The 115039-nt window shown below is 66.9% G+C and carries 102 protein-coding genes, 1 tRNA gene, 1 other RNA gene, 2 pseudogenes and 1 riboswitch (1 of these 107 cut by a window edge); of the genes and pseudogenes, 44 read left to right on the top strand and 62 right to left on the bottom strand.

What is annotated here, in order from left to right; genetic code table 11:
- The 3 genes from WFK36_RS19230 to ffs all read right to left on the bottom strand — a co-directional run.
- Window positions 1-1945: the 5' portion of a DNA polymerase III subunit gamma and tau gene (locus WFK36_RS19230; RefSeq protein WP_336793599.1), read on the bottom strand. The gene continues 335 nt to the left of window position 1, outside the view; the window shows 1945 of its 2280 coding nt (coding positions 1-1945); its start codon is at window positions 1943-1945; its stop codon lies off the left edge, out of view.
- 43 nt (window positions 1946-1988) lie between these two features.
- The gene (locus tag WFK36_RS19225) at window positions 1989-3260 is read right to left on the bottom strand and encodes an aspartate aminotransferase type Ic (protein WP_336793598.1); all 1272 of its coding nucleotides are present in this window, start codon (window positions 3258-3260) and stop codon (window positions 1989-1991) included.
- A 62-nt stretch (window positions 3261-3322) separates the two neighbouring features.
- Window positions 3323-3417: signal recognition particle sRNA small type (gene ffs / locus WFK36_RS19220), an RNA gene on the bottom strand.
- Window positions 3418-3477: 60 nt separating this feature from the next.
- On the opposite strand from ffs, the gene WFK36_RS19215 reads away from it, so the two are divergent.
- The 3 genes from WFK36_RS19215 (at window position 3478) to WFK36_RS19205 (ending at window position 4854) form a co-directional block, all read left to right on the top strand.
- Window positions 3478-3566 (top strand) — tRNA-Ser (locus WFK36_RS19215).
- 147 nt (window positions 3567-3713) lie between these two features.
- On the top strand, window positions 3714-4058 hold the full coding sequence (locus WFK36_RS19210) for a hypothetical protein (RefSeq protein WP_336793597.1): 345 nt from the start codon (window positions 3714-3716) through the stop codon (window positions 4056-4058).
- Window positions 4059-4176: 118 nt separating this feature from the next.
- Entirely contained in the window at window positions 4177-4854 is a 678-nt protein-coding gene (locus WFK36_RS19205) for a hypothetical protein (protein ID WP_336793595.1), read from the top strand.
- 69 nt (window positions 4855-4923) lie between these two features.
- Here the strand turns inward: WFK36_RS19205 and WFK36_RS19200 are convergent, their stop codons facing one another.
- From WFK36_RS19200 to WFK36_RS19180, 5 genes are all read right to left on the bottom strand, one after another.
- Entirely contained in the window at window positions 4924-6123 is a 1200-nt protein-coding gene (locus WFK36_RS19200) for an acetate kinase (RefSeq protein WP_336793594.1), read from the bottom strand.
- Between the two features lie 74 nt (window positions 6124-6197).
- A complete protein-coding gene (gene pta / locus WFK36_RS19195) occupies window positions 6198-8273 on the bottom strand; it encodes a phosphate acetyltransferase (RefSeq protein ID WP_336793592.1) in 2076 nt (691 codons plus the stop codon).
- A gap of 93 nt (window positions 8274-8366) precedes the next feature.
- The gene (locus WFK36_RS19190; RefSeq protein ID WP_336793591.1) at window positions 8367-8915 is read right to left on the bottom strand and encodes a TetR/AcrR family transcriptional regulator; all 549 of its coding nucleotides are present in this window, start codon (window positions 8913-8915) and stop codon (window positions 8367-8369) included.
- 22 nt (window positions 8916-8937) lie between these two features.
- On the bottom strand, window positions 8938-9309 hold the full coding sequence (locus WFK36_RS19185; RefSeq protein ID WP_008377203.1) for a DUF5709 domain-containing protein: 372 nt from the start codon (window positions 9307-9309) through the stop codon (window positions 8938-8940).
- A 46-nt stretch (window positions 9310-9355) separates the two neighbouring features.
- Window positions 9356-10279: a cation diffusion facilitator family transporter gene (locus WFK36_RS19180; protein WP_336793588.1), complete on the bottom strand. Its 924-nt coding sequence runs from the start codon at window positions 10277-10279 to the stop codon at window positions 9356-9358.
- Window positions 10280-10350: 71 nt separating this feature from the next.
- Here WFK36_RS19180 and WFK36_RS19175 point away from each other — a divergent pair, with 71 nt between their 5' ends.
- Together WFK36_RS19175 and WFK36_RS19170 are read left to right on the top strand one after the other, a co-directional pair.
- Window positions 10351-10818 (top strand): hypothetical protein, encoded by a 468-nt coding sequence (locus tag WFK36_RS19175; protein WP_336793587.1) that lies wholly within the window; start codon window positions 10351-10353, stop codon window positions 10816-10818.
- A gap of 144 nt (window positions 10819-10962) precedes the next feature.
- Window positions 10963-11526 carry a hypothetical protein gene (locus WFK36_RS19170; RefSeq protein WP_336793586.1) on the top strand — a complete coding sequence of 188 codons (564 nt, stop codon included), beginning with the start codon at window positions 10963-10965 and terminating at the stop codon, window positions 11524-11526.
- A 164-nt stretch (window positions 11527-11690) separates the two neighbouring features.
- Here WFK36_RS19170 and WFK36_RS19165 read toward each other — a convergent pair whose 3' ends face one another.
- Window positions 11691-12254, bottom strand: a complete 564-nt coding sequence (locus WFK36_RS19165; protein WP_008377197.1) for an HdeD family acid-resistance protein — start codon at window positions 12252-12254, stop codon at window positions 11691-11693.
- Window positions 12255-12337: 83 nt separating this feature from the next.
- Between WFK36_RS19165 and WFK36_RS19160 the strand changes: the two genes are divergently transcribed.
- The 3 genes from WFK36_RS19160 (at window position 12338) to WFK36_RS19150 (ending at window position 15989) form a co-directional block, all read left to right on the top strand.
- Window positions 12338-13222, top strand: a complete 885-nt coding sequence (locus tag WFK36_RS19160; RefSeq protein ID WP_336793584.1) for an acyl-CoA thioesterase domain-containing protein — start codon at window positions 12338-12340, stop codon at window positions 13220-13222.
- Between the two features lie 22 nt (window positions 13223-13244).
- Window positions 13245-14012 (top strand): deoxyribonuclease IV, encoded by a 768-nt coding sequence (locus WFK36_RS19155; RefSeq protein WP_008377193.1) that lies wholly within the window; start codon window positions 13245-13247, stop codon window positions 14010-14012.
- 150 nt (window positions 14013-14162) lie between these two features.
- Entirely contained in the window at window positions 14163-15989 is a 1827-nt protein-coding gene (locus tag WFK36_RS19150) for an acyl-CoA dehydrogenase (RefSeq protein ID WP_336793583.1), read from the top strand.
- Between the two features lie 73 nt (window positions 15990-16062).
- Here WFK36_RS19150 and WFK36_RS19145 read toward each other — a convergent pair whose 3' ends face one another.
- The 8 genes from WFK36_RS19145 to WFK36_RS19110 all read right to left on the bottom strand — a co-directional run bounded on the left by WFK36_RS19145 (window position 16063) and on the right by WFK36_RS19110 (window position 27893).
- Entirely contained in the window at window positions 16063-17478 is a 1416-nt protein-coding gene (locus WFK36_RS19145; RefSeq protein ID WP_336793582.1) for an ABC transporter ATP-binding protein, read from the bottom strand.
- Window positions 17471-18328 carry an ABC transporter permease gene (locus WFK36_RS19140; protein ID WP_336793580.1) on the bottom strand — a complete coding sequence of 286 codons (858 nt, stop codon included), beginning with the start codon at window positions 18326-18328 and terminating at the stop codon, window positions 17471-17473. The genes WFK36_RS19145 and WFK36_RS19140 overlap by 8 nt, the downstream gene beginning before the upstream one ends.
- On the bottom strand, window positions 18325-19275 hold the full coding sequence (locus WFK36_RS19135; protein WP_336793579.1) for an ABC transporter permease: 951 nt from the start codon (window positions 19273-19275) through the stop codon (window positions 18325-18327). Before WFK36_RS19135 ends, WFK36_RS19140 begins: the two co-directional genes overlap by 4 nt.
- Window positions 19272-20858, bottom strand: coding sequence for an ABC transporter substrate-binding protein (locus WFK36_RS19130; protein WP_336793578.1), 1587 nt, complete (start codon window positions 20856-20858; stop codon window positions 19272-19274). Before WFK36_RS19130 ends, WFK36_RS19135 begins: the two co-directional genes overlap by 4 nt.
- The gene (locus tag WFK36_RS19125) at window positions 20855-22306 is read right to left on the bottom strand and encodes an MFS transporter (RefSeq protein ID WP_336793577.1); all 1452 of its coding nucleotides are present in this window, start codon (window positions 22304-22306) and stop codon (window positions 20855-20857) included. The genes WFK36_RS19130 and WFK36_RS19125 overlap by 4 nt, the downstream gene beginning before the upstream one ends.
- Entirely contained in the window at window positions 22264-22950 is a 687-nt protein-coding gene (locus tag WFK36_RS19120) for a tRNA-dependent cyclodipeptide synthase (protein WP_336793576.1), read from the bottom strand. The genes WFK36_RS19125 and WFK36_RS19120 overlap by 43 nt, the downstream gene beginning before the upstream one ends.
- Complete coding sequence (locus WFK36_RS19115; RefSeq protein ID WP_336793575.1) at window positions 22950-23774, bottom strand: 2OG-Fe(II) oxygenase; 825 nt, start codon at window positions 23772-23774, stop codon at window positions 22950-22952. Before WFK36_RS19115 ends, WFK36_RS19120 begins: the two co-directional genes overlap by 1 nt.
- A 155-nt stretch (window positions 23775-23929) precedes the next feature.
- A riboswitch (SAM riboswitch) is annotated at window positions 23930-24021 on the bottom strand.
- A gap of 125 nt (window positions 24022-24146) precedes the next feature.
- Window positions 24147-27893, bottom strand: a complete 3747-nt coding sequence (locus WFK36_RS19110) for an nSTAND1 domain-containing NTPase (RefSeq protein ID WP_336793574.1) — start codon at window positions 27891-27893, stop codon at window positions 24147-24149.
- A gap of 194 nt (window positions 27894-28087) precedes the next feature.
- Between WFK36_RS19110 and WFK36_RS19105 the strand changes: the two genes are divergently transcribed.
- Window positions 28088-28252, top strand: a complete 165-nt coding sequence (locus WFK36_RS19105; RefSeq protein WP_008377176.1) for a hypothetical protein — start codon at window positions 28088-28090, stop codon at window positions 28250-28252.
- Between the two features lie 110 nt (window positions 28253-28362).
- Here the strand turns inward: WFK36_RS19105 and WFK36_RS19100 are convergent, their stop codons facing one another.
- Window positions 28363-28686 carry an ArsR/SmtB family transcription factor gene (locus WFK36_RS19100; RefSeq protein WP_040519546.1) on the bottom strand — a complete coding sequence of 108 codons (324 nt, stop codon included), beginning with the start codon at window positions 28684-28686 and terminating at the stop codon, window positions 28363-28365.
- A 91-nt stretch (window positions 28687-28777) separates the two neighbouring features.
- Between WFK36_RS19100 and WFK36_RS19095 the strand changes: the two genes are divergently transcribed.
- Window positions 28778-29992: an MFS transporter gene (locus WFK36_RS19095; RefSeq protein ID WP_008377174.1), complete on the top strand. Its 1215-nt coding sequence runs from the start codon at window positions 28778-28780 to the stop codon at window positions 29990-29992.
- Window positions 29993-30053: 61 nt separating this feature from the next.
- Here WFK36_RS19095 and WFK36_RS19090 read toward each other — a convergent pair whose 3' ends face one another.
- The 4 genes from WFK36_RS19090 to WFK36_RS19075 all read right to left on the bottom strand — a co-directional run bounded on the left by WFK36_RS19090 (window position 30054) and on the right by WFK36_RS19075 (window position 34738).
- Window positions 30054-30566 carry a glycine cleavage system transcriptional repressor gene (locus tag WFK36_RS19090; RefSeq protein WP_336793572.1) on the bottom strand — a complete coding sequence of 171 codons (513 nt, stop codon included), beginning with the start codon at window positions 30564-30566 and terminating at the stop codon, window positions 30054-30056.
- Between the two features lie 110 nt (window positions 30567-30676).
- A complete protein-coding gene (locus WFK36_RS19085) occupies window positions 30677-31453 on the bottom strand; it encodes an SDR family NAD(P)-dependent oxidoreductase (protein WP_040519586.1) in 777 nt (258 codons plus the stop codon).
- A gap of 63 nt (window positions 31454-31516) precedes the next feature.
- The gene (locus WFK36_RS19080; RefSeq protein ID WP_336793570.1) at window positions 31517-33193 is read right to left on the bottom strand and encodes a VanW family protein; all 1677 of its coding nucleotides are present in this window, start codon (window positions 33191-33193) and stop codon (window positions 31517-31519) included.
- 210 nt (window positions 33194-33403) lie between these two features.
- Window positions 33404-34738, bottom strand: coding sequence for an acetyl-CoA C-acetyltransferase (locus WFK36_RS19075; RefSeq protein ID WP_040519545.1), 1335 nt, complete (start codon window positions 34736-34738; stop codon window positions 33404-33406).
- 155 nt (window positions 34739-34893) lie between these two features.
- Between WFK36_RS19075 and WFK36_RS19070 the strand changes: the two genes are divergently transcribed.
- Both WFK36_RS19070 and WFK36_RS19065 read left to right on the top strand, forming a co-directional pair.
- Window positions 34894-36255 (top strand): 3-oxoacyl-ACP reductase, encoded by a 1362-nt coding sequence (locus WFK36_RS19070; protein WP_336793568.1) that lies wholly within the window; start codon window positions 34894-34896, stop codon window positions 36253-36255.
- On the top strand, window positions 36255-37136 hold the full coding sequence (locus WFK36_RS19065; protein ID WP_336793567.1) for a MaoC/PaaZ C-terminal domain-containing protein: 882 nt from the start codon (window positions 36255-36257) through the stop codon (window positions 37134-37136). The genes WFK36_RS19070 and WFK36_RS19065 overlap by 1 nt, the downstream gene beginning before the upstream one ends.
- Before the next feature lie 59 nt (window positions 37137-37195).
- Here WFK36_RS19065 and ctaD read toward each other — a convergent pair whose 3' ends face one another.
- From ctaD to WFK36_RS19050, 3 genes are all read right to left on the bottom strand, one after another.
- A complete protein-coding gene (gene ctaD / locus WFK36_RS19060; protein WP_419717514.1) occupies window positions 37196-38896 on the bottom strand; it encodes an aa3-type cytochrome oxidase subunit I in 1701 nt (566 codons plus the stop codon).
- Window positions 38897-39039: 143 nt separating this feature from the next.
- Complete coding sequence (locus tag WFK36_RS19055; protein WP_008377154.1) at window positions 39040-39648, bottom strand: TetR/AcrR family transcriptional regulator; 609 nt, start codon at window positions 39646-39648, stop codon at window positions 39040-39042.
- 25 nt (window positions 39649-39673) lie between these two features.
- The gene (locus tag WFK36_RS19050) at window positions 39674-40849 is read right to left on the bottom strand and encodes a glycoside hydrolase family 3 N-terminal domain-containing protein (protein ID WP_336793566.1); all 1176 of its coding nucleotides are present in this window, start codon (window positions 40847-40849) and stop codon (window positions 39674-39676) included.
- Between the two features lie 97 nt (window positions 40850-40946).
- Here WFK36_RS19050 and WFK36_RS19045 point away from each other — a divergent pair, with 97 nt between their 5' ends.
- Window positions 40947-41150, top strand: a complete 204-nt coding sequence (locus WFK36_RS19045; protein ID WP_040519543.1) for a DUF2613 domain-containing protein — start codon at window positions 40947-40949, stop codon at window positions 41148-41150.
- Between the two features lie 4 nt (window positions 41151-41154).
- A complete protein-coding gene (locus tag WFK36_RS19040; RefSeq protein WP_336793564.1) occupies window positions 41155-45507 on the top strand; it encodes a DUF3367 domain-containing protein in 4353 nt (1450 codons plus the stop codon).
- On the opposite strand, the gene WFK36_RS19035 is transcribed toward WFK36_RS19040, so the two are convergent.
- Window positions 45405-46559, bottom strand: coding sequence for an acyltransferase family protein (locus WFK36_RS19035; RefSeq protein WP_336793562.1), 1155 nt, complete (start codon window positions 46557-46559; stop codon window positions 45405-45407). The two genes, WFK36_RS19040 and WFK36_RS19035, sit on opposite strands and share 103 nt — an antisense overlap.
- A gap of 38 nt (window positions 46560-46597) precedes the next feature.
- On the opposite strand from WFK36_RS19035, the gene pgfA reads away from it, so the two are divergent.
- Window positions 46598-47671: a cell envelope lipid trafficking protein PgfA gene (gene pgfA, locus WFK36_RS19030; protein ID WP_336793561.1), complete on the top strand. Its 1074-nt coding sequence runs from the start codon at window positions 46598-46600 to the stop codon at window positions 47669-47671.
- On the opposite strand, the gene WFK36_RS19025 is transcribed toward pgfA, so the two are convergent.
- Window positions 47668-48885 carry a polysaccharide biosynthesis protein gene (locus WFK36_RS19025; protein ID WP_336793559.1) on the bottom strand — a complete coding sequence of 406 codons (1218 nt, stop codon included), beginning with the start codon at window positions 48883-48885 and terminating at the stop codon, window positions 47668-47670. The genes pgfA and WFK36_RS19025 overlap by 4 nt on opposite strands.
- A gap of 39 nt (window positions 48886-48924) precedes the next feature.
- On the opposite strand from WFK36_RS19025, the gene WFK36_RS19020 reads away from it, so the two are divergent.
- Together WFK36_RS19020 and WFK36_RS19015 are read left to right on the top strand one after the other, a co-directional pair.
- On the top strand, window positions 48925-49839 hold the full coding sequence (locus tag WFK36_RS19020; protein WP_008377142.1) for an HpcH/HpaI aldolase/citrate lyase family protein: 915 nt from the start codon (window positions 48925-48927) through the stop codon (window positions 49837-49839).
- A 3-nt stretch (window positions 49840-49842) separates the two neighbouring features.
- The gene (locus WFK36_RS19015; protein WP_336793557.1) at window positions 49843-51528 is read left to right on the top strand and encodes an MmpA family trehalose lipid delivery protein; all 1686 of its coding nucleotides are present in this window, start codon (window positions 49843-49845) and stop codon (window positions 51526-51528) included.
- On the opposite strand, the gene WFK36_RS19010 is transcribed toward WFK36_RS19015, so the two are convergent.
- The gene (locus tag WFK36_RS19010) at window positions 51471-52598 is read right to left on the bottom strand and encodes a glycosyltransferase family 4 protein (RefSeq protein ID WP_008377140.1); all 1128 of its coding nucleotides are present in this window, start codon (window positions 52596-52598) and stop codon (window positions 51471-51473) included. The two genes, WFK36_RS19015 and WFK36_RS19010, sit on opposite strands and share 58 nt — an antisense overlap.
- Before the next feature lie 47 nt (window positions 52599-52645).
- On the opposite strand from WFK36_RS19010, the gene WFK36_RS19005 reads away from it, so the two are divergent.
- Complete coding sequence (locus WFK36_RS19005) at window positions 52646-53392, top strand: class I SAM-dependent methyltransferase (protein WP_008377138.1); 747 nt, start codon at window positions 52646-52648, stop codon at window positions 53390-53392.
- Between the two features lie 137 nt (window positions 53393-53529).
- Here the strand turns inward: WFK36_RS19005 and WFK36_RS19000 are convergent, their stop codons facing one another.
- From WFK36_RS19000 to WFK36_RS18970, 7 genes are all read right to left on the bottom strand, one after another.
- Window positions 53530-54021, bottom strand: coding sequence for a hypothetical protein (locus WFK36_RS19000; RefSeq protein ID WP_336793555.1), 492 nt, complete (start codon window positions 54019-54021; stop codon window positions 53530-53532).
- Complete coding sequence (locus WFK36_RS18995) at window positions 54018-56567, bottom strand: ABC transporter permease (protein ID WP_336793779.1); 2550 nt, start codon at window positions 56565-56567, stop codon at window positions 54018-54020. The genes WFK36_RS19000 and WFK36_RS18995 overlap by 4 nt, the downstream gene beginning before the upstream one ends.
- A gap of 14 nt (window positions 56568-56581) precedes the next feature.
- On the bottom strand, window positions 56582-57364 hold the full coding sequence (locus WFK36_RS18990; protein WP_052005325.1) for an ABC transporter ATP-binding protein: 783 nt from the start codon (window positions 57362-57364) through the stop codon (window positions 56582-56584).
- A 295-nt stretch (window positions 57365-57659) separates the two neighbouring features.
- Window positions 57660-59480 carry a phosphoenolpyruvate carboxykinase (GTP) gene (locus WFK36_RS18985; protein WP_008377131.1) on the bottom strand — a complete coding sequence of 607 codons (1821 nt, stop codon included), beginning with the start codon at window positions 59478-59480 and terminating at the stop codon, window positions 57660-57662.
- Between the two features lie 112 nt (window positions 59481-59592).
- A complete protein-coding gene (locus tag WFK36_RS18980) occupies window positions 59593-59895 on the bottom strand; it encodes a DUF6802 family protein (RefSeq protein WP_336793553.1) in 303 nt (100 codons plus the stop codon).
- 53 nt (window positions 59896-59948) lie between these two features.
- Window positions 59949-61025: a hypothetical protein gene (locus WFK36_RS18975; protein WP_336793552.1), complete on the bottom strand. Its 1077-nt coding sequence runs from the start codon at window positions 61023-61025 to the stop codon at window positions 59949-59951.
- Complete coding sequence (locus WFK36_RS18970) at window positions 61022-61684, bottom strand: hypothetical protein (protein ID WP_336793550.1); 663 nt, start codon at window positions 61682-61684, stop codon at window positions 61022-61024. Before WFK36_RS18970 ends, WFK36_RS18975 begins: the two co-directional genes overlap by 4 nt.
- A gap of 68 nt (window positions 61685-61752) precedes the next feature.
- Between WFK36_RS18970 and trmB the strand changes: the two genes are divergently transcribed.
- The 5 genes from trmB to WFK36_RS18945 all read left to right on the top strand — a co-directional run bounded on the left by trmB (window position 61753) and on the right by WFK36_RS18945 (window position 67898).
- On the top strand, window positions 61753-62538 hold the full coding sequence (gene trmB, locus WFK36_RS18965) for a tRNA (guanosine(46)-N7)-methyltransferase TrmB (protein ID WP_040519540.1): 786 nt from the start codon (window positions 61753-61755) through the stop codon (window positions 62536-62538).
- Window positions 62535-63188 (top strand): NYN domain-containing protein, encoded by a 654-nt coding sequence (locus WFK36_RS18960; protein ID WP_008377123.1) that lies wholly within the window; start codon window positions 62535-62537, stop codon window positions 63186-63188. The genes trmB and WFK36_RS18960 overlap by 4 nt, the downstream gene beginning before the upstream one ends.
- 74 nt (window positions 63189-63262) lie before the next feature.
- Complete coding sequence (locus WFK36_RS18955; protein ID WP_336793549.1) at window positions 63263-66307, top strand: MMPL family transporter; 3045 nt, start codon at window positions 63263-63265, stop codon at window positions 66305-66307.
- 27 nt (window positions 66308-66334) lie between these two features.
- Window positions 66335-67483: a lysylphosphatidylglycerol synthase transmembrane domain-containing protein gene (locus WFK36_RS18950; protein WP_336793548.1), complete on the top strand. Its 1149-nt coding sequence runs from the start codon at window positions 66335-66337 to the stop codon at window positions 67481-67483.
- A gap of 4 nt (window positions 67484-67487) precedes the next feature.
- Complete coding sequence (locus tag WFK36_RS18945) at window positions 67488-67898, top strand: DUF3054 domain-containing protein (protein ID WP_336793547.1); 411 nt, start codon at window positions 67488-67490, stop codon at window positions 67896-67898.
- Between the two features lie 9 nt (window positions 67899-67907).
- Here the strand turns inward: WFK36_RS18945 and WFK36_RS18940 are convergent, their stop codons facing one another.
- Window positions 67908-69557 carry an NTF2-like N-terminal transpeptidase domain-containing protein gene (locus WFK36_RS18940; protein WP_040519539.1) on the bottom strand — a complete coding sequence of 550 codons (1650 nt, stop codon included), beginning with the start codon at window positions 69555-69557 and terminating at the stop codon, window positions 67908-67910.
- A gap of 198 nt (window positions 69558-69755) precedes the next feature.
- Here WFK36_RS18940 and WFK36_RS18935 point away from each other — a divergent pair, with 198 nt between their 5' ends.
- Window positions 69756-70481, top strand: a complete 726-nt coding sequence (locus tag WFK36_RS18935) for a pirin family protein (protein ID WP_336793545.1) — start codon at window positions 69756-69758, stop codon at window positions 70479-70481.
- 19 nt (window positions 70482-70500) lie between these two features.
- The gene (locus WFK36_RS18930) at window positions 70501-72495 is read left to right on the top strand and encodes a M13 family metallopeptidase (protein WP_336793544.1); all 1995 of its coding nucleotides are present in this window, start codon (window positions 70501-70503) and stop codon (window positions 72493-72495) included.
- A 7-nt stretch (window positions 72496-72502) separates the two neighbouring features.
- Here the strand turns inward: WFK36_RS18930 and WFK36_RS18925 are convergent, their stop codons facing one another.
- Window positions 72503-72973: a hypothetical protein gene (locus tag WFK36_RS18925; protein WP_336793543.1), complete on the bottom strand. Its 471-nt coding sequence runs from the start codon at window positions 72971-72973 to the stop codon at window positions 72503-72505.
- Window positions 72974-73109: 136 nt separating this feature from the next.
- Here WFK36_RS18925 and WFK36_RS18920 point away from each other — a divergent pair, with 136 nt between their 5' ends.
- Together WFK36_RS18920 and WFK36_RS18915 are read left to right on the top strand one after the other, a co-directional pair.
- The gene (locus WFK36_RS18920) at window positions 73110-74471 is read left to right on the top strand and encodes an L-serine ammonia-lyase (protein ID WP_336793541.1); all 1362 of its coding nucleotides are present in this window, start codon (window positions 73110-73112) and stop codon (window positions 74469-74471) included.
- A 43-nt stretch (window positions 74472-74514) separates the two neighbouring features.
- The gene (locus tag WFK36_RS18915; protein WP_336793540.1) at window positions 74515-75471 is read left to right on the top strand and encodes a R2-like ligand-binding oxidase; all 957 of its coding nucleotides are present in this window, start codon (window positions 74515-74517) and stop codon (window positions 75469-75471) included.
- A 4-nt stretch (window positions 75472-75475) separates the two neighbouring features.
- Here the strand turns inward: WFK36_RS18915 and WFK36_RS18910 are convergent, their stop codons facing one another.
- Both WFK36_RS18910 and WFK36_RS18905 read right to left on the bottom strand, forming a co-directional pair.
- Complete coding sequence (locus WFK36_RS18910) at window positions 75476-76642, bottom strand: L,D-transpeptidase (protein ID WP_336793538.1); 1167 nt, start codon at window positions 76640-76642, stop codon at window positions 75476-75478.
- A complete protein-coding gene (locus WFK36_RS18905; protein WP_008377105.1) occupies window positions 76642-76950 on the bottom strand; it encodes a hypothetical protein in 309 nt (102 codons plus the stop codon). Before WFK36_RS18905 ends, WFK36_RS18910 begins: the two co-directional genes overlap by 1 nt.
- Before the next feature lie 50 nt (window positions 76951-77000).
- On the opposite strand from WFK36_RS18905, the gene WFK36_RS18900 reads away from it, so the two are divergent.
- Window positions 77001-77858 carry an alpha/beta fold hydrolase gene (locus WFK36_RS18900; RefSeq protein WP_336793537.1) on the top strand — a complete coding sequence of 286 codons (858 nt, stop codon included), beginning with the start codon at window positions 77001-77003 and terminating at the stop codon, window positions 77856-77858.
- Here the strand turns inward: WFK36_RS18900 and WFK36_RS18895 are convergent.
- The 4 genes from WFK36_RS18895 to WFK36_RS18880 are packed head-to-tail and all read right to left on the bottom strand — an operon-like array spanning window position 77855 to window position 81324.
- Window positions 77855-78469, bottom strand: coding sequence for a TetR/AcrR family transcriptional regulator (locus WFK36_RS18895; protein ID WP_008377103.1), 615 nt, complete (start codon window positions 78467-78469; stop codon window positions 77855-77857). The two genes, WFK36_RS18900 and WFK36_RS18895, sit on opposite strands and share 4 nt — an antisense overlap.
- Complete coding sequence (locus tag WFK36_RS18890; RefSeq protein WP_336793535.1) at window positions 78466-79656, bottom strand: NAD(P)/FAD-dependent oxidoreductase; 1191 nt, start codon at window positions 79654-79656, stop codon at window positions 78466-78468. Before WFK36_RS18890 ends, WFK36_RS18895 begins: the two co-directional genes overlap by 4 nt.
- Window positions 79653-79832 carry a rubredoxin gene (locus WFK36_RS18885; RefSeq protein WP_008377101.1) on the bottom strand — a complete coding sequence of 60 codons (180 nt, stop codon included), beginning with the start codon at window positions 79830-79832 and terminating at the stop codon, window positions 79653-79655. The genes WFK36_RS18890 and WFK36_RS18885 overlap by 4 nt, the downstream gene beginning before the upstream one ends.
- Window position 79833: 1 nt before the next feature.
- Window positions 79834-81324: a fatty acid desaturase gene (locus tag WFK36_RS18880; RefSeq protein WP_336793534.1), complete on the bottom strand. Its 1491-nt coding sequence runs from the start codon at window positions 81322-81324 to the stop codon at window positions 79834-79836.
- 133 nt (window positions 81325-81457) lie between these two features.
- Here WFK36_RS18880 and WFK36_RS18875 point away from each other — a divergent pair, with 133 nt between their 5' ends.
- On the top strand, window positions 81458-82231 hold the full coding sequence (locus tag WFK36_RS18875; RefSeq protein ID WP_008377099.1) for an SGNH/GDSL hydrolase family protein: 774 nt from the start codon (window positions 81458-81460) through the stop codon (window positions 82229-82231).
- Between the two features lie 91 nt (window positions 82232-82322).
- On the top strand, window positions 82323-83618 hold the full coding sequence (locus WFK36_RS18870) for a DUF1576 domain-containing protein (RefSeq protein ID WP_336793531.1): 1296 nt from the start codon (window positions 82323-82325) through the stop codon (window positions 83616-83618).
- A 4-nt stretch (window positions 83619-83622) separates the two neighbouring features.
- Here WFK36_RS18870 and ureG read toward each other — a convergent pair whose 3' ends face one another.
- From ureG to WFK36_RS18840, 6 genes are all read right to left on the bottom strand, one after another.
- Window positions 83623-84360, bottom strand: a complete 738-nt coding sequence (gene ureG, locus WFK36_RS18865) for an urease accessory protein UreG (RefSeq protein ID WP_336793530.1) — start codon at window positions 84358-84360, stop codon at window positions 83623-83625.
- A 53-nt stretch (window positions 84361-84413) separates the two neighbouring features.
- Window positions 84414-85025 carry a hypothetical protein gene (locus WFK36_RS18860; RefSeq protein WP_336793529.1) on the bottom strand — a complete coding sequence of 204 codons (612 nt, stop codon included), beginning with the start codon at window positions 85023-85025 and terminating at the stop codon, window positions 84414-84416.
- A gap of 74 nt (window positions 85026-85099) precedes the next feature.
- A complete protein-coding gene (locus WFK36_RS18855) occupies window positions 85100-85294 on the bottom strand; it encodes a hypothetical protein (protein WP_336793528.1) in 195 nt (64 codons plus the stop codon).
- Window positions 85295-85622: 328 nt separating this feature from the next.
- A complete protein-coding gene (locus WFK36_RS18850) occupies window positions 85623-86138 on the bottom strand; it encodes a hypothetical protein (protein ID WP_336793527.1) in 516 nt (171 codons plus the stop codon).
- A gap of 202 nt (window positions 86139-86340) precedes the next feature.
- On the bottom strand, window positions 86341-88536 hold the full coding sequence (locus WFK36_RS18845) for a 3-hydroxyacyl-CoA dehydrogenase NAD-binding domain-containing protein (protein ID WP_008377091.1): 2196 nt from the start codon (window positions 88534-88536) through the stop codon (window positions 86341-86343).
- A gap of 29 nt (window positions 88537-88565) precedes the next feature.
- Window positions 88566-89777, bottom strand: coding sequence for an acetyl-CoA C-acetyltransferase (locus tag WFK36_RS18840; protein ID WP_008377090.1), 1212 nt, complete (start codon window positions 89775-89777; stop codon window positions 88566-88568).
- Between the two features lie 127 nt (window positions 89778-89904).
- Between WFK36_RS18840 and WFK36_RS18835 the strand changes: the two genes are divergently transcribed.
- The 5 genes from WFK36_RS18835 to WFK36_RS18815 all read left to right on the top strand — a co-directional run bounded on the left by WFK36_RS18835 (window position 89905) and on the right by WFK36_RS18815 (window position 94738).
- Window positions 89905-91080: a TetR/AcrR family transcriptional regulator gene (locus WFK36_RS18835; protein WP_040519534.1), complete on the top strand. Its 1176-nt coding sequence runs from the start codon at window positions 89905-89907 to the stop codon at window positions 91078-91080.
- Window positions 91073-91969 (top strand): adenylate/guanylate cyclase domain-containing protein, encoded by an 897-nt coding sequence (locus WFK36_RS18830; protein WP_336793525.1) that lies wholly within the window; start codon window positions 91073-91075, stop codon window positions 91967-91969. Before WFK36_RS18835 ends, WFK36_RS18830 begins: the two co-directional genes overlap by 8 nt.
- 158 nt (window positions 91970-92127) lie before the next feature.
- Window positions 92128-92859 carry a YoaK family protein gene (locus WFK36_RS18825; protein WP_336793523.1) on the top strand — a complete coding sequence of 244 codons (732 nt, stop codon included), beginning with the start codon at window positions 92128-92130 and terminating at the stop codon, window positions 92857-92859.
- 53 nt (window positions 92860-92912) lie between these two features.
- Window positions 92913-93908, top strand: a complete 996-nt coding sequence (locus WFK36_RS18820) for an ATP-binding cassette domain-containing protein (protein ID WP_008377083.1) — start codon at window positions 92913-92915, stop codon at window positions 93906-93908.
- Complete coding sequence (locus tag WFK36_RS18815) at window positions 93905-94738, top strand: ABC transporter permease (protein WP_336793521.1); 834 nt, start codon at window positions 93905-93907, stop codon at window positions 94736-94738. The genes WFK36_RS18820 and WFK36_RS18815 overlap by 4 nt, the downstream gene beginning before the upstream one ends.
- Window positions 94739-94808: 70 nt before the next feature.
- Here WFK36_RS18815 and WFK36_RS18810 read toward each other — a convergent pair whose 3' ends face one another.
- Window positions 94809-95258: a hypothetical protein gene (locus WFK36_RS18810; RefSeq protein WP_008377079.1), complete on the bottom strand. Its 450-nt coding sequence runs from the start codon at window positions 95256-95258 to the stop codon at window positions 94809-94811.
- 123 nt (window positions 95259-95381) lie between these two features.
- A complete protein-coding gene (locus WFK36_RS18805) occupies window positions 95382-96635 on the bottom strand; it encodes an ROK family transcriptional regulator (protein WP_008377077.1) in 1254 nt (417 codons plus the stop codon).
- Between the two features lie 308 nt (window positions 96636-96943).
- On the opposite strand from WFK36_RS18805, the gene WFK36_RS18800 reads away from it, so the two are divergent.
- Window positions 96944-97606, top strand: a complete 663-nt coding sequence (locus WFK36_RS18800) for a histidine phosphatase family protein (protein WP_336793519.1) — start codon at window positions 96944-96946, stop codon at window positions 97604-97606.
- Window positions 97607-97669: 63 nt separating this feature from the next.
- On the opposite strand, the gene WFK36_RS18795 is transcribed toward WFK36_RS18800, so the two are convergent.
- The 5 genes from WFK36_RS18795 to WFK36_RS18775 all read right to left on the bottom strand — a co-directional run bounded on the left by WFK36_RS18795 (window position 97670) and on the right by WFK36_RS18775 (window position 101981).
- Window positions 97670-98410, bottom strand: a complete 741-nt coding sequence (locus WFK36_RS18795; RefSeq protein WP_336793518.1) for an SDR family NAD(P)-dependent oxidoreductase — start codon at window positions 98408-98410, stop codon at window positions 97670-97672.
- Entirely contained in the window at window positions 98407-99423 is a 1017-nt protein-coding gene (locus WFK36_RS18790; protein WP_008377073.1) for a phosphotransferase family protein, read from the bottom strand. The genes WFK36_RS18795 and WFK36_RS18790 overlap by 4 nt, the downstream gene beginning before the upstream one ends.
- A complete protein-coding gene (locus tag WFK36_RS18785) occupies window positions 99420-100622 on the bottom strand; it encodes an acyl-CoA dehydrogenase family protein (protein ID WP_336793515.1) in 1203 nt (400 codons plus the stop codon). Before WFK36_RS18785 ends, WFK36_RS18790 begins: the two co-directional genes overlap by 4 nt.
- Window positions 100623-100717: 95 nt before the next feature.
- A complete protein-coding gene (locus tag WFK36_RS18780) occupies window positions 100718-101335 on the bottom strand; it encodes a TetR/AcrR family transcriptional regulator (protein ID WP_336793514.1) in 618 nt (205 codons plus the stop codon).
- A 4-nt stretch (window positions 101336-101339) separates the two neighbouring features.
- Window positions 101340-101981 carry a TetR/AcrR family transcriptional regulator gene (locus WFK36_RS18775; protein ID WP_336793512.1) on the bottom strand — a complete coding sequence of 214 codons (642 nt, stop codon included), beginning with the start codon at window positions 101979-101981 and terminating at the stop codon, window positions 101340-101342.
- Window positions 101982-102065: 84 nt separating this feature from the next.
- Here WFK36_RS18775 and WFK36_RS18770 point away from each other — a divergent pair, with 84 nt between their 5' ends.
- Window positions 102066-102935, top strand: a complete 870-nt coding sequence (locus WFK36_RS18770; protein ID WP_336793511.1) for an oxygenase MpaB family protein — start codon at window positions 102066-102068, stop codon at window positions 102933-102935.
- Window positions 102936-102937: 2 nt separating this feature from the next.
- Here WFK36_RS18770 and WFK36_RS18765 read toward each other — a convergent pair whose 3' ends face one another.
- Both WFK36_RS18765 and WFK36_RS18760 read right to left on the bottom strand, forming a co-directional pair.
- On the bottom strand, window positions 102938-104356 hold the full coding sequence (locus tag WFK36_RS18765; RefSeq protein ID WP_336793510.1) for an LLM class flavin-dependent oxidoreductase: 1419 nt from the start codon (window positions 104354-104356) through the stop codon (window positions 102938-102940).
- A gap of 143 nt (window positions 104357-104499) precedes the next feature.
- The gene (locus WFK36_RS18760; protein ID WP_336793509.1) at window positions 104500-105060 is read right to left on the bottom strand and encodes a helix-turn-helix transcriptional regulator; all 561 of its coding nucleotides are present in this window, start codon (window positions 105058-105060) and stop codon (window positions 104500-104502) included.
- Window positions 105061-105114: 54 nt separating this feature from the next.
- On the opposite strand from WFK36_RS18760, the gene WFK36_RS18755 reads away from it, so the two are divergent.
- Complete coding sequence (locus tag WFK36_RS18755) at window positions 105115-105831, top strand: AzlC family ABC transporter permease (RefSeq protein WP_336793507.1); 717 nt, start codon at window positions 105115-105117, stop codon at window positions 105829-105831.
- Window positions 105828-106148 carry an AzlD domain-containing protein gene (locus WFK36_RS18750; RefSeq protein WP_008377058.1) on the top strand — a complete coding sequence of 107 codons (321 nt, stop codon included), beginning with the start codon at window positions 105828-105830 and terminating at the stop codon, window positions 106146-106148. Before WFK36_RS18755 ends, WFK36_RS18750 begins: the two co-directional genes overlap by 4 nt.
- A gap of 6 nt (window positions 106149-106154) precedes the next feature.
- On the opposite strand, the gene WFK36_RS18745 is transcribed toward WFK36_RS18750, so the two are convergent.
- Window positions 106155-107435, bottom strand: a complete 1281-nt coding sequence (locus WFK36_RS18745; RefSeq protein WP_373278332.1) for an alpha-hydroxy-acid oxidizing protein — start codon at window positions 107433-107435, stop codon at window positions 106155-106157.
- 89 nt (window positions 107436-107524) lie between these two features.
- On the opposite strand from WFK36_RS18745, the gene WFK36_RS18740 reads away from it, so the two are divergent.
- The gene (locus WFK36_RS18740; RefSeq protein ID WP_336793506.1) at window positions 107525-108697 is read left to right on the top strand and encodes a copper resistance D family protein; all 1173 of its coding nucleotides are present in this window, start codon (window positions 107525-107527) and stop codon (window positions 108695-108697) included.
- On the opposite strand, the gene WFK36_RS18735 is transcribed toward WFK36_RS18740, so the two are convergent.
- On the bottom strand, window positions 108650-109126 hold the full coding sequence (locus WFK36_RS18735; protein ID WP_336793504.1) for a DUF4334 domain-containing protein: 477 nt from the start codon (window positions 109124-109126) through the stop codon (window positions 108650-108652). The genes WFK36_RS18740 and WFK36_RS18735 overlap by 48 nt on opposite strands.
- 68 nt (window positions 109127-109194) lie before the next feature.
- Here WFK36_RS18735 and WFK36_RS18730 point away from each other — a divergent pair, with 68 nt between their 5' ends.
- The gene (locus WFK36_RS18730) at window positions 109195-110304 is read left to right on the top strand and encodes an acyl-CoA dehydrogenase family protein (RefSeq protein ID WP_336793503.1); all 1110 of its coding nucleotides are present in this window, start codon (window positions 109195-109197) and stop codon (window positions 110302-110304) included.
- The gene (locus WFK36_RS18725; RefSeq protein WP_336793502.1) at window positions 110304-111278 is read left to right on the top strand and encodes an acyl-CoA dehydrogenase family protein; all 975 of its coding nucleotides are present in this window, start codon (window positions 110304-110306) and stop codon (window positions 111276-111278) included. The genes WFK36_RS18730 and WFK36_RS18725 overlap by 1 nt, the downstream gene beginning before the upstream one ends.
- A gap of 22 nt (window positions 111279-111300) precedes the next feature.
- Here WFK36_RS18725 and ku read toward each other — a convergent pair.
- Window positions 111301-112074, bottom strand: a pseudogene (ku, locus tag WFK36_RS18720) (non-homologous end joining protein Ku); the annotation flags it as partial.
- A 51-nt stretch (window positions 112075-112125) separates the two neighbouring features.
- On the opposite strand from ku, the gene ligD reads away from it, so the two are divergent.
- Complete coding sequence (gene ligD, locus WFK36_RS18715) at window positions 112126-114054, top strand: non-homologous end-joining DNA ligase (protein ID WP_008377047.1); 1929 nt, start codon at window positions 112126-112128, stop codon at window positions 114052-114054.
- A gap of 70 nt (window positions 114055-114124) precedes the next feature.
- On the top strand, window positions 114125-114748 hold the full coding sequence (locus WFK36_RS18710) for a CHAP domain-containing protein (RefSeq protein WP_336793501.1): 624 nt from the start codon (window positions 114125-114127) through the stop codon (window positions 114746-114748).
- Between the two features lie 28 nt (window positions 114749-114776).
- Here WFK36_RS18710 and WFK36_RS18705 read toward each other — a convergent pair.
- Window positions 114777-115039, bottom strand: a pseudogene (locus WFK36_RS18705) (HNH endonuclease signature motif containing protein); the annotation flags it as partial.

Raw genomic sequence — 115039 nt, 5'->3', positions numbered from 1 at the left:
TCGCAGTCGTCAGTGCGCGCAGTCCGCGTTCGTCGGCCAGCCGACCCACGAGCGCACTGTGCGGATGTCCGAGGACGATCTCGGTTCCCGCGACAGCATGCACAAAAGCCGCCGACAGCATCGCCTCTAGGACAGTGCTCTGTGTTCGGACGGCAGCTCGGATGTCCGGCCACCGCGCCGACACCTCGTCCACCGTCAGTCCACTCGCCACAGGCTGAGGCTCCGGTTCCGGCGACGGCTCGGGCGCACGACGACGCGGGGCGTCGTACGGCTCCGGCGGCGCGTCCATCGCAGGCTCCGGCGGGAGCGGGATGTCGTCGACGGGGTCCGGTCGACGTTGCTCGCCCTGCGATTCCGAACGCTGGGGTTCGGGGCGCTGGGGTTCGGGGCGCTGGGGTTCGGGGCGCTGGGGTTCGGGGCGCTGGGGTTCGGGGCGCGTCGGTTCCTGCCGAGGAGGCTCCGGTCGGGGAGATTCTCGACGTTCAGGCTCCTGCCGCGGGGCCTCTTCGCGCTGCGGGTCCGAACGGACGGGCTCGGGAGCCGAGGGCTCGACCCGAGTCGGCTCCTGTTCAGGCTGCGGAGCCGGAGCCGGAGCCGGATCGGTTCGCACCGGCACCGTCTCCGCAACAGGTGGCGCGGCGGGGGTCGCAGGCTCCGCCACCGGAGTCTCCTCGACCGCCTTGCGCTGAGACGGACGGACGAAACGCGACGGCGGCTCGTCGGGCCGCGGAGCGGCGGGAGCCGAGGGACGTTCAACGGCGGGAGCTGAACCTGCAGGTCCGGGTGCCACTCCGGCCGGACGTCGTTCCAGGGTCTCAATGCGTTGCAGGAGCGCCGCAGCGTCGGAGGACGCACCGGGCAGCAGCATCCGCGAGCACATCACTTCGAGGAGCAGGCGCGGAGACGTGGTGCCCCGCATATCGCCCAACGACGCGTGCGCCACCTCCGCATACCGAGTCAAGGTGGCCGCACCGAGGTGATCGACGACAGCGCGCATGCGGGTGAGCTGATCGTCGGGGGCCTCGACGAGGCCGCGTTCTGCGGCGTCAGGCACTGCCTGCAAGAGGATCAGGTCGCGGAAGCGGTCTAGGAGGTCGATCGCGAACCGGCGCGGATCGTGTCCTGCGTCGACGACGCGTTCGACGACCTCGAACAACGCCGATCCGTCGCCTGCGGCGAGCGCGTCGACTGCGGCGTCGATGAGCGCGGAGTCGGTGACGCCGAGCAGGGAGAGGGCACGGTCGTAGGTGACGCCGTCGACGTCCGCGCCGGCGAGGAGCTGATCGAGGATGCTGAGTGAGTCTCGCGGCGATCCGCCTCCCGCGCGGATCACCAGCGGGTAGACCTCGGGCGCCACGAGCACGTTCTCCTTGGCGCAGATGCCTTCGAGGAGTCCACGCATCACCGGCGGCGCCAGCAGACGGAACGGGTAGTGATGGGTGCGCGACTTGATGGTGGTGAGCACTTTTTCGGGCTCGGTGGTCGCGAAGATGAAGATCAGGTGCTCCGGCGGCTCCTCGACGATCTTCAGGAGCGCGTTGAAGCCCGCCGACGAGACCATGTGCGCCTCGTCGATGATGAAGACGCGGTATCGCGATTCAGCAGGGGCGTAGAACGCGCGGTCGCGGAGGTCACGGGTGTCGTCGACACCGCCGTGGCTGGCGGCGTCGAGTTCAACGACGTCGAGGTTCCCCGCACCGCCGGGGCCGAGCGACTCGCACGAGTGGCAGACGCCGCACGGTGTGGACGTCGGCCCCTCAACGCAGTTCAGGGAGCGCGCGAGGATGCGCGCGGACGACGTCTTGCCGCAGCCGCGCGGCCCCGAGAACAGGTACGCGTGGTTGATTCGGCCCGCATCGAGCGCTCTGCTGAGCGGGGCGGTGACGTGTTCCTGGCCTACGACTTCAGCGAACGTCGCCGGGCGATACGTGCGATAGAGGGCCACACGTGAAGCCTACCGGCGGCCTCCGACAGCGGTGCCGGACGGCCTACTGCTCGCCGAGCAGGACTTCGGTGGCGCCGAGCAGCGCGCAGGTCGCGACGCCGTCCATGGCGGTCCGGAGTTCGTCGATCGGCGGGAACGTCGGTGCGAGTCGGATGTTCCGGTCGTGCGGGTCGTTCTTGTACGGGAACGTCGACCCGGCCGCGGTGAGCGCGATGCCCGCTTCTTTCGCGAGGGCGATGGTCCGTGCCGCGGCGCCGTCGACCACGTCGAGGCTGATGAAGTACCCGCCCTCGGGGGTGGTCCACGACGCGATCTTCGACTCGCCGAGACGCTCCTCGAGGATGTCCAGGACCAGTGCGAATTTCGGGGCGATCAGTTCACGGTGCCGGTCCATGTGAGCGCGCACGCCGTCGGCGTCTTTGAGGAACTGCAGATGACGCAGCTGGTTGATCTTGTCGGGGCCGATGGTCGACGCCGACAGATGCTTGGAGTACCAGTCCAGGTTGGCCTTGGACGACGCGAAGAATGCGACGCCCGCGCCTGCGAAGGTGATCTTGCTGGTGGAGCCGAACACGTACACCCGGTTCGGGTTGCCGGCCTCTTCGGCGAGGTCGAGTATCGGCAGGGGCGTCGGTGCGGCGTCGACCAGAGTGTGGACGGCGTACGCGTTGTCCCAGTAGATGCGGAAATCGGGTGCCGCGGGGAGCGCGAGGAGTCGGCGTGCGACATCTTCGGACACCGAGTACCCGGTCGGGTTGGAGTAGGTCGGCACCACCCACATGCCCTTGATCGACGGGTCGGCGGCGAGGAGTTCGGCACAGGCGTCCACGTCGGGGCCGTCGGGGTTCATCGGGACGTTGATCATCTCGATGCCGTAGAGCTCGGTGATGCCGAAGTGGCGGTCGTAGCCGGGGACGGGGCACAGGAACTTGATCGGTTCGGCCGACCACGGCTTCGCGGAGTCGACGTTGCCGTGCAGGAGGGAGAACACGGTGACGTCGTGCATCGACTGCAGGCTGGCGTTGCCGAGGGCGAAGGTGCGGTCGGCGCCGGTCCCGAGGAGTTCACCGAAGATCGCGCGCAGTTCGGGGAGTCCGGAGACGCCGCCGTAGTTGCGGGTGTCGGTTCCACTCGGGCTGCGGTAGTCGTCGCCCGGCAGGGAGAGCATCGGGTTCGACAGGTCGAGCTGGTCGGGTCCGGGTTTGCCGCGCGTGAGGTCGAGGTTCAGGCCTGCGGCTTTGAGCGTCTCGTAGCGCTGGCGCAGATCGTCTCGGGTGGTACGGAGCTCGTCGACACTCATCGAGTGGTAGTTCAACGTGGAGCCTCTCGCGCTGTCCCGGTCAGGCCGGGCACGCCTGGTTGTGGAACGCCTGAAATATAAGAGGATCCCGCGCACCCGGCAGAGCCCGTTGACCCTTGCTGCCTTCCGGCCCTGGGGGAGTTCACAGGATGCTCGCCGCGCGGGATCCGTAGACCAGTGTAGCGGGGCCGTTTTGAGATCCCAACCCGGGACCAGCTAGCATCTTGGTGCTGGAGGATTCGCCTAGTGGCCTATGGCGCTCGCCTGGAACGCGGGTTGGGTTAATAGCCCTCAGGGGTTCGAATCCCCTATCCTCCGCCAAACGAAGCGGCCCCGCCCGAGGAACGAAGGCGGGGCCGCTTCGTTTATTGAGCGCAGTGGATTCGGGAGGAGCGAAGCGACGGTTCCCCTATCCTCCGCCCGGCGAGGCAGCCTGATGACCTACGTGCCCCGGCTACGTTGACCCTCATGCACGGACGACGCTCCACATTGACGACCGCAGCACTCGCAACGGCCGCGGCGTGCCTGCTCGTGTTGACCGTGGGTGCGGCGTCGAGTCGGGAGTGGTGGATGTTCGGGGTCGGCGCCCTTGCGGTGGCATCGATGGTCGCGGTCATCTGGACCGACGGTCGTTCCAGGTCTGCCGCGGCAACGTCGACCGTAGCCTCGGCGGATTGGACACCGGAGTCGGTCAGGTCCGCGACGTCCAGTGCGTCAAACCGCGTGGAGGCGGTGAAGCGCCTTCGCGAGGAGGACCGACGCTTGAGCCTGCTCGACGCGAAGCGCCTGGTCGACCGACACGGCGACTTCTGACATCGCACTTCTTCACGCGTGCCGCGTAGCTTCCCGCTATTTGTCGGACAATTAGCGGGAGTCTTCGCATCATGCGGGAACCGCCGAGCCGACCACGGCGGGGTGCAAGTATGAACGAATGAAGCAGACATTCGGATTTGCGCTGTTCGGCGGGTACCTCGCGTTGATGGTCATCTCGCTGACGATGTCCTGGCCATCGACAGATGGCTACTCGGCCTACATCCCGATGTCGAGTCACCCCCGGCAGTCGCTTGTCTTCATGTCGGGCAGCTTCGGACGGGACGGAGACCTCGAACTGTTCACCGTGCCTGTCCTCGTCGGCGTGATCGTGGGCGGCGTGGTGGGCGCACTGACCCGTCTGGCGGGGTTTGTCATGCGGGGCCCCGACGGCAATCGATTCGTGCGGGTCGGCGTCGCCGGCCTGGTCGGGGCCGGGATCGGCGTAGGACTTGCCACCAGCGTCGCCTTCGGCGGACTGGTCCGGCCGGCGCCCGACACCGGCACGGTCGCGATCTACGCCGGTTGTGGGCTGCTCGCATACGTTCTTGCACTAGTGGGGGTCTACGGCGTCCTGCGGATGTCGGACGACGACCTCACCGCTCCCACGGTGAAGACAGCGGCGTGCGCTCTACCGATAGGGGGCGCTGCGGCGACCGGTGTCGGCATGTGGGTCGCGAGCCTGTCCGACTTCGGCGTCTCGACGGCGACGTGGGTCGCCGTCGTGACGTCTGTGGTGCTGGTCGTCGCGGCGACGGTGGTCTGCGCCCGCACTGTGGCGATCCGAAGTCGGGTCTGACAGAACTTCGGCACTCTCCGCCGCGGTATGCGCGGTGGAGAGTGCCGAAGTTGTTCGTGAGGAACCGAGTCAGGCGCTTACGACGGCCACCGCGGATCGGGCGATGGCGAGTTCCTCGTTCGTCGGCACCACAAGCACGGCGACGGCCGAGTCGTCGGTGGAGATCAGCCGCGGATCGGGCGAGCGGACCGCGTTCCGATCGGCATCGATCCGGATTCCGTAGTTCTCGAGGCCCGCGAGGGAATCGGCACGGACCGGCGCGGCGTTCTCGCCGACACCCGCGGTGAAGACGATCGCGTCGACCTTCCCGAGCTCGATCATGTAGGCGCCGATGTACCGACGGAGTCGGTGCAGGTAGACGCGGTACGCGCGCTCGGCAGCATCGTCCCCCTCCGCGACACGTTCCAGAATCGAGCGGAAGTCGTTGTCGCCGCACAAGCCCTTCAGGCCGGACTTCTTGTTGAACAGCGTGTCGATGTCCTCGATCGACATCCCCGCCACCCGTGACAGTTGGAAGACGATGCCTGCGTCGATGTCACCCGTCCGCGTCCCCATCACGAGACCTTCAAGGGGCGTCATGCCCATCGTGGTGTCGATCGGTGCCCCGCCGCGGACAGCCGACGCCGACGCGCCGTTGCCCAGATGCAGGACGATCTGATTGATGTCGGCGACGTCGCGCCCCAAGAAGTCGGCGGCGCACCGCGACACGTACTCGTGGCTTGTCCCGTGGAACCCGTAGCGACGCACGGCGTACTCCCGCGCCACCTCGGCGTCCAAGGCGTACGTGGCGGCCTCGTCAGGGAGATCGCTGAAGAACGCGGTGTCGAAGACGGCGACAGCCGGGACGTCGGGCAGCAACGCGCTGACGGCATTGATCCCGGTAAGGTTCGCCGGATTGTGGAGCGGCGCCAGCGGCGAGATCCGCTCGATCTCGGACCGCACCTCATCAGTGATGAGAGTGGGAGCGAAGAAGCTCCGACCACCGTGGACCACACGGTGCCCGACAGCGGACAGCCCCGAATCGGCGATGTCGACGCCGTCTGCCTTGAAGAGGTCGAGGACCAACGCGATCGCCGCCTCGTGGTCCGGCAGCGCAACCTCGCGGCGTACATCGTGACCGCGGTACCAGTGCTTCACCGACGACATCGGCTCGCCGATCCGCTCAACGAGTCCGTCGGCGATCACCTCCTCGGTGACCGGATCCAACACCTGGTACTTCAACGACGACGACCCCGCGTTCACCACGAGGACCGAGCCTTCGACGATCATGAGTTCTCCTTCTCGACTTCGCTCGAAGAGCAGGTGGGACGGCTCGAAGAGCAGGTGGGACGGCTCGCCACGAGCTAGATCATCTGCGCTTGGATGGCGGTGATGGCGACGGTGTTGACGATGTCCGAGACGAGAGCGCCGCGCGAGAGGTCGTTCATGGGCTTGTTGAGGCCTTGGAGAACGGGACCGATCGCGATGGCGTTCGCGCTGCGCTGGACGGCCTTGTACGTGTTGTTGCCGGTGTTGAGGTCCGGGAAGATCAGCACCGTCGCCTTGCCTGCGACCGGCGAGTCGGGCATCTTGGTGGCGGCGACGCTCGGCTCGATCGCGGCGTCGTACTGGATCGGACCTTCGACGAGCACTTCCGGTGCCCGCTCGCGGACAAGCGCCGTCGCCTCCCGAACCTTGTCGACGTCTTTGCCGGAACCGGATCCTCCGGTCGAGTACGACAGCATCGCGACCCGTGGTTCAACGCCGAACGCCGCAGCCGTGCGCGCCGACGAGATCGCGATGTCCGCGAGTTCCTCCGCGGTCGGATCGGGCACGATCGCGCAGTCGCCGTAGGTGAGCACCTTGTCGGCCAGACACATGAAGAACACACTCGACACCGTCGACACACCCGGCACGGTCTTGATGATCTCGAATGCCGGTCGGATGGTCTGCGCCGTCGTGTGCACCGCTCCCGACACCATGCCGTCGACACGTCCGGTGTGGAGCAGCATCGTGCCGAAGTACGACTCGTCGCGCACCACCTCGAGCGCACGCTCCCGCGTCATGCCCTTGTGCTTGCGGAGTTCGGTGTAGGCATCGGCGAACTCGTCGATCAAGTCCGATGTCGTCGGGTCGATCACGTCCACGCCCGACAGGTCGATGCCCAGTTCGTTCGCACGACGACGGACCGCGTCGACGTTCCCGAGCAGTGTCAGTTCGGCGACGCCCCGCCTGCGGAGTCGGTCGGTGGCACGGAGAATCCGGTCGTCGCCGCCCTCCGGCAGCACGATGTGCTTGACGTCCGACCGGGCCTGCGCCATCAGCTGGTACTCGAACATCTGGGGAGTGACCACTTCGGCGACGTGCAGTTTCAGCTCGTCGATCAGCTCTGTGGTCGCCACGTGGCGTTCCATCAGTGTCATCGCCGCGTCGATCTTCCGCGCCGAGCCGGACACCATCCGCCCGCGTGTGTGCGACGCGATGCGCGCCGTCTCGTACGTGCCGTGCTCGCTCGACAGGATCGGCAGGGTCGGTCGAAGCCCCTTGACCAGCCCGTCGATCATGGGGTGCGGTCGAAGCCCGCCGTTCATGACGATGCCGGCCAGCCGCGGGAAGCCTTCTGCCGCGTTGGCGTTGACCAGGGCGAGCAGAACGTCGGATCGGTCGGCGGGCGCGATCACCACCATCGACTCGCTGAGGCGTTCCAGGATGTGTTCGACGGTCATTCCGCCGACCATCACCTCGACCGCCTCACGGTCGAGCAGCGCGTCATCGCCGCTGTAGAGAGTGGCGCCGAGGGCAGTCTGCAGTTCGCCCATCGTCGGGGCCGTCAGCACCGGGTCTTCCGGCAGCGCCCATCCGCGGACTCCGGTGCTGGTCAGGGCGCTCGCCTGCGCCGCGACCCGGTCGGGGTCGCATCGATTGGCGACTACGCCGACAGTCGTCGCATGAGCGGCCTTGATGTCCGTCATCAGCATCTCGGCGATGGCCTTGACCTCGGCGGGCTCACGGTCGAGGGCCTTCACCACGAGGATGATCGGCGCCGACAGGTTCGCGGCGATCCGCGCGTTGTATCCGAGTTCGGACGGTGACGCGACGTCGGTGTAATCCGACCCGATCACGAGCACGTTGTCGCATTGTTCGGCGACGACGTGGTACTTCGCGACGATGTCGGCGATCGCGGCGTCCGGATCGCGGTGCACATCGTCGTACGTGACGCCGAGGCAGTCGTCGTACGGCACGTCGACGGATGTGAACTGCAGCAGCAGGTCGAGGATGTAGTCACGCTCCCCCGCCGCCGCTCGGGAGATCGGCCGGAACACACCGACGCGACCACCGGTCGCAGCGAGCAGTGCGAGCACTCCCAACGCGACGGTCGACTTGCCGGTGTCCCCCTCGGCCGACGCGATGTAGATGCTGCGGGCGCCAGAGCCAGTCATGGGCTCCACATTAGCGTTCATCTCGACTCCGCTCGATGACCAAGAGGGGCTGCGCTCCGCCTGAGCTTGAGGGCCGCTCCGCCGAGCGACTGGTCAGCGGATGACGGCGCGCACCACCATGTCGGCGATCTCCTCGTCGCTCATCGACGACGACGGGACGAGCATGCACGAGTACACGGTCCGGACCATGTACTCGATCCCCGCACGCGGGTTCGGATGAATGACGGCGGTTTCGTCGTCGGTAATATCTTCCATCGCCGAGTCGACGATCAAATCGATCAGCGACGGTCCGCCCGCGCCTTCGACGGTCACGAGAGATCGGACGACTTCTTCGGGCTCGTTCCGCAGAACGTACTGCAGCGCCTGGTGGTCGCGGATGTAGCCGAGCGAGCCGATCACCCGTTTGCGCACTCGCTCTGCGACATCAGGTTCGTCGGCGGCCCAGCCTGTGAGTTCCACCCGCAGGCGCTCGCGCTCATGAGAGACGATGGCCGAGACGAGCGCCTCGCGGCCGCCGAACATCCGGTAAGCCGTGGCGCGCGCCACCCCGGCATGCCGCGCCACCGACGTCAGGCTGAGCGCCTTCGCCCCGAATCGCGACACCAGCGCGACGCCGACTTCCACCATCCGGTCACGGTCCATGCCGAGAACCGTATCGAAATCGTCAGTCGATGATGTGCATGGCGGCCTCTTCGGCCGAAGCACCTGCACCGTCGACGCCTGCGTCACGACCGAAGACGTCGGAGTCGCCCGCGATGTCGGATGCGACGATCCGGCCCGCACGTGAGTTCCCACATTCAGCCTGTTCCGGGAAGTCCGGGTCCGCGTCGTCATCGTTCGCAGCGACATCCGGTTCTTCTTCGGCCAACCGCGAATCCAGAGTCTCGTGCTCGTGGTTCCCGGGCGCATAGTCGGGCGGCGAGTAGCCGCGGTCGAGGATGTCACCGACCTCGGCGTCGTCAAGAGTGTCCTCAGGCTGCAGCTGATCACTCTCGTCGAGGTCGTACTCGCCGTCGTAGTCGTCCCGGGAACTCATGGTCTCAGGGTAGGTCGGTCCTGGCGACGGCGTCACGCGATTGCGGTCAGCGACGCCACGGTTCATAACTGCGCGGATCGTCGATCGGTTCGAGGTGAATGGTGGGACGCAGGTCGTCGACGGCGTCGTGAAGCGCGGCTTCAACCTCTTCGACAAGATCGTGGGCCTGTTGGACGGTCCACGTCCCGGGGACGAGCATGTGCATTTGGACGAACCGCATGTGTCCCGCCTCCCGGGTGCGGACGTCGTGGAAGTCGACTCCGTCACCGCGGAAGCGGTCGAGGACTTCGTCGACCGCATCGCGTTCGGACTCGGGGATCACGGTGTCCATGAGTCCCATGGTGGAGTCTCTGACGAGTCGCCATCCGACGAGGATGATGTTCACCGCGACTGCCATCGCGACGAGCGAATCGAGCGGCGGCCATCCGGTGATCCCGACAAGAGCGACGCCCCCGATGACCCCGACGGTGGTCCAGACGTCGGTGAGCAGATGCTTTCCATCGGCCTCCAACGACATCGACCGATGGGCGCGGCCGACCGCGATGAGCTTCCAGGCGACGAGGCCGTTCACCACGGTCGCGCCGACCGAGATCAGCAGACCGATCCCGACGGCTTCGAGGTCTTGCGGGTTGATCAGCCGTTCGACGGCGGTGTAGAGGATGACGCCCGCGGCGACCACGATCATCACGCCTTCCACGACCGCCGAGAAGTACTCGCTCTTCGTGTGCCCGAAGTTGTGGTCGTCGTCGGACGGCCGCGCCGCGACCTTGAGCGCGATGAACGCGCCCGCGGCCGCCACCAGGTTGACGACGGATTCCGCGGCGTCCGACAACAGACCCACCGATCCAGTGATCCACCACGCATAGGTCTTCAGGCTGATCGTGACGACGGCGGCCGCGACGCTGAGCAGCGCCCACTTGCTGAGATCTCCACGTTCGCTCACCTGTCGATCCTCCCACCGCGAGGTCATTCGCACGCAGTACTGCGTCGTCGAACGCCTTTACGGTCAGTGAAACGTCACTGTCAGGAGGAACCGTGATCGTGAATCCCGTACGCAGCCGAGTCGAGCCACGAGTCGCGTTCCGAGTCGACGTCGTCGTCACCATCGCCGGGCTGCTCACTGCGGCGGGTGCACATCTCCTCCCCTGGTATGCATCGGCGACCCGCCCGTCGATGACGGTGAACGGATTCGGGCAGATCAGCGAGCCCGGATACCAGGCGCATGTGAATCACCTGCAGTGGATGATCGCTCTCGCCACGATCGGAGCGATGATGCTGCTCAGCGTACGCGCGACGGGCGGAACGGACCGTGCGTGGCGGCCGATCGCCAGTGCTGTCGCGACGCTCGCGGTTGTGGGTGCACTGTTCTCGGTGATCGCGGTCCCCGAGACGATGCTTCGGACTGACGGAGTGTGGATCGCGGCGGCGGGTTCGCTGGTCACCGCACTCGGAGTGCTCCTGCTGCGGCGTACCTTCAGCTTCGCCGCCGAATGTTCCCCGAATCCGTGACGGACACCCGAGTTTCCCCGGTTCTGCGGCGAATCGGGGAACATTAGACCGCGCTGTGAACTCATCCGCCGTTGAGCGACGCCGCTGCCGACAACGACTGTCCGTTTCGCTTCGCAGTCGGCCCCGAAAAGGCACGATGGAGGCATGCTCGACGAACTGAACTCACAGGCCCGCTCGTTCTACGACGCAGGCGAGTTCACGCACGCGCTCGCCGACTACTCGGTCCTCCGCGAGATCCGATCCCGCCGCGAAGGGCCGTACTCGGTGAAGTACCTCGCCGCCCTCCACGACTGTGTACGCTGCATGTCGCATCTGAGCCTGTGGTCGGACGCCGATCTGCTGTGCAGCGAACTGCACGCCAAGTACGTCAGGACGCACGGTCGCGGAGGGATCGACACCGTGGACGTCGCACGCCACTGGGCGTGGGCGATGGTTCACCTCGATCAAGCCGATCACGTCGCGGCGCTGTGCATGACCACCGCGGACGCGATGTGGGACACCGACCTGCGCGGTGCCGACCGTCTTCTCGGTGCAGCCGCCGCGCAGTCGGAACGATCAGTGGAACTCGCCGGCACCGGCCTCATCGACGGTGTCGCCCTCCGGCACGCCGCAGACCTGGTAGCCGGGCTGAACCGCTGGAATCAGAGGCTTCTCGACGCCCCTGCACGGACGTCAGTCACGGCCGACTCGCTGGCTCCCACCAGCTGAGGCTAGGGCGTGTTGCGAAAGTCTTCCGCCTTGGATCGGCGGATCCGATGGATGGCTGGCAAGGCGGAGGAGGGAGCGATACCGGTAGGTATCGCGACCGACGACAACGCGGCCAGGCGTTCATCGGGCCGTCGAGACAGGCGAAGAGAGTTTCGCAACACGCCCTAAGCGTCGCGCTTCTTGGGGAGCGTGAGGAGAGTGGCGAGGCTGACCGCGATCAACATGACTGCGAGCACCCAGAGGATGGTCGAGAGAGTCGAGATCGCGGGCAGGACGATCATCGCGATACCTGCACCGATCGAGATCACAGCCGACAGGACAACAAGCCAGCGCGGGACGAGGAAGTTCGCCAGTCGCATCTCGAGGAGGTCCTGGAGGCCACCGAAGATCCAGCCGACACCGATGAAGATGCCGAGCAGCGTCAACGATTCGGCGGGGTTCAGAATGGACAGGACACCTGCGGCCAGCACGATCGCGCCGAACGCTCCGAGCACCACGCGCAGCACGAACGGCGCCTCCGTCGTCGCGAACGCGAGGAACAGTCGAAGGAGACCGGCGACGACAAGCGACGCACCGAAGAGGACCGCCACGACGGTGAGCGTCGCCGCGGGCCAGGCGAGCATCGCGATGCCGAGCGCGATGCCGACAACGGACGACGCGAGCAGGAACGAGCGCAGAGCGTTCACTGCATTGTCGGGGAGCGCGGGTGTTTCGGGGAGCACAGTCATGCGCCAAGGGTACTTGTGCTGAGCGAGCCCGCGAGACGAAGTACTTGTGCTGAGCGAGGTGGGCACAAGTACTGTCGGAATGCATGTCGACGAAGTCCTATTTCATTCACGGGGAGTCGGGCCGGGTGGTCCCCACTCCGCTGGCCCTGAGTCTGTGGGGGCCGGACGCACTCAACGGACCCGCTGTATGCGGTCTCGCCGCGTACGCTGCGGAACGAGTGCACGGTCGCGAAGGCTGGTTGCCCGCCCGATTCACGCTGGAACTGTTCAAGTCGGCACGGCGAATCCCGACGAGTCTGCAGACCGAGATCCTTCGGGACGGGCGCCGTATCCGGGTCGTTCAGGTGAGCGTTCGTCAGCACGACGGGGACGACGACGAGGGCGTGTTGGTCGCACAGGGGAACACCGTGTTTCTCAAACAGGGCGACAACCCTCCCGGCGCCCGCTGGTCGCGTCCGACGACCGACTACGACGTCCCGGCAACCGACCCGTCCGACTTCCACACGTGGTTCTACAACGACGAACTCGGGTGGAGCTCGGATATGTCGGCCTATCAGAACGGCGGACGGCGGCGCCTGTGGAGCCGTCCGGTGAACGTACTTCCCGACGTCGAGTTGACGCCGTTCCAGCGGGCCGCGATCTCAGCCGAGGGCACCAGTCTCTCGACGAACTGGGGCGAGGGCGGTATCGGCTTCATCAACGGCGACCTCACGCTCGCCTTGAGTCGGCTGCCTGTCGGCGATCGGCTCGGAGTGGAGTCCGACCATCACCTCGAGGACGCAGGCGTGTCGGCAGGCACCGCCACCCTGTTCGACGAGCACGGACCGTACGGCATCGGATTGGTGACCGCCGTCGACAACACCCGCGCGATGATCGACTTCACGAGAGTCTTGCCGTCGTCGGCGTACAAGGGCGACGGCCCGTTCACACCCGACGGTGAACGTCGCGGAGACGACCGGAACGTCTGACCCCGCGGCTATCGTTGACCGTATGCGCATCGGAGCCCACCTTCGCCAGGACGAGAACCCCGTCGCCACCGCCAACGAGCTCGGGATCGACATCTTCCAGATGTTCGTGACCGATCCGCAGAGCTGGAAGAAGCCGGAGATCCATCCTCACGCGGAGGAGATCCGAAACTCCCCGATCGACGTCGTAGTGCATTCGAGCTACCAGATCAACGTCGCGAGCCTGAACAATCGACTGCGCATGCCGTCGCGGAAGGCCGTCGAACAGCAGGCTGCCGCGGCGAAGGACCTCGGAGCGATCGGACTCGTCGTCCACGGCGGTCACCTGCGTGACGGTGAGGACGCTGCGGCGGGCTTCGAGAATTGGCGCAAGCTGTTCGAGCGGCAGGCGGACAAGGGCGGGTTCGGCGTCCCGATCCTGATCGAGAACACTGCGGGCGGGTCGCATGCGATGGCGCGCACCCTGGAGTCGATCGAACGTCTCTGGGATGCAGTCGGCGACTTCGACGAAGCGGGCTTCTGCCTCGACACGTGTCACGCCTGGGCCGGCGGAGAGGACCTCGTCGGCCTGGTCGAACGCATCAAGGCGATCACCGGACGCATCGACCTCATCCACCTGAACAATTCGCGCGACGAGTTCGACTCCGGTCGCGACCGTCACGCGAACATCGAGTCCGGCCACATCGACGCCGACGTACTGCTCGAGCTGATGAAGACCGCCGGTGCACCGGGCGTCTTGGAGACGCCGTCCGAAGGCGTCGCAGCCGACCTCGAATACCTGCGGTCGCACTGACCTCTGAGGAACGAGACGGACGCTTGCAATTGTTAGCGCCGCCACACTCCCGGCCGGTTGTTCCGCGCTGAGACGGGAGCTATCCTGTCAATAGTTACCGGCAAGTAACATGTCCGGTCAGCCCCAGCACCTCACCGGTTAGGAAGAACCATGGGCCATTACAAGTCCAACCTCCGCGATCTCCACTTCAACCTCTTCGAGATGTACGAGCTCGACAAGGTCCTCGCGACGGGCGCCTTCGGCGACCTCGACCACGAGACGGCCGTCGACATGCTCCGTGAGGTGAAGGCACTGTCGGAGGGTGTCATCGCCGACTCGTTCGTCGATGCCGACCGCAACCCGCCGGTCTTCGACCCGACCGATCACAGCGTGACCATTCCCGAGAGCTTCAAGAAGAGCTACAACGCCCTAATCGAAGCAGGCTGGGACAAGGTCGGCGTCGACGAGGAGCTGGGCGGTCTGCCCGCTCCGCGTTCCCTGTACTGGGCAATCGGCGAGATGATCCTCGGCGCCAACCCGCCGGTCTTCATGTACGCGGCCGGTTCGGGCTTCTCGAACATCTTCTACGACAACGGCACGGACGAGCAGAAGAAGTGGGCCGCGATCTGCTCCGAGCGCGGCTGGGGCGCCACCATGGTCCTCACCGAGCCGGACGCCGGTTCGGACGTGGGCGCCGGCACCACCAAGGCCACCCTGCAGGAAGACGGCACCTGGCACATCGAGGGCGTGAAGCGCTTCATCACCTCGGCCGACCAGGACATGACCGAGAACATCTTCCACCTCGTCCTCGCACGCCCCGAAGGTGCCGGACCCGGCACCAAGGGTCTGTCGCTGTTCTTCGTGCCGAAGTTCCACTTCGATCACGAGACCGGCGAACTGCAGGACCGCAACGGTGCGTTCGTCACCAACGTCGAGCACAAGATGGGCATCAAGGCCTCGGCGACGTGTGAGGTCAGCTTCGGCCTGCACGGAACGCCTGCCAAGGGCTGGCTCGTCGGCGAGGTCCATTCGGGCATTGCGCAGATGTTCGACGTCATCGAGCACGCTCGCATGATGGTGGGCACCAAGGCCATCTCGACGCTGTCGACCGGCTACCTGAACGCTCTCGAGTACGCCAAGGAGCGCGTGCAGGGCGCCGACCTGACGCAGATGATGGACAAGGCCGCACCGCGTGTCACCATCACTCACCACCCGGATGTCCGTCGTGCGCTGCTCACGCAGAAGTCGTACGCCGAGGGCCTGCGCGCCGTGTACCTTTACACCGCGTCGCACCAGGATCCGGAGGCCGCCGCGATCGTCTCCGGCGCGGATGCCGAGCTCGCACACAAGGTCAACGACCTGCTGCTCCCGATCGTCAAGGGTGTCGGCTCCGAGCGCGCTTACGAGAAGCTGACCGAGTCGCTGCAGACTCTCGGCGGCTCGGGCTTCCTGCAGGACTACCCGATCGAGCAGTACATCCGCGACTCCAAGATCGACTCGCTGTACGAGGGCACCACCGCCATCCAGGCGCAGGACTTCTTCTTCCGCAAGATCATCCGCGACAAGGGCCAGGCTCTCGCCCACGTCGCAGGCCAGATCCAGCAGTTCATCGACAACGGTGAGGGCTTCGACGACGAGCGCACACTGCTCAAGACGGCCCTCGAGGACGTCCAGGGCATGGCCGCCAAGCTCACCGGCTGGCTGATGGCCGCCCAGGAAGACCCGAAGCAGCTGTACCTCGTCGGTACCGCATCGGTTCGCTTCCTCATGGCGGTCGGCGACCTGGTCATCGGCTGGCTCCTGCTCCGCCAGGCAGTCGTGGCCGCTGCAGCTCTCGCGAACGGCGCCTCGGGCGACGACGTCGCCTTCTACCAGGGCAAGATCGCCTCGGCGACCTTCTTCGCGAAGAACATGCTGCCGCAGCTCACCGCTGTGCGCCACATCGTCGAGAACAACGTCGACAACGACCTCATGGAGCTCGACGAAGCAGCTTTCTGATCAAGTCCTCACCAGCTTGATCTGAAGAAGAAGGACCCTGCCGACTCATGTCGGCAGGGTCCTCTGCATTCAATCAGGTCGCGACGACCTCAAGCTCCGTCGCGACGCCGCGTCGGACTTCGACTGTGCGGTGCGCGATGTCGGCGGCGACCGTCCGGTCGTGCGTGACGAACACGTAGGCCGTGCCGTGCTCACGTTGCAGACGTGCCAGGATGTCGAGGACCGTCGCCTGCGACACCACGTCGAGTGCGGACACCGCTTCGTCGAGAACCACGATCGCCGGGCGAGCGGCGACCGCTCGAGCGATCGCCACGCGCTGACTCTGCCCTCCGGACAGCTCGTTCGGGTACCGATCGGCGAACCCGCGGCCGAGTCCGACGTCGTCGAGAGCCTCCCTCACCCGGACAGCGCGTTGATCCGAGGTGAGACCCAACGATGGATGCAACGATTCGGCGATGATCCGCCGCACGGTCCATCGCGGATCCAGTGCGGTGAACGGGTTCTGTGCGACGAGTTGCACGCGTCCTCGCGTGTCCACCGTGCCTGAATCAGGCGCAGTCAGACCGACGAGGACCCGAGCGAGCGTGGACTTCCCCGAACCAGACGGTCCGACGACGGCGACCGTCTCACCACGGTGCAACGTCAGGTCGACGGCGTCGAGAGCCGGCACGCTGCCGAATCGCTTGCTGATCGACCTCGCCGTCAGCACCTCGTCTCGCTGTTCAGGTACCGGTGCGGGCCGCCGTCCTCCCGGGATCGCCGCGAGCAACGCTCTGCCCGCCGAACTCGACGGCGAGGACACGAGACGCTCCGACGTAGACGACTCGACCACGCGGCCGCCGTCGAGCACGACGACGCGGTCCGCACGACGTTCGACGACGGTCAGATCGTGCGTCACGAGCAGGAGTCCGGAGGTCCGTCCGACCTGAGACGTCAGGGTGTCGAGCACCTGATCAGCGACGTCGGCGTCGAGCGCACTCGTCGGTTCGTCGGCGACGATGAGGCCCGGCCGTCCCGCCAGTGCCATCGCGATCAGGACCCGCTGGCGCTGACCGCCGGACACCTCGTGGGGATACCGCTTCAGGAAGTCCGGAGACAGTCCCACCTCGCTCAGACGAGATCCCGCTTCGCGTTCGGAGTCCGCTGATCCGGAGTGCCTCAACGCCTCCCGGACCTGAGCCCCGATTCGCCGCACCGGGTTGAGAGAGCTTCCAGGGTCTTGCGGCACGTAGCCGATCCGGTGACCTCTGACGGTCCGCCATCTCTTCGATCCGGGAGCGGGCAGATCAGTGTCTCCCAGGCGCAAGCGCTGCGCAGTGACGCGCACGTCTTGTCGATGGAGACCGAGAACGGTCCGCGCGAGAGTCGATTTTCCGCTGCCCGACGCTCCCACGACGGCGACGGTCTCTCCCGGCTCCACGTGGAGATCGACTCCTTCGAGTACCGGCGTCCGACCGATCGTCACATCGAGTCCGGAGATCTCAAGCACGGGTCTCTCCGATCACACGCGACAGTCGGTAGGCAGCGAGAACAACCGCGGTGATGACCGCGGCGGGCGCGAGAGTGAGCCACCACGAGTCGGCGAGGAACGCGCGTCCGTCGGCCACCATCGCACCCCACTCGGGGGCCGGCGGAGGCGGCCCGAAACCGAGGAAGCCGAGGGCTGCCACCGCGAGCACCGCCTGACCGAACTCCACGGATGCGACGGCCGCGGTCGTCGGCCACAGGTGCGGCAGGACATGTCGGGTGATGACCGTGGGCCGTCGCCATCCGCTGACGGTCGCGGCTTCGACGAATGGCACTGACCGGAGCTGTTGGGTGCGGGCGCGGACCACCCTGGCGGCTCCGGCCACCCCGGCGATTCCGACCGCGACTCCCAACTCCAGAGTTCCGCCGCCGGTTGCCGCGATGACCGTCATCGACAGGAGCAGCGCGGGGACCGCGAGGAGGACGTCCACCAGTCGCATCCCGACCCTGTCCGTCCACCCGCCGACGTAGCCGGTGGTCACTCCGATGACAACACCACCTGCGACGGCGACCCCGACTGCGGCGAGAGCCGCCGTCAGCGACGCACCCGTTCCGTGAACGACTCGAGTGAGCACGTCGCGACCGAGTTGATCCGTGCCGAACGGGTGGGCGAACGACGGCGCCTGCAGCCGATCCGCGGGAGCCACTGCGAGCGGATCGCCACCGGTCAGGAGTCCTGGCGCGACGGCGGCGATCACCGCGAGCGCGAGTACCGCGGCAGCCACGGCGACGCTCGGCCTCGGCTTGCTCAGCCGTCGCACCCACAGCGGCAGCCTGCGGTCTCGCAGCGCGACTCCGGCCACGCCCGTCATGACGTGCTCCGGGCACGCGGGTCGACGAGCGGACCCACGATGTCGACGGCCGCCGTCACCACCACGAAGATCGCGGCCGACACCACAACCGTCGCGAGCATCACCGGTCCGTCGTGTGCGGCGACCGCCTGCTGCGTGAGACGCCCGAGCCCCGCACGCGAGAACACCGTCTCCACCACCACCGCACCGGCCAGAGCCGATCCGACGAGCACTCCGAGCGCCGACAGCGTCGGCAACGCCGCCGCGGGCGTCACGTGGCGCAGGTGGACGGTCAGGTCAGAAGCCCCGGTGGCCCGTGCGACGTCGACGAACGGTTGGGCGGCGGCCTCGCGCATGCCGGAGGCCATGAGCTGCCCCAGATAGCCCGCGATCGGCACGGCGAGCGTCACGGCGGGCAGGATCGCCGACGCGGGAGTCCGGTCGCCGAATCCCGGGAGAACTCCGAGCCCGAACGCGAACATCTGGATCAAGACCAGTCCGACCGCGAACGTCGGCAACGACACCAGCACGGACGGGATCTGTCCGATCACCCGGGACGCGATCCCGTTCGGACGGTATGTCGCGGCGAACGCCAATCCGAATGCGACGACCGCGCCCAGCGCCAAGGCTGACGCGGCCAGGACCGCCGTCGACGGGAGGGCGTCGAGCAGTGTCGTGGTGACGGGACGACCGCTCACCACCGACGTCCCCCAGTCACCGCGTACAAAATCACCGACGGCAGACAGATACTGCTGCCACAGCGGGCGGTCGAGCCCGTACTGCGCGCGGAGCGCGGCGAGCGTGGCTGGTGACGGCGGAGCTCCACCGGAGTCGGCGTCTGCGGCGAGGGAGACCGGATCGCCCGGCAGCACCCGCAACACGAGGAAGACGAGGGTGAAGACCGCCCATACGACTGCGGCTCCAGCCGTCAGACGCGACCCGATGCGGCGTGCGAGTCTCCCGGTCATGAGTCCGTGTCTGGGTACTGCAGGCGCAGAACGCCGGACGCGTCGAAGCCGATCCCGCCGAATCCTGGAGCGACCGCTGCCACCTGCGACAGTTCGACAACCGGAATCGCGTATCCGGCTTCGATCAACCGGGTCTGCAGGGTGTCGACGAGACGCAGACGTTCCGCCCGGTCGGCGACACCCGCCTGTCGGGTCAGCAGCGGATCGATCTGCGGGTCGAATCCGCGACGCGAGTAGTTGGTTCCCTCGAAGCCGAGCCGCGAGCGGAGGATGTCCGGGTCGGCGCGCGTGACGTTGTAGTAGACCGCGTCGAAGTCGCCTGCCTTCCGTCGGGACAGGAAGTCGTCGTTCGACAACGCCGTAATCGTCAGGTCGATGCCGACCGATGCCAACTGGCGTTGGACGAGCTCGAGGATCGGCTTGTTGCCGTAGAACTCCGGCGAGTAGATGACGTCGAACGACAGCTTCTTCCCGTCCTTGGACCGTGTCCCTTCTCCGGACGACCGCCAGCCCGCGGCATCGAGGAGCCGTGCGGACTCGGCACGGTCGAGCCTGATCGCGGGGTCGGTTCGGTACCCGGGGGTGGTGGACGCGAGGACGCTCGTCGCGGGCTTGAACGAGTCTCCGAGGACTGTGTCCACGAGTTCATTCCGGTCCAATGCCGTGGTCACGGCACGACGGACGGCCGCATCGGCGAGAACACCGCGCGACACGTTCGACTGGAAGACGTACGGGAGGCCAGGGTTGGGACGTGACGTCAGTGCGGCGCCGGACGCTTCGATCGCGCTTCGGTCCTGTGGCTGAGGATCGGCACTCGCGTCCAGTTGCCCGGACGTGACGCTTCCTGCGCGGACGCCGGACTCGGGCACCACGCTGAACTCGACCGTGCGGTAGCGCGCGTGGTCTGCGAGCCCGGTGTCCGGGGTCCACCGGTAGTCGTCTCGCCTGGTGAGCGTCGCCGATCGGTCCTGCTCCCACCCGCTGTAGGTGTAGGGCCCGCTGCCGATCACCGTGCTCGCCGTGCACCTGTCGTCGAACGACGCGGCGACCGTCGACGGGGCGAGGATCCCGAGCTGCGTTGTGGCGGCGGCCTGCAGGAACTGCACATTGGGCTCGGCGAATCGGACGATCGCGGTTCGCTGGTCCGGCGTGTCGGTCCGCTCGTATCCGAGCAGGAAGCCAGACGCCTGCAGCGTTCGGGTGGATGTCGACTCGTCGGAGGTCAGCGCGTCGAAGTTCTTCTTGACCACATCCGACGTCAGCGGCGTCCCGTCGCTGAAGGTCACGTCGTCGCGGAGTGTGAACGTGAAACTCCGGCCGTCAGGCGATGCTGCGAACCGTTCCGCAAGCCACGGAGTGAGCTCACCGGTGTCCCGGTTCTGGTCGACGAGCGAGTCGACGACTTGGCGGGACACGTTGACGGTCTGGTTGGTGCTCGACTGCGCTGGATCGGCGCAGCTCGGTGCCGACGACAGTCCGTAGCGCAGAACGTCGGACTCCGCGTCGTCTCCCGCGCAAGCAGCGATCGGCAGGCCGGTCGCGACGGCGAGAGCGGCGACTGCCGCACGGGTGCTGTTCTTCATCGGGAAGTCTCTTCTCTGGAACCGTCGACGTCTGAGGCGTCGACTGTGGAATGCGAATCAGGAATCAGAGCATTGGCCGCGAGCGCGACGACCGCGCCGACCAGCAGGAACACCGCGGTCGAGGTCAGTCCGCCGTCGGCGTCGGACGCCGCGTACAGCGCTGCGGCGACTGCCGCGCCGAGAGCACCGCCGAGGTTGTGGAACGTCCAGGAGGCGCCGATCGCAAAACCCGCCTCACCGGTGGGGACCGCCGACAGCGCAGACAGCGTCGCGGGCGCCAGGATCAACGCCCACCCGAGGCCGAAGAACACGAAGCCGACGAGCAGAACGGCGAGTTGCGCCGAGAGCGCACCAGCGAGGAGCGCACCAGCCGACACCGCGAGCGAAGCGAATCCGAAGCGAAGCGGCCGGGACGGGCCACCGTGATCGACCCAGCGGCCCACACGCGGCGAGGCGAATGCCATGGTTCCACTGACGAGGAGCAACGACACTCCGATCAGCCGCTCACCGAGATCGTGGCGGTCGGCGAGGTACTGAGGCAGAACGAGGAGGGCAGACGCGTAGAACGCCGCCAGGAAGAAGTCCGACAGAAGCGCCGCTCGGAGTCTGGGATGAGCCAGCAGGTCGACACGCAGGAGCGGATCGGATGACCGTCGTTCCACCGCGACGAGCAGTGTCACCGCAGCCACCGCGACCACGCCCGATGTGATCACCGGGACACTCAGCCACCCGGAGCTTGCAGGCAGCGAGACGAACGCGACGGCCGCAGCAACCGCGACGGCGAGTGCCGCTTGACCGGGCACGTCGGTCCCGCGGTCCGACTCCGGCGCAGGCGACGGGACCGCACCGAGGATCAGAGCGACGGCCACCAGCCCGAACGGGACGTTGATCCAGAAGACCGACGCCCACCCGAACGCGGGAACCAGAAGTCCGCCGAGGACCGGGCCGATCGCCAAGCCGACACCGTTGACCGCGTACAGCCAACCGACCGCGCGTCCACGCTCTCCCTCCGGGAACAACTGTTCCACCAGCGTGGACGTACCGGTGTAGAGCACCGCGCACGAGGCGCCCTGCACAAACCGTGCGACGATCAACCAGCCGATACCCGGAGCGAGCGCCGCACCGACCGACGCCAGGACGAACACGCCGAGCCCGGCCAGCAGCACGGTTCGCCGCCCCAGTTGGTCTCCGATTCGGCCTGCGGTCACCATGAACATCGCAAGAGCCGTTAGGAATCCGCTGAGCACGAGTTGGGAGACCGAGATCGACGTACCGAGCTCACGGGTGATGGCCGGCAGTGCCGTCGACACGATCGTCAGATCGATACAGCCGAGGAACGACGCCGTGGCCAGTCCGACGAAGCCCGCAGTCCGTCTGCCCGTTGTCACCCCGGTCTCGGTGATGCTCATCGCGCCGACTTCCGCTTCTTGAAACGAAGCGGCAGCCACGCGGCCCCCTCAGCGACGAACAGGTCACGTGTCGCCTGCATCGCAGTGGAGATCTGCTGCGGATACACCACGAAGTCGTATCCCTGTTCCGCCCACAACGGTTGGATGATCGGCACCTCCTCCAGGAGGTACGTGCGGCAGCCGTTCCGGATGCGTTCCTCGTCGGGGATGTCGTTCCCTCGACGTGAGACGAATCGGTCGATCGTCGAATCGATCGCCGCCGCGTAGTCGGAGTTCGTCTCGTACGCGGTGCGCACCTCGTCGAGGGCATGCGGATACGCGGGATCGCTGAGCGCGGTGTCCCATCGCAGGACGTCGACGTCGGCGGTCAGCAGATCGAGAAGGGGACGGTTCCGGGCGATCCACTGGTCGCCCCTGCGACGCGAGAGCCGGTAGGCCTCCCCGGGCGGAACGTCCAGGTTGTGACGCTGGAGCGTGTCTGCGACGGCGACAGTGACCCGCGAGAACCCGCTCCGGTTCAGAAGATCGACGGTCGCGCCGAACTTCTCGCCCTCGTGGTAGTCGGCGCCGACGCTGACCAGCAGGATCGTCGATCGACCCTCGTACTCGTAGTGCACGCCCTTCAGGTCGAACGCCGCCTTGTGCGACGTCGAGCCGACCGGCGCGGTGATGGCGAGTGTCATCAGCTCCACACCGCCAACGGCTGGTCCTGGCCTCGGACACCGACGAACAGACCGACAGTCACCCTCGGTCGATCGTGAGACGGCGCGACCGCGTGCACGCGGCGCGGATCGATGAAGATCGCCTCCCCGACTCCTGGTCGGACGACCAGTGCCGGATCGCCGACGGTGTCGCGGTCCACGCCCCACACCCGCTCACCCGAGAGCTCCCGATAGTCGTCCTCGGTCGGGTAGGCGTCCCAGATCTCCAGCTCTCCCCCATCGTCCGGAACATCGAGGTAGACGTTCACCGACAACTGTCGTCGAATGCCCAGGTCGTCGTCTGGCAGGTTCCGCGCGATGTTGTCGGTATGCGGTTCCAGATCGACACCCGCCTGCTGGTACCGCGCCACTCCTGCGAAGAACTTCTGGCTCTCCGAGGTGAGCAGTGTGGTCCCTGTCGGCCACGCCTCATCGAGCAGGATTCGCACCGTGTCCGACGGGTACTGGTAGGGTGCGGCGATCTCCCGCAGATGGCTCCGATGTGTCGCCGCGTCGGCGAAGTACTGGCCCTGATCGGTCGGCGCGACCTCAGAGAAAGCGTGCCCGATACGGCGGAACTGCGGATCGGTGGCGAGCGGCCCGTGGTCATCGCGTCCGACGAAGCGTTCCCGGAGTCCGGCGAGGGCCTCCCCTGACACGAGTCCACGCACTCGGACGGCGTAGACGTCGCCCTTCAGCAGGCGCAGCAGGTGATCTGCTGAGAAATCGGCGACGGTGGTCGTCGCCACCCGGTTGTGTTCCTCGTCGGCGCCACTGGTGTGCGGCGCGCTCAGTGTGGTCGTCATCTGTGCCCCTCCCCTGTCCGGCTGCGACCGGACTCGAATCGTGTGTCGTCGCCCGCGTTGTGGTGCGGACGGCACATGCATCGATCACGAGCGGCTGCACCGGAACAGGTGACGGCCATGCAGACTCGAGCCCCGGCCTGCGGGGACGTCGAGATCGTTCATCGTCTCTGGCATTAGCACCTAGTGGGTGGTCCCACCGGTTGCTGCGGCGTCAAAGAGCCAGTCTCTCAGCCGCTCGTGATGAATTCTGTGCTGGTCAGAACGTAAGCGGCACAATCAATTGCGGCAATCGCACCGACGCGTGAACTGACGCGGATCCGCAGGTGAGGACCAATTAATCAGGGCGGGCCGAACGACACCTCGGCGTGCGGATCAACAGGCGTCGTCGCCCTCGGCGACACGATGTCGGTCCGCTTCCTGCGCGTTCAGGGGCGCGGTGACGGCGCAGATCCAGTCGCGCCCGTCGGAGGGATCGAGCGACTGGGCGTACAGCAGACCCGTGGTCTCACCGGCGGTGAGGAAGAACCCGGGTGCTCCCGCGGTGACGGCCGGGAACCGCCACCGCGCAGTCGGCGCCCGCGATCCACCGAACACCGGGGTCACCACCCTGCGGTCGGATAGGCCGCCGTCGTCGCCGATCCGATAGGCCACCACGCTCCGCGCACCGGTCCCCATCAGGAGCGTGTCCCCTCCCATGACCGACAGGAGGTCTGGATCGTCGACGTCGATGCGCGTCAGGAGAGACCCGTCGTCGAGACTCCACTGTGTCAGGGTGTCCGCGGCAACGAGGATCGACTGACCCATCGGATCGAACACGACGTCACTCGCCGCGGTGCCGACCGCGATCGTGCGCAGTCGTTCGCGCGTTGCGACGTCGTACACGTAGACGTGCCGGTCGTCCGAGGTGATCGCGACACGAGTGCCGGCGGCATCGACGGCGATGGCCGTGATCAGGTCGATCGGACCGCCCACCGGGTCGCCGATCATCGTCGGCGCGGCGGCATCGGTCACATCCCACATCGCGATCTCCGTGTCGGATGATCCCCCGACCAGCACATGACGGCCGGGGATGAAGTCGATGACGGCCGTGTACCGCGTGTCGGTCGGTATCCGCGAAGCGAACCGCGGTCGGTCCGGCTCACTGATGTCCCACAGCTCGATCGATCCACCGTTGTTGTTGGCCGTCGCGACCAGCTTCCCGTCGTCGCTCATCGCGACACTCGGCCGGTCGTTGACGCGCCGCTCGATGCCGACGGAGCCGCGCATGCGCCACATCGCGTCGCGCCGAGTCCAGACGTTGAGGCGCGTGTCGCTGCCCACTGTCGCGACGACGTCACCGCTTCGACTCTGCGCGATACCCGAGACCACCGCCGCCCGATCGGGGGCGGCCTGAGCCGGGATTCGCCATACGTCGATCCCGCCGTCCGACCGGCCGACCGAGAGCTCACCGCCGCGCGGGTTGAAACCGACGCTGAATGTGCGGATCGAACCGCGTGCGGCGGACCGTTGCAGGTCCCATACGATGGGCGGCGACGTCGTCGACGCGACGTTCCACACGTGGACCACACCGTCGACTCCAGCGAGAGCGATGAGAGGCGACGTCGGATCGGCGGCCATCGACCACGAGCCCGCGGTCACGCCCGACAGCCCCGAGTTCTCCATCCGAGGGGCCGCCGGATCGGCGACGTTCCACAAGGTCATCGTCGGACTGTCCCCTGACACGGCGAGCACGTCGCGTCCGGGCAGAAACGCCATCGAGTGTGTGATGCTCGGGAATCCGCGTATCGGTTCGCCCGCCGAGACGACGTCGTCGCCGGTCACCCGCCACAGGTGCACCGTCTGATCGTCGCCTCCGGAGGCCAGGAGGCGGCTCGTGGAGTCGAAGGCGACCGCACGGACCGGACCGCTGTGGCTCGCAAGCTCGATGGGCGCGCGAGGCGCCGACACCGCGTCGGCGATGCGATAGACCGCGACGGTCCCGTCGTCAGACGTGGTGGCGAGCCACCTGCCGTCCGGGCTGAACCGAGTGAGGTACGACGTCCCACTGCCCGCCCGCAGTTCTGCGACCTTGCGCGGCTCGGCCGGATCCGCGACGTTCCACAGTCTCACCGCGCCGTCTCCACTCGATGCGGCGAGCAGCGGCAGCGTCGGGGAGAAGGTCACCGAGGTGGCGAAGTTGTCGAATCCGCCGAGCACCGCGGTCTGCACGAAGGGCGCTGCACCGTCGGGCGTACGTCGCCAGATCCGCACGCTGCGGTCGTTGCTCGACGATGCGAGCAGTGAACCGTCCGGTGAGTACGCGACGTCGTACACGGGCGCGCTGTGGCCTTCGAGGGTGACCGCGAGCGGCGTTGACGCCGCGGAGGTGAGCAGGGCGTGGATGGCCGGATCGTCGGGGAACCTGCGGTCCGCGGCGAGGGCGAGTCGCGCCGCCGTCGACGGGTCGGACGACACAAGCCCGTCGATGTCGGACAGCAACGCGTTGTGCTCCGCGTAGTTGCGCTGCTTCTCCAGGTCGCCTGCCTGCCGGTTGACCGTGACGGCCGCGATGCCCGCGACCAACGCGAGGATCGCGATGAGCGCCACCGCGCCGATCTGGAGACTCTTGAGGCGACGCCGACGACGGACCGACGCGTCGATGAAGTCGAGGCCGCTTGGCGGCAGCACATCCAACCGGAGTTCGCCGAGTCTCTCGACGTTCTCGAGGGATTCGACGAGGCGTCCTCCCGAATACAGGAGGTCGGCGTCTCGGTTGTCGTCTGCCCACCTCGCGGCGTCGTCGGCCAGTCGCTGACTCCAGCGAAGCATGTCCGCGTCGTCCGAGACCCACGTGGCCAGGCGAGGCCACGCTGTGAGAACCGCATCGTGGATGAACGTCACTGAGGTGCCCGCGGTGATCAGACGCGCATCGGCGAACACGTCGACGATCCGATCGGCACTGTCCGGAAAGCGCCGCCGGAGGTCGGCGAGATCGGCCCACGCGCGCAAGGGCACCCCCCGTGGACCGAACTGCACCAGCGACAGGAGAAGCGCGCGGGCCGCGTCGTGATCCTGCGGCGCGATCGTCGTCCACGCGTCCTCCGCGGTGTCCGCGATGGCCGAGGTGATGCCGCCCAGTTTGCGATAGGTGGCGACCGTGATCAAAGTGCCCGACCGCATGGCCCACAGCCGCTCGAGGGTGTGCGCCAACAACGGCAGTCGGCCTGCGTGGTCGTCCGTCTCGGTGGTGTCGTGCAAGTCGCGCACGAGAAGCTCGGCGAGACCGGGGTCGATACGTCCGCCTGCGAGTCGGATCGGTTCGCGGATCACCTGGTCGAGTTGGGCCGACGTCATCTCGCCGATGATCACCGACCGGTGCTGCCACGCCTCCGCGAGGAAGCCGATGTCGAGACAAGCGTCGAAGAAGTCGGCGCGGATGCCGAGAATCAATGTGGTGTTCGTGGCCAACCGTTGCACGGCGGCCATCACGTCGTCGCGCACCGACTGCTCGAGTGCGAAGACCCCCTCGAATTGATCGATCACCGCCAACGCGGAGAGCTCGGCCCGATCGATCTGCAGTCCGTCGTCTCCGATCGCCAGCCGGGTCGGCCGGTTCCACGGTTCCGGCGCTGCGGCGAGTCCTGCTCGCAGAACGGATGACTTCCCCGCTCCGGACACACCGGTCACGATCACGATGCGTGGACCGTCCGACGACGCGACTGCCTCCAACTGCTCGACCAACGCAGCCACCACCGACGTCCGGCCGAAGAACACGTCCGTGTCTGCCTCAGTCATCGGAGCGAGACCGCGGAACGGGGCGCTCGTCGGAGTCTGCGGAGTCGTCAGCACCGTGGACCCGCTCTGCGCCGCCGCCCAGAGTTCACGCCACGCGGGCAGCGGCAGCACGTCTCGCGCCCCGGCGTCGATCGCCCGGAAAGTCAACCACGCGACCAACGGCTCGACGACCGCGTAGTCGCGGGGGATGTGGCGGCCGTTCCGCCAATCGCTCACCCGTTGCCGGGACAGGGAAGGACCGTTCTTCGATGCTGCCTTCGCGGCCGCTTCGAGTGTTGGTCGGCCTGCTTGAGCGAACAGCGTGCGCAGCGCGGCACCAAATGCGTCTGACTGCGTCGAGGTCACTCGCTCAGCCTAGTTGGAGACCGCGCGAGGACCCTCATTTGTCCGGACCGGACAAATGAAAACATGGCCTGACCTGCCACGACACCGGGAGGAATTGCCGAGTGTTCGCCACGGGCCTCGAGTGCGCCCTAGTGTCGTCTGTGTCGGTCGACGACCGCCGAACGCCACGTACACCAGCCTTGAGGACCACCACGATGACCAGAAGCCTGCAGCTCTCACTGCTCAAGCTCGCTGCCGTAATCGTGATGGCGATAGCGCTGGTGATTCTGGTGGTGACGGGTCCGGCGCTGGAGGGAGACGCCGGACACTCGTCTGGATCGACACAAGACTCGGTGAGGCCCAACGGGAGCCTGGGCTGACCCGACGCTGACGCTGCCGTCATCATCCAACGGGGGGATGGTGACGGCAGCGTCGTCTCCAGAGTCGGGGTCGGGAACGCCGTTCTGGTTCGAGTGCGTCGTGGACGCTGTCAGTCGGCGCCGCGATCGACGTCGGCGGCCGACAGGACTGCTGTGAGCAGTCCCGGGAACGCAGCCTCGACGTCGTCCGACCGCAAGGAGTATCGAGCACTCTGCCCGGCGGCTCGGCGCTGCAGCACTCCCGCCTCCCGAAGGATCTTGAAGTGATGGCTCGCGGTCGCCTTGGTGACCGTGTCGTAGAGCTCCGAGCACGACAGCGAATCGACATGCTGCAGGCGACGCGCCATCTCCAAGCGCACCGGGTCGGCGAGAGCGGACAGCACGGCGTGCAGATCGGCGACCGGCTCGGCCGTCGCGGTGTCACTGCTCGTCATTGTCGACTCCCCAGAAATTAGTTTGATGAACATCGAACACTCGTATAGTCTCGAACCGTTCGATAATCGTCAAACATACTCGGAGGTCGCCATGACTGCCACTGTCACCGGGACGGGCGTTCCTTCGCCGTCGACAACGGTTCATCCGCAGCGTTGGTCGTTCGCCCTCCTCCTCGCACTCCTGGCTCTCGCGCTCGGCGTCTCCGGATTGCCGTCGCCGCTGTACCCGATCTACCAACAGGAGTGGCACCTCAGCCCGGTGTCGATCACCATCGTGTTCGCCGTCTACGCGATCGGCGCTCTCGGCTCGGCGCTCACCGTCGGACCTATCTCGGATGCCGTCGGGCGCAAGCCGGTTCTGATCACCGCGCTCCTCGCGATCCTGGGCGGCCTCGGACTGTTCTTGATCGCGACCTCGGAATGGCAGTTGATCGTCGCGCGCTTCCTGCACGGCGGCGCCATCGGAGCCATCACGGTTGTCGCAGGCGCTGCACTGCTCGACGTCCGTCCGCACGGCGGCGCCCGGAACGGCATGCTCAGCGGCGTCGCCTTGAACGTGGGCATCGCGATCACTGTCTTCGGCGCGGCCGCAGCGGCCCAGTGGGCGGCCAACCCGCTGCGCATCCCGTTCGCGATCGTCGGTGTTGTGGTGGCAGTGATGCTGGTGGCCGTCATCGTCCTCATCGAACCGCACACCGAGAAGACCGGTGCCCGCATCCGGATCCAGAAACCGTCCGTGCCCACTCCCATGCTCGCCGACTTCTGGTTCTCCGGCATCGGCATCCTCAGTGCGTGGTCGGTGCTCGGCGTGTTCCTCAGCCTCTACCCCGCCCTGACTCAGCATTCGACCGGGCACACGTCGATCATCTTCGTCGGGATCGTGGTCGCCGTGATGGCCGCGGCATCTGCCGTCTCCCAGTGGGTCGGTGGCCGATTCGACCCCCGCACGTCCGCGGTCGTCGGGCACATCGGCATGATCGTGTCGCTCGGCGGCGCAGTATGGGCTCTGAACACCGGTTCCACGGCGTTTGTGCTGGTCGACTCGATCGCTCTCGGAGTGGCCTTCGGCCTCGCGTTCGGCGGGTCACTCAGGCACCTCAACGACGTGACACCGGCAGATGCTCGCGGCCGCGTGATGAGCGCGTACTACCTGCTCGGATATCTCGCGATGGGTATTCCCACGGTGATCGCGGGCGCGCTCGCGTCCCAGTACGGCACTGCCGAAGTGTTCCCCTGGTTCGCCGGAGCCATCTCGGTCGCCTGCCTCGGCGCGGCCGTCATGGGCACGCTCGGCGCGCGCCGCTAGCACTTTCGACAACTTCGGCACTCTCTGCCGCGCTATGCGCGGTGGAAAGTGCCGAAGTTGTTCAGTTGAGTTCCAGGTCGACGAGGAGTTCGGCAGCGATCCGTTCGAGGTCGGCACGAACGGCGTCGAGCGCCACGCTCGGCGGCACCATCACGTGGAGTTCGGCCTCGAAGAGCATCCCGCCCGCCATCGGCGCCTCGCGCGTGCCGGTGGTCATGTTCTCGATGGTCACCCCGCTGGCGCCGAGTGCGGCGGACAGCTCCTGCACGATGCCCGTGCGGTCGTTGCCGAGCACGGCGATCGTCAGCGAATCCCAGTCACCGTCTCGCGACGCGGCGACGTCGCCCGAGTGGACGGCCACTTCGAGTAGTCCGTCGAGTCCGGTGACCGCCTCGATCAAGCCGTCAGCCCGGTCGGACGGCACCGCCACCACCACGATGCCGGCGAACTTTCCGGCGAGCTGCGCCAACTGACTGCGCTCCCAGTTTCCGCCATTGGACGCGACCGCATCCGAGAGCGCCGACACCAGACCCGGCCGATCGTCACCGATCACCGACAACACGAGATTCCGCATGACGCAAGACTATCGGCGCAGAATGCAGTTCGTCCGCCAGTTGTGACCACATACGTGACACAACTGGCGGACGAAACTTCTCGACTGCGCTCGAAGAGCAGGAAGGAGTCCTACTTCGGGGGCATCCGGATGCCGCCGTCGACGCGGACGACCTCGGCGTTCATGTACGAGTTGGTGATGAGCTCTTCGACCATCGAGGCCAGCTCGTCCGGCACGCCGAGGCGCTTCGGGAACAGGACGCTCTCACCGAGCTTCGCCTTGAAGGCCTCCGACGCCTCGCCGGTGCCGTAGATCGGGGTGTCGATCAGGCCGGGGGCGATGGTGTTCAGGCGGATGCCGACTGCCGACAGGTCACGCGCGACGGGCAGGGTCATGCCGACGACGCCGCCCTTCGACGACGAGTAGGCGGCCTGGCCGATCTGGCCGTCGAATGCGGCGACCGACGCGAGGTTGACGATGGCGCCGCGCTCGTTCGACGGGCCGGCCTCGTTCCGGCTCATCGCGGTGGCGGTGAGGCGAACGACGTCGAAGGTGCCGATGAGGTTGATGCCGATGACCTTCTTGTACAGCTCGAGGTCGTGGGCCGACGAGTACTCGCCGTCCTTGCCGATAGTGCGCTGCGCCCAGCCGACACCGGCCGAGTTGACGACGGCCTTCAGCGGGCCGAGCTCGAGAGCCTTGGCGATCGCAGCCTCGATCTGCTCGGTGTTGGTGACGTCGACGTTGACGAACGCGCCGCCGATCTCTGCCGCCAGGGCCTCGCCGTCTTCTGCCTTGAGGTCGGCGATGACGACCTTGGCGCCGCGGTTCGCGAGACGACGGGCAGCTGCCGCGCCGATGCCCGACGCGCCGCCGGTAACGATTGCACTTGCTCCAGTGATGTCCATGTTCGCGAGCATAACCAATCGGTGACCCCACCCACAGGCCGGGTGTGGAACACGTTCCACAGATCAACGACAGCGAACGACGGGCTCCGGTGCATATCGGACGGTCCGCGTGTGCCGGTTGATCTCACGTCCGGTCCGGTGATCGCGGATCACGCGAGTGTCGGACGCGGTGAAGCCGGGCAGCCCACTGCTGGCGATGCAGTCGTCGCCACGCGGAACGGTCACCGTCTCCGGCGACGTCGGCAAGGTGCGGTCACCGGTGATCGACTCGACGTCGCGCGTCTTGGTGCTCCACAGTCGGACGGTCACGCTCGACGACGACCACTGCGTCTCGATGAAGACGCCGTACTTGGTGTCGTTCTTGAACTTCAGGTCGATGAGACCCTCGAAGACCGTCGCTTCACGAGCCTCCGGGTACCGCGAGATGTAGTAGGCGTGCTCGGTGTGGTCCACATCCTGCAGGCCGGCGAAGTACGCGGCGTTGTAGAGCGTCGTCGCGAACTGCGAGATGCCGCCTCCGACAGCGGTGGACGGCCTGCCGTGGTCGATGATCCCCGACTCGACATAGCCCTGCGCCGTGCCACGCGGACCGGTGTACCCGTTGAGGGAGAACGTCTTTCCTGGAAGGACGACGGCCCCGTCGACCTTCTCCGCGACTATCCGGATGTTCTCGCCCGACGGACCGCTGAACCCGCCGGTGGTGAACTCGGAGACCATCTCGGTGACACCGAGCCGTTTCGCCGCCGACGTGGTGAGCTTCGGCTTGGAGACCGTGTACTCGACGTCTGTCGACCGGTTGTCGGCGATCGACGCGGACGCGATCGCGTCAGCCGTCTTGGCCCAGTCCACCTTCGCACCTTCGACGGACGGCACCACCTTTGGAGCGCCGCCGACCAGCCGGAACGTCGCGCTGACGGGTTCGCTCTCGGTGCGAGCGGTACGCGCGGACAACACTTTCTCGGCGTCTGCCGCCTTCACATGTGGGACGAGGCCGCCCTTGCCGTCGGCGACGAACGTGACAACCGACCCGAGTTCTCGAGGTGTCAGCATGATGTCCCGTCCCCGACTCTTGAGCCGGAGCGGCGACGCCGTGACCTGCGGCGCGACGTCGGCGACGGTGGCGTCGACGGTGGCCCGGGCGACTGTCGGGGAGAACGGCTCCATCGCGAGGTCGAGCGGGCCGCCCTCCAGCCAGTGCTCTCCGACCGCGATCACTCCGGCGTCTCGGTCGATCCGCATCCCGGTGGCCGGGTAGTCGGCGACCGGACGCAGGCCGTCGAAGTGGACACCGCCCTCAACGGCCGCCTTCTCGAGCGTGGCTCGGCGGGCATCGAGCGCCTTGTCGAACGATGCGCGGTTGATGTCGACGACGGGTGCCACATCACGATGCGCTCCAAAGAGCGCAGCGAGGCGGGTGAACGGATTCGCGGGCTGTTCTTTGAGTCGAGCGAGCGTGCCCTCGACGTCGAAGGAGGCACCCAACTCGGCGGGGTCGATCGCTGCCGAACCCGAGTCCGTGCGGACGGTGATCGGCCCGTGCGCGACAACGGAGATCTGCTGGAGGATCGCCCGGGCCTGGTCGTCCGACTTCCCGCCGAGGTCGAACTCGGCGATCTGCACACCACGAGCTGTCTTGCCGTGGCCGAGGGCGTAGTCGAATGCGAAGACGAGAGCTGTCAGCATGATCGCGGCGAGGAGTCCTCGCGCGATCCATCCCTGTACGCCGACACGGCGCTTCATCGATGAACTCACAACAGTCACGATCTTAGTAATAAGACAGAACTCCGGCTGAACCGCCGGGTCGGGGGTCTGGCGGTTCAGCCGGAGCTATCTGGTCTATAGCTCCAGGCGACCGCGGCGTTACACCGTCGGCGAAGATCTTTCCGATTGGCACGCAAAAGGCCCCGGACCGCTCGTTCACTCGAGGGTCCGAGGCCTGTGCGGGGATTGTCAGCCTTCGACGATCGCGGTGACGCCCTGGCCGCCTGCAGCACAGATGGAGACGAGGGCGCGACCGCCGCCGTTCTCCTTGATCTGCTTCGCGGCCTGCGCGATGATGCGGCCGCCGGTGGCCGCGAACGGGTGACCGGCCGCCAGCGAGGAGCCGTTCACGTTGAGCTTGCTGCGGTCGATGGCGCCGAGCGCCTTGTCGAGGCCGAGGCGCTCGCGGCAGTACTCATCCGACTCCCATGCCTGCAGGGTGCACAGGACGACCGAGGCGAACGCCTCGTGGATCTCGTAGAAGTCGAAGTCCTGCAGGGTGAGGCCGTTGCGCTCGAGCAGACGCGGGACGGCGTAGGTCGGCGCCATGAGCAGACCGTCCGGGCCGTTCACGTAGTCGACGGCCGCGGTCTCGGTGTCGACCAGGTAAGCCAGGACGGGAAGCTTCTTCTCCGCGGCCCACTCGTCGCTCGCCAGCAGCACGGTCGACGCGCCGTCGGTGAGAGGGGTCGAGTTGCCCGCGGTCATCGTCGCGTCGCCGAGACTCACACCGAACGCCGGCTTGAGGGTGGCGAGCTTCTCGACGGTCGATCCGGGACGCAGGTTCTCGTCGCGGGTCAGGCCGTGGAACGGGGTGATCAGGTCGTCGAAGAAGCCGCGATCGTAGGCAGCGGCCATCTTCTGGTGGCTGGCGGCCGCCAACTCGTCCTGGTCGGCGCGGCTGATGCCGAACTCCTTGGCGGTGATCGCGGCGTGCTCGCCCATCGACATACCGGTGCGGGGCTCGCCGTTGCGCGGGATCTCGATGCCGAGCTTGGCGACGAGACCGAGCGCGGCCTTGATGCGGTCCGGGGTGCTCTTGGCGCGGTTCACTTCGAGCATCTGGCGACGCATGTCCTCGGAGACGCCGATCGGGGCGTCGGAGGTGGTGTCGACGCCGCCGCCGACCGCGACGTCGTAGCGACCCGAGGCGATGCCGTCGGCCACGGCGGCGATCGCCTGGAGACCGGTTCCACACGCCTGCTGCAGGTCGAAGGCGGGCGTGTACGGAGACAGGCCCGAACCGAGGACCGACTCGCGGATCAGGTTGAAGTCACGCGAGTGCTTGAGCACGGCGCCGCCGGCAACCATGCCGAGCTGCTCACCCTGCAGGTTGAAACGGCTCACCAGACCCTGGAGTGCTGCGGTGAACATCTCCTGGTTGCTGACTGTCGCGTACGCCTTGTCCTGGCGAGCGAACGGGATGCGGTTGCCGCCGACGATCGCGACGGGACGCAGCTGACGGGTTTCCGGCTTGCGGGGCGTGAACGATGCCACGGGTTCTCCTGAATACTCGGGGACCATTGTTGTCATCATTCTTACTCCAGAGTAAGTTCGATGTCGACCTCGACGGTATGCGGTGAACGTCACAGGTGCTGACCGGTGCACGCAGCGGCCAGACGCACTTATTGTCACCGGCAGACCTCGAATCGACTCTTCGACTACTGAAGGAGCCCGCAGTGGCAGGCAACACCGATCTCTACTCGTCTTTCGTCAACTCCGGCCCCGGCGGATTCATCGCCAGCCGCGTCGGCCTCCCTCAGCCGCCGCACCTGCGCCGCTACTCGCCTTCCGCACCGGCACTCGGCGGCCCCGTGCTCCTCGGCGGACAGGGACGCCTCGTCGAACCGATCCGCGAGATCCTCACCGCCGGTGACGATTACACGCTCGTCGAGAACAACACCGGCGGTCGCAGCGCAGACAAGCTCGGTGCCGCAGTGTTCGACGCCACCGGCATCACCAAGGCCGCCGAGCTCGAGCAGCTCTTCGAGTTCTTCACCCCCGTCATGCGTTCGGCGGGCAACTCCGCACGCTTCGTGGTCATCGGCACCACCCCTGAGCTCACCGCGGGACCCGACGAGCAGATCGCTCAGCGCGCGCTCGAGGGCTTCACCCGCTCGCTCGGCAAGGAGCTCCGCAACGGCGCGACCGCACAGCTCGTCTACGTCTCGCCAAAGGCCAAGACCGGCCTGTCCGGCCTCGAGTCGACCCTGCGCTTCCTGCTGTCGGCCAAGTCCACGTACGTCGACGCCCAGGTGATCCGCGTCGGCGACGCCAACGGCACCAAGGTCGCGAACTGGGACAAGCCGCTCGAGGGCAAGGTCGCCCTCGTCACCGGTGCCGCACGCGGCATCGGCGCGACCATCGCCGAGGTCCTCTCGCGCGACGGCGCCCACGTCATCTGCGCCGACATCCCCGCTGCGGGCGAGGCCCTCTCGGAGACCGCCAATCGTGTCGGCGGCACCGCGCTCCCCCTCGACGTCACCGCAGCCGATGCGGGCGAGAAGGTCGCCGAGCACGTTCTCGAACGCCACGGCGGCCTCGACATCATCGTGAACAACGCGGGCATCACCCGCGACAAGCTGCTCGCCAACATGGACTCGGGCCGCTGGAACTCGGTGATCGGCGTCAACCTGATCGCACCGCAGACCCTCGTCAACGAGCTCGTCGAGCGCGACGCCCTCCGCAAGGGCGGCGCCGTCATCGACGTCTCGTCGATCGCGGGCATCGCGGGCAACCGCGGACAGACCAACTACGGCGCATCGAAGGCAGGCGTCATCGGCCTGGTCGACGCCTACGCCCCGATCCTTGGCAAGAAGGGCATCACCATCAACGCCGTCGCGCCGGGCTTCATCGAGACCGCGATGACCGCCGCCATCCCGCTCGCCACCCGCGAGGTCGGTCGCCGCATGAACTCGCTGCAGCAGGGCGGTCAGACCGTCGACGTCGCAGAGACCGTCGCGTACTTCGCCAACCCGGCCAGCAACGCCGTCACCGGCAACGTGGTCCGCGTCTGCGGTCAGAGCCTCCTGGGCGCCTGATGTCGACAGTCACCTACACGTCCCTGCCTGGACCTGCGCAGATCTACCCGAAAGCCGTTGCAGCGATGCTGCCGGTGATCGGCAAGCCCGCGCGGGTCTCGGCGGACGCCGTGGTCCCCGACACCGTGCACCGCATCGAGAACGTGCGGATCGATCTCGACCAGCTGGCTGACTACTGCCACGCGACCGGGCTTCCGTTCGGCTCGACGGTTCCGGTCACATACCTTTTTGTGCTGCAGTTCCCGTTGGCGATGTCGGCGATGGTGGATCCCAAGTTCCCATTGGGCGCCATCGGTTCGGTGCACATCGAGAACACGATCGAACGGTTCCGCGCGATCGGCGTCGATGAGCCGCTGACCATCGAGACGCATGCGGAGAACTTGCGCGAACATCGCAAGGGACTGCTCGTCGACATGATCTCGGAGTTCTTCGTCGGGCGGGAGCGTGTCGCGCGGCAGACGAGCACCTTCCTCAAACAGCAGCGCACCAGCCTGTCCGGCGGCGAACGCGGACCTGCGCCCAAGGAGACGGCTGCGCCGTCGCCCGATCGAGTGCTGTCGGTGGACCTCGGACTGATCCGCAAGTACGCGGAGGCATCCGGCGACCGAAACCCGATCCACATGGCCGACCTCACCGCCAAGGCGTTCGGGTTCAACCAGGCGATCGCCCACGGTATGTGGACGGCCGCCGCATCGCTGGCGAACATCGAAGGCGCGCTGCCCGGCGCAGTCGTCTACTCGGTGCGCTTCGGCAAGCCGATCCTGTTGCCCGCCAAGGTGAACGCCTACGCGTCACACGCCGACGGCGGCTACGACGTTTCGGTTCTCAACCGCAGGAAGGGCTACCCGCACCTGACGGGAACCGTCCGAGGAATCGGCTGAATCCACGTCCACCCGCGCAACGCGCCTCCCGTTCATCGAGCAGGAGGCGCGTTGTGCGTTCAGCCGTGTCTACGCCCCGCATGGGCCTCCGCCCGCATGCGTTCGACCATGAACGGATAGTGCAGTTCGAAGGCTGGACGTTCCGACCTGATCCGAGGCAGTTCGGTGAAGTTGTGGCGCGGAGGCGGGCACGTCGTCGCCCATTCCAGGGAGTTGCCGAATCCCCAGGGGTCGTCCACGGTCACCACTTCACCGACTCGGCAGGAGACGAAGATGTTCCAGACCACGAACAGCGTGGATATCCCCAGAATCAGCGACCCGATCGACGACACCATGTTGAGCACGGTGAATCCGTCACTCGGCAGGTAGTCGGCGTACCGACGCGGCATGCCGGCATTCCCCAGCCAGTGTTGGACGAGGAACGTCATGTGAAATCCGATGAACATGGTCCAGAAGTGGATCTTGCCGAGACGTTCGTCGAGCATCCGGCCGGTCATCTTCGGGAACCAGAAGTACAGCGCCGCGAAACCAGCGAAGACCACCGATCCGAAGATCGTGTAGTGGAAGTGCGCGACAACGAAGTAGGTGTCGGAGAGGTGGAAGTCCAGCGGCGGGCTGGCCAACAACACACCGGTGAGACCGCCGAACAGGAAGGTGACCATGAAGCCGAGGACGAACAGCATCGGTGTCTCGAACGTCAGGTTGCCGCGCCACATGGTGCCGATCCAGTTGAACATCTTCACGCCCGTCGGGACGGCGATCAAGAAGGTCATGAACGCGAAGAACGGCAGGAGGACTGCGCCGGTGACGTACATGTGGTGTGCCCACACCGCGATCGACAGCGCGGCGATGGACAGCGTCGCGTAGACGAACCCGGAGTACCCGAACAGCGGCTTTCGTGCGAAGACCGGAACGATCTCCGACACCATGCCGAAGAACGGCAGCACGAGGACGTACACCTCCGGGTGCCCGAAGAACCAGAACATGTGCTGCCACATGATCGCCCCGCCGTTCGCCGGATCGAACAGATGCGCGCCGAACTGCCGATCGACTTCCACACCGATCACCGCCGCGGCGAGCAGCGGGAAGATCAGCAGGATCAAGACACTCGTGACGAGGATGTTCCAGGTGAACACCGGCATCCGGAACATCGTCATCCCAGGCGCTCGCAGGCACACGATCGTCGTGATGAAGTTGACCGCCGAGAGGATCGTCCCCATCCCGCCGACCGCCACCCCGATGAACCAGAGGTCGGCGCCGAGGCCGGGTGAATGCGTGACGTCGCCGAGCGGCATGTACGCGGTCCAGCCGAAGTCTGCGGCGCCGCCGGGTGTGAGCAGTCCGAAGGCGACGACCAAGCCGCCGAACAGGAACAGCCAGAATCCGAGCGCGTTGAGCCTGGGGAACGCGACGTCGGGCGCACCGATGTGCAACGGAACGAGGTAATTGGCGAAGCCGAAGGCGAACGGCATCGCGTACAGGAGGAGCATGATGCTGCCGTGCATGGTGAACAGCTGGTTGAACTGCTCGTTCGAGACGAACGACTGACCGGGCATCGCCAGCTCGAGCCGCATCACAAGGGCCATCAGACCACCGACTGCGAAGAACCCTCCCGACGCCCAGAGGTACATCAAGCCGATCATCTTGTGATCGGTCGTCGTCAGCACTCGATACAGCAGAGAGCCCGGCGCACGCCTGGCCCCTGGAGTCGGCCGCACGGCCGCAGCCGGAGCCTTCCGTTCCTCGACGGTGTCTGTCACTTCGTCCCCTTGAACCCGATGGTCGAGCAGAAATCTCGCAGCTCAGACGTTACGAAGGGAAACGACGCGCCCACAGGGCCGCAACGGCCTACTGTCGGGATCGAAAGCCCTTGCGGGCGAGGGGACTTAGGGTGTGTACGCGGTCAGTCGTCGGCGTGGGAGCCGACACCGCGCAGACCGCGCCACGTGATGCCCAGCAGCAGATCGGTGGCATCGTCGAGGTCGACGTCGCCGTCGGACATCCGATCGGCGACGGCCTCCCCCGCGCCCACGAGCGCCACTGCGGTGAGTTCGAAGTCGACGTCGCGGGCACCCTCGACGGTGGTTCCGCGTCGGATGAGGTCGGTGATCATCGCGGTGACACCGCTCCGACTCTCGGTGACGATGTGGGCGAACGCAGCGGTGCCCACAGAAACGCGGTACAGCACCCGCCATGACTGCGCGTTCTCGTGGACGAACCGCAGAAATTCACGGACCAGGATGCGCGCTTGGTCTCGCTGGCGCAGCTCGGGATCGAAGCCTGCACTCATCGACTGCATGAACCGGCCGGACTCGCGGGCGATGCACGCGGCGAACAACTCGTCCTTGGAGCCGTAGTAGAGATACAACATCGGCTTGGAGATCTCGGCCTGCGCAGCGATGGCGTCCATCGAACTGTCGGAGAATCCGTGTTCGGCGAACACGGTGATCGCCGCATCCAACATCTGCTGCTCGCGGACCGCGCGAGGCAGCCGCTTCGTTCCGCTGGCCATACCCCTAACTTACCACTCGGTAAGTTCAGGTGCAGGTGATCACTCCCTTGGCCTTGAGGATACGGAGCACCGACGTGTCGATCCGCTTGCGGTTCAACTTCTTCGACTCGACGGCTTTCTCCAGCGAGTCGAGTACTGCCGAGACTTTCTCGGTCGACAGCCACAGCCCGATATCCGACCCGGCATTGATCGCCTTCCGTACCGCCACGTCGATCGGGAACTTGTCGCTGATCGCCTTCATGCCCGACAGGTCGTCGGAGAACACGACACCGTCGAACGGGACGCCACCGTAGCGAGTTCCCTTGCGCAGCATGCCGATGGTCGCCGGGCTGATGCTCGACGGCGTGTCCGGTCCGGTCAGACCGGGCACGATGAGGTGGCCGACCATCACGCCGACGTTGCCGGGGTTCTTGAGGAGAGTCTTGTAGGGGACGAGATCGCTGGTGATCAGCTCGCTCAGTGGAGGCGTCCGGACGGTCCCCGTGTGCGAATCGCCCGAACCGTGACCGTGTCCGGGGAAATGCTTGTAGACGGGCATGATCCCGGCGTCCAGCAGGCCCTGCGCGTAGGCGCCCGCGTACTTCGCGACGACGGCGGGATCGTTCGAGAACGACCGATCACCGATCACCTCGTCGTCCGGCTCATCGCTGACGTCGGCCGACGGCGCGAAGTCGACTGTGATGCCCAGCGCCTTCATCTTCTTGCCCGCCGCCTTGGTCATCGCGCGGACTTCCTCCGGCGTCTTCGTCTTGGCGAGTTCGCGCGGAGCCGGCATGTCGATGCCGAGCTTCGCGAGGCGGCTCACGCGCCCGCCCTCCTGATCGACTGTCACCATCAGCGGAATGTCCTGTGCGTCCGACAGCTTCTTCGCCGAACCGTCGCTGAGCATGGACATGTCGGTCCAGCTGCCGATGAAGATGCCGCCGAGGTGCTCGCGTTCGACGACCTGCTTCGCGTCGGCCGCGTCGGCCACTCCGACGACGAGCAGCTGTGCCAGCTTCTGGCGCAACGTCAACGATGCGAGTTCGTCGCTTCCGCACGACTTCGGGCCCGCCGACGTGGACGTGACCTTCGACGAGGTCTGCTTCGTCGTCGTCGGACTCGGCGACGACACTGCGTCGTTCGGCGAGTCGGAACACGCAGACACCGCGAGCAGAGACGCGGCGGTCAGAACGGCGACAAGTGAACGAGATCCACGCATGACGACAGTCTCGCACGCGACACCGCGCCGATGCCGTCGACATGCGCCGGCTCGCGGAGCAGTCGTCCGGACGGATGAGGATGGTATTTTGGGCGGCATGGTTCGCGACCGATTGATCTATGGTGCCCTCGCCGCGGTCGCCGGCGTGATCGTCGGCATCGGCGGCGTCTTCCTCGGCGGTGTGCTCGCGTCGGAGACGAAGCCGTCGACCGACATCAACAGCGTCAACGGACAGGACGGATTCGTCCAGGGCTCCGTCGAGTACGGCACACGCGGCGGATCCACCAGCGACAATTCCTGATCGTGTGCTGACGCGCCGCGGCACGTGCGTGGTCGGCGTCGTCTTCCTCGTCCTGTCGTTCTGGCAGGCGCCGGGCCGCGTAGCCCCAGACACCAAACTCGACCTCACCGCCGATCCGATCGGTTTTCTGGCTCGCGCCACTCACTTGTGGTCGCCCACCATGCCTATGGGCCAGATCCAGAACCAGGCGTACGGGTACCTGTTTCCGCACGGTGCGTTCTTCGCCGTCGGCGACCTGTTGCACCTTCCACCGTGGGTGATCCAACGACTGTGGTGGGCCGTTCTGCTGACCGCCGGATTCATCGGCGTGGTGCGGCTCGCCGAAGCCCTGCGGATCGGCTCCCCGTGCTCTCGGCTGATCGCCGCCGCCATGTTCGTCGCGGCGCCCCGCGTGGTGACGACGCTTGGAACGATCTCGTCCGAGACTCTGCCGATGATGCTCGCACCGTGGGTGCTGCTGCCGGTTGTCCGTGCGCTCGAGGATCGGCGGCGTTCGAGTAGCGGAACGACCGGGCGGCCGCTGTGGCAGGAGGCAGCACGGTCGGCCTGTGCGGTGGCGCTGATGGGCGCGGTCAACGCCGTCGCAACCGTCGCCGCGGTGAGCGTGGCCGTGCTGTGGTGGATCGCGGCGACCGTTCCCCGCAGTGGGCGTCGCACCGGACTGGTGTTCGGCGGTTGGTGGGCACTCGGTCTGGCCGCGGCGTCCCTCTGGTGGATCATTCCCCTGCTGATGCTCTCTCGCGTCTCACCGCCCTTCCTCGACTTCATCGAATCAGCGCAGGTCACCACCGAGTGGACGTCTCTCACCGAGGTCCTGCGCGGGACGTCGTCGTGGACACCCTTCGTGTCCGCCGAGCGCGCCGCGGGCGCCGTCCTGGTGTCTCAGACCGCCGCGGTCATCGCGACCGGAGTCCTCGCGGCGGCCGGCCTCGCCGGATTGACGATGCGCGCGATGCCGGACCGCGGCCGATGGCTGGCGATCCTGTGCACCGGCCTCTTGGCACTCTGCCTCGGTTATCCCGGAGCGCTCGGCTCCCCGATCGCCGAGACCGTCCGAACTTTCCTCGACGGCGGCGGCGCCGCACTGCGCAACGTGCACAAGTTCGACCCGCTCATCCGACTTCCCCTCGCTCTAGGCGTCGCCCACCTGCTGGCCCGAGTTCCTGTTCGATCGCTGCTGGCGAAGCCGTCGGCGTCGAACGGGTGGGGTAGACCCGCGGCAGCTCTGATGGTGGTTGTGGTCGCCGTGTTCGGGTCCGGTTCGCTGGCCTGGACGGGTGGGCTCGCTCCCGCGTCGAGTTACCGCGCGATCCCCGACTACTGGCAGCAGACTGCCGACTGGCTCGACTCGCACGCCGCCGGCGTCCGCACCCTGGTGGTGCCGGGAGCCCCGTTCGCCGACCAGGTGTGGGGCCTCACCCGTGACGAACCTCTGCAGGCGCTCGGGTCGACCCCGTGGGCGGTCCGCGATGCGATCCCGCTGACCCCGCCGGGCGCGATCCGTGCGATGGACTCGGTGCAGCGCACTCTCACATCGGGTCGCGGGTCGACCGCCCTCGCCGACACCCTCACCGCCCAGGGCGTCGGATTCATCGTCCTGCGTGCCGACCTCGATCCGGCGACGTCCCGGTCGGCGCGCCCGTTGGTGGTCGCCGACGCATTGCGCAGGTCGCCCGGCATCACCGTCGCGGCACGCTTCGGGCCGGACGTCGCGCCTCCGACGATCGACGGCATCGTGGTCGACGACGGATTGCGCCCACCGATGCCCGCGATCACCGTCTACCGCGTCGGCGACGCACGCGGCACGGGCCCGCTGCTGACCCCGCTCGACCGCATTCCGCGTGTCACCGGCGGTTCCGAGTCGCTCGCCGCGATCAACGAGGCGCGCACTCGCGACGGAAGGCCTGCGCTGGGGACCGCGTTGCTCTCCTCGGACGCGCGCCGAGCCGGAGTCGGAGACGGTCCGGGCCTCATCGTCACCGACACCCCGGCCGACCGAGAGACCGATTTCGGGAGGGTCGACGACCACTCGTCGGCCATCCGCGGTGTCGACGATCCACGTCTGACGAAGAACGCCGCCGCCGACTACCCGGTCGACGGAGCGTCACTCGTCCACGGCCAGTGGCTGTTGAACAACACGCCGGATCGAGTGCGGGTGTCGTCGTCGGGGTCCGCGGCGGACGCGACCCAGCCCGGCCGGACGTCGCCCGCATCGTCGGCGGCAGCCGCGTTCGACGGCGACACGCGCACCGCATGGGTCAGTCGCGGCCTGGAGTCCGCAGTCGGACGGTGGCTTGCAATCGAGTTCACCGAAGCACACCGCAACCTGGCCCTGACGGTGACCACAGCCAAGGCGTTGGGTCCGGACGTCACGTCGCTGCTGGTCACCACCGACGCGGGCAGCACTGTCGTGTCCGGTGTGACGCCGGGTGAACCGACGCGGATCGTCGCTCCCGCCGGTCCGACGAAGCGAGTGGAGATCCGCGCCATCCGAACTTCGGACGGTGGAGGAGGCAACCAGTTCGCCGTCGCCGACGTCCGGGTGGCCGACGCGGGCACCGGCCTCGGTTACTCGATCAGGCACCGCGTGGTGCTGCCTTCGTTGGACGCCGCCGACCGGGTGAACGAGTGGGTGCTGTCATCGGAGTTGGGCTCACGGTCCGAGTGCACGTCCGTCGGGGAGCGTGTCCGCTGCGCTCCCGCGCTCGGTTTGGATCCGGAGTCGCCCGGCGTCTTCGGTCGCGCCCTGTCGGTGCCGTCTGCCACCGACGTGACCCCGACGGTGATCCTGCGCCCTCGGCCGGGGGGCACGCTCACCGATCTTCTCGAGGTGCCTGGACAGATCCGGGCCGAGGGCGCGTCGAGCGTGACCGATCCGCGAGGGACCGCTGCGGCGGCCGTCGACGGCGACCCGACCACAGTGTGGACTGCGCCGGAGGCTCCGGCGCCTGCAGACAAGGCGAAGGACAAGAAGAAGACGACCAAGCCGCATCTGGTGTTGCGGTTGCCCGAGCCGCGGACGGTCTCCTCACTCCGGATCTCCGGCCCCGGCGACTACCCCGCGACTCCGACCTCCGTGACTGTCGACCTCGGGACCGGGCCCCAGCGAGTGTCCATTGGCAGAGACGGCACTGTGCCGTTGACCCCGGCACGAACTGACCGGATCACGGTCACCGTCACCAAGACGACCGACCTGATCGACGTCAACGACCTCGGCTTCGCTCGGCAGTCGCCGCCCGGCATCGCCGAGATCGCGGTCTTGCCCGGTACCGGATCGGCCGTTCCGGACGTGGACCGTCCTATCGAAATCGGATGCGGTACCGACCCGGCGGGGCCGCTCGGCATGGGACTGTCGGCGGGCGGCGAGGTTCACCGCCTTCAGGTGTCGACGACCGCACGTGCGCTGCGCGACGGGGAACCGATCGTCGCGACCCCGTGCCCCGGCCCAGGAGTACATCTCGCCGCGGGCGAGCAAGAGGTGTCGGTTAACCCGGGCGACGCGTTCACCGTCGACTCGGTGAACCTGCGTGCGGGCCCCGACGCCGTCGGCGTCAGCACTCCGGCGGAGACCGGGCGATGGGATGCCACCGACCGCGAGGTCGAGGTCGGCGCCGCCGACACCGTTCGAGTCCTGTCGGTGCCGGAGAGCACCAATCCGGGGTGGCACGCGCGTCTGGGCGGCGTGGAGCTGACCCCGATCGTCGTGAACGGCTGGCAGCAGGGATGGCTGCTTCCCGCGGGCGCCGCGGGCACGGTGTTGTTGACCTTCGACCTCGACACTCCCTATCGATGGACGCTTCTCCTCGGTCTCCTGCTCGTGGCCGCGCTCTTCATCGCCGCCGCTGCTCGCCGACACCGTTTCCGAGGCTTCGACTCGACGCCTCGGCTATCGCCTCGGAGTCGGCTCAACCAGCAGGAGGAGGCCCCCTCCCCACTGCTCGTTGAGCCGGGCGAACCGCACACGGAGGCCTCTTCACTGCTCGTTGAGCCGGACGGAGCGCTAGCGAAGTCCGTGTCGAAACGTCAGCACCCGGCACGAATCCCAGCCACCCTCGCCGTCGCTCTGATCGCCGCGTACCTGCTCACCGGTCCGTGGGGCGCAGCGGCGGCCGTGGTCGCGGGTTTGATCGCAGCGGCCGTGACACCCCCCGTCCGCGTGGTCATGACGTTCTCCGCCATGCTGATCGCGACCGTCGCCCTCGCGACAGGTCCGTGGAACTCCGGGGCGGTGTACGCCGGGTACGACGCACTTCCTCAGTTGGCGGCGATCGTCGCCGTCTCTACCGCCGTGACCTCGGCGGCCCTGCCCTCGCGACGCTTCAGCGCCCGCCGGAGAGGTTCTTCGACGAAGGCGTAACCGGCCGCCGACACCGGCACCGTGAGGACAACCGTGAGGAGCCAGACGGTGACGAAATGACCGTCGAACGCGGCGATCCCGAACAGGCCGAACACCGACGTCAGAATCGCGACGTGCCAGATGAAGATGCCGTACGACCATCGTCCGAGAGCCGCCATGACCGGCGAGTCGAGGAATCGGAACCTGCCGTCGCCCAGTACGAGCGGCGCGAGGACCGCGTACGCCCCGATGCCGCCGAGGAGCATCTTCGCCGCGTACTGGGCGTCGGACATCGGAGCGAGGCCGACGGGACCGGCGATCGGCGTCGACGCCAGGCCGTACGCCACGACGAACACCACGAACATGACTGGCCGGTTGGCCGACCAGCGCGCATCGACGCCAGACGCCGAGAGTTCGGCGAGGATGAGTCCGGCAGCGAACCACGGCAGGTGACCGAACACCCAGTTGTGAGGTTCGACCCCGGCCTGCAGCGGCAGCAGTCCGGCCACCGGCCCCCACGCCAGGCTGAGGGCGGCCACACCGAGCAACACCGGAACGCGAAGTCGCGCCCGAGGTCCGCGCATCCGGATCAATGCATAGCCGAACACCGGCAGCAGCAGGTAGAACGCCACTTCCACGGACAGGCTCCACATCTGGGTGAGTCCGGGAGCCAACGTCAGGGGAACGAACACCTGCGTGAGTGTGAGGTTCGCGATCAACACGGTGGCCGACGAACCGCGAGCCTGCGGCACCAGGAGCAGAACCGCGATCACGACCACCGCGTACGCGGGCCAGATGCGGACGAATCGGTGCCGCAGATACCGACCGACTGCAGGCGGCGGTGCATCAGTACGCGCGGCGACCGCGTATGGACGCCACAGCAGGAAACCGCTGAGCGCGAAGAACAACGCGACGGCGAGATCGAGTCGCCCGAGGATCGGGCCGATGATCGGGATGTCCAGCGTCGCGGTCTGGAATGCGACGTGCGTGGTGAGGACGCCGAGCGCGGCAACCGCCCGCATGCCTTCGAGCTGCGGGTAGAAGGGCCGAGGTGAGTCCGCGGTGGCGTTCATGTCCTGACCGACACTAGCGCCCGGGTACGGTCTGGAGCATGGCCGAGACCCCCACGCCTCGCTGGACGACACGTGATCTGCTGGCTCCGACCGCGTTCTTCCTCGGCGCGCTGCTGGTCGCGGCGGCGATCGCGGTGGGACCGGTCGTCGGCGACCGGTTCCGCGCCGTCCGCCTCGACATCGACGCCACCTGGGTGGCTGATGGTGCGGACGGGTCGCGAGTCCTCGATCGGTGTTCTCTCGACCGCCCCACCGCACGGGTCCTCGACGCGCAGGTGCAGCAACGGCGCCGCATCGTCGCCGTCCGGCCGTCGGACGCCGACATGGTGACGCTGCAGGCCGGAACATCGCTCGGCGTCGACCACTACATCGTCGACGGGAAGTCGGTGAAGGCGAAGGACGTCTGCGCAGAGCAGACTCTGGCGGCGACGATCGACAGGGTCACGATCGATCGGGTGACCGCACTGCCGACCGGTGACGCGTCCGAGATCCAGTTCGACGACAAGAAGGGCGCGGTGTCGATCCCCGACCGGACGGGTTTCACCTACCTTCTGCCATACGACTTCGAGCTCACCTTCCCGCGATACTTCGACGTGACGACTCGCCGATCGGTCCCCCTTGCCCACACCGGCAACGAGACCGTCGACGGCCGCAACACTGCCCACTTCACCGCGACAGTCTCCGACACCGACCTGTCGCAATTCGACACCCGCGCCGTCGTCACCCGTCCGGCGTCGTGGTTCGGAACATTCCGTGGGGTGGCACCCGACGAGCCGCTGACCGCCACCCTGCATCATTCTTCGGTGCGCGACCTGTATGTCGACGTCGCGACCGGCGTGATCGTCGACGAGCGCGTCCACATCTCCGAGGAGTTCCGCTTCACTCCGGCCGTAGCCTCCCGGTCGCGCGAACTGCGCGACTTCCGATTGGTCAACATCGAGTCGACGCTGATCGGCGATCGTCAGTCGCGGCAGGACGCCGCCGGCGCCGCAGCCGCCCGCCAGCGCCCGGTCACTCTTGTCACCGTCGTCCTGCCCATTGTTCTCGGAGTGCTCGGCGTCGGCGCGATCGCCGCGGGTGTGATGATCAGTCGCCGCTTGGCGCGGAGCTAGGCCTCGGACGACTCCGCGAAACGGAGCCACGCACTGGTGACCGCGACAGCGGCCGCCGCGGAGGACGCAGCGATCACCGCCAGAGACGTGACAGAGTCGGCGACGGTCGCGATGAAGGCCACTTCGACCACGAGGACGCAGAACGCGGGCAGGGCGCCGCGCGCACGATTGCGGGCGATCGCCGCGAGCAGCATCAACTGGAGGATCGCGAGCAGAGCTCCGGTGAGTGCGAACAGCCACATCAGTGTCGACACGGACCGGTAGTCGTCGGAGATGATCGTGGGAACGATAGGTCCGGCGAGTGCTGCCGCGCCGATGACACACACCCCGATGCCTGCGAGGACGACGAGCGCCCGGCGCAGGGCGTCCGACGAGCGGATCGGATCCGCGAGCCGCGGATACACCACCACCCCGATCGCCTGAGGCAGCCAGAACGCCGCCTTCGTCGCGACCGCGCCCAGCGCGTAGACGCCCGCGTCCGACGAGGAGAGCACCGCGCGTGACAGCAGCAGGTCGACGGACACGGCGACGATCATCACGAATTGGACTCCGGACGCGGCCAACACATCGGCGAGCGACACCCGAGCCCGGTCAGACGTGTCGGAGCGATACCCGTCTCGTGCGGCGACCCCGGCGACCATCGCGGCTGCCACCGCGGTACCGGCGGTTCCAGCGGCGAGGGCTCCGGTCGGGCCGAGGCCTCCGTACACGGCCACCACAACGGGGACGGTCCTCAGTACTCCCACGCCGGCTAGAACTGCGCCGAGAACACCGAACCGCCCGGCCCCTTGCAGGAGCCCCTGCCCACCCGCCACGACCGCGAGCGGGGCGGCAGCCAGCAAGGCCGCGGTCGTCGAGGCGAGCGACGTGTGCGCGAGTTGCATCATGACGGCGACGCCGACGACCGATCCTGCAGCGACCGCCACGGCGACGCTTCCGATCAGACGCCGCAACCGTCGCCGAGACGTCCCGGCGACGACCTCGCGAGCGACGATCGCCTGCAGAGCGAGCGCCGGTACCGAGAGGATCAGCATCGCCGCGCTCAGGACCGAGTACTCGCCGAAACCGTCGGCGCCGAGCGCACGACTCGCGGGCACCTGCACGAGGTAGGCCAGGAGATTCGCGAGCAGCGTCCCCGCCGTCACCGCCCCGACTGCCCGCACCATGCCCACCAGTGTGCCGGGTCTGGTGAGGGTAGACTTCATCGACTGCATTGACCGACCTTCACCGCACGAGTAGGCCCTTCACCTGACATGTACGACTCCGAACCATTCCACGAGCCCGATCCCGCCGACGTCGGATCCCGGATCGATCCGGTACTGGCGCGCAGCTGGCTGCTCGTGAACGGCGCCCAGCACGATCGATTCGAGGCCGCGGCTCGTTCGCGGGCCGACATCGTCGTCCTGGACATCGAGGACGCGGTGGCGCCGAAGGACAAGGACAGCGCTCGTGCGAACGTCGTGCGCTGGATGGAGGACGGCCATTCGGACTGGGTCCGCATCAACGGGTTCGGCACTCCGTGGTGGGCCGCCGACATCGAGGCACTGGCCCCGACGTCGATCGGCGGTGTGATGCTGGCGATGGTCGAGTCCGTCGATCACGTGACGGAGACGGCGAAGCGGCTTCCGAACATCCCCGTCGTCGCACTGGTCGAGACCGCACGCGGCTTGGAGCGGATCACCGAGATCGCGTCGGCCAAGGGCACGTTCCGCCTGGCGTTCGGCATCGGTGACTTCCGCCGCGACACCGGCTTCGGCGAGAGTCCGATGACTCTGGCGTACGCGCGTTCGCGATTCACGATCGCTGCGAAGGCCGCGAACCTTCCGTCGGCGATCGACGGCCCGACCGTGGGCTCCAACCCGCACAAGCTCAGTGACGCCACCGCAGTCAGCTCCGAGTTCGGCATGACCGGCAAGATCTGCCTCACGCCCGACCAGTGTGCCGCGGTGAACGAGGGTCTGTCACCGTCGTTGGACGACATCAACTGGGCGCGAGAGTTCTTCACCGAGTTCCAGGCCGACGGCGGAGAGATCCGCAACGGTTCGGACCTCCCGCGCATCGCACGTGCGACGAAGATCCTCGACCTGGCACGCGCATACCAGATCGTGCCGAACGACTACGGGATCTCGGATCATTCTCCCGCACCGACAGACACCTACCACTTCTGACCTGTGCTCTTCGCGGTCAGCGGCCTGCTCACGGCACTGATCTGCGCGCCGTTCCTCGGCGGGCACCTGATCTACCGTGACGCGGTCGCCGTCCCGCGTTTTGCGCTGACCCCGTCCGCGTTCGGCATCGACGGCTCCGCCCCGCGGGCGGTTCCGCAGGACGCTGTCCTCGGTGTCGCGTCTCGTGTGGTCGACGGCGGCTGGCTGGTCGCCCTGCTCGCCGCCGCGGCGTTGTTCGGCGCCGGCATCGGGTACGGCACGCTCGCGCGACGACTCGTGCCGTCTGCGGGCGCCGTGGGCTCGGCAGCTGCCGCGGTCGTGGCGATCTGGAACCCGTTCGTCGCCGAACGTCTCCTCCAAGGCCAGTGGAGCCTGCTGATCGGCTACGCCGCACTGGCCCCGACAGTTCTCGCCGTGCTGTCCTGTGCATCGCGCCCCGGTCGCCGAGAGTTGTCGAAGTGCATCGCTCTTTTCGCCATCGCGGGGTTCACCCCGACCGGCTCGGTCCTCGCCCTGATCATCGCCGTTGTCGTCAGCGTCGCGGTCCGGCTCCCCCGCCGCCCCACGGCCCTGCTTCTCGCGGGATGGCTGGTCACGGCGTCGCCGTGGCTTGTCGGGGCCGTCGTCTCGTCGGCGTCGGCCAGTTCAGGCGGCGCAGGCGCGTTCGCGGTGCGGGCCGAACCCGGGCTCGGATCATTCGGCACGGCGCTGGGATTGGGCGGCATCTGGAACGCCGACGCCGTACCCGTCAGCCGGACGTCCTGGTGGGCCACGGTCGCCACCGCTGCCTTCCTGGGTGTTGTCATCGTGGGTTGTGCGGAACTGCTGCGGCGTCGGACGGATCCAGTCGTCCGCGCCCTCGCAATGCTCGCGGCGGGGACAGTTGTCGTCGTTTCACTCGCGGCGACAGGTCCGGGCATCGACGTCATGGACGCCGCCCTCGCGCACGTTCCCGGTGCCGGACTGCTGCGCGACACCCAGAAGTACCTCGCGCTCGCGGTTCCGTTCCTCGCGATCGCGGCCGCCGCGGCGGTCGCCCGCCTTCGACGGCTGGTCCCCGCCGGGTTCGCCTTGTCCGCGGTTGCACTGCTCGTGATCGCTCCCCTGCCGGACCTCGCGTGGGGAGTGGGCGGCGCGATCCGCCCCGTCACGATTCCGGCCGAGTATGCGACTGTGACCGCGACGATCGGCTCCGACGACCGCACGGTGGCCCTCTGGCCGACAGCCACCGTCAGAACTCTGACCTGGACGAACGGTCCGTCACTGAGTCCGCTCCCCCGGATGGTCGACGCACCGATCGTCTCCGGCGCCGGACTCGTCGTCGACGGGGACACCTTCGACGCGCCGACCGGACGAGACGCCGACGTCATCGCCTCACTCACCGCAGGGGACACTGCGCGACTCGCCGCACTCGGGGTCGGGTGGGTGATCGTCGAGGAGTCCGCACCACCGCCGGGGCTCTCACCATCCGACGAGATGTTTCACGGCGAACATCTCCGACTGTTCCGGATCCCCGATGCCGTCCCCGCGCCTGCTCCGAGCGCGGCCGCGTGGACCGCGGCGATCACGGCGACAGCGACGTGGTTCGCGGCTCTGATCGTCGGAGCCGTGGTGAGTCTGGTCGAGGTCGTTCAGCGCAGACTGCGGAAGACGTCGGCGAAACCGTCGGCTGCGAGCGACCACGAGTAGTTCTGCGACCGCAGTCGCGCGGCGTCACCCAGCGTCGCCAGTCGCTGCGGGTCGTCCACCAGCGCAGCCACGGTGTCGACGAGTTCGTCGACGCCGTCGACGAGCACTCCGGTCACCTCGTCGACGACCGAGTCGGTCAGGCCCGCCGAACTTCGATATCCGACGGTCGGGACGCCGTGTTGGGCGGCCTCTATCACCGCGAGGCCCCAGCCTTCCTTTCTCGACGGCATCAGGTGGAGGTCGGCGGCGGCGAGGAGTTCGTGCTTGCGGACGTCGTCGACGTGACCGTGGAAGACGACGCGGTCGTTGATGCCCAGTCCGGTGGCCGCACTCCGCAGCTCGTCGGCCCACCATCCGCCGCCGACCACATCGAGGTGCGCGTCGACCCCACGGTCGCGGAGGCGTGCGACCGCGATCAGTGCGTCCTCCACCTGCTTGTGCGGGACCAACCTGGAGACGACGATCAGCCTGCGTCGGGCACGATCCACACGCGCAGGCACTCCGGACGGCACCGGATCCACGCCGTTGCGGACCACGGTGATGCGGTCACGGTCCACGCCGAGGTCGACGAGTTCGGCGGCTGACGGCTCGGACACCGTCACATAGCGGTTGCGGCGGTGCACCCGAGGCGACAGCCGCGACTCCACGAACCAGCCGATCCGCGACAGCACCGGACCGGCGACCGGCCACTGCTCTCGGTGGCAGTGATGGACAAGAACGACTGTCGGCGATCCGGTGACGGCTGATGCGAAGAAGGGGACACCGTTCTGCGTGTCGACGACAACGTCCGGCCGATAGCCCGCAAGACGTCCGCGTCCGACACGTGCCGCGCCGAGTGTCAACGCCGTCCGTAGGTACACCGTCAGACGACCGCCGCCACGCAGCACCCGCATCCCGTCGGACATCTGCCGACGAGGAGCGCCCGGATAGCCGGCGGTGACGAGGGTGACGCGGGATCCTCGGCGGGCCAGTTCTGCCCCGACCCGCTCCAGGTAACGCTCGCTGCCGCCGCCCTGCGGGTGCCCGGTGTCGCGCCAGCAGAGGAGCAGGACGTCGACCGGGGGATTCACTCGATCCAGGATATGCGACGTCAGGGCACATCCCCTACGCTGGGCCGATGACCGCGTCCAGCTTCGCTCGCCGAGCCACCCTGGCCCGCTCGCGACGACTGTTCCGGGAGTTCGGCTATGAGCAACCCGACCCGGACCGCTTCTACAGCGCACTCGCCGACGACACCGCGACGATGATCGCCGACCTGCACAGCACATCGCTGGACGGTGCTGCGGTGCTCGACGTCGGCGGCGGTCCCGGCTTCTTCGCCGACGCGTTCACCGCCCGCGGCGCCGATTACCTGTCGGTCGAGCCGGATGCGGGTGAGATGCACGCCGCCGGAATGGACCACCGGACCGCGGTCCGCGCGCAGGGCCAGCATCTTCCGTTCCGGAGCGGCAGCGTGGACGTCTGCTATTCGTCGAACGTCGCCGAGCACACCGCGACGCCGTGGGAGATGGCCGACGAGATGGTCCGAGTGACCCGACCTGGAGGCACGGTGGTGCTGAGCTACACCCTGTGGTGGGGACCGTTCGGCGGCCACGAGATGGGTTTGACGCACTACGCCGGCGGTCATCGGGCCGCGCGCTGGTACACGAAGCGGCACGGACACCCGCCGAAGAATCTGTTCGGGGAGTCGCTCTTCCCGATCACCGCCGCAGCGGGCCTCCGATGGGCTCGAGAGACCCCCGACGCCACCCTCCAGGCGGCGTTCCCGCGCTATCTCCCACGTTGGGCGTGGCCTGTGGTGACGGTCCCCGGACTACGCGAGTTCGCCGCCACGAATCTTGTCCTCGTGCTTCACCGGCACTGACGCTTCGACTCGCTTCGCTCGCTCAACGAGCAGTGGGGTGACGCTGCGCTCGCTCAACGAGCAGTGGGGACTCCCTCCTGCGCGTTGGGCACCTTCCTGCTCGTTGAGCGAGCGGAGCGAGTCGAAGCGTCGGAACGTCACCTCGGGAGCGTCGCGCCGCAGGAGATGGGCCCGCCCGACGACGTGGACGACGACAGGAGTTCCTCACCCTGCATGATCGTGCAGGTGATCGGACCGCGGATCACGATGCCGGTGAGTCGTGCACGACGGTCGGTGACGGTCGTCTTCTGCTGCCACGGGGTCCCGGTGATCGCGACGACCCGCATCGTGGAACCGCTGCGGTACGACACTCCGACGACGTCACCGCTGCCGGTGAGCTGGTAGGTCACCGAGCCCGGTTCGCCGGTGGGCCGCGTGTGAGTGCTCGTCGGCGTCGACGTGGTGGTGGACGACGACTCAGTCGTCGACGACGTGGTGGACGAGGGCGCGACAGTCGTCGTGGCGGCACCGTTGTCCGGCGACGATCCGCCACCGAACACCAGTACCGCCACGACGATCAGAACCACGAGGGAGAGCGCCACCACGAGGGACAGGACAACTGTCCGGCCGGTGTTCTTCCCAGTGCTCATCCTTCGACGATAGCCTCCAACGGTCTGGTCCGGGCCGCGGTCACGGCAGGCCACAACGCTGCGACCACACCGACGACCGCCGCTCCGACCAGGGTCCCGCCGATGAGCGACCACGGTATGACCACCCCTTCGAGGCCCCAGTACGCAAGGGTCCGGACCAGCGGCACTCCGATGGCGAGACCGAGGACGGCGCCGAGGAGCGCACCGAACACCGCGATATACGTGGACTCGAGGTAGATCGACCGACGCACCTGTGCCCTGGCCATACCGACGGCGCGGAGCATGCCGATCTCACGTTTGCGTTCGACGACCGACAGGGCGAGCGTGTTGATGATGCCGAGGACGGCGATCACCAGAGACAGACCCAGGAGGGCGTACAGCGTGATCATCATCTGATCGATCTGCGACGAGATCGCGTTCTTGAACTGCTCGCGGTCCTGGATCTGGGCGATCAGGTACGGCGCCGTCACGTCTTCCAGTTGGCTGCGGAGCGTGTCGGCGTCGACGCCGGGCTTTCCCTTGACCCAGATGGGCTGCACAACACGCATGGCCTCACTGGGGACCAGCTTGTCGTATACGTTCTGCCCGATGAGGCGAGGTCCAGCGATCTCGGAAGGTTCGTAGATCCCGACGATCGGAACGGTCACATCGGTGCCGGTCAGGGACGTGAGCTTCACGTCGTCGCCGATCTTCCACCCCTGTTCGCGGGCGGTGGGCTGGTCGACGGCCATACCGTCGGCGGGAACGTCCACCACACCCTCGACCGGCGTGACGACGGCGACGTCGGACAGCTTGCCGCCGAGAGGCGCCGTCATCCACAGGTTCTTGCCGTCGAGCTTGGCGATCGCGATCGCCTGACTGACCACGGTCTGCGCATCGGGGGCCTTGCGGACTGCGTCGGCCAAGCCGAGCGGCATCTGCCCGCCGTTGGTGCCGGTGATGATGAAGTCTGCCTTCACACCCTTGTCGACGGCCGAGTTGATCGTGCCCTTGAACGACGATCCGAGCGTGCCGATCACAACAACGAGCATGAGCCCGAGAGTGAGCGCGAACGCCGTCGCCGCACTGCGCCGCGGGTTGCGGACGGCATTGGTGCGGGCGAGCCGCCCGACAGTCCCGAACGGCTTCTGGAACACCCCGCCGAGGGCGCCCACGAACGGCTGCGACAGTGCGGGCGCGGCGAGCACGACGGCGACGATCGCCAGAACAGCGCCCACCGCGACGATCAGTGCGGGTCCGGACCCTTCACCGAGACCACCGACGACCAGTGCCGCGACAGCGAGGACACCGAGGACGGCCCCGATGAGGGTGCGCTTGCGGAGCGAACCCGCGCCCGGTTCGACAGTGCTCTCACGCATCGCTTCGACCGGTGGGATTCGCGACGCGCGACGAGCCGGAATCCACGCACTCAGCATCGTGACGATGATTCCGACGAACACCGCGGAGGCGATCGCCGACAGTCCCACTTCGATGCCGTTGGACGGCAACCCCTGCGACTTCGTGAAGGCGAGCATTCCTGCCGCGATGGCCGCACCGAGGCCGAGGCCGATGGCGCCGCCGAGCACGCCGACGAGCAGCGCTTCGGTGAGAACGGAACGCGACACGTCCTTGCGGCTGGCGCCGATCGCGCGGAGCAGCGCGAGTTCGCGGTTCCGCTGCGCGACGATCATCGAGAAGGTGTTGTAGATGATGAACGTGCCGACGAGAAGTCCGATGCCTGCGAAGGCGAGGAGGATGTAGCGGAAGATCGTCAGGAACTCGCTGATCTCAGCTTTCTGATCCGCCCGGACCTGGTCACCGGTACGGACCTTGTACAGCTCGTCCACGGTCTTCGCGTCGCCGAGTGCGGTGTGGACCCGGTCGCGGAGTTCCGAGTCGGACACCCCGGGAACTGCGGTCATGTCGACGACGCCGATGTAGTCGCCGTCGGAGAAGTAGTCTTCGGCCGTCTGCTGGTCGAACTGGATGCCGACGTAGCCGCCGGTCGACGTCGGCAGATCGGTGAGTCCGACGATCGTCACGTCGATCGGGTCGGACACTCCGGTGCCGAGGACCACCTTGGTCGTCGATCCGACGTGCAGGCCGGCCTTGTCGGCCGCGTCCCGATTGATGGTGATCTCGTTCTCCGACGCAGGCGCCCGGCCGTCGACGAGGGTCATCGGATCGCCGATGCCCTCCCCTTCGGGGATGAACGCGGACGCGACGCTCGGAGCTCCACCCGTCTGAATGGCCTTGCCACTGGAGTCGGCGACGGTCACGGGGCCGCCGAAGTTCTCGACGAGCCGATCGATGCCGAGCTCGTTCTTGGAGTCGCGGAGCTTCTCGACGAGCTCGACCGGGACGCCTGGCGCATCGGATTCGGCAGCCGTGACCTCAACCGACACGCCCTGCGCGACGTTGTCGAAGATGGCGTTGAACGCGTTGGAGACGGTCGAGGTGAAGATGACTGCCGCGGCGACGAAGCTGGTTCCCAGGACCACCGAGAACACGGTGAGGACCAGACGCAGCTTGTGGGAGGCGAGACTCCGGGTGGAGACCTTGCGCATCACCGATCCCATGATCACTGCGCTCCCGCGCTGGTAGAGCCGCCCGCACCATCGAGGTTCTTCATCACTTCGAAGACGTCGTCGGCGGACGGCGAGAACAGCTCCTGCACGAACTGGCCGTCGGCGAGGAACACCACGCGGTCCGCGTAGGCCGCGGCCCGCGGGTCGTGCGTGACGATGACGACCGTCTGCCCGAACTCGTCGGTGGCCGCACGCAGGATGTCGAGGACCTCACCGGACGACCGCGAGTCGAGGTTGCCGGTCGGCTCGTCGCCGAAGATGATGTCGGGCCGTCCCACGAGTGCACGTGCGCACGCCACACGCTGCTGCTGACCGCCGGACAGTTCGCTCGGTCGATGCGCGAGGCGGTCCCGAATGCCGAGTCGGTCGACCACCGTCGAGAACCAGTCCTCGTCGACCTTGCGGCCTGCGATGCCCTGCGGGAGCGTGATGTTCTCCTCCGCGGTCAGGGTGGGAACCAGGTTGAACGCCTGGAACACGAACCCGATGCGGTCACGTCGCAGTTTGGTCATCTCTTTGTCGTTCAGGCCCGCGAGTTCCACGTCGCCGATCCGGACGCTGCCTTCCGACGCGGTGTCGAGCCCGGCCAGGCAGTGCATCAGGGTCGACTTCCCCGAACCCGACGGTCCCATGATGGCCGTGAACTGCCCTGTCTGGAAGCCGATGGACACGCCGCGCAGAGCGTGCACGACGGTGTCACCCGACCCGTATGTCTTCGTCAACCCGTCGGCGCGTGCGGCGACCTGCTGGGCCTTGTCTGAGGCTGCGTGTGTCATACCGAACAGGTTTCCAAACATCTCGGGCCCGCGCTATCAGGATTGACCCTGACGTCGTCCCGGAGAAAGACAGAAGACCTTTCGACTCGCTCCGCTCGCTCAAGGAGCAGGCGGAGAGCTCGCCCTACTCCAGGAGCAGGTGGGGAGCTCGCCCTACTCCAGGAGCAGGTGGGGAGCGGACTGCCACCTGCTCCGTGGGGCGGGCGGCTTACCTGCTCCGTGGGGCGGGCGGCTTACCCTGCTCCTTGAGCGAGCTTGCGAGTCGAAAGGCCTTCTGGTTACAGCGTTGCTCGCGTCAGCCGAGACGTCCGCGGAGGACGTCGAGCTGAGCGGTGAGCTCTGCGGGGAGCTTGTCGCCGACGAAGTCGAACCACTCTTCGATGCTCGGGATCTCGTTGCGCCATTCGTCGACGTTCACCGCGAGGGCCTCGGCGACATCGGCTTCCGAGACGTCCAGACCGGTCAGGTCCAGTTCCTCGGGCTTGGCGACGATGCCGATCGGGGTGTCGACACCTTCGACGTTGCCCTCGATGCGGTCGACCATCCACTTGAGGACGCGGCTGTTCTCGCCGAATCCGGGCCACAGGAAGCGGCCGTCTTCGCCACGACGGAACCAGTTGACGTAGAACACGTGCGGCATCTGAGCGCCCTCGGTGCGACCGATGTTCAGCCAGTGCTCGAAGTAGTCGCCGACGTGGTAGCCGAGGAACGGCAGCATCGCCATCGGGTCGCGGCGGGTGGAGCCGACCTTGCCTTCAGCGGCAGCGGTCTGCTCAGAGCCGACGGTCGCGCCCATGAACACGGCGTGCTCCCAGTCACGAGCCTCGGTGACCAGCGGAACGGTGGTCTTGCGGCGTCCGCCGAACAGGATCGCCGAGATCGGCACGCCCTGCGGGTCGTCCCACTCGGGGGCGAGGGTCGGGCACTGCGACATCGGCGTGCAGTAGCGCGAGTTCGGGTGTGCGGCCTTGTCTGCGGAGTCCGGCGTCCAGTCGTTGCCACGCCAGTCGATGAGGTGATCGGGGGCATCGCCGATGCCCTCCCACCAGACGTCGTTGTCGTCGGTGCGGGCCACGTTCGTGTAGAGCGTGTTGCCGACCTCGATGGTCTCCATGGCGGTCGGGTTCGAGTCCATGCCGGTTCCGGGGGCGACACCGAAGAAGCCGAATTCGGGGTTCACCGCGTAGAGGCGGCCGTCCTTGCCGAAGCGCATCCAGGCGATGTCGTCGCCGACGGTCTCGGCGCGCCAGCCCGGGAGGGTCGGCAGGATCATCGCGAGGTTGGTCTTGCCGCAGGCCGACGGGAACGCGGCGGCGACGTAGTACACCTTGTCTTCGGGCGAGATGAGCTTGAGGATGAGCATGTGCTCGGCCAGCCAGCCCTCGTCGTGGGCCATCGCCGACGCGATGCGCAGTGCGTAGCACTTCTTGCCGAGGAGCGCGTTGCCGCCGTAGCCCGAACCGTACGACCAGATGACACGGTCTTCGGGGAATTGGACGATGTACTTCTCAGGGTTGCACGGCCAGGGCACATCGGCCTGTCCCGGCTCGAGGGGCGCGCCGACCGAGTGGAGCGCCTTCACGAAGAAGCCGTCGTCGCCGAGGGTCTTGAGGACCTCGGGGCCGACGCGAGTCATGATTCGCATCGACAGGACGACGTACTCGGAGTCGGTCAGCTCAACACCGAGCTTCGGGTCGTCGGAACCGAGCGGGCCCATGCAGAAAGGCACCACGAACATGGTGCGCCCACGCATCGAGCCGCGGTACAGATCCGTCATGGTGGCGCGCATCTCGTCCGGGTCCACCCAGTTGTTGGTGGGCCCGGCGGCTTCTTCTGTCTTGGAGCAGATGAAGGTGCGCGATTCGACGCGGGCGACGTCGGCGGGGTCGGAGAGAGCCAGGAACGAGTTCGGCTTCTTCTCGTCGTTCAGCTTCACCATGGTGCCGGCCTCGACCAGCTGTGCGGTGAGTCGGTCCCACTCCTCGTCGCTGCCGTCCGACCAGACGACCCGATCCGGCTGCGTCAGTTCGGCGACTTCGGCGACCCAGGCGAGCAGCCCGGGGTGATTGGTCGGGGCGTTCCCGGGTTCGAGGCCGGGAATGGTCGCAGCGGTCATGCGGAGCTCCTTGGTAACGGCGATGCCTGCGCACCGTTGCTCACCGGGCGCAGTTGTACACAGGGTACGCGCCCCTAACGGACATCCGGCAGTCGGTACAGCGAGGAATTCGTCACTCCAACCGACCTAGTGACGTAGGACTCCATGGGAGACGCTCCGCGGTCACGTCAGCCACGTCGACCGTGCCGTCCGTGTGCAGCGTCGTGACACGGTCGACCCGCCCGTCACCGTCGGTGTCGGACAACAGGACCTGGTCGCCGTCGAGTTCGCTTGCGCGCGACTCCGGCGTCCCGTCACCGTCCGCGTCGAAGTCCGCCGGGCCGAGGTCCCACAGGGAGCCGTCCTCGTAGGTCCAGAGCGAATCGGCGGGGCCCACGGGGGCGTCGCCGGAGCCGGAGACGAACCAGTCCTCCATCCGCACCCTCCCAGCCGTTCCCCTCGACCCACTTCACATCTCTCCTCTTAAGGTTAGACGCGCCGGGACGGCATTCGGTTCCATATCTCGCGGCTGACATGCGCTTCGACAGTCCCGACCCGGGCCACGAGGCGATGTTCGAGGGCAGTCCTCGACAAGCCGACGGTATCGGCGGTCCAGCGTCGAAGGGCAGCCCGCACCGCCGCTGTGCGCCGGACTCCGACGATCCATGCGGAGATCGCGAGCCCGACCGCAGCGGTGACGAGCCCACCGAGAAACCAGCCGTCGACGATCGGGGCGACGAGCATCCGCCCGATGCCGAAGCCCGCGCTCACGCCGAGCAGGAGGACGACGGCGTCCTCACCTCCCGCTGTCCGGTGAAGCGGCGGCGGAGGCGGACGCAGCGCCGGCTCGGACGCCATCTGCCCCGCATCCACACCGGTCAGCCCGATCGTCGCGACTCTCCGTACTTGATGGAGGCGATCGTCGAGCTCGGCTTCGGCGGAGAGCTCGACGGTGCTGATCGAATCGGTGAGCCAGGCCGTGTACGCCGCAGCGTCCCGCCGTCCGAGAGTTCCGCATGCACGATCGGCGGCCACCGCGAGCGCCTGCACCGACTCACGAGCCGCGGTGACCGTCTCAGTCCGCGCCGCGGCCACACCCGCACGCAGGCCTGCCAGGCGGTCCGCCCGCGGCGGCCCGGAGGATCGCCGCGCGGACCCATCGAGTCGGACGACGGGAGTCGGGGTGTCCGGTCGCCGGACCGGCGGCCCAGTGTCCGGCTGCATGCACCAGGCGACGAGCGCCTCGACTCCACCTCCGTCGTCGGTAGCCACTGCGAACACCGCGAGGTGTCGCTCGGGATCGAGTTCCTCACGGGCGCGCGCCATCGCTTCCGGCCAGTCGGGATGCCGCTGGACACCTCCCGCGACGAGAGCCGTCGGCACGGCTTCACTCGCCAGGCGATCGAGCATCGCGCGCTCCTCGAAACCGATGTCAGACGACAGGTCGACGGCGACGATCGCAGCACCGTAGCCCTCCGTCGCGACCTCGACACCCGACTTCCGCAGCAGGTCCGCGAGACGATCGGGTTCGGCGCCGGCCAGTGCGAGGATCAGCACCCCGGTCACGACGCGACTCCCGCGAGCGCCGATTCGACCAGCTCCCGATCGACGGCTCGAGCTGCCGCCAGGCGCAGTTCGGCACGCATCCGGCGGTCACGACCTGCAGCGATGTCCGTCGACATCGATCTGATCGCGGCGGCGACCGCGTCGATCCCGCTGACCTCTCTCAGCCGGGCTGTCAAGACCTCCGCGGAAACCACACCGAGCTCGCGTGCCCGGGCTACGCCTTCGACGCCGAACCGCCGCAGTACGTCGGGATCGACCGGATCGGATCGGAGGAGTGCCATGTCGCCCGGAACGACGGTCACCGAGGCGAGCAGGCCCGACACCGGGAGCACAGGCACACCGAGTGTCTGGGCGGCGATGTCGGCGAGCGCGCGCGGGTCGCCGCGCAGGTCCGCTTTGCCCGCGACGACGATCATCGCGCCGCCGGAGGCGACCGCGGCGACGTCACACCGGCGGGGCTGAGCTCCGATCACTCGGATTGTCAGGTCGACATCAGGCGGTGGACCTTCGTCGTCGGCCACAACTGTGGGCAGCCGGAATCGAGCGCGGATCGCCGCGGCCAGTGTGCTCCTCCCTGTACGTCCGTGTCCGCCGACCGCAACTGACAGCGGTGCGTTCCGGCGCGTCAACGCTCGTGCGACTGCATCGTCCACGGTCACCGCAGACCACCTCCCCCAAGGTCGAATTCGACGCTACCTGCGGTGTCGGTTACCTGCAGCGCTTTCGAATGCGACACCATATAGAGGTGAACAACGACGAGAACCAGGACAACTCTCGCCTCTACCCGCGCGTGACGAGCTTCCGTTTCCGCCGTGGCGCGCTGACCACCGGTCAGAAGCACAACTGGGAGACGCTGTGGCCCACACTCGGCCGCGACCTCCTGACCGGCGACAATGCCGCAGATGAGCCCCCATTGAACCGCGAGGAGTGGTTCGGACGCGACGCGCCGCTGATCATCGAGGTCGGCAGCGGTACGGGCATCTCGACGGCCGCGATGGCCGCCGAGGAGCCCGACAGCGACGTCGTCGCGGTCGAGGTGTACCAGCCGGGTCTCGCGCAGTTGGTCGGCCTCGTCGACCGCGGCGGCTTGACGAACGTCCGGATGATCCGCGGCGACGCGACGGTCGTCTTCAGTGAACTCGTCGCACCGAACAGTCTGACCGGTGTTCGAGTGTTCTTCCCGGACCCGTGGCCGAAGACTCGCCACCACAAGCGGCGTTTTCTGCAGTCGGGAACCATTGAGCTGATCGCAGACCGGCTCAAGCCGGGCGGCGTGCTGCACATCGCGACCGATCACGCCGATTACGCACTGTGGATCGCGGAACTCCTGGCCACCCAGCGGCCAGATCGCGCGCATGTCGTGCCGTTGACCTTCGATTCTCCGATCCTTTTGGAGCGTCCGACGACTAAGTTCGAAGGGCGAGCCCAGGTGGAGGGCCGTGACGTCAACGAGTTCGTCTACGTCAAGCCGTTCCCGCGGCAGACCGATCGAAACCAGGAGGATCAGGCATGACCGACCCCGAGGCCGATGCGATCAACGGGACGAGCGACGTGAAACGCGTCCTGCTCATCTGGGACGCGCCCAACATGGACATGGGTCTGGGCAGCCTGCTCGGCGGACGTCCGACGGCGGCTCACCGTCCCCGGTTCGACGCGCTCGGCCGATGGATGCTGCAGCGCACGTCGGCGATCGGCGCCGCGACCCGCTCGGACGTGGAACCCGAGGCGACGGTCTTCACGAACATCGCCCCCGGAAGCGCCGATGTGGTGCGCCCGTGGGTCGAAGCTCTCCGGAACGTCGGCTACGCCGTCTTCGCGAAGCCGAAGCTGACCGAAGACAGCGACGTCGACGACGACATGCTCGATCACCTGCAGGTGAGAAGGCACACACCGGGCCTGGCCGGGGTGATCATCGCCTCTGCCGACGGGCAGGCGTTCCGGGAGCCGCTGCTCGAACTCGCTGCCGAGGGCGTGCCGGTCACAGTTGTCGGTTTCCGTGAACACGCGAGTTGGGCGCTCACCGCCGATGAACTGGAGTTCGTCGACCTGGAGGAGATTCCCGGAGTGTTCCGGGAGCCGCTGCCGCGCATCAGCCTCGACTCGCTGCCCGACGACGGCGCATGGCTCACGCCGTTCCGTCCGCTCAGTTCCTTGCTCAAGTAGCAGTTACCGCATTTTCTCAGGCGACCCTGCGACAATCGGAATTTCGAGTGTCCGCGACAAGGAAGGAAGTCGGCGTGTTCGGATCGATCGGCTCATTCGTGTACCGAATGCGCTACACCGTCATCGCTGTGCTCATCGCATTGATGGGCGGCCTCGGACTCTACGGCATGGACTTGCCGAAGCACTTGTCGCAGAGCGGCTGGTTCGACCCCAACTCGGAGTCGGTCAAAGGCTCCGTCGTCGCGGACACCGCATTGGGGCGAGATCACAAATCCGACGTGATCCTGCTTGTCAGCCCGCCCGACGGGACGCTTGTCGACGACGAGTCGTTCAACACGTCCATGCAGAAGATCGTCGACGATCTGGTCGCGCAGCACCCGAACGTGGTGAGTCGCGAGGTCGATGAGGGCCACGCCGGCCTGATCAGCCCGTTCGACAAGATCAACAACTCGGCCGATCAGGCCGCCGCGGACATCAAACGCGAGCGGATGTGGACCGCCGACCGTAAGCACGGGTTCGTCTCGATCGGTGTCGCAGGCAACGACGACACGACGATTCTGAACAACTACAAGGAGATCGAGCCGTTCTTCGACGGCCTCGCCGAACGCTACGACCTTCCCGGCACCCAGTTCGAACTCGCAGGCCTTCAGCCCATCGCCGGCGCGATGAGCGAAGGCATGGACGCCGACATCAAACGCGCCGAGATCATCGCGCTGCCGGTCGTCGCGATCATGCTGCTGTTCGTGTTCGGCGGAGTGGTCGCCGCGATCCTGCCGGTCTTCATCGGTGGCCTCACGATCGCCGGTTCACTCGGCATCACCAAGCTCATCGCGCAGGCCACCGAGCTCAACATCTTCGCTCAATCGGTCATCACCCTCATCGGCCTCGGCATCGCCATCGACTACGGCCTGTTCATGGTCAGTCGATTCCGCGAAGAGATCGCCGAGGGGTACACGGTCAAGGCCGCTGTCAGACGGTCGGTGATGACCGCAGGCCAGACGATCGTGTTCTCGGCGACGATCATCGTCGCAGCACTCGCCTGCCTGCTGATGTTCCCGCAAGCCTTCCTGAAGTCGGTCGCATACGGCGCGATCGCGTCGGTCGGGCTGGCGGCCATCCTGTCGGTGACCGTCCTGCCGGCGATTCTGGCGATCCTCGGACGTCGCATCGACGCACTGAGCGTCCCGTTCCTCAAGCGCACCAAGACCCGCGAGGAAGTCGAAGCCGGCTTCTGGGGCAAGCTCGCGACCTGGGTGATGAAGCACCCGCTGAAAACCGCGATCCCGACCGTGCTGCTGCTTCTCGCGCTGATCATCCCGTTCGGCAACATCGCATTCGGCGGCCTCAGCGAGAAGCTGCTCCCCCCGGACAACTCCAACCGCGTCGCTCAGGAGCATTTCGACAAGCTGTTCCCGACCGAACGCACCGAAGAGCTCAAGCTGGTCGTCGTCTACGACCCGAACGACGAGAACGCCGCAGGCAGTCTGCAGGCGATCGCCGACGACGCCAACAAGATCCCCGGATTCACGAAAAAGTTCTCGCCGGACGCCGACGGAGGTGCCCAGGAGGGATTCATCGGCGACGACGAGACCGGCCAGGGTGTTCTTCAGATGTCGGCGGGGCTGGTCAATCGAGACACCGCGGCGGAGGCGATCAAGGAACTGCGGGCCATCGACCACCGTGGCCTGACGGTCTACGTGGCCGGCACGCCTGCGCTGACACAGGACTCGATCGACTCGCTGATGGCATTGCTGCCGTACATGGCGATCCTGTTGGTGTCGGTGACCGGTCTGCTGATGTTCCTGGCGTTCGGTTCGATCATCCTGCCGATCAAGGCGGCGCTGATGACCGCGCTCGGCCTCGGGTCGACACTCGGCATCCTGACCTGGATCTTCATCGACGGCAACGGCTCGTCGATCGCCAATTTCACTCCGGGACCGCTGTTCGCCGCGATCCTGGTGTTGATCATCGCGATCATCTACGGCCTCTCGACCGACTACGAGATATTCCTGTTGTCTCGCATGGTGGAGGCCAGACACAACGGCGCGTCCACCACCGAGGCGATCCGCACCGGTACCGCGCACACGGGCGGCATCATCACCGCCGCCGCCGCGATCCTGGTGGTGGTGACCGGCGCGTTCGGCCTGTCGGACATCGTGATGATGAAGTACATCGCGTACGGCATGATCGCGGCGCTGGTCCTCGACGCGACCGTCATCCGCATGCTGCTGGTCCCGTCCGTGATGAAACTGCTCGGCGACGACTGCTGGTGGTCGCCGCGCTGGATGCAGCGCCTTCAGCAGAAGATCGGTCTCGGCGAGACGATCCTGACCGACGAGCCGGACGAGAAGGAGCACACGCGTTACGCGGTGGCCGCTGTCAGCTCGGGCGGCGTTGTGGCCGCGGCCGAGGCTCCGACCACAACGATGAAGAGCATCAGTGTGGACCGCGCACCGTCGGACGACACGAGCGAGGTGAGAGGTCCGCGCAGCCGGACGGCGGACGAACCGGCGGGTGTCGAGAGCACTCTCGACGAACTGATCGACGACGCACCGAAGGCCCCCGTCGAGCCCGCACGCAAGAGCAGCGGTCCGGACACCGGCTCGTGGCGTCTGGGCGCGGGAGGCGTCCGACAGGCGTCGCGTGACCTGCGACCCAAGCCTCCGACTCCACGTCCCGCGAACGGACCCGAGTCGGCGCCTCAACCTCCGGTGACCGTGACCAAGACCCAGGCGCCCCGTCCCCAGCCGCAGGCACAGACGCAGGTCCGTCGTCCCGCCGGTCCGCCGCCGCAGCAGCCCGTTCAGCCCCAGCAGCCCGTTCAGCCGCCGCAGCAACGGCCGCAGGCGCCGTCGCGGCCCCCGTCGGGACCGACTCCGGCACAGCGTCCGGCGCAGGCCCCTCGGCCCGCTCCGCCGCAGCGACCGACACCTCAGAAGGCTCCGCCCGAACCGCGCCCGACACCGGCACCCACGCCGACGCCGGCACCGCCGGTCGAGGACCAGACGGCGACACGTGCGGCGCGGGAACTGCGGCCCGACCGCGGTGACGAAGGGAACCAGATCAGCGTCCAGGAACTGCTGAGACGAAGCCGCGCTCGTCAGTCGGACCAGGACTGACAGGACCCATGCCCTAGGCTGGACTCCATGTCTGACGACGCCACGGCCGACGCCCCCGACGCTACGTCGGGAAAGCGTCGGCCGTGGCGTCGCTGGCTTCGGTGGGGACTGATCGTCGTAGTGATCGTGATCCTCGGCACCGAGGGATACCTGATCTGGCCGAAGCTGAAGGACACGTGGGCGCGGATCGGTGACCTCCAGTGGGAGTGGGTGCTCGCCTGCATCGTCGCCGCAGGCCTGTCGATGGACAGCTACGCGCAGGTGCAGCGTGTCCTGATGCGGTCCGCAGGCGTACGCGTGAAGCAGCGTGAATCCCTCGCAGTGATCCTCGCGTCCAACTCGGTGTCCCAGACGATGCCGGGCGGTCAAGTCCTCTCCCCGGCCTTCATCTACCGGGAGAGCCGAAAGTGGGGCGCCAGCCCGGTGGTCGCATCGTGGCAGTTGGTGATGTCCGGACTGCTCGCAGGCGCTGGACTCGCCGTGCTCGGCCTCGGCGGAGCCCTCCTCGCAGGCGCGAAGACCAGCCCTTTCTCGGTGATCTTCAGCGTTGCCGGGTTCCTCGCCTTTGCGATCGGGGCTCAGTACCTCGCCAGCCACCCGCAGTCGCTCGAGGCCATCGGTCTGCGAGTACTGGGGTGGATCAACAACATCCGCGAGAAGCCCGCCGACCACGGGACCGCCCGACTTCGCCTGACGCTCACCCAGTTGCAAGCGGTGCACCTCAACCGCCGTGACGGCGCCGAAGCGTTCGCGTGGAGCTTCTTCAACTGGGTCGCCGACGTCGCATGCCTGGCGTTCGCGTGCTGGGCGATCGGCAGCGAGCCGTCCGTCGCAGGCCTGATGGTGGCCTACGCGGCGGGCAAGGCCGTGGGTACCGCCATTCCCCTGTTGCCCGGCGGACTCGGCGTCGTCGATCTGACGATCGCATCAGCCCTCACCTCGTCGGGCCTCCCGCTCGGCGACGCGACCGCAGCCGTCCTCATCTACCGCATGATCAGCTACGTGCTCGTGGCCGTCGTGGGCTGGGTGGTCATCGGAATTCGTTATCGGGGCGCCTTCAAGTCGGGTGACAGTCTCGATCGCGAACTGGAACAGGATCGGGCAGGCGGGTCGGGGCTCCCCGACGAATCCAATGGTGGCCACGACGAAGAGCAACGGGGCGGCTCGCTACCGTAGTGACATGTCCCAGTCTGCTTCACCGTCTCGCGGTCTTGTCGGTCCACTCGTCGTCGCCGGATTATGCGACCTGATCGCATTGGTCGTGTTCGTCGCCATCGGACGTCGCAGTCACGATGAGGCGGGATCGGTGACGGGATTCCTCACCACGTTGTGGCCGTTCCTCATCGGCGCGGCGATCGGCTGGGCGGTCGCATACGCGCTCACGCGCTCCGACGTGTTCCTACCGTCGCGGATCGTGCCGAGCGGCGTGGTGATCTGGGTGTCGACGGTGATCGTCGGCATGATTCTCCGCGTGGTGTCCGGTCAGGGCACCGCGGTCTCGTTCATCATCGTCGCGACGATCGCGACGGGCGTCCTGCTCATCGGCTGGCGCGCCTTGACCGCCTTCTCTGAAGCCCGCCGCAGTCGCTGACAGCCCGGGTCAGCTCTTCGAGACCCGGAAGTACTTCTGCGCCACCTGGAGGGCTGCGGTTCCGGACTTGTCACCCTCGCAGTACACGACGATCACCTTGCCGCCTTGCAGTCCGACGAACCAGCCCGGCCCCTTGGGCCCGTTGGTCCCGACAAGGGCGCGCAGTCCCGGGGCGCCAGTGATGTCGCTGGCGTCTCCCTTGCGCGCGATCGTCGACATCTGCGCGAGCACGTCTTTCGCGACCCCACGGTCGAGGGTTCCGAGGTCGCCGGTGCTCACCTTGGTGGTCGCACCCTTGATGACGAACGGCGGCACCGCCTTGTCCTTCCCCGCGTCGGCTCGGGCGAGAGCGACACCGAGCGCACCCATGTTCAGGATCGACGCGGTGAAGTCGTTCGGGGAGAACCGCGCGGTCGACACCGTCGGCGACACCTGACGCGGCAGGCTCACACCCGGCGCGACAAACGTGACTCCGAGCCCGAGGTGATGAAGAACGTCGTTCGCCTCGCGCGTGTCGTCCTGCGCTCCGGGGACGGCGCGGGTGATCGCGTCGAAGACCGGCTTCAAGGTGCTGCCGGTGGCGTACCCGAGCCCGGCCTCGACACGTGACGCCGCGGCGGCGTCGTTCTGAGCCATGGCCAGAATGCCGCCCGACATCGAGTCGAAGACCATCATGGTCGCCGGTTGTGCGACGTCGACGACGGAATCGCCGAGTACAAGCTGTTGGTTCTGATCAATGGACGTGGCGACGTCCTTGCCGGGAGGGCCCTGTTGGCCGGCGAGGCGCCGCGGTTTCGCGCCCGGCGCCGCGAGCTGCACCTGCCAACCCGCGGTGGCGTCACGGATCGCGTTCCAGTAGTTGGTGAGGCCGACCTCGAGCGGGCTCTCGAGGCGACGGTCGTTCATGACGAGGCGACCGGTACGGCGGACGGTCACGCCGGTGATGCGTTCCGGATCGGACGCGAGCACCTTCATGTCCTCGTCCCGGAGGGTGACGGCGATGATCGGCTGTCCCTGCGCCCGATCCACCTCATCTCGAATGGTCCGGGCGGTGATGAGCGGCGCGATCGGCCGGATCGACGCCGACAGCGCGGAGATCGCGGCGTCGACCTTCTTGCCCGCCGCGGACGGATCGAACGTGATCTCGTTGACGGGCTCCATCTGCATGAACGGCTTGCCGGTCCGGCTGTCCACCGTCGGCGCGGGTTTGGCGTCGGTGCGGATGCGCTGAAGTCGCGCGCCTGCGGGCAGTCCTTGGAACAGGAGGTTCGGATCCCACTGGACCTTCCAACCGCTCGACAGTTTGCGGACCGTACCCGATGTCGTGGTGGCGTATGAGCTCTCGTCCTGCCAGCGCCACGTGGTCTTCATGGTGAACGACGCAGTGCCGTCGCTGTACTCGACCGGACTGTCGACCGACGTGCTCACCGACTGCGGGTCCATTCCCGAAATGGTCGCGGCGAGCGCTTCGGATGCTTGCGCCGGCGCGCTGGTGAACGTCGACGCCGCCTGGACGTCTAGCCGTTCGACGGCATCGGCGAACTCCCCTGCCACGCGTCCCGCGTCGGTGGTCTCCTCCGAACCACAGGCAGACACGACCCCCACCGCCACGACGACAGCAGCCGCCGCGCTCACTGTTCTTGTTCCCCTCCACGCCATGCATCAATTTTCACTCGTTTCACATGCGTTTCACCAGTCACAGCCTCACATTCGAGGATCAATGCGGTCACGATTCCGCATCAGCGCTGGTCGGCGAGCCTCTCACGCACAGACTCCGCTGTACCGAATTCGAACAGTTCCCGCAGTTCATCGCCACACCCGTTCTCGACCCGTCCGCCGAGCGACCATAATTGCGACATGGCTCCGACGATTCTGCGTGCGTCCGATCGTGCAGCGACGACGACGGACTGGTTGACGTCGTCGCACAGCTTCTCTTTCGGCGACCACTACGACCCCTCGAACACCCACCACGGCGTGCTGATGGTGCACAACGAGGACGTCATCGCTCCAGGCGAAGGCTTCGACACGCACCCGCACGCCGAGACCGAGATCATCACGTGGGTGTTGTCCGGTTCCGTCGTCCACCAGGACTCCGAGGGACACACCGGAGTGATCCATCCAGGCCTCGCACAGCGGATGAGTGCGGGCACAGGCATCCTGCACTCCGAGCGCAACGACCACGCCGAGACCGGTGACGAACCCGTGCACCTCGTCCAGATGTGGGTCGCACCCGACGAGTACGGGCTCGATCCCGGCTACGACCAGCTCGACATCGGCGCCGACCTGGCGCCGGGGGCACTGGTTCCCGTCGCTTCTGGCGTTCCGTCACACGACTCGGCGATCCGTATCAACAATTCGGGTGCAACCCTCTACGCGGCCCGGCTCAACGCAGGCCAGAGCATCACAGTCCCCGCGGGCCGGTTCACTCATCTGTTCGTCGCAGCCGGTTCGATCAGCGTCGAAGGCGAGACTCTGATGTCGTCCGACGCACTTCGCGCCACCGATTTCAGCGGGACCGTGGCCACGGCGAACACGGATTCGGAGGTCCTCATCTGGGCGATGTCGAAGCGGCTCGGGGAATAGTCGCGGCCGCTCATGCACTATGGAGTGCGTGACTATCGAACGCAGTGGCACCGACCTGACTTCGGGACTCGATCTGGAATGGGTGGACGATTCAGTTCGGATCGCCGACGACCTCTTCGCTCACGTCAACGGCCGATGGCTCGACACCCATGAGATCCCCGGCGACCGAAGTATCGACGGCGCGTTCCACGTGCTGCGCGACAACGCCGAGGCCGATGTCCGCGCCATCGTCGAGGAATGCGCGGAGACGCCGACCGGCCCGACGTCGACCCTGATCGGCGACCTGTACGCCTCGTTCATGGACATCGACCGCATCGAAGAACTCGGGCTCGACGCCATCTCCGAGGATCTGAACGCAGTTCGCGCGATCTCCTCGACATCAGAGCTCGCCCACACGCTCGGCGCACTCGAGCGAGTCGGCGTCGGAGGCCTCTTCGGCGTGTACGTCGACACCGACGCCCGACAGTCCGACCGGTACCTCGTCCACGTGGTGCAGCGCGGCCTCGGGCTGCCCGACGAATCGTACTATCGCGAGGAGAACCACGCCGAGACGCTCGCCGCGTACCGCGAGCACGTCGCCGCGATGTTCGCCCTCGCAGGCGTGGATGACGCCGACGCGGCCGCCACCACGGTCGTCGATCTCGAGACCCAGATCGCGTCCCACCACTGGGACGTGGTTCGACGCCGTGATGCGGAGGCGTCGTACAACCTGCGGACCCTCGCCGAATTCACCGACGGAGCCACCGGATTCGACGTCGGAGCGTGGCTCGACGGCCTCGCCGCACCGAACGACGAGACGTTCGCCGAGGTCATCGTCGCGCAACCGTCGTTCCTCGAAGGCGCCGCCGCACTCGTCGCGGATCGCCCGCTCGACGATTGGAAGGCGTGGCTGACGTGGCACCTGCTGCACACCGCCGCACCGTCGTTGTCGAGTGCGTTCGTCGATGAGAACTTCCGCTTCTACGGCACCACTCTGACCGGTGCCGAGGAGATTCGGGACCGCTGGAAGCGGGGCGTGGGCTTCGTCGAGTCCGCGGCAGGATTCGCCGTCGGCGAGCTCTACGTGGCGAAGCACTTCCCGCCCGCCGCGAAAGCGCGGATGGACGAATTGATCGCGAACCTCGTCGAGGCGTACCGCCGCAACATCACCGACCTCGAGTGGATGACACCCGCGACGCGCGAGAAGGCCCTCGCCAAGCTCGATCGCTTCACTCCCAAGATCGGCTACCCGGCAGCCTGGATCGACTACTCGGCACTCACCGCCGACCGGACCGACCTGATCGGAAACTCGCGTCGCGCCGCGTCGTTCGAGACCACTCGCGAACTCGCGAAGATCGGCAAGCCGGTGGACCGCGACGAATGGTTCATGACACCGCAGACGGTGAACGCCTACTACAACCCCGGCATGAACGAGATCGTCTTCCCGGCCGCCATCCTGCAGCCCCCGTTCTTCGACCCCGAGGCCGACGACGCGGCCAACTACGGAGGCATCGGCGCGGTGATCGGTCACGAGATCGGCCACGGTTTCGACGATCAGGGCGCGAAGTACGACGGCGACGGCAACCTCGTCGACTGGTGGACCGACGACGACCGCGCCGAGTTCGCCAAGCGGACCGCTGCGTTGGCGAGCCAGTACAGCGAGTTCACACCCGACGGCCTCGACCCGAAGTACAAGGTCAACGGCGAGTTCACCCTCGGCGAGAACATCGGCGACCTCGGAGGACTCTCCATCGCGCTCGTCGCGTACACCATCGCGACGGAGGGCGACGACGCGCCGGTCGTCATCGACGGCCTCACCGGGCAGCAGCGGGTGTTCTTCAGCTGGGCACAGATCTGGCGCACCAAGACCCGTGACGCCGAGGCGATCCGTCGCCTGTCCATCGACCCGCATTCGCCGCCGGAGTTCCGCTGCAACGGCGTCGTCCGGAACGTCGACGCGTTCTACTCGGCATTCGACGTCGCTCCCGGCGACAAGCTGTACCTCGAGCCGGATGAGCGCGTCCGGATCTGGTGATCTCTCACTACCGATAAGTTTCCGCCGGTTGTGACGAAATGTTCGTCACAACCGGCGGAGACCGGTCGTCACGCACGGTGACGTGGGTGTCCTCGCGCCCGTGGGGACCGTCCGAGATGACGACTCGCCCGCGCGCTGCGACTCCGGCGCGGTAAAGACGCAGTCGCCGAGCCAGGCGAACGCCCCAGACCACGATCGGGATGGAACCGATCCCGACACCGAGCACCACCGCAGGTGATGGCATCAGCCAGGACGCGCCGATGACTGCACCTATCCCGGCCATCCCGATCACCGGGCCGAACCAGGCGATGTCGATCAGAAAACCGGCGAGGATTCCGACGAGGAGGGCGATGGCAGCGGTCCCAGCGCGCGCGTGTGTCATGGAGTGGCCGAAGACACCCGCGCAGCCCGCCATCCACAGAGCCACGACCACCGTGCGCACGATCGCGCCCCGAATCTGGATCGGCCCTGGCTCCATCGTCCGATCGTAGGACACCAGGCAAACGTCTCATCGAGGCGACTTGCCCCGTCACGCCGAAACGATCCCAACTGCACACGACGGCCCGCATCTCGTGACCCGACGCGTCGAGTTGATGCACAATCGAGGTTCGGCGATGCCAGCCCGACAAGCCGAGGGAGTGGCCATGATCAGCGTCTTCGATCTGTTCTCGATCGGTGTCGGACCGTCGAGTTCACACACCGTGGGGCCGATGCGGGCGGCGGCCGACTTCGCGGCCTCCGTCGGAGACGACCCTCGTGTGGTGCGCGTTCACGTGGGGCTGTACGGATCCCTCGGCGCGACGGGCCGCGGACATTCGTCCGATCGGGCAGTCGTGCTCGGCTTGGAAGGCGAGCGACCGAAGACTGTCGACCCCGGTGTCGTCGTTCCTCGTTCCGATTCAGCCTTCGCATCCGGACGCCTGCTGCTCGGCGGCACTCACCCCGTCGCCTTCGATGTGGAGATGATCGGCGACCGCAGCCTTCCGCGTCATCCGAACGGCATGCGGTTCGCGGCGCTCGACGACACCGGGACGGTGGTGAAGGAGACGACGTCGTACTCGATCGGCGGAGGCTTCGTCGTCGGCGACGAACCCGTTCGGGCCGCCGAAACCGATGTCCCGCAGCCCTTTCGAACGGCCGCCGAACTCCTCGCACGCTGCGGCGAGACCGGCCTGCCGATCAGCGGGGTGATGCGCGTCGATGAGGAAGCGGTCCGCTCTCCGGATGAGGTGTCGGCGGGTCTCCGGCGCATCTGGTCGGCGATGGACGATTGCATCAACTCCGGCCTGCACGCCGAGGGCACCCTTCCCGGACCTCTACGGGTTCCGCGGCGAGCCGGCGCCCTCAACGCCAGACTGGCCCGGTCACCGTCCGACGATCCACTCCGGCACGTCGACTGGGTGACCGCGTTTGCGCTCGCCGTCAACGAAGAGAACGCCGCCGGCGGGCGGATCGTGACCGCGCCGACGAACGGCGCGGCAGGCATCGTTCCGGCCGTGCTCGCGTATTACATGCGCTTCGTCCCCGGAGCCCAGGTCGGCGACTGTGAACGTTTCCTCCTGACGGCGGGCGCCATCGCCGTGCTGTTCAAGGAGAACGCGTCCATCAGCGGCGCCGAGGTCGGCTGCCAGGGAGAGGTCGGTTCCGCGTGCTCGATGGCCGCCGGAGCGCTGTGCGAGTTGCTCGGGGGCACCCCGGCGCAGGTCGAGAACGCAGCCGAGATCGGTATGGAGCACAACTTGGGACTCACATGCGATCCGATCGGCGGACTCGTGCAGATCCCCTGCATCGAACGCAATGCGATGGCCGCGGTCAAGGCGATCACCGCCGCGCGAATCGCCCTCAATCACGACGGCCATCACGTCGTGAGCCTGGATCGTGTGATCGCCACGATGCGCGAGACCGGCGCGGACATGAGCGACAAGTACAAGGAGACCTCTCGTGGGGGGCTCGCCGTCAACATCATCGAGTGCTGAGATTCGGCCCCGTCGTGCTCGCGGCGGGTCTAGGGTCGCGTTCATGACCGTCATCCATTCAGATTCCGAAGCCCGGCAAGGGTTCTCGACGCTGCGAGCCGGAGGACTGCACTGGGACGCGTTCCCCCTCCGACTGTTCACCAAGGGCAACGGAAAGGCCTGGGACCCGGGTGCACTCGACTTCAGCCGAGACGCGGACGACTGGGCCGCTCTCGACGACACCCAACGCCGCAGCGCGACGTTTCTCGTCGCGCAGTTCGTGGCGGGTGAGGAAGCCGTCACCCAGGACATCCAGCCGTTCATGTCGGCGATGTCGGCCGAGGGACGGTTCGGCGACGAGATGTACCTGGCTCAGTTCTGCCTCGAGGAGGCCAAGCACGCACAAGGTTTCCGGCTGTGGATGGACACCGTCGGCCTCACCGAGGACCTGCACCCCTACGTCGCCGAGAACCCCTACTACCGCCAGTTGTTCTACGACGAGCTGCCCGCGTCGTTGCGGATTCTCGCGTCCGATCCGTCGCCGCTCAATCAGATCCGCGCGAGCGTCACGTACAACCACGTCGTCGAGGGGTCGCTGGCGCTGACCGGGTATTACGCCTGGCAGAAGATCTGCGTGGAGCGCGGCATCCTTCCGGGCATGCAGTCCCTGATCTCACACATCTCCGACGACGAGCGCCGCCACATGGCGTGGGGCACGTTCACCTGCCGTCGTCATGTCGCCGCCGACGACACCCTGTGGGACGCGGTGACCGAGCGGATGGGCGAGCTCCTGCCAATGGCTCTCGGGATGATCACGTGGGTCAACGAGCAGTTCGAGAAGCCGCCGTTCGGGATCGACAACAGCGAGTTCCTGACCTACGCAGCCGATCGAGCCCAGCGCCGACTCGGAGCGATCGAGTCGGCCCGAGGACGCCCCGTCGAGGAGATCGATCTCGACTACTCACCCGCCACACTCGAAGACACATTCGGCGACGAGGACCGCGCATCACTCGGCGGCTGACGCCTCAGGCGGAGGCGTTGCCGGCCTTCCACACCTTCCACGGGACGGCCCAGTCGCCGTAGGTGTCCCACACCGGAAGCTCGTCGCCACCCGAGTTGGAGATCTCGACGACGTCGCCGAGCCGGAACGTGTCGTACATCCATTTGGCGTCGGCGGGGCTGAGATTGACGCAGCCGTGCGAGACGTTCGCCGATCCCTGCTGGCCCACGGACCACGGTGCCGCGTGGACGAACTCACCGTCGTTGGAGATCCGGAGATTGTCGAAGACGGTCTCGCGGTAGTAGCCGGGATCACCCTGGCAGACGCCGTAGCTGCACGAATCCATCACGGTGCTCGCTGAGCGCTCCGAGACCACATGGACACCCCGGTGCGACGGAGTAGTCGGCTCGCCCAGGCTCATCGGCATCGTGCGAACGAGTTCGCCGTTGTGGAACACCGTGAGCTGTTCGGTGTTGCCGTCGGCTTTCGCCACCCACGAGTCGTGAACCTTGTAATCCACCGCGTTGTCCTCGGCGCCGTAGACGCCGTCGCCGAGGTCGACTCCGTAGACGTTCGCCTCGATGTGGATCTTGGTTCCGGGCTTCCAGTAGTCCTTAGCGCGATAGTGGACGCTCTGATCGTCGGTCCAGTACCAGGCGCCGGGCTGGCTCGGCGTAGTGGTGACGACAAGATGCTTCTCGACTTCGGCGCGATTCTTGATCGGCTTGGTGAACTGGAAAACCATCGGCTGTCCGACCCCGATGCCGTCCTCGGACACCACTTCCGGTGCCGGGACCACGTTCGCGTACGCCGTGTCGTCGGGGTCGATCGTCTTCACGGTGAACGTCTGTCGCGTGTGCTTGCCGTCGGGGTTCACCGCATCCGCTTTGACGGTGTACGTGGTGCCGTAACCGAGGTCCTCGGTGGTGTGCCACTCCTCGCCGCCTTCGGACGACGTACCCTTGACGGTTTTGCCCTTGCGGTTGGTGACGGTGACCGTCGTGAGGTCGCCTCGACTGGCGCGAACGCTGATCGGCGTCGTCGGGTTGATCGGCTTCGCCGTCGAGTCGGCGAGGGTGATCTTCGCCGCCGGCGCCGGATCAGGCGTCGAGCCTCCGCTGCTGCACGCGGCGGCGAACACCGCCACCGACGCCAGGCCGGCGACGGCGAGCATCCTGGTCGGGCGACGCATCACTGCTTCCCGTCCACTGCGGCGAGCACGCCCGCTGTGGTGGCAGACGCCGCCACCGTGACGGCGAGCACCGACGGCCAGGCGCCGAGTTTCTTGGCGAGTGGATGCGAGGCGCCGAACGCACCGAGATAGGCCGCGGTGAGTCCGCCGGTGACGGCGGCGCCGCGGGAACGCCACGACATCCCGGCGGCGACTCCGGCCGCCGCGAGGACAACCCCTCCGAGCTCACGTCGCCCGGTGTATCGGGCTGTGGCATAGCCTCCGATGAGTCCCGCGGCGACGAACGGGACCGATGAATCGATCGTCATCTATTCATGGTACTGACGCACTCAACTAGAACACGTTCTATTCTGGTGTCATGGACGTGACATACGAGTCGACCAAGCGCGAGCTCACCACTGATCAGGGCGTCATCCGCTACCACGAGGCGGGCGCCGACAACAGCGAGGTGCTGCTGCTCCTCCACGGCAGCGGCCCCGGCGTCACCGGGTGGCGCAATTACCGCGGCAACCTGGAGTTCTTCGCCAAGACGCACCACTGCTACGTCGTCGAGTTCCCCGGCTTCGGGGTATCCGACGCCGTCGAGGGACACCCCGTCCTGACCGCGGGCGCATCGGTGATCCGGTTCATGGACGCCCTCGGCATCGACAAGGCCGCTGTGATCGGAAACTCCATGGGCGGTGTGGTCGGAATCAACCTCGCGATCAAGCATCCCGACCGGATCGCGAAACTCGTGACGATCGGCGGCGTCGGACCCAACGTGTTCAGCCCCAGCCCGTCCGAGGGCCTTCGCCTGCTGCAAGAGTTCACCGACGCCCCCGACCGCGACAAGCTGGTGCGCTGGCTCAATTCGATGGTCTTCGACCGGTCGCTCGTCACCGACGAGCTCATCGAGGAGCGATGGGAGGCGGCCATCAATCCGGACGCCGCCAAGACCGCGGCGATGATGTACGGCTCGAAGTCGTTCGAGATGATGCAGCAGTTCATGGCCAACTCGACGACCCCGCCGTACTGGGCGTCGATGCACCTCGTGAAGTGCCCGACTCTCCTCGCATGGGGACGCGACGACCGCGTGAGCCCGCCCGACATGGCGATGGTCCCGATGCGACTGATCCCCGACGCCGAACTCCACGTGTTCCCGAAGTGCGGACACTGGGTGATGATCGAGGCGAAGGACGCGTTCGAAAGCTCCGTCGCCGCGTTCCTCGCTCGCTAAGAACCACCCCGAGCTGCGACGATCGCGGGCGACATGACGGCAGACAGGTCGCCCGCGACGTCGAAATCAGCTTCCGGAGGCATCGCCACGTAACTGATCGCGAGACGTGTGATCATCCGCGCGATGGGTCCCGACATGTGTTCGGGCAGCGCGATCCACGATTCGCGGAGAGTGGTGTCGAGGCGCCGCGACGCCGACTCGATGAGCGGCGCGGAGTCGGTGGTGATCAGCTTGAGAAGGTCGGGCTTGGCCTCGCCGCTGAGCAGGGACTGAATCATCGGGTCCTGGCTCGCGCTGGCGAAGAACCCGGCAAAACCTGCGGCGAGGGCGCCTTCCACGTCGTTGGGCATCGCCTCCACGGCCGCCCCGATCTCACTGGTGAACTCCTCCACCAGGCGAAGGGCGTACGCCTGCGCCAGACCGTTGCGCGACGAGAACTCGTTGTACACCGTCTGTCTGCTGACGCCCGCATGCTTGGCGACATCACTCATGGTGACCTGCGACCAGTCCTTGATGGTCATCAACTCACGCAGGCCGTCGAGCAGCGACGTACGCAGCAGGAGCTTACTCGCTGCCGCGTACGTCGGCCGGTCACTCGTGGGTGCGCTCACACCGTCGAGCCTAGCGATGCGTCGATCTCCGCGCGGCACGTCCGGGCGGCAGCGGCTCGTCCGACGGTGACCGCACCGATCAACCGCCCGTCTCGCGTCACTCGTACGGTGGCGTCGTCGTCAGCGAGCGATCCATCGATCTCGACGTCGCCGCCAGCGGGCCAGCCCACTGTCTGGACGTTGATCCCGTATTGAATCGTCCAAGCGCGCGGCACGTCTCGGAATGTCGGAGCGACTGCTCCACCGAGTGCCGCGAGCACAGATCCGGCGACGGCCTTGCCCTGATCTGTCGCGCCGAACCAGTGTCCGCCGACTGACGGATCTCCAGTCAGCAGGTCCGGAGGAGCCGCCGCGTCGCCTGCCGCGTAGATGTCGGGTGCACTCGTGGCGAACCCCGAGTCGACGATGATCCCGGCGCGGGAGCACTCGAGGCCCGCCGCTTCGGCCAAGCCGATGTCCGGGCGCATTCCGACAGCCGCGACGACGGGACCGTCGATCGCGGCGCCGTCGGCGAGGACCACGCCGTCGGCCGACGCGGAGACGACCGCTGAGTCGAGGTGCAGCCGAACGCCGTTGCGTCGATGCAGTTCGGCGAACCACTCCGACACCACCGCGGGGACCGCGCGGCCGAGGATCCGGTCGGCCGCTTCGATCACGTCGACGTCGAATCCACGCGCGGCTGCCGACGCAGCCAGTTCGAGTCCGATCAAGCCGCCTCCGACGATGGCCACCCTGGCGGCCTCTTCGATCGCCTGCCGGGCGGCGAGCGCCTCGTCGAGGGCCCTGATCGTCCGAACGTCCGCGCCGAGCCATGGCGGCCGGGCCGCCGCGCCGCCGGTCGCCAGGACGAGTGCGCGATAGCCGATCTCGTCGCCGTTCGAGCAGACCACCGTGCGCTCCGACGGATCGATCGCGGTGACGGTCACCCCCGTACGGAGGTCGATGTTCCGTTCGGCCCACGACTGCGGCTTCTGCAGCGCGATCTTCTCGACGGACAGATCAGCGACGAGCAGGTCCTTCGTCAGCGCAGTCCGGCGGTACGGGGCTTCGGGTTCTGCGCCGATGAGCGTCACCGGACCGTCGTACCCGCCCGCTCGAAGGGCGACCGCGGCTGTGGCGCCCGCCGTCCCGCCCCCGACGACGACAACGCCGGCGTCGGAAGCGGAACGATCAGAACTGGTGGTCATGGCCGTGCAACCTCGACCATTTCGAAATCGGCCTTGGCGGCGCCGCAATCCGGGCAGCTCCAGTCGTCCGGGATGTCGTCCCATCGGGTGCCGGGCTCGATGCCGTCTTCGGGCCAGCCTTCCGCCTCGTCGTACTCGAACCCGCACTGCATGCAACGGAAGAGTTTGAAGTTCATGTCAGGCTCCAATCGGAAGGAAGTCGATCTTGTCTCGAACACCGCAGTCCGGGCAGTTCCAGTCGTCGGGCACGCTGGCCCACGGGGTGCCTGCCGCGTAGCCCTCACGGGGGGCTCCCTCTGCCTCGCGGTAGACGTACTCGCAGTTGGGGCAGCGGTACGCGGTGGCGGCCGGACGATCGAGCAGGGCGACCGCGGTGTCTTGTGCGGCGGCCGGGGCCTGGGCGCGAGCGGCCTGTCCGTACTTGGCGAGGAGCTTGGCCTCCTTGCCCGGCTGCAGATTGGCGCGGGTGAGGTCGCCGTCGTAGTGCTCGATGACGCGCTTGTCCATGATCTTGCGCCAGATCGGCGGGAAGTAGGCGATGCCGATCATGCTGGCGTAACCACTGGGGAGGTTCGGAGCCTCCTCGAAACTGCGGAGTGTCTGGTAGCGACGCGTCGGGTTCGCGTGGTGATCACTGTGACGCTGCAGGTGGTACAGGAAGATGTTTGTGCAGATGTGGTCACTGTTCCAGCTGTGCGACGGGGTGCAGCGCTCGTAACGACCGCGGGCGTTCTTCTGCCGGACGAGGCCGTAATGCTCGAGATAGTTGACGGTCTCCAGCAACGAGAATCCGTAGACGGCCTGCAGGACCATGAAGGGCAGGATCTGCCAGCCGAAGACGGCTGCGAGCACACCCCACAGAACGATCGACATGACCCACGCGTTGAGAACGTCGTTGCTCCGATGGAACACCGGCTTGTCGATCTTCTTGAGACGGTTGGCCTCGAGTTCCCATGCCGACTTCAGGCTGCCGTAGACGCTGCGCGGCAGGAACGACCAGAAGGTCTCGCCGAAGCGCGAGCTCGCCGGATCCTCGGGGGTGGCGACGCGGACGTGGTGACCACGATTGTGCTCGATGAAGAAGTGACCGTAGAACGTCTGCGCGAGCGTGATCTTCGACAGCCAGCGCTCGAGCGACACCTTCTTGTGGCCGAGCTCGTGAGCTGTGTTGATGCCGATGCCGCCCATGACGCCGATCGACAGCGCGAGACCGATCTTGGAGACGATGCCGAGGGACCCGCCTTCGACGCCGAGCCAGCTCAGGTCGCCGAAGCGGCCGTTCGGACCCGCGGTCCAGAGGTACGCCGCGAAGATCAGGCTGGCGAACTGGAACGGAATGTACGCGTAGGTGCAATACCGGTAGTACTTGTCGTTCTCCAACTGCTCCATGAGTTCGTCCGGCGGATTCTGGCCGTCGGGCCCGAAGAACACGTCGAGGATCGGGAGCAGGACGTAGAGCAGAATCGGGCCGATCCACCACCAGACCGGGGACACGGTACCGAGCCAGGCCCAATCGAGTTTGTCGCCGGCCCAGTTCATCAGCGCGATGAGTCCGGTCGCGATGAAAACTGCGGTCGGTGGAATCAGGCCGAGAAGCCAGAGGTGGCGCTTCTTGTCACGCCATTGAACGTCGTCGACGGGGCTGTCGTCGATTGTCGGATTCGCCATGTCTTCCTCCTGGTGAGGCGAGTTGGTGAACTTGACATTAGACGTTGGCACGTCGGTTGTCTAGACATCTGAGCTAATTTGTAAAGTGTTCGACTTCACTCTGATCCGGTGAACTCCTGGCTACTATCGGCCTATGGGCTATTCGCGATTCGTCGCCATCGGCGACTCCCAGACCGAGGGGATGTGTGACGGAGACGATTCCGCCGGCTACCGAGGCTGGGCCGATCGCCTCGCTGAACGCCTGGCCGTGGACAACCCGGACTTCCGGTACGCCAACCTCGCCATCCGTGGGAAGAACACCCGGAACACTCGCGACGAACAACTCGAGCCGTGCCTGTCCCTGGCTCCCGACCTCATCGCGGCGCCGTTGGGCATGAACGACGTGATCGGACGCGCCGACCCCGCCGTCGTCCGCGCCGATCTCGACTTCATCTACCGACGTCTCGCCGAATCCGGTGCGACCGTTGTCATCTCGACGTTCCCCGACGTCGCTCGCACGATCCCGTTCGGGCGCAGTGTGGAAGACCGGCTTCTCCTGATCAACGACATGATGCGCGAGTTCGCGACGACGTACGGCTTCATCCTTGTCGACCTATACAGCGCACCCGTCCTGACCGACCTGCGCTCCTGGGCGCGCGACCGATTGCACGCATCCCCTACCGGCCACGACCGCTTCGCCGCGGGAGCCGCATATGCGCTCGGACTCGAAGGCAGCTCCGCCGACTGGGGTCATGCCCTCCCGCCGATCGACGACCCCAACCGAGTCCTGCGGACGCTCGGCGACGCCCGGTGGGTGGTCGAATTCTTCACCCCGTGGATCATCCGGAAACTCCGCGGCCGATCACTCGGCGACGGGCGTGTGGCGAAACGACCAGAACTCGCTCCCGTGATCCTCCCCGGCATCTGAGCCATCCGGCTGCGTCGCCCCAGTCAGGCGGCCGTTCGCCCGACACGCGACACTAGACTCCGAAGTTCGACATCGGAGCGGAGGTATATGAGTGATCGTCGAGTCGGGTGACCGCACCGAACGGATCCTGATGCGTTTGATCGTGGCGACCGCGGTCGCGTGCATCGCTTTCGGATTCATCGTCGACACACCGGGCGACGTGATCCGCGGCATCGGCGACATCGTGATCGCACCCGATGTCCTCGTCACCGACTTCGTACTGCTCGGCGGGCTCGGTGGCGCATTCGCACAAGCCGGTCTCGTCACGCTCCTCGCGTGCCTCACATACCGGCTGACCGGAGCGAAGGTCGACGGCGGCGCGGTCGGCTGCCTGTACATGGTGCTGGGATTCGGGCTGTTCGGGAAGACGATCGTGAACGTCTGGCCCATTCTCATCGGCGTGGCTCTGTACGCGCTCTGGCGACGCGAGGCTCTGCGCGATTCGGTGACGACGGCGTGGTTCGCGACAGCACTGTCGCCGGTCTTCTCCGAGATCGCCTTCAACACAGGTCTGGTCAAGTGGGTGTCAGTTCCCGTCGGCCTCGCGACCGGGCTTCTCATCGGCTTCATCGTCTCGCCAGTCGCGCGCGGCCTGTTCCGCGCGCACAACGGGTTCACCCTCTACAACATGGGGTTCGTCGCGGGCATTCTCGGCGCGGTGATCATCGCGGTCTTCCGGTCGTTCGGGTTGGAAGATCAGCCGCCCATGACATGGACCAGCGGGAACGACGGTCCCCTGCTGATCTTGTGCGCGATCCTCATCGCGATGGTCGTCATCGCCGCATTCGCCCTCGACCGCAGGCCGTGGCGCGGCTACCGCGGCCTGCTCCGCCGCACTGGGCAGGCGCCCGCCGACTTCATCGGATCCGACGGCCCCGGTCCCACCCTGCTCAACATGGCGATCACCGGAACCCTGACGACAGTGCTCATGGTGGCCATCGACGCAGACTTCAACGGTCCCGTCGTCGGTGGAATCGTCAGCGTCATCGGCTTCAGCGCGTGCGGAAAGCACGCGGTGAACATCGTTCCGGTCATGCTCGGCGTGATCCTCGGAGCACTCACCAAACCACTCGGGCTCGACGACGACGGCGTCGTGTGGGCGGTCATGTTCGGCACGTGTCTCGCTCCGATCTCGGCGCGCTTCGGCCCGCACTGGGGCGTGCTCGCCGGCTTCCTCCACGTCTCGGTCGCCCAGGTCGCCGGTTCGCTGACGATCGGGCTGAACCTGTACGGCAACGGCTTCGCAGCCGGAATGGTCGCCGCGGTGCTCAGCCCGATCGCCCTGATGTTCGTTGAACGCCGAGAGTCCGATCGGCTTCAAGAACCCGAAGCGGTCCCGTCGACGTAATCCCTCAGTGAGTGTGCGTGTGCTCGCCGTGTTCGTGATCGTGGTCGCCTGCGTGCGAGTGCGGGGCCATCGGACCCGGATCGGCGGGAACAAGTGCGCCGCCGCGATGCTCGGCCAGCACACCGTGCACCCATGCGACAAGATCGTCGATGCTCTCCTCGTCCCGCTGGCTCAGTGCGACGACGGGCAGTCCGCCCCGCACCGATGACGCGTCGGTCACCATCTGGGCCGGGTCGACGCCGACGTGCGGCCCGAGATCGGTCTTGTTGACCACCAGCAGATCCGCGCGTTCGATGCCCGGCCCGCCCTTGCGTGCCACGTCACCGCCGCCCGCCACGTCGATGACGAAGATCTGCGTGTCGACGAGCGCGGGGCTGAACGTCGCTGTCAGGTTGTCGCCGCCGCTCTCGACGATCACCAGGTCCAGAGGGGCGAACTCGGCTTCGAGGTCTTCTACCGCCAGCAGGTTCGGCGTCACGTCGTCGCGGATCGCGGTGTGCGGGCAGGCGCCCGTCTCAACGGCGACGATGCGCTCCACCGGGAGCACACCTGCCGCACGCAGCAACCGGGCGTCCTCGTCGGTGTAGATGTCGTTGGTCACGACCGCCATCTCGAGGCTCTCCGCCAGTCGACGGCACAGCGTCGCGATCAGAGTGCTCTTGCCTGTTCCGACCGGCCCGGCGACTCCGAGTCGGAGCGGACGTTCCGCCTGGTTGATGCTGCTGACGGTCGTCTCAGGCATGAATGCTGATCCTGTTCTTCGGTACGGACGTGGCAGTTCGACGATAGCGCGCGCTACTGCGCGGCAGGTTTCCGGAAGGTGACGTCGGTGGTCAGCTCATCACGGCAGGCGAAGTAGTCGTCGCCGAGCCGAGCCGAGCCCGCGGTGACCCGACCGTCGTCTCCGCACACGACTTGCCCCTGCTTATCGCCGACGAGCAGCCGCCACATCCCGGTCTGAGGGTCCACCACATCGCGGGGTCCTCGCAACCGCACCAGACGGGTTCCGTCGAATGTGTACACGCCGAACCACGCGTGGGTGCCGTCCGTTCCACGACCGATGACGATCTCGTGGCCCGGTTTCGCGTCCAGGTCGTAAAGCGCGACGTCGCGCGTCACCGACTCCGAGTAGACATAGGCGGCACGAGGAACAACCGCCGATTGAACGCCTCTTGCATCGTCGAACGCAACACGCAGTTCGGCGCTGCCGTCAACGCCCTCGACCACACCGATTCCCTGAAGCGACGTCCCGTCGGCGACGGTTCCGGCGCCCACCGAGGTGCACGCCGGTCCGATCCGTCCGCATGGATCGACTGCGATCGGCCCATCGTCGACCACGGTTTCAGGACTGCACGCAGCGAGCGCTGCCGTCGCCGCGACGACGGCAGCCGAGCGCAGGATCCGCATGCCGACCATCGTCGCAGACCGGCCGGTTCACCGATCGGAGCCTGAGTCGGCGTGGCGGGGCGAGGTGGCTCGGTTCAGGCTGGGAGACGACCTTCTGCCACGTCGAGCACCCACTGCTCGGGCTCTTGGCCTTGCAGCCGGGCCACCTTCACCAGAATATTCGCCGCTGACCGGCGCGCGCGGCTGGTCCGACCAGCAAGAATGAAATCGGCGCCTGCACGTTCGCGAGCACTCTGTTCCAGACGAGCACTCTCATCGGGAGACGTCATGACTGTTCACCTCGGCCCGGGTCACTCGACGACCTACGTGGCCTAAGATTAGCAGTCGCGGCCAGAATTCCGACCTCACTAGAGGTCACCAGAGGCGACTCCGTGAGCGCTTCCAGAACAGCAAACCCCAGTTCACTCGACGCATCGTCGCCCCTGTGGGCTTGCTCCGCCGCCCACTGGAACCGTCGCCACCACTCGGCCCGTGCGTCGAAGCGATCGCGGTGCATTCGGTCCATCGCTTCGGACCGTTGCCTCTGCCACAGGGTGCCCACCACACCAATCGACGCGAGCACACCGACGATCAGTGTGACCCAGGCCTGCGGCGTCATCACGACGCCCGCGGAAGCTCATCGTGACGGGCGAACAGTGCCATCGCCTGACGCAACGCGTACGGGATCTCGTAGGCGCAACCGATAGCATCGTCGTGCCGATCGATAGCCTCCTGAAACCACCACAGCGCTGCCGACAGTTCGTCGAAGGCCGCAATGAGCTCCTCGTCCTCCTCTGTCGGCTCGAGCTCCAGCAACCGATGACGCCGCGTCGCCGCGTCCCACTCGTACTCAAGGGCGACCAATGAACACGTGCGGACGATGTCGCGGAGCGACACACCGTCGCCGAGCTCGAAACGCATCGGCAACACCGTTCCGTACCGTTCGGCACTCGGCTCGAATCGCATCATCCGTTTGAGCCACTCATCGATCGATCCGCCCTCGTCACGCGCGAGTTCACCGGCGATCGCGGGCCACTCCCACACCGGAGCCCGTGCCGCACGACGCAGTGCCAGCCTCAGTTTCGGCGAGGCGCCGTGCCGCCTCTTCGATGCGGTCTTCTTCCTCCGTGACATGTCGTCCCCCTTCGACAAGACGAGGATCGCACCGAATCACGGAACCGTCGAGACCGAATTCCACAGGCGGTGACCTGCAGAAACGACAAAGCGGCCCCGGTGGATTTCTCCACCGGGGCCGCCATCTCGACTGCGCTCGATGAGCCGGGCAAAGGCTCGATGAGCGGGAAGGCCCGCTCGACGAACGCGGCGAGTTGTCAGATCACTTGACGAGGTTCTCGTTCGTCAGGGAGGTGACGCCTGCTTCAGCCTTCTCGACCAGCGAGGCCGGGGGCTCAAAGTGCGAGCCGTACTTCGACGCGAGGTCGCGAGCGCGGGCGACGAAGCCTGCGATGCCACCCTCGTAGCCGTTGATGTACTGCACGACGCCGCCGGTCCAGGCCGGGAAGCCGATGCCGAAGATCGAACCGATGTTGGCGTCCTCGACGGAGGTGAGGACACCTTCGTCGAAGCACTTCACCGTCTCGAGGGCCTCGGCGAAGAGCATGCGCTCCTTCATGTCCTCGAAGGGGATCTCCGTCGAACCCGAGTTGAAGTTCTCACGGACACCCGGCCAGATGAGGCCGCGCTTGCCGTCGACGTAGTCGTAGAAGCCCTTGCCGTCCTTCTTGGCGGTGCGTCCGAGCTCGACCATCTTGTCGATGACCGCGTACGAACCGTGCGGCGTGGGCTCCTGGCCTGCCGCGCGGATCGCTGCCTCGGTCTCCTGACGGATCTTCTGCGGCAGGGTCAGCGTCAGCTCGTCCATGAGCTGCAGCGGCGGGGCCGGGTAACCGGCCTGGCTGCCTGCCTGCTCGATGAACGCGGGCTCGACACCCTCACCGACGGCGGCGACTGCCTCGTTGATGAAGGTTCCGATCACGCGGCTGGTGAAGAAACCGCGGCTGTCGTTGACGACGATCGGCGTCTTGCGGATCGCGAGCGTGTAGTCGATGACCTTGGCGAGGACTTCGTCCTTGGTCTTCTCACCACGGATGATCTCGACCAGCGGCATCTTGTCGACCGGCGAGAAGAAGTGGATTCCGATGAAGTCCTCGGGACGGTTGACGCCCTCGGCCAGGATCGTGATCGGCAGGGTCGACGTGTTCGAGCCGAGGACGGCGTCGGGCTCGACGATGTCCTGGATCTCCTGGAACACCTTGTTCTTGACCTCGACCGACTCGAAAGCAGCCTCGATCACCAGGTCGACACCCTTGAAGTCGGCGGGGTCGATGGTGGGGGTGATGCGGGCGAGGAGCGCATCGCTCTTCTCCTGCGTGGTCTTGCCGCGCGAGAGAGCCTTCTCCTCGAGCTTCTCCGAGTAGCCCTTGCCTCGCTTGGCAGCCTCGATGTCGATGTCCTTGAGGACGACCTCGATGCCGGCCTTGGCCGACACGTACGCGATCGCAGCGCCCATCATGCCTGCGCCGATGACGCCGACCTTCTTGGCCTGGAACTTCTCGAAGCCCTCGGGACGCGAGCCGCCGCCGTTGATGTGCTGCAGGTCGAAGAAGAACGCCTTGATCATGTTCTGCGCGACCTGGCCGGTCACCAGCGACACGAAGTAGCGGGTCTCGACCTCGTCTGCGGTGTCGACATCGACGTACGCACCTTCGATGGCTGCGGCCAGGATGGCACGCGGCGCAGGCATGTTGGTGCCCTTGATCTGCTTGCGCAGGAGCGCCGGGAAGGCGGGCAGGTTCGCCGCGACAGCCGGGTTGGTCGGTGCGCCGCCGGGCATCTTGTAGCCCTTGACGTCGAACGGCTGCTGAGCCTCCGGGTTGGCCGCGATCCACTTCTTCGCAGCGGGGACGAGCTCCTCGATCGAACCGACGACCTCGTTGATCAGGCCGATCTCCTTGGCCTTGGTCGGGTTCAGACGCGGGCCCTGGAGCAGAACGCCCATGAGCGCCTGCTGGAAGCCGAGGAGGCGCACGGTACGGACGACGCCGCCGCCGCCCGGGAGCAGACCGAGGGTCACCTCGGGCAGGCCGAGCTGGTTGCCCTTGACGTCGGCTGCGACGCGGTAGTGGCAGTGGAGAGCGATCTCCAGGCCGCCGCCGAGTGCCGCGCCGTTGATGGCGGCGACGACCGGCTTGCCGAGGGTCTCCAGACGACGCAGGACCTTCTTGAGACCGTTGGTGCGGTTGGTGATCTCGGTGGCGATCTCCTCCTTGGACTTGTCGCCGCGTCCCGCGGTCATGTCCTTGAGGTCGCCGCCCGCGAAGAAGGTCTTCTTCGCCGAGGTCAGCACGACACCGGCGATGTCGTCCTTCTCAGCTTCGAGGCGTTCGATGGTGGCCGACATCGAATCGATGTAGGTCTGGTTCATCGTGTTGGCGCCCTGGTTGGGGTCGTCCATCGTCAGGACGACGACGCCGTCGGCGTCCTTCTCCCACGAAATCATGTTCTCAGTCATGAAAGTCTTTTCCTTTTGTTCCGTGGCCGTCAGAGGCGCTCGATGACGGTTGCGACACCCATGCCGCCACCGATGCAGAGGGTGACCAGGCCGTAGCGGCCGCCGATGCGGTCCAGCTCGTCCAGCGTGCTGCCGAGGATCATCGCGCCGGTTGCACCGAGCGGGTGACCGAGGGCGATGGCGCCACCGTTGATGTTGACCTTCTCGTGGGGAACCTTGAGGTCCTTCATCCACTTCATGACGACCGAGGCGAAGGCCTCGTTGAGCTCGAACACGTCGATGTCGTCGACGGTCAGACCTGCGCGCTTGAGGGCGAGCTCGGTCGACGGCGTCGGGCCGGTGAGCATGATCGACGGCTCGGAACCGATCTCGCCGTACGAGACGATGCGGCCGCGGGGAGTCAGGCCGTTGCGCTTGCCCGCCTCCTCGGAACCGATGAGGACCAGTCCGGAACCGTCGACGATGCCGGAGCTGTTGCCGCCGGTGTGGACGTGGTTGACCTGCTCGACGTTCGGGTACTTCTGCATCACGACGTCGTCGAAGCCTGCCATCGCGGCGAGGCCTGCGAACGCGGGCTTCAGCTTGCCGAGGCTCTCCGCGGTGGTGCCGGGACGACGGTGCTCATCGTTGTCGAGCAGGGTGACGCCGTTGATGTCCTTGACGGGGATGATCGACTTCGAGAAGCGACCCTCGTCCCACGCCTGTGCGGCGCGGCGCTGCGACTCGGCGGCGTACGCGTCGACGTCGTCACGCGAGAAGCCCTCGATCGTCGCGATGAGGTCGGCGCCGATGCCCTGCGGAGCGATGTAGTTGTCGTACGCGGTGGCGGGGTCCATGAAGAGGGCGCCGCCGTCGCTGCCCATCGGCACGCGCGACATCGACTCGACGCCGCCCGCGAGGACGAGGTCGTCGAAGCCCGAGCGGACCTTGGCTGCCGCCAGGTTCACGGCTTCGAGGCCCGAAGCGCAGAAGCGGTTGATCTGGGTGCCTGGGACGGTCTCGCCGAGACCCGAGGTGAGAGCTGCGGTACGTGCGATGACCGCACCCTGCTCGCCGACCGGGGAGACGACACCGAGGACGACATCGTTGATGTCCTTCGGGTCGAGATCGCCGTGACGGGCGAGGAGTCCGTCGATCAGACCCGAGACGAGGTCGATCGGCTTGACGCTGTGCAGCGAGCCTCCGCGCTGCTTGCCACGGGGCGTACGGACCGCCTCGTAGATGAATGCTTCGTCGGACACAAGTGTTCCTTTCACACGAACCTCAGATGGTTACGACCATGAGGCTAACCCCCAATAACGGTTTTGGCTATACCGGGAGGTCAGGTCTATACAAATTCGTCAACACTTCGGCTATGGTCGGTTCACCATGACGTCAACTTCAGGTGTGCGCCGCGCCCGGTCCAACGACCGTAGGCGTCAGCTGATCGATGCCGCGACACTACTGTTCGCCGACCGCGGATACCCGCATGTCAGCGTGGCGGACATCGCTCGGCACGCTGGCGTCAGCGCGCCGACCGTCTACCGACATTTCGAGGACAAACAGGCTCTCCTCTTCGACGCCGTGCAGGCCTCCGTCGACGATCTGGAGGCGAACACCGCCGCTGCGAATCTCGACGAAGCCGACGACCCCGCCGAGGCGCTGGCGGTCGCCGCCGTCCGGCTGAGCATGTCGAATCCACAGTCGACGTCGTTGTGGCGATGGTCGGGCCAGCACCTGTCCGTCGAGCAGAACCGCGAGGTGGTGCGCCGGACGCGGAGCGTTCTTCGTCAGTGGGCGTCGGCCATCGGCTCCACGCGCCCCGATCTCACCGAGCGCGAGACGATGTACCTCGCAGGCGCCGTGCTCAGCGTGGTCGGCAGCGTGGTCGGACGTGCAGTACGGACGGTCCCGCTCAACGTCGAGGCCGAACTGCTCGCGTTGCTGCGTCAGATCCTGCGGCTCACCCCGAGCGATGCGACCCCTCTGATCGAACCTGCGGGCATCGAGGCGCCGCGCACCCGCCGCGACGAGATTCTGGATGCTGCTGCAGTTCTGTTCTCCCGCAAGGGATTCGCAGGCACCGGAGTGGACGACATCGGCGCCGCCGTCGGGATCACCGGCCCGAGCGTCTACAAGCACTTCCCGTCGAAGAACGCGATCCTCCTCGCGATAGGTCAGCGCAGCGGCAACCAACTCGACGCCTGGGCGATGGTGTCGTACGCGGCGAGCCCCGATCCAGCCGTCCGACTCCGGTCGCTCGTCGACACCTACGTGCACGTCATCACGTCGTCGCCCGACCTCATCGTGGCGTTGACGAGCGGGTACTCGCTCGCGGGCGATCCTCATGCGGGCGAACTCGTCGCCAGTCAGCGTCGCTATGTGGCACGGTGGATCCAGCTGCTGACCGAGTACGCACCGGAGCGCAGTGTCGAATCGACAGGCCTCGTCGTCCACGCCGCGCTGGCGATCGTGAACGACGCGGAACGACTGCCGCGCAGTACACCGCGGCCCGAGTTCGCCGCCCGGATGGCGTACCTGATGAAGGGACTGCTCGGTGTCTGACGAACCGGTCAGCTACACGCGTGAAGAGCTCGTCGACGCCCTGCAACTCGATCACGACTACGCGCAGCGCTTCTGGAACGCCTTCGGCTTCGCCCAGGACACCGGAGCCACCGGGCATCGGTTCACAACCGAAGACCTTGCGGCGCTTGCGATCTACGTGCAGGGCGACCACGCGATGGACACCTCCGCACAACTCGCGGCCGCACGCTCGATCGGACAGGCGACAGCACGTCTGGCCGAATGGCAGGCAGAGCAGATCCGACTCCTCGCCGCCAACGACGACATCACGGCCACCACCGACCAGATGATCGACGCTCTCGCTCATCTGCAGACACTCGTGTGGCGCCGCCACCTGGAGTCGTACCTGGCGGCGCCGGATCAGGACGAGGCCGAGGCCGACACGGTGATCGGCTTCGCCGACATCGTCGGCTACACGTCGATGTCGCGGAAGCTCGCCATGACCGAGCTCGAGGATCTGCTGGAGACGTTCGAGTCGTCTGCGCACAGCATCGTCGTCGCCAGCGGCGGACGAGTGGTCAAAGCGATCGGCGACGCGGTCATGTTCACTTCCCCCGACGCCCACGCGGCCGCGGAGACCGCCGTCGCGCTGCACGCACTGACCTCGGGCGGCGAACTGCCAACCCTCCGGATCGGCATCGCACGCGGGCACGCACTCACCCGTCTCGGCGACGTGTTCGGCGAACCGGTCAACATCGCCGCCCGACTCGCGAGTTCCGCACACTCGGGCACCACACTGGTCGACGAGAACGTCTCCGACGATCTGAAGGGCGACGAACAGTTCCGAGTCCGGTCGATTCCGACACTGTCCGTTCGCGGGTACCGCCGCCTGCACGCATGGGCCGTCACCAAGAATCGTCACGCGAACTGAGCTCTTACGCGACGCCGGTTTCCGCCGCGTGACGCTCGCGTGAACAGGTGAGATTCACTGTGGCGCACGCGATGTGAGTCGTCGCACCGACAACGGCGACGGCCCGATCGCGTCTGCACAATCGAGTGCATGACCCCATTGTTCGACGCCGTCACATCATGAGCCCGAACACACACGGGCCAGTCGTCAACCGGGAGACCGCTGTCGGTTCCGACGCCCGACTCTCCTGGCTGCTCGCCGGGGTGGCCGGCATGGTCGGAGCCGTGGCGTTCCTCCACAGCGCCGGGTACTTCGTCACGTTCATGACCGGCAACACCGAACGCGCGGTCGTCTCGTGGTTCGGCGTCTCGACCACCCAGAAGGTCGCGGGCGCGGGAGCTGTCGCGGCGATCGTGCTCATCGTCGCGTTCGTCGCCGGCGTCTGGGCGGCGTCGTTCTGTCGCCGCCGGTACTGGCAGAACCATCCGCACGGACCGACCGTCCTGACCACCGCTGGGCTGCTCGCCGCGGCAGGTCTCGACTTCGCCTACGACGGCTTCGATGAGCCCGAGGTCAGGTTCCTGCCGATCGTCGTCATCACCTTCGCCATCGGCGCGCTGAACACCTCCTTCGTCAAGAACGGCGAGGTCTCGGTCCCGCTGTCCTACGTCACCGGCACGCTCGTGAAGCTCGGCCAGGGCATCGAGCGTCACCTGACCGGAGGCGGAACCGTCTACGACTGGCTCGGCTACGCGATGGTCTACGTCGGGTTCCTCGCCGGAGCAGGCGTCGGAGGTGTCGTCGCCTCGGTGTTCACCGGTCCTCAGGTGATTCTGGCAGCCGGGCTGCTGTGCGGTGCGACCAGCCTGATCACATTCCTGCACTCCGACCGCAAGGCGATCCTCGGCTGATCCGACTCAAGAATCCAGTGGAGGATGTCACACCCTGCCCGTACGGTGATCGTGTGAACAATCGACACGACGCATCCGTAGCAGTCGAAGCCGTCGACCTGGTCAAACGGTTCGGCGATTTCACGGCGGTCGACGGCGTGAGCTTCGCCGTCCCGACCGGCACCGTCCTCGGCATGCTCGGCCCGAACGGCGCAGGCAAGACGACCACCGTCCGAATGATGACCACCCTCAGCGACCCGACGTCGGGCACCGCGCGAATCAATGGTTTCGACGTCCGCGAGAATCCGGACGCCGTCCGACGCAGCATGGGCCTCACCGGCCAGGCCGCAACGGTCGACGAGCTGCTCACCGGACGCGAGAACATGCGCATGATCGGCGGTCTCTACGGCATAGGCCGCAAGGCGCTGAAGGAACGGACCGAGCAACTGCTCCATCAGTTCTCCCTCACCGATGCGGGCGACAAGACCGTTCGCGAATACTCCGGCGGCATGCGACGCCGGATCGACCTCGCGGTCAGCTTGATCGCGGCGCCGCCGGTCCTGTTCCTCGACGAGCCGACCACCGGCCTCGACCCGCACAGTCGCAACGAACTGTGGGACGTCCTGCGGGGACTCGTCGCGGCGGGGACCACTCTGGTGCTGACCACCCAGTATCTCGAGGAGGCCGACCAGCTGGCCGACCGCATCGTCGTCGTCGACGCGGGAAAGATCATCGCCGAGGGCACTCCGCTCGAATTGAAGACGCAGGCGGGAGCGGCCAGCCTGATCACCACGGTGACCCACGCCGCCGATGTGAACGCGGCTCGGGCGATCCTCGATCAGGTGGCGGGTGACGTGTTCGTCGACGAGCATGCCCGCACCCTCACCGTGCCCGCGGGCGGGCTCGCCGACCTCACTCGCGTCGCGGGAATGCTCGACGAGTCGGGGATCGCAATCGACGACATCGGGCTGTCGCGCCCGAGCCTCGACGATGTCTTCCTCAGCCTCACCGGCCATCGTGCCGAACCCGGCTCCGAGTCCGCCTCCGATTCTGAAGGAGCGAGCGCATGAGCGCCCCCGCAATCGACCCCCGACTCGCGATCGATCCGCCGAGCCTCTGGCGTCAGACGTCGATCATGGTGCAACGCAGCATGATCCACACCAAACGCATGCCCGAGATGCTGTCCGACGTCACGGTCCAACCGATCATGTTCGTGGTGCTGTTCGCATTCGTGTTCGGTCCGGCGATGCCGGTGCCCGGCGGCGGCAGCTACCGCGAGTACCTGCTGCCCGGCATCATGGGCCAGACGATCGTGTTCACCGCGTTCATCGTCGCCAACGGCATCACGGCCGACGTCGACAAAGGCATCGTCGACCGGTTCCGTTCGCTGCCCATCAACCGGACGTCGTACCTGCTCGGTCGAGCGATCGCGTCGTTGATGCACTCATCCATCGGCATCGTCGTGATGGCGTTGACGGGCCTCGTGATCGGCTGGCGGATCCATACGTCGTTCCCGGAGGCGGTCCTGGGCTTCGCCCTGGTCTTGGTGTTCGGCTTCGGCATCATCTGGTTCGGCATTCTCGTCGGATCGTGGCTCAAGTCAGTTGAGGCCGTGAACGGCTTCATGTTCACGCTGCTCTTCCCGCTGACGTTCCTGTCGAACGCGTTTGTCCCGACTGCGCCGATGGCGACGTGGCTGCGGACGATCGCCGAGTGGAACCCGGTGTCGTCGCTGGTCCAGGCCATGCGTCAACTCTGGGGCAACGGCCCGAAGGCCACCGACTCGAGCGCACTCCCGCTCCAGCACCCGGTCCTCGCGACGATCCTCTGGTCGATCGCTCTCACGGCGATCTTCGCACCGTTCGCTCTGCGCGCGTTCCGTCGGCGTACCGCCGACTAGGCCCCTCCCCGCTTCCCGCTGCACCTGTCGACTCCCGCTAATTGTCAGACGATTAGCGGGAGTCGACGCGTCACGCGGGAGCGTCGTCCTCGGTCTGCTGCGCGCCCATCAGGCCGAGAACCGGCGTCGTCACCTTCTCGAGCGCAGCAACCGTCGCCGCCTGTCGCTGAGCGAACTCGGCCACAACCCCGGACAATTCGGCCTGGACCTCGGCGAACTTGGCGATCGTCTCTGCCAGCTTCCGCTGCTGGACGATGAAATCCTGCATCGGCTGGGCGACGGCTCCGGCGACGCCGGTGGCACTACCCGCCAGGCTCGTCACCGCCCCGCTCAGCTCGGCGACCTGCCGCATCAGCTCATCCGGGGCGGCCGCTCCTGCCGACGCACCGGCAGCAGCCATTCCGCGGATCTTGTGCAACGTCTCTGAGGCGACCTTCACCGCCTGCTCCTGCGACTTGCTGAACAGCGACATCGCGTCATACGTCCGCTGACCCTCGTCGGGCTTCTCCGGCTCAGACATGAGCGAAGCGTAACGCGACGTGGTGCCCGAGCACGTGAACCACGCTCAGACTTCGCCGAACACGTTGTGGTGCTGACCGGTCGTGGTCGGACGCCAGGGAACGACTAGGAAATGGTTCGCTGATCAGGCGGTGTGCGAGAGAGCGTCGAGCGGGTCGGCGTAGATCGCGTCGAGAGCGACGGCGCCCGCGGCCTTCTGCTGGACAGTGATCGCCGAACGTGCGACACGAACATCACGCTGGGTGACGACCGACGTCGCACGCAGTGCCTTGCTGACTGCGGGAAGAGCTTCGGGGTAGTCGGTGAAGGCCTGCCCGCCGAGAATCACGTGATCCGGGTTGAAGATGTCCGAGATCAACGCGACGGTCCGGCCTAGGATCTCGGCACGTTCGGTGAGGATGTCGTGCGCGACGGTGTTGCCGGTACGGGCGGCGGCGCGCAGTTCGTCGATCGACGACACCGACAGCCCCGCCTTCTCTGCGGCGTACAGGACACCCGAATCGCCGACGGTGTCTTCGAGACGTCCGGTGCGATCGGGATCGAGAAGCGTCGTCTCGCCGGTCGGGAAGTGCCCGATCGTGGGCGGACCCGCGGCAGGCGTGTGGACGGTGCCGTCCACACTGAATGCGATGCCGACCATTTCGCGGGCGTAGAAGTACAGGAAGTTCTGGCTCTGGTCGGACGGCGTGTTGACGACCAGTTCTGCGGCGGCCATCGCCTCGACGTGGGACGCGACGGAGACGGGCAGTCCGATGGTCTCGGCGATCACTCGCCCGACGGGGACGTTCGACCATCCAAGACGCGGATGATCGACGACGCCACCTTCGGCGACTCGTCCGCCGATGGCGACTCCCGCCCAGAGCAGGCGCTTACCGACCCAGCGATCGGCGAAACGACGAGCGCTCGCGCCAACCGCGGCGACTACTTCTTCGGGAGTCCCGGCCTGCGGCGTCGGGATCGCGATGGCGCCGACAACGCGGTGCATAAGGTCGTGAGTCGTGATCGACGTGGTCTTGTAGCCGATGTGAATCCCGACGGTCAGGAAACCGGTCGTGTTGATCTCAAACGGGACGCGGGGACGTCCCACGGCACCGGGCGGCGTCAGATCGGCGCGCTCGCGGATCAACCCCGCCTTGAGCAGAGCGCTGACCTGGCGGTTCACGGTTGAGATCGACAGCCCGGTGGCAGCAGCGGTGTCATCGCGGAAGACCGGCCCCGAGACGCGGGCGGTGCGCAGAACAAGTGCGGCGGCCTTCGTCGACAGTTGCAGACCTGCAGTGGCGACATGCGGAGCGGTCGGCGACGGGACCGAGCGGAGACGAACTGGAGCGATCTCGACGGTGGTCGAGGGGAGGGGACGAGCGAGGGTGGAAGTCATTTTCAGGGGTCCTTGTGCCGGACGCGCAACACGACAGCAGTCGATCGCGACGAAAGAGAGTGCCCGCAGGAGAGCAGGCGAGAAATGGGCTGGTTCAGCGCATTCGGCGACAACAGAGGACCCGAGCCAGCGGCAGACGGCAACCCAGAGCGGTGGTCACGTAGGTGACCTCCGGGATCGCGTGCAGCTGACGAGTCATGGAGCGAAGCTAGCAAGCACCCGCGACGCATGGCAAGTGAAGCAGGCCGTCTACGGTGGAAACGTGACCACCGCCACCCACCCCCACATGCACAGAACGGCCTGCTGAGATGGGCGCCATCTACCTCGTCCGTCATGGTCAAGCACCTGCACACGCGTACGGCGTCGGCAGCACCGACGGCACCGGCCCCGGGCTCACCGAACTCGGATTCGCCCAGGCCCGACGCACCGGCGAGCTACTCGCGGGCTTCGTCCCGACGTTCGACGCCGCCGTCTCCGGCGACCTCCCGCGCCAACGGGACACACTGAGCGGCGTCCTCGAAGGATTCGGCACCCGACCGGATCATCAAGTGGACGCCGACTGGAACGAATACGAGCTGCCTGCAGAACTCATGACTGCGGCAGCCGACCTGTTCGCCGACCGCGCCGCGTACCAGAAGGTGCTCGACGCCGGGCTCGACGCGTGGATCGCCGGAACCCAGCCCGCCGACGAGACCTTCGCGGAGTTCCTCGCCCGCACACACGCCGCATCGCAGCGCGCCGCCGAACTGGCCGGATCCGGAAAGAACGTGCTCATCACGTCGTCCGCAGGGACCATCGGACTGCTCGTGTCACAACTGTGGGGTGTCCCGCCGGCCGGATGGCCCGCGGTGTCCAGGACGTTCGTGAACGCGTCGGTGACCAAGATCGTCTCCGGGCGGAGCGGCCTGACCGTCGTGTCCGTCAACGAGCACGGCCACCTGGCCTCCGACGGGATCCTGTCGTTCCGGTAGGGACGGGACTCGATAGGCGTCTCGACTGCGCTCGACGAACCGAAAGGTCGCGACGGCCCGGGGCTAAGCCCGGTGCAGGTTCGGGCCGGGGCGGGTGAGCACCGCCTGCGGGAGGACCGCCCAGCGCGAGAGCTGCGAGACCGCGTAGGCGACGGTGGCGACGTCCTCGGCGGAGATCATCTCGTCACCGGGGATCGCCCCCTCCCCTTTTGTCCACTCCGACATGTCCGTGTCGACGTAGCCGGGCGCGATCGACGTCGCCGAGACGCCGTTCACCGACTCCTCGAGGTTGAACGTCTCGCACATCGAGATCAGGGCCGCCTTCGTCGCGCCGTACGCCGCCATCTCCGGCTCGGGATACACCCCGGTGATCGACGAGATCGCGATGACCTTCGCCGCCCCTGCTGCGTCGACCGCCGCCCGAAGGCTCGGCAGCAGTCCCTGCATCAACTGGAACGGCGCACGCACGTTGACCTGGTACAGCCGGTCGAAGCGCCGGGCAGGGAAGTCGGCGAAACCACCCTTGAGGCCCATGCCTGCATTGACGACGAGTGCGTCGGTGCGTCCGTACTCCTCGACGTGGCGGGCGATCAGGGCGGCGACGGCGTCCGCGTCGGTGGAGTCCGCAGCGACGGAGAGCACTCGGGCGCCGTGCTCGCGGAGCTGGTCGGCACGAGCATCGAGCGCCTCCTGGCCTCGCGCGCTGATCGTCAGGTCCCACCCCTCGCGGGCGAACCGGTTCGCGACAGCCGCTCCGATCCCACGCGAGCCCCCGGTCACCAGCGCTACCTTGCGTGCAGTCATTTCACGGCCTCCAGTCCCTGTGCGATGAATGATGCGGTGGCCTCAGCGGCCTTTTCCGCGCCCGCCGCGCCGGACGATCCGCCCTGCAGTGCGCGGTGGGTGATGCCCTCGGCGATGACTCCCAGCTTCAGGTTGGCGAGGCCGAGGTAGAAGGCCCAGTCGCCGAGGTCTGCTCCGGTCGCCTGCGCGTAACGCTCGGCGAGCGAGTCCGCGTCGGGCAGACGGTCGCTGGTCCACGCGGCGTCGAATCCGAGGACCGACGAGAACACCGGCTGGCGGTACACGCACATCAGCGCGACGTCGGTGATCGGGTCGCCGAGCGCCGACAGCTCCCAGTCGACGACGGCTGCGACCCGACCGGGGTCGTCGGGCGCGAGAATCGTGTTGTCGATGCGGAAGTCGCCGTGCACAATCGTGCTGCGCGCGGCTGCAGGAACTCGGTCGGACAGGATGTCGACCAGCCTGTCGACGTCATCGAGTTCCCGGGTCTTGACGATGCCCCACTGCCTGGCCCACAGCTTGATCTGACGCGCCGCGAAACCCTCCGGGCGCCCGAACTCGGCGAGCCCGACGGCCGAGTAGTCGACGGCGTGCAGGTCGGCGAGCGTCCGGACCAGCGCATCGATCGATGCCTCCACCTGCGCGTCGGAGAAGCGCGCCAGATCGTCCACCGAGCGGATCACGTCACCGTCGACGAACTCGACCACGGTGCAGGGCGCACCGATCACGTCACCGGCCCGGTCGATCGCGACCGTCGGCGCGACTGGAACGTCAGTCCGCGTGAGCGCCGAGGTGACCGCCCACTCGCGCTCCATGTCGTGCGCCGACGGCGTGAGGCCGCCCATCGGCGGGCGTCGCGCCACCCAGTGGTGAACGTCGTCGCGAACGTCGAATGTCAGATTGGACCGGCCGCCGCTGATCAGGTCGATCCGCAGGTCGCCGACCACGTCGACGCCGTTGCTCTCAAGCAGTCGCCGCAGATCCGCTGCCGCGAGCCCCGCGTGACCACTCATGCCTGACGCTCCTTTCGGGCACGTCCGACAGCACGCTTGGCGATCGCCCACCGGTGCACTTCGGAAGGACCGTCGTAGATCCGGAACGGACGCAACTCGTCGGCGAGACGAGCCAGCGGCAGGTCCTCCGAGACGCCGAGACCGCCGCACATCTGAATGCTGCGGTCGACGACGCGGGAGAACGCCTCGGCGCCGAACGTCTTCGCGATCGATGTCGAGTCCGATGCATGAGAGCCCTGGTCGAGTTCCCAGCACGCGCGTACCAGCAGTGCGCGCGCCGCGGCGAGATCGATCTCGTTGTCGGCCACGAGTTGCTGGATCATGCCCAGGTCTGCGAGCCTTCCGCCGAATCCCTGCCGCCGTTCGACGTAGTCGAGCGCGACCTTCTGCGCGCGGACCGCCGAGCCCATCCACCGCATCACATGTGTCATGCGGGCGGGACCCAGGCGTACCTGCGCATAGCGATAACCCTCGTTGACCTCACCCAACACGTCGGCGTCGGGAACGAAGACGTCGGTGAACGTCATCTCGCAGTGACCGCCGATCATCGACTTGTCGGTGGTGTGGATATGGCGGTCGACGCTGATGCCGTCAGTGTCGCCGGGTGCGAGGAACATCGTCGCACCGCCGCGGTCACCCGGTTCACCCGATGTGCGCGCCATGATGATGAAGAAGCCCGCGCCGTCGGCACCGGTGATGAACCGCTTGCGTCCGTTGATCTTCCAGCCGCCGTCGACTCGCGTCGCCATCGTGGACAGGGCGTTCGGATCGGCGCCTGCACCCGGTGACGGCTCAGTCATCGCGAACGCACTGCGGACGGCCCCGGCCGCGAGCGGCGCCAGGTACTCGTGACGCTGACGGTCGTCGGCGACGTGGGCGAGCATGTGGACGTTGCCCTCGTCCGGTGCACCGATGTGCAGGGCGACCGGTCCGAACGTCGACCGTCCGGCGGCTTCGAACACGGGCGCGCGGTCGGACATCGAGAGCCCGAGTCCACCGAACTCGACAGGTGCGTGCGGCGCGAACACACCGGCGGCCTTGGCCTTGGCGTTCAGTTCACGCCGGAGGTCGTCACCGCCGGCCGCTGTCACGTCGCCGCGGAACTCGTTCTCCACCGGAAGGACGTGTTCGTTGATGAAGAGCTCGGTCCGAGCCACCAACTCGACTACCTCGGGACGGTAGGACAGATCGATCGTCATGAGCACAATCCCCGTTTCTGACCGAGCGCTCGCTCGGTCACGCGACAACTGTCCCACGAGACCCAGGTCACGTCAAGGACGATCCCCAGAAGTGCTCAGCGAGCCGGTCGGTATCCGACGATCGCACGGGCGTAGTCGAGGTTTCTGGCGATCAACTCGTCGGCACCGAGTTCGCCGTTCACTCGGTACCAGGTCGAGACACCGACGCACATCGACGCGACGGCCCGGGCCGCCCCCTTGGGATCGACCGTGACGAACACACCCGACCGGACGCCGGAGAGAACGATCTCGTCCACCATCCGCTGCTGACGCGTCCGGTGCCCGATGTAGGTCGGCCGATAGTCGTCGTCGAGGCTCCGGAGCTCGGTCGACCCGACGAAGGCCTGCTCTCGACGGAACATGTGGAAGCGCAGCAACGACTCGACGACCGCGTCGAACTGCGTCACCGGATCGTCGCCCGCCTCCTCGATCGCCTGCGCGGACCGACGAAGGAGATCGGTCATCGTCAACTCGAGCAGTCCTTGCAGGAGAGACTGCTTGGACGGGTAGTGGTGATACAGGCCGGGCACCGACAAGCCCGCGCGCGACGCGATGTCACGCACTGATGTGCCGTGATAGCCGTGCTCCATGAAGGCCTCGAGCGCGGCCCGGAGAGGCGCCGGAAGGTGGACAGCGCCGTAGTCGCGCCACGAACCGGTGGTCGGTCGAGTCATCGAGTCAGCTCCGCTCCGCCGTGATCGGCAGCATCATGCGCACACACACCGCGACGAGTCGGTCGCGATCGAGGTCGAGGCGGCCCTCCGTCCACGAGGCGAGGACGCGGCCGAGGCCGCCCACCTGGAAATGCGCTGCCGCCATCGTCTCATCGGCCTGCCCGACACGGGCCACCTGGGCCGCCGACTCCGACGTCAGGTTCGCGAACAACTGCAGAGAATCAGCTCGCCTGCCGGCGAGAACGGGACTGCGGAGCGTGTCGGAGAAGATCAGCCTGCCGGTCCGGGGATCGGATTCGATGACGTCGACGATCGCTTCGACGGCTGCCCGAACCTTCCCCCGCGCATCGCCTCCTCGCGCGAACGCGGCCGCGGCCCGCTCGGCGATCTCGGCGATCACACCGTCGTACGTCGCGCGAGCGAGCGCGTCGACGTTGTCGAAACTCTCGTAGAAGTACCGCGGAGTGAGACCCGCACGAGCACAGATGCCTCGCACCGTGACAGTTCCCACCTCCGGCTCGGTGAGCATGTCGAGACTCGCATCGATGAGTGCCGCACGTCGGCGAGCCACCCGAGCATCGCCCGCCTCCCCGCCGTACGAACGCAGTTCGCTCGCGGTCTCACCAGGCTTGGTCACACCGTCCATATAAACACCCCGCCTCTTGACACCGCGGGACGCCGGGCGTTGAATCAATAACAGGAAACAGTCGTTATCACTTTGGGGAGTGTCATGACAGCACAGCCGATCGAGTCGTTTCAGGCGGATCCGATGCCTCGCGCCACACGCGCGGAGCTCGACGAGCAACAGATCACCGATCTGACCCTGCTCGGACCCGCACTGCTGGCCGGTCCCGCGAACGTGATCATGCAGCTGACGCTCCCGGCGGTCGGCTACGGCGTCTACGAGAGCAAAGTCGAGACGGGCAACCTGTTCAAGCATCCGGTCAAACGGACACGAACTACCCTCACGTACCTCGCCGTCGCCGCCATGGGCGACGCCGAACTGCGCCGGAAGTACCGCCACGCGGTCAACAAGTCGCATGCTCACGTTCGGTCGTCCAGTTCAAGTCCGGTCAAGTACAACGCGTTCGACGCGAAGCTCCAGCTCTGGGTCGCGGCATGCCTGTACCGAGGCTGGGAGGACATGATCCGCCTTTACGGCGATCCGTCGGTCATCACCGAGGAGGCGTACCGCCAAGGCGCGATCATGGGCACCACCCTGCAGATGCCGCCCGAGATGTGGCCGGCCACCAGGGCCGACTTCGAGGTGTACTGGAACGAGACCGTGGCGAGCATGGAGCTCGACGATGTGATCCGCAGCTACCTGAAGTCGCTGGTCCGGTTCAAATTCGCCGCCAAACCCGTGTCGATGATCATGGGTCCGTGGTCGGAACTGCTGACCGTCGGGTACCTGCCGCCGGAGTTCCGCGACAAGCTCGGTGTCACCCAGACCCCCACGCAGAAGCGGATCTTCGACGCGCACAACGCCGTCCTGCGCGTCGGAGTGAAGCTTATGCCCGCTCCGATGCGGAAGTTCCCGTTCAACCTGCTGCTGGCCGATGTGCGATGGCGGATGCGGACAGGCCGTCCGCTGGTCTGATCTCAGACGCCGACCGCCGTCCGACGCGCGGAGTCGTCGATCGTCGACGCACTCCCTCCGACGCGGAACGTCGCCCCGCGATGGTTGTCGGGCAGGCGGTCGCCCCGTCCGAACAGCTTGTTGCGCAGCGAGCCCGACTGATACGCCGACTGGTATGCCCCGCGTGCGTCGAGCGCGGGCACCACATGGTCGACGACGTCGCGGAACGATCCCGGCGTGACCGCGTAGGCGAGATTGAACCCGTCGACGTCGGTGTCGTCCACCCAGTCGATCAGCGTCTCGGCGACCTCGTCACCGGACCCGATGAGCACCGGCCCCATTCCCCCGATTCCACCCCAGGCGGCCACATCGCGAACTCGCCATGCGCGCCCGTCCTCGTCTGCCTGGGAGAACGCCGCCACAGCCGATTGAATCGCATTCGACTCCACTGCGCCGATCGGATCGTCGAGGCTGTATCGCGACAGGTCGATGCCCATCCACCCGGACATGAACACGAGCGACCCCTCGTCTGACGCGAAGCGCCGGTACTGCACCGCCTTCTCGCGGGCCGCCTCCGGAGTGCTGTCGGTGATGACGGTGGCGAGGGTGTAGATGCGAGCGTCGTACGGTCCACGACCTGCGGCGACGAGCGCGTCGCGTGTTCTGGCGACGACATCGCGCAGGATCGTCTTGGTCGGCGCGGCGACGAAGATCGCCTCCGCGTTCTCCGCAGCGAACCTGCTTCCCCTAGTGGACGCGCCGGCTTGATAGATCACCGGCGTCCGCTGCGTCGAGGGCTCCGCGAGATGGATGCCCGGCACCGTGAAGTGCTCACCACGATGTCCGATGTGATGGACCTTCGCCGGGTCGGCGAACACGCCGGAGTCGCGATCACGTCGTACCGCGTCGTCTTCCCACGACCCCTCCCAAAGCTTGTACAGGACCGTGAGGTACTCGTCGGCGTGGTCGTAGCGTGCGTCGTGGTCGAGCAGCCGATCGTCACCCATGTTGCGTGCCGCGGCGGGCAGGTACCCGGTGACGACGTTCCAGCCGATGCGCCCACGCGTGAGGTGATCGAGTGTCGACACTCGACGTGCGAACGGATACGGATGCTCGAAGCCCGTTCCGGTCGTGATGCCGAATCCGAGGTTCTCAGTCGCATGAGCCATCGCCGAGACCAGCAGCAACGGGTCGTTGACCGGAATCTGCGCGCCCTGGCGGATGGCCGCTTCATCGGTCTGGGAGTAGACGTCGTACGTGCCGAGGACGTCAGCGATGAACAGCCCGTCGAACCGACCGTGTTCCAGCAGTTTTGCCAGTTCCACCCAGTAGTCCAGGGTGTTGTAGTCCCACGACCTGTCGTCTGGATGCCGCCAGAGGCCGGGCGACTGGTGAGCGACGCAGTTCATGTCGAAGGCGTTCAGGCGGATCCGTCGGGTCATGGTCTGATCCTGCGACCCCCGGCCTCGCCCGGCCAGCGTTCCACGCGCGCTGGGCGCAACCACGCGAAATGACTGAGATCGTCCCCGACAGACCCTCCCGAGGGCGATTCGCCCTCACGGCGCTCCCTCCGGGACGATTTCAGTCACGCCTCGCTGAGCAGGACCGCGATAGTGCCGTCGTCGAGGGCGTCGAAGATGTGCTCGGCGTCGCCGGGATAGTTGACGTAGTCGCCGGGCGCAAGCTCCACTGCGGCCTCGGTCGGCCCAACCAGCGCTCTGCCCGCGCAGAGGATCACATGCTCGACCACACCGCGCGCGTGCGGCTGCGAGATGCGCGGCCTGCCGCGGTCGGCGCGGATCAGGTAGACGTCACGTCGGGTTCCGTGGCGGGCCGCCGACAGCAGCGTCGCCGCATAGAAATCAGCCTCGCCCGCGGTGATGGTGGGCCCCTCCCCCAACCGGATCACTTCGACTGCGGGACGTGGAACGTCGACGAGGGCCGAGAACTGGATGCCGAGTGCCACGCTCAACGACCACAGGGTCTCCACGCTCGGGTTGCCGTCACCCGACTCGAGCTGCGACAACGTCGACTTCCCGATGCCTGCACGACGTGCGAGTTCAGCGATCGAGAGACCGGCTCGAGTGCGTTCACGCTTGAGTGCGGCGGCCACGAGTTTCTGCGGGTCGACCGTTGCGTTCGCCATAGTGGCCGAACGTTCATCTTGACGAACGTCATCCATAGTTCCATCATAGTGGACATGCGTTCGTCATGGAGAACACTCGTCCCGAGGGAGATCCTCGTCATCGGCGCGTCGATGTGGGTGGTCGGCGCGTCGTACGGGGCGGCCGCACACGGCATCGGACTCGCGTGGTGGCAGGTGCTGATCATGGCGTGCACCGTGCTCGCCGGATCGTCGGAGTTCGTCCTGGTCTCCGTCGTCGCCGCGGGCGGCCTCCCGATCGTCGGGGCTCTCGCAGGTCTCCTGGTGAACGTTCGGAACTTCTCCTACGCACTGTCCATCGGACGTTTTCTCCGTTCGGACCGGACCATCCTCGCCGCCGCCCATATCGTCAACGACGAGACCGCCGTCTACTCCGCACCGCACCGCGATCCCGTGGCCGCTCGCGCGGCGTTCATCGTCTGCGGCCTGGCCGTGGTCGTCTCATGGCCCCTCGGAGCACTGTGCGGAGCATTGGCCGGGCAGGTGATCGCCTCTCCCGAGGCCCTCGGCCTCGACGCGGCGTTCCCCGCACTGATGGCCGCCCTGGCCATCCCTGCGCTGCGTGATCCGAGCACCCGGTGGGCGTCCGTGTTCGGCGGGGCCATCGCGCTCGCGACCGCCGGCTTCGTCGCTGCCGGACTGCCGGTGGTCCTGGCGCTGCTCGGCATCCCACTCGGGCGACTCCTCACTCGACGCCGGGCGGCGTCTCGACTGCGCTCGACGAGCGGGACGCCGGAAGGAGTTGACGCATGACCGGCTGGCAGTTCGTGGGAGCGGTCGCGCTGCTGGCCGGCGGAACCTACACGATCCGTCTCGCGGGACTGCTCGTGCGCACGCGGGCGCAGGTGTCACCGGCCGTCGAGGCGATCCTCGAACGGGCCACGATCGTCCTGCTGGTCGCCGTCGCTCTCACCGGCGCCCTCTTCACCGGAGACGACGTCACGGGCCCCGCCCGACCGATCGGCGTCGCGGTCGGCGTCGCCGCGGCATGGTTCAAGGCGCCGCTCGTCGTCGTCATCGTCGCCGCAGCCGCCACCACCGCATTATTGCGCGTGGTCGGCGTCCCGTAGGCGCGGTCACACCCGCTTCAGAGCAGAGCGATCCAGGGTCGTCACGTCCGTGTGGCCCGAGAGGCCGAGAGTGAGATCGAGTTCGGCGACGATGTTCGCAACCGCATCGCGCGCGCCGTCGGCCCCGGCCAGTGCGAGTCCGTACATGTGGGGGCGACCGATGCAGACGGCGTCCGCGCCGAGCGCGAGCGCCTTGAACACGTCCGATCCGGTGTAGAAGCCGGAGTCGACGAGAATCTTGATCTGACCCTTCACCGCGTCGACGACGTCGACCAGCGCATCGGTCGATGAGATGGACCCGTCCACCTGACGCCCACCGTGATTGGAGACGATCAGGCCGTCGATCCCCAGCTCGACCGCCTGGCGGGCGTCGTCGGGATGCAGCACCCCTTTGAGGACGATCGGCAGGCTTGTCATCTCCCTCAGCGTCATGATGTCGTCCCAGTTCAACGACGGCCGCGAGTAGATGTCCAAGAAGGTCTCGACCGCCGCACGCGGCTCGGGCGCGGTGAGGTTCCGGCGGAGTTCGCCGGGCACGTTCCGTGCGATGGAGAACAGAGTCTTCACCGCTCCGAGGCTCACCTCGGGCTTCTCCGACACCGCGCCCTTGAGTCGCTCGGCGACGATCTCCCAGAACGTCGGATCGGACGTGTACTGGTTGATGCCCTCGGCTCGCGCGAACGGCAGCGAACCCAGGTTCAGGTCCTGCGGACGCCAGCCGAGCATCGTGGTGTCGAGCGTGACCGCGATCGCCGCGGCGCCCATCGCCTCCGCACGGGCCACGAGACTCCGGACCAGCCGGTCGTCGGTGGACCAGTAGAGCTGGAACCACCGCGGCGCTCCCGGACGAACCGACTCCATCTCCGCCGCGACGTCTTCCATCGGGGCGCATCCCTGATTGGAGAAGATGTACGGAAGCCCCAGCTCGGCTGCGGCATGTCCGATGTGGACGTCTGCCCTGTCATGAGCGAGCGCTCCTGCGCCGACCGGGGAGAACAGCACCGGCGCGGGCAGCGTCTGCCCGAAGAGCTCCACCTCGAGCGATCGGTCGCTCGTGTCGCGAAGCACTCGCGGTACGATCGCCCATCGGTCGAGGGCAGACCGGTTCGCATCCATCGTGCGCCCCTCGCCTGCACCGCCCCCGATGTAGGCCCACCCACGCTTGGACATCACCGCCTGCGCGCGCCGTTCGAGCGTCGCGAAGTCGGTGGGGATCGCCGGGGCGCGCCCGTGGATCCCCGCTCGATAGATCTCGTTCTGCCGCGCACGCCCGATGTTCGAACCCATGGGAACCATTGTGGCCCACGTCATTCACAGCCCGCTCGCGCACCACCCCTTGCGCTTGTTCTCAGGAAACGCTTAGAGTTCTAGCTCTTATGGATAGCCTAACCTCGCTGGCCGCCGCGGCGCCCGCATCAAAACCCGCGTGGCAGATCATGACCACCATCGGGTATTTCACCGCACTGTCGTTCGCGACGGGACTGTGCCTGGCATTGGCGTACCTGTTGCCGAGCCGGGCCCGCGACGGTCGCACCGAAGCCGCTCTCGCGTCGCTCGCCCGCCCCGTCGCGGTCCTGGCGCTTCTCGGCGGCTTCTTCCAGTACGTGGCGCGTGTGACGAAGTCCGACCTCGACGTGTCGTGGTCGCAGGCAGCATCGTTCACCCACGCGACCGACTACCTGACGCTGCCCAAGGACGACGGCACCTGGATGTCCGGCGGAGTCATGGGAACCGTCCAGTTCGTGCTGTTCATCGCGCTGGCGGCGATCCTCTGGAACCTCGCGGCCACTCCGACTCCCCGCCTGGCGTCGGCCGGATTCGTCACATCCATCCTCGCTGCCGCGATGCCGAGCATCACCCTTGCGTCCACGAGCCTCGACAAGATCGCGAACCGCGAACTCAAGCTGGCACACATCCTCGCCGCCGACATCTGGGTCGGCGGTCTCGTAGTCCTCGCCGCCGCGGGCGTCGTCGCCGCCCGTCGTCGTGGGGGCGGAGAAGGGTCCACGGACGAAGCGGGCGCGTGGGAGCAGATGTGGTCCCGTTTCAGCACCTGGGCGATGGGCGCGGTCATCGCGATCACCGTCTCCGGAGTCTGGCTCACCTGGGTGCACCTCGGTTCGTTCAGCCAGTTCGTGACCACGTCGTACGGACGATTCCTGCTGATCAAGCTGATCCTCGTCGCGTTCATGATCGGAGCGGGAACGTACAACGCCCTGGTCCTGATCCCGAAGATCCGCCGTGCGCGGGTCGCAGGCGACGAACGGACCTTCGCTCAGCTCGCGCTCGGCGAGTTCCCCCGCGTGGTGATCGCCGAGACTCTCGCCGCATTCGCGATCCTCGTGATCGTGCCATTCCTGTCCGGCTCTGCCCGAAAGATGGACGGCCAGGCCGACGCGGGCCCGTTCGACTGGGGGACGTTCGGCCTCGGTTTCGCCCTCATCGCTCTCGCCGTCGCGGGCTGCACGGCGACGATCCGCGGCCTCGAGCGTCGCGATGCGTCACTCGCGGACGAGGAAGAAGTAGAAGTGCTCGTCACGCACGAGTGACGTGCTTCCGTTCATGATCCCCATCAACGTGTTCTCGTCGACGCGCTTGAAGTGATCGAAGACGGGCTGCCCGTCGTAGACCATGGTCGCCGTCAGCTCACCTCGGAACTCGACGTTCCACAGGCTGGCGGCGCCCTTTCCTATCTCCAGGTTCGAGTAGAGCTCGCCGTCGGCGCCACGGCAGACCATCGGCGCGACGTCGTACCGACTCCGCAGCCACTTGCCGTGCCAGCCCACCTGTGCGAGGCTGCCGTCGAGCCGGTGTCCCGACGGCAGCTCGCCTCCTCGCCAATCGCCGATCACGTCGTCGATCGTCACGGTCGGAAGTGCGGCCCAGATGGCATCGAGGTCGGCGGGATCGCTGATCTGCTGAGACTCGGCCCTGCGCTGGAAGTCGGCCACTGCCTGAGGTTCCGTAAGTTGACTCATGCTCACCGAGCATACGCTCGGCCAGGGGTAGTGTCACTCCTCACAAAGTCTCTTTCGAGGTGGTGCCGATGACTGACCGAACGCTGGCCGAGCTGCGCGCAGACGTGCGCGAGTTCGTCGCCGACGAGCTCGCGCACGGACGGTTCACTCCGATGGTCGACTGCTGGTTGACCGGCTGGGACGAGGCGTTCACGCGACGCCTCGCGCACCGCGGATGGATCGGCATGACTGTTCCGACCGAGTACCGAGGCCACGGGCGCAGCCACGTCGAGCGATTCGCCGTGACCGAGGAACTGCTCGCCGCAGGAGCACCCGTCGGCGCACACTGGATCGCCGACCGTCAGATCTCGCCCTCGCTCCTCAAGTTCGGAACCGAGTCGCAGCGCCGGCGACTACTGCCCGGGATCGTCGCCGGCGAAGTGTTCTTCGGAATCGGCATGAGCGAGCCCGACGCGGGCAGTGATCTCGCGGCCGTTCGCACCCGGGCCGAGCAGGTGGACGGCGGCTGGCGGGTCCGCGGCGTCAAGGTCTGGACGTCCGGCGCTCATGCAGCGCACTACTTCATCTGCCTCGCCCGCACCTCACCGCTCGACACCTCCGACCGTCACGCGGGGTTGTCTCAGTTCATCGTGGACCTGCGCGGTCCAGGAGTGACCGTGTCGCCGATCAGATCGATGAACGGTTCTCACCACTTCAACGAGGTGCTCCTCGACGACGTCTTCGTCCCCGACGAGATGGTGTTCGGCGACATCGGAAACGGCTGGCTGCAGGTGACCAGCGAGTTGGCGTTCGAGCGCAGCGGACCCGAGCGATTCCTGTCCACGTTCCCGCTGGTGGCGAAGCTCGCCGATGAACCTGATCTGGCACGCTCGTCACCGGCCTTCGGCGCGAACATCGCTCGCCTCGCCGGGCTGCACACGATGTCGGAGTCGGTGGCTCACACCCTCGCCGCAGGTCACGACGCGGACGTCGCCGCCGCCGTCGTGAAGGTGCTCGGGACAACACTCGAAGGTGACATCGCAGACGACGTCGACGTCATTCTCGGCGACGATGTCCACCAACCCGAGTTGGCTCGACTCGTCTCGACCGCTACCGATCAACGTCCCGGTTTCACGCTCCGAGGCGGAACCAACGAAGTGTTGCGCGGCGTGATCGCACGCGGACTGGGGATGCGCTGATGACCGTCGATCCGGACCTCATCGCCCTGATGAACGACATTCTCCGCACCGAGGTCGACGACCCCTGGCCGCGGCTCGTAGACCTCGGGCTCGCGCGTCTCACAGCGCCGGAGGCGGTCGGCGGCAGCGGCGCCGGATGGCCGGAGGCGTCCGCGCTGATCACCGCGGCGGCGACCGCCGGCGTCGCCATCCCGTACGTCGAGCACGACCTGCTCGCAGGCTGGCTGCTGCGGCGCGCGCACCTCCCGTCGAGCGACGCTCGCCGGACCGCCTGCATCATCAACGACGACGGGGTGGCCACCGGGGTCGGATGGGCCGCCGAATCCGAGCGGATCGTGGCGCTCCGAGCCGTCGACCACGGATGGGCGGTGGCAGATCTCCCGCGATCGGAGGTCGATGTGACGGCGGGATGGAACCGAGCCGGCGAGCCGCGGGATCGAGTGCACGTTCATGCCGGCGCCTCCGCCTGGAACCGTGTTCCCGACGACACCGGCGAAATGTTCCGCCTGCGTGGCGCTCTCGCGCGCGCCGCTGCGACCGTCGGCGCGCTGGACACGATCCTTCAACTGTCGCTCGATCACACGTCCGCGCGCACCCAGTTCGGGCGGCCGCTCTCCCGCTTCCAGGCAGTGCAGCACACCGTCGCCGACATGGCCGCTGAGACGGCGCTCGCCCGGTCGGCGACGGAAGCGGCGCTCACCGAAGCGGTGCGGAACGACTGGGCGGGTTCCACCGCTTTTCGAATCGCGGTCGCTCGATCGTGTGTCGGCCACGCCGCATCCGTCGTCGTGCGCGGAGGGCACCAGGTTCACGGGGCGATGGGCACCACTGCGGAGCATCGTCTCCACCGGTTCAGCAGGCCCGCGTTGGCCTGGCGCAACGAGTTCGGTTCCGTCGCGTCGTGGGATCGCACAGTCGCCGACGCCGCGGTTGCCGCAGGCTCGTCTGGCCTGTGGGACCTCATCACCTCATGATCGGGCGGAGTCAGCCCGCGGCACGATCCTTGACCGACGCGCGGAGCGCGGCGAGGAGATCGGCCACCTCATCGTCACCGTCGTCCTCCGGCTTCGCTTCCGGTTCGACGAACGCGTCGCCGCCGCCGGCTTTCGCCTCGATCAGCTTGGCGAGTTCGATCTGATAGGTGTCCTCGAACTGCGACGGATCGAAGTCCGAGGCCATCGTCTCGATCAGCGACGCGGCCATGTCCAGTTCGGCGTCGCGGATCTGCACGTCGGCCGACTGGAACGCGAAGTCGGGCACGCGGACTTCGTCGGGCCAGAGCAGGGTCTGCAGGGTCATCACACCGTCGATGACACGCAACGCCGCCAGGCGGGTCTTGTTGCGCAGGGTGAAGTTGGCGATCGCGAGACGTTCGGTCCGTTCCAGCGCCTTCGCCAGGAGGACGTACGCTTTCGGCGATTTCGACGACGGCTCCAGATAATACGGCTTGTCGAAGTAGATCGGGTCGACCTGATCGATCGGCACGAACTCGAGGATCGCGATCTCCGGGCTGCGGGTGACCGGCAGCTGCGCGAGATCGTCTTTGGTGAGGATCACCGGCTCGCCCGACTCCGATTCGTACGAGTTGGCGATGCTCGCGAACTCGACCTCGGTGTCGGTGCCCTCCCGGACGCGGCGGTAGCGGATGCGGGTGCCGTCGGATGCGTCGACCTGATGCGAGCTCCGGTCGTGACTCTCCGTCGCGGAATACACCTTGACCGGCACGTTCACCAGGCCAAAGCTGAGGTCACCCTTCCAGATCGAACGCATGAAACTGATTCTGCCACGCCCGACGGCGCCGGGGAGGGGCAGAATCGACGCATGCCCGGTTCCAAGCTGGAGGTCGACGGCCGCCACATCACCGTCACCAACCTCGAGAAGGTGATGTACCCGGAGGCCGGGACCCGCAAGTTCGATGTGATCCAGTACGTCATCGAGATCGCCGACACGATGCTCCCGCACGTCGCGTCACGCCCGATCACCCGCAAACGGTGGCCGCATGGAACCGGGTCGGGCCCGTTCTTCGAGAAGGCTCTTCCTCCCGGCACGCCGGACTGGTTGGCCCGCTTCACCATCGAGCACTCCGAGAGCAAGACCGTGTACCCCGTCGCACGATCGGCCGCCGACCTGGTGTGGCTGGCCCAGATGGCCGCGCTCGAACTGCATGTCCCCCAATGGCGGATCGATCTCTCCGGAATCGGTTCCGCCGGAGACGAATCCCGTCGAACAGACCGCCTCGTCATCGACCTCGACCCCGGGCCCGACGTGAGCCTCCACCGCTGCGCCGAGGTCGCGATCGCCATTCGCGACGTTCTCGCCGACGCCGGGCTGCCCTCGTTCCCCGTCACCAGCGGCGGTAAGGGGATTCACGTGTACGCACGGTTCCCCAAGCCGGTGAAGTGCGAATCGGCACGCGCCGTCGCCAAACAGATCGCGACGTCGCTCGCGGCCGCACACCCGACCGAGGTCACCGCGACGATGGCGAAGGCCGCACGCCAGTCGAAGGTGTTCCTCGACTGGAGCCAGAACACGGCCGCGAAGACGACCCTTGCGCCGTACTCCCTACGCGGCCGGGAGCATCCGTGGGTCGCCGCACCCCGAACGTGGGACGAACTCGCCGATCCGACGATCGCTCAGCTCGACTACCGCGACGTGCTGGAACGACACCGGGAGTCCGGCGACCTGCTCGCCGACCTCGACCCGCCCGTGGTCCCGATCGCGAGCGCACCCGTCGATCTCGGCGAGTACCGCAAATCGAAGTCGTCGAGACTGCGCTCGTCGCCGCCGAAGCCAGTGGGCCCGACTGTCGTCACGGGAGGCTCCCGCGGACCCCGCCCGATGCTCGCGGCCGATGAGCTGATCGACGGGTTGACCGACGACGCATGGGCGTTCGAAGGCAAGTGGGACGGATACCGCATCCTGGCTCGACACACCGACGGCGATGTCAGCCTGTCGTCGCGGTCGGGAATCGACATGACCGCAGACTTTCCTGAGCTGCGTGAACTCGGAACGGTACTTCGCGGCTTCGACGTCCTCCTCGACGGCGAGATGGTCGCTCTCGATGCGACCGGCCGCACCGACTTCACGCTGCTGGCGTCGCGGCATCACCGCGACGAGGAGTTCACCCTCCGGTACATGGTGTTCGACGTGCTCGAACTGAACGGAACCGACCTGACGTCGGCGCCCTGGGAGCAGCGGCGCGCAGTGCTCGACGAGCTGACACCGGTGATCACCGCGGCATCCATCGCCGACGTCCCTCCGCTGCTGCCCGGCCCCGGTGCCGCCGCCGCCGAACACGCACGCGAGCAGGGGTGGGAGGGTGTGGTCGCCAAGCGCCGCACCTCCACGTATCAGTACGGGCGACGCAGCGCGGACTGGCGTAAGCACAAGAACTGGAACGACATCGAAGTGGTCGTCGGCGGGTTCCGCCCCGGCCGCGGCAGCCGGTCCGGATCGATCGGGTCGCTCCTGATCGGCCTGCCCACCGATACCGGCCTCCGCTACATCGGACGCGTCGGCACCGGCTTCACCGACGCCGATCTCGACGCACTCCACGAAGAGCTGAAACCGCTGATCATCGGCCGGAGCCCGTTCATCGGGAGCCTCGACAAACCGGTCGCGTCGAGCGCCACCTGGGTCCTGCCGAAGATCGTGGCCGACGTCCGATTCATGGATTGGACGTCCACCGGGCATCTACGTCATCCCAGTTGGCGGGGCGTCCGGCGAGACAAGCTCCCCGGAGATCTGTAAGGGAGCATCCGGTTGGAGGATCCGGCTCGACCGACCGCGCACACCGGACATTCGGCTACCGTTGGCGGTCATGATCACCGAAGCCGAACACACGGACTCACGGCGCCCTCGACGACGCCGTCGTGTGTTGATCGCACTCGGAGTCGTCATCGCGATTCTCGCCGCAGGCACTGTGGTCGCATTTCAGACCGGTGCCGTGCGCACCGCGCAGGCATGGCTCGACAGCCGCAACCGTGCGTATCCTGCGGTCGACACCGCTCTGCTTACACCGGTCCAGGCGAAACTGGTGAGCGTCACACGCGCCGAGTTCGACGCGCAGCCGGCGGGAACCAAGTACTCGGAAGGCGTCGAGGAGCAGTGGTGCGCCGACTTCGTCAGCTGGGTGATGCGTGCCGCCGGACGCGAGTTCAGCAACCCGAACTCCGGCAGCTGGCGCATCCCCGGCGTGTACACGCTCACCGAGTACTTCCAGTCGGAGAAGCGATTCCGGCCCGCGGGGTCCGGCTACACACCAAAACTCGGCGACGTCATGCTGTACGGCCACGACAGCCCGTTCCGGCAGCACACCAACATCGTGCTGACCGTCGACGACGGGGTCGTCACCACCGTCGGCGGAAACGAATGGGGCGGGCACGTCCGTATCAGCCGGTTCGACCTGTCGGATCGTGGACTGGTCGGGATCGGTGTGCTGTAGAACATGACGGTGTCCCCGCCTGACCATTTCAGGCGGGGTTGCGCACCACGTCGACCCCTGGTGGGGCCGGCGGTCCCGGTGGTGGTGCCGGGATCCGGCATGACAGCCATTTCTCCACTGCCGATCCGGACTTGGTGGCCCGGATCGCAGGGAGCAGCTTCTCCGGCTGCAGCGAGTGGCTGACCTTCCACGGCTCGGTCGAGCCGGAGGGTCGCCATCCGACCCGGCCCTTGAACGGGCCAGAGGTGAGGACGGTGGTCTCCCATCCGCCGGGTGTGGTGGAGACGCTGC

This window comes from Gordonia malaquae (assembly GCF_037148075.1).
Lineage (GTDB): Bacteria > Actinomycetota > Actinomycetes > Mycobacteriales > Mycobacteriaceae > Gordonia > Gordonia malaquae.
Note: the sequence above shows the minus strand (reverse complement) of the source record. Positions and strands in the feature narration are given on the sequence as shown.

Excerpts from the sequence above, each read along its gene's own strand:
- WFK36_RS19210 (WP_336793597.1), top strand. The coding sequence starts at position 3,714 with ATGCACGGACGACGCTCCACATTGACGACCGCAGCACTCGCAACGGCC.
- WFK36_RS19205 (WP_336793595.1), top strand. The coding sequence starts at position 4,177 with ATGAAGCAGACATTCGGATTTGCGCTGTTCGGCGGGTACCTCGCGTTG.
- WFK36_RS19200 (WP_336793594.1), bottom strand. The coding sequence starts at position 6,123 with ATGATCGTCGAAGGCTCGGTCCTCGTGGTGAACGCGGGGTCGTCGTCG.
- pta (WP_336793592.1), bottom strand. The coding sequence starts at position 8,273 with ATGACTGGCTCTGGCGCCCGCAGCATCTACATCGCGTCGGCCGAGGGG.
- WFK36_RS19190 (WP_336793591.1), bottom strand. The coding sequence starts at position 8,915 with ATGGACCGTGACCGGATGGTGGAAGTCGGCGTCGCGCTGGTGTCGCGA.
- WFK36_RS19185 (WP_008377203.1), bottom strand. The coding sequence starts at position 9,309 with ATGAGTTCCCGGGACGACTACGACGGCGAGTACGACCTCGACGAGAGT.
- WFK36_RS19180 (WP_336793588.1), bottom strand. The coding sequence starts at position 10,279 with ATGACCTCGCGGTGGGAGGATCGACAGGTGAGCGAACGTGGAGATCTC.
- WFK36_RS19170 (WP_336793586.1), top strand. The coding sequence starts at position 10,963 with ATGCTCGACGAACTGAACTCACAGGCCCGCTCGTTCTACGACGCAGGC.
- WFK36_RS19165 (WP_008377197.1), bottom strand. The coding sequence starts at position 12,254 with ATGACTGTGCTCCCCGAAACACCCGCGCTCCCCGACAATGCAGTGAAC.
- WFK36_RS19160 (WP_336793584.1), top strand. The coding sequence starts at position 12,338 with ATGTCGACGAAGTCCTATTTCATTCACGGGGAGTCGGGCCGGGTGGTC.
- WFK36_RS19155 (WP_008377193.1), top strand. The coding sequence starts at position 13,245 with ATGCGCATCGGAGCCCACCTTCGCCAGGACGAGAACCCCGTCGCCACC.
- WFK36_RS19150 (WP_336793583.1), top strand. The coding sequence starts at position 14,163 with ATGGGCCATTACAAGTCCAACCTCCGCGATCTCCACTTCAACCTCTTC.
- WFK36_RS19140 (WP_336793580.1), bottom strand. The coding sequence starts at position 18,328 with ATGACGGGCGTGGCCGGAGTCGCGCTGCGAGACCGCAGGCTGCCGCTG.
- WFK36_RS19135 (WP_336793579.1), bottom strand. The coding sequence starts at position 19,275 with ATGACCGGGAGACTCGCACGCCGCATCGGGTCGCGTCTGACGGCTGGA.
- WFK36_RS19130 (WP_336793578.1), bottom strand. The coding sequence starts at position 20,858 with ATGAAGAACAGCACCCGTGCGGCAGTCGCCGCTCTCGCCGTCGCGACC.
- WFK36_RS19120 (WP_336793576.1), bottom strand. The coding sequence starts at position 22,950 with ATGACACTCGCCATCACCGCGCCGGTCGGCTCGACGTCGCACAAGGCG.
- WFK36_RS19115 (WP_336793575.1), bottom strand. The coding sequence starts at position 23,774 with ATGACGACCACACTGAGCGCGCCGCACACCAGTGGCGCCGACGAGGAA.
- WFK36_RS19105 (WP_008377176.1), top strand. The coding sequence starts at position 28,088 with ATGACCAGAAGCCTGCAGCTCTCACTGCTCAAGCTCGCTGCCGTAATC.
- WFK36_RS19100 (WP_040519546.1), bottom strand. The coding sequence starts at position 28,686 with ATGACGAGCAGTGACACCGCGACGGCCGAGCCGGTCGCCGATCTGCAC.
- WFK36_RS19095 (WP_008377174.1), top strand. The coding sequence starts at position 28,778 with ATGACTGCCACTGTCACCGGGACGGGCGTTCCTTCGCCGTCGACAACG.
- WFK36_RS19090 (WP_336793572.1), bottom strand. The coding sequence starts at position 30,566 with ATGCGGAATCTCGTGTTGTCGGTGATCGGTGACGATCGGCCGGGTCTG.
- WFK36_RS19085 (WP_040519586.1), bottom strand. The coding sequence starts at position 31,453 with ATGGACATCACTGGAGCAAGTGCAATCGTTACCGGCGGCGCGTCGGGC.
- WFK36_RS19080 (WP_336793570.1), bottom strand. The coding sequence starts at position 33,193 with ATGAAGCGCCGTGTCGGCGTACAGGGATGGATCGCGCGAGGACTCCTC.
- WFK36_RS19075 (WP_040519545.1), bottom strand. The coding sequence starts at position 34,738 with ATGGTCCCCGAGTATTCAGGAGAACCCGTGGCATCGTTCACGCCCCGC.
- WFK36_RS19065 (WP_336793567.1), top strand. The coding sequence starts at position 36,255 with ATGTCGACAGTCACCTACACGTCCCTGCCTGGACCTGCGCAGATCTAC.
- WFK36_RS19055 (WP_008377154.1), bottom strand. The coding sequence starts at position 39,648 with ATGGCCAGCGGAACGAAGCGGCTGCCTCGCGCGGTCCGCGAGCAGCAG.
- WFK36_RS19050 (WP_336793566.1), bottom strand. The coding sequence starts at position 40,849 with ATGCGTGGATCTCGTTCACTTGTCGCCGTTCTGACCGCCGCGTCTCTG.
- WFK36_RS19045 (WP_040519543.1), top strand. The coding sequence starts at position 40,947 with ATGGTTCGCGACCGATTGATCTATGGTGCCCTCGCCGCGGTCGCCGGC.
- WFK36_RS19035 (WP_336793562.1), bottom strand. The coding sequence starts at position 46,559 with ATGAACGCCACCGCGGACTCACCTCGGCCCTTCTACCCGCAGCTCGAA.
- pgfA (WP_336793561.1), top strand. The coding sequence starts at position 46,598 with ATGGCCGAGACCCCCACGCCTCGCTGGACGACACGTGATCTGCTGGCT.
- WFK36_RS19025 (WP_336793559.1), bottom strand. The coding sequence starts at position 48,885 with ATGCAGTCGATGAAGTCTACCCTCACCAGACCCGGCACACTGGTGGGC.
- WFK36_RS19020 (WP_008377142.1), top strand. The coding sequence starts at position 48,925 with ATGTACGACTCCGAACCATTCCACGAGCCCGATCCCGCCGACGTCGGA.
- WFK36_RS19005 (WP_008377138.1), top strand. The coding sequence starts at position 52,646 with ATGACCGCGTCCAGCTTCGCTCGCCGAGCCACCCTGGCCCGCTCGCGA.
- WFK36_RS19000 (WP_336793555.1), bottom strand. The coding sequence starts at position 54,021 with ATGAGCACTGGGAAGAACACCGGCCGGACAGTTGTCCTGTCCCTCGTG.
- WFK36_RS18995 (WP_336793779.1), bottom strand. The coding sequence starts at position 56,567 with ATGCGCAAGGTCTCCACCCGGAGTCTCGCCTCCCACAAGCTGCGTCTG.
- WFK36_RS18990 (WP_052005325.1), bottom strand. The coding sequence starts at position 57,364 with ATGACACACGCAGCCTCAGACAAGGCCCAGCAGGTCGCCGCACGCGCC.
- WFK36_RS18985 (WP_008377131.1), bottom strand. The coding sequence starts at position 59,480 with ATGACCGCTGCGACCATTCCCGGCCTCGAACCCGGGAACGCCCCGACC.
- WFK36_RS18980 (WP_336793553.1), bottom strand. The coding sequence starts at position 59,895 with ATGGAGGACTGGTTCGTCTCCGGCTCCGGCGACGCCCCCGTGGGCCCC.
- trmB (WP_040519540.1), top strand. The coding sequence starts at position 61,753 with ATGCGACACCATATAGAGGTGAACAACGACGAGAACCAGGACAACTCT.
- WFK36_RS18960 (WP_008377123.1), top strand. The coding sequence starts at position 62,535 with ATGACCGACCCCGAGGCCGATGCGATCAACGGGACGAGCGACGTGAAA.
- WFK36_RS18950 (WP_336793548.1), top strand. The coding sequence starts at position 66,335 with ATGTCTGACGACGCCACGGCCGACGCCCCCGACGCTACGTCGGGAAAG.
- WFK36_RS18945 (WP_336793547.1), top strand. The coding sequence starts at position 67,488 with ATGTCCCAGTCTGCTTCACCGTCTCGCGGTCTTGTCGGTCCACTCGTC.
- WFK36_RS18940 (WP_040519539.1), bottom strand. The coding sequence starts at position 69,557 with ATGGCGTGGAGGGGAACAAGAACAGTGAGCGCGGCGGCTGCTGTCGTC.
- WFK36_RS18935 (WP_336793545.1), top strand. The coding sequence starts at position 69,756 with ATGGCTCCGACGATTCTGCGTGCGTCCGATCGTGCAGCGACGACGACG.
- WFK36_RS18930 (WP_336793544.1), top strand. The coding sequence starts at position 70,501 with ATGGAGTGCGTGACTATCGAACGCAGTGGCACCGACCTGACTTCGGGA.
- WFK36_RS18925 (WP_336793543.1), bottom strand. The coding sequence starts at position 72,973 with ATGGAGCCAGGGCCGATCCAGATTCGGGGCGCGATCGTGCGCACGGTG.
- WFK36_RS18920 (WP_336793541.1), top strand. The coding sequence starts at position 73,110 with ATGCCAGCCCGACAAGCCGAGGGAGTGGCCATGATCAGCGTCTTCGAT.
- WFK36_RS18915 (WP_336793540.1), top strand. The coding sequence starts at position 74,515 with ATGACCGTCATCCATTCAGATTCCGAAGCCCGGCAAGGGTTCTCGACG.
- WFK36_RS18910 (WP_336793538.1), bottom strand. The coding sequence starts at position 76,642 with ATGCGTCGCCCGACCAGGATGCTCGCCGTCGCCGGCCTGGCGTCGGTG.
- WFK36_RS18905 (WP_008377105.1), bottom strand. The coding sequence starts at position 76,950 with ATGACGATCGATTCATCGGTCCCGTTCGTCGCCGCGGGACTCATCGGA.
- WFK36_RS18900 (WP_336793537.1), top strand. The coding sequence starts at position 77,001 with ATGGACGTGACATACGAGTCGACCAAGCGCGAGCTCACCACTGATCAG.
- WFK36_RS18890 (WP_336793535.1), bottom strand. The coding sequence starts at position 79,656 with ATGACCACCAGTTCTGATCGTTCCGCTTCCGACGCCGGCGTTGTCGTC.
- WFK36_RS18885 (WP_008377101.1), bottom strand. The coding sequence starts at position 79,832 with ATGAACTTCAAACTCTTCCGTTGCATGCAGTGCGGGTTCGAGTACGAC.
- WFK36_RS18880 (WP_336793534.1), bottom strand. The coding sequence starts at position 81,324 with ATGGCGAATCCGACAATCGACGACAGCCCCGTCGACGACGTTCAATGG.
- WFK36_RS18875 (WP_008377099.1), top strand. The coding sequence starts at position 81,458 with ATGGGCTATTCGCGATTCGTCGCCATCGGCGACTCCCAGACCGAGGGG.
- ureG (WP_336793530.1), bottom strand. The coding sequence starts at position 84,360 with ATGCCTGAGACGACCGTCAGCAGCATCAACCAGGCGGAACGTCCGCTC.
- WFK36_RS18860 (WP_336793529.1), bottom strand. The coding sequence starts at position 85,025 with ATGCGGATCCTGCGCTCGGCTGCCGTCGTCGCGGCGACGGCAGCGCTC.
- WFK36_RS18855 (WP_336793528.1), bottom strand. The coding sequence starts at position 85,294 with ATGACGTCTCCCGATGAGAGTGCTCGTCTGGAACAGAGTGCTCGCGAA.
- WFK36_RS18850 (WP_336793527.1), bottom strand. The coding sequence starts at position 86,138 with ATGTCACGGAGGAAGAAGACCGCATCGAAGAGGCGGCACGGCGCCTCG.
- WFK36_RS18845 (WP_008377091.1), bottom strand. The coding sequence starts at position 88,536 with ATGACTGAGAACATGATTTCGTGGGAGAAGGACGCCGACGGCGTCGTC.
- WFK36_RS18835 (WP_040519534.1), top strand. The coding sequence starts at position 89,905 with ATGACGTCAACTTCAGGTGTGCGCCGCGCCCGGTCCAACGACCGTAGG.
- WFK36_RS18825 (WP_336793523.1), top strand. The coding sequence starts at position 92,128 with ATGAGCCCGAACACACACGGGCCAGTCGTCAACCGGGAGACCGCTGTC.
- WFK36_RS18815 (WP_336793521.1), top strand. The coding sequence starts at position 93,905 with ATGAGCGCCCCCGCAATCGACCCCCGACTCGCGATCGATCCGCCGAGC.
- WFK36_RS18810 (WP_008377079.1), bottom strand. The coding sequence starts at position 95,258 with ATGTCTGAGCCGGAGAAGCCCGACGAGGGTCAGCGGACGTATGACGCG.
- WFK36_RS18805 (WP_008377077.1), bottom strand. The coding sequence starts at position 96,635 with ATGACTTCCACCCTCGCTCGTCCCCTCCCCTCGACCACCGTCGAGATC.
- WFK36_RS18800 (WP_336793519.1), top strand. The coding sequence starts at position 96,944 with ATGGGCGCCATCTACCTCGTCCGTCATGGTCAAGCACCTGCACACGCG.
- WFK36_RS18795 (WP_336793518.1), bottom strand. The coding sequence starts at position 98,410 with ATGACTGCACGCAAGGTAGCGCTGGTGACCGGGGGCTCGCGTGGGATC.
- WFK36_RS18790 (WP_008377073.1), bottom strand. The coding sequence starts at position 99,423 with ATGAGTGGTCACGCGGGGCTCGCGGCAGCGGATCTGCGGCGACTGCTT.
- WFK36_RS18785 (WP_336793515.1), bottom strand. The coding sequence starts at position 100,622 with ATGACGATCGATCTGTCCTACCGTCCCGAGGTAGTCGAGTTGGTGGCT.
- WFK36_RS18780 (WP_336793514.1), bottom strand. The coding sequence starts at position 101,335 with ATGACTCGACCGACCACCGGTTCGTGGCGCGACTACGGCGCTGTCCAC.
- WFK36_RS18775 (WP_336793512.1), bottom strand. The coding sequence starts at position 101,981 with ATGGACGGTGTGACCAAGCCTGGTGAGACCGCGAGCGAACTGCGTTCG.
- WFK36_RS18770 (WP_336793511.1), top strand. The coding sequence starts at position 102,066 with ATGACAGCACAGCCGATCGAGTCGTTTCAGGCGGATCCGATGCCTCGC.
- WFK36_RS18765 (WP_336793510.1), bottom strand. The coding sequence starts at position 104,356 with ATGACCCGACGGATCCGCCTGAACGCCTTCGACATGAACTGCGTCGCT.
- WFK36_RS18760 (WP_336793509.1), bottom strand. The coding sequence starts at position 105,060 with ATGGCGAACGCAACGGTCGACCCGCAGAAACTCGTGGCCGCCGCACTC.
- WFK36_RS18755 (WP_336793507.1), top strand. The coding sequence starts at position 105,115 with ATGCGTTCGTCATGGAGAACACTCGTCCCGAGGGAGATCCTCGTCATC.
- WFK36_RS18750 (WP_008377058.1), top strand. The coding sequence starts at position 105,828 with ATGACCGGCTGGCAGTTCGTGGGAGCGGTCGCGCTGCTGGCCGGCGGA.
- WFK36_RS18745 (WP_373278332.1), bottom strand. The coding sequence starts at position 107,435 with ATGGGTTCGAACATCGGGCGTGCGCGGCAGAACGAGATCTATCGAGCG.
- WFK36_RS18740 (WP_336793506.1), top strand. The coding sequence starts at position 107,525 with ATGGATAGCCTAACCTCGCTGGCCGCCGCGGCGCCCGCATCAAAACCC.
- WFK36_RS18735 (WP_336793504.1), bottom strand. The coding sequence starts at position 109,126 with ATGAGTCAACTTACGGAACCTCAGGCAGTGGCCGACTTCCAGCGCAGG.
- WFK36_RS18730 (WP_336793503.1), top strand. The coding sequence starts at position 109,195 with ATGACTGACCGAACGCTGGCCGAGCTGCGCGCAGACGTGCGCGAGTTC.
- WFK36_RS18725 (WP_336793502.1), top strand. The coding sequence starts at position 110,304 with ATGACCGTCGATCCGGACCTCATCGCCCTGATGAACGACATTCTCCGC.
- ligD (WP_008377047.1), top strand. The coding sequence starts at position 112,126 with ATGCCCGGTTCCAAGCTGGAGGTCGACGGCCGCCACATCACCGTCACC.
- WFK36_RS18710 (WP_336793501.1), top strand. The coding sequence starts at position 114,125 with ATGATCACCGAAGCCGAACACACGGACTCACGGCGCCCTCGACGACGC.